Annotated in this window: 92 protein-coding genes, 1 other RNA gene and 3 pseudogenes (2 of these 96 only partly in view); 30 read left to right on the top strand and 66 right to left on the bottom strand. The window is 71.2% G+C overall.

Going from position 1 to position 110,909, the window contains the following annotated elements:
• Nucleotides 1–1,064 carry the 5' portion of a type I glutamate--ammonia ligase gene (gene glnA, locus ACQPXB_RS06670; RefSeq protein WP_366574999.1) on the bottom strand. Its footprint begins 280 nt before the window's first position, so 1,064 of the gene's 1,344 nt are visible here — the first part of the coding sequence; the start codon lies at nt 1,062–1,064; its stop codon lies off the left edge, out of view.
• A gap of 76 nt (nt 1,065–1,140) precedes the next feature.
• A complete protein-coding gene (locus ACQPXB_RS06665) occupies nt 1,141–2,421 on the bottom strand; it encodes an MFS transporter (RefSeq protein WP_366575001.1) in 1,281 nt (426 codons plus the stop codon).
• A gap of 90 nt (nt 2,422–2,511) precedes the next feature.
• Here ACQPXB_RS06665 and ACQPXB_RS06660 point away from each other — a divergent pair, with 90 nt between their 5' ends.
• On the top strand, nt 2,512–3,177 hold the full coding sequence (locus ACQPXB_RS06660; protein WP_432850143.1) for an LppX_LprAFG lipoprotein: 666 nt from the start codon (nt 2,512–2,514) through the stop codon (nt 3,175–3,177).
• A 1-nt stretch (nt 3,178) separates the two neighbouring features.
• Here the strand turns inward: ACQPXB_RS06660 and ACQPXB_RS06655 are convergent, their stop codons facing one another.
• Nucleotides 3,179–4,747, bottom strand: a complete 1,569-nt coding sequence (locus ACQPXB_RS06655; protein ID WP_432856464.1) for an alpha/beta hydrolase — start codon at nt 4,745–4,747, stop codon at nt 3,179–3,181.
• A gap of 160 nt (nt 4,748–4,907) precedes the next feature.
• Between ACQPXB_RS06655 and secA2 the strand changes: the two genes are divergently transcribed.
• Entirely contained in the window at nt 4,908–7,247 is a 2,340-nt protein-coding gene (secA2, locus tag ACQPXB_RS06650) for an accessory Sec system translocase SecA2 (RefSeq protein ID WP_432850140.1), read from the top strand.
• A 130-nt stretch (nt 7,248–7,377) separates the two neighbouring features.
• Complete coding sequence (locus ACQPXB_RS06645; RefSeq protein ID WP_432850138.1) at nt 7,378–9,099, top strand: NAD+ synthase; 1,722 nt, start codon at nt 7,378–7,380, stop codon at nt 9,097–9,099.
• Here ACQPXB_RS06645 and ACQPXB_RS06640 read toward each other — a convergent pair.
• The 3 genes from ACQPXB_RS06640 to lysX all read right to left on the bottom strand — a co-directional run bounded on the left by ACQPXB_RS06640 (nt 9,096) and on the right by lysX (nt 13,635).
• Nucleotides 9,096–9,629 (bottom strand): methylated-DNA--[protein]-cysteine S-methyltransferase, encoded by a 534-nt coding sequence (locus ACQPXB_RS06640; protein WP_366575009.1) that lies wholly within the window; start codon nt 9,627–9,629, stop codon nt 9,096–9,098. The two genes, ACQPXB_RS06645 and ACQPXB_RS06640, sit on opposite strands and share 4 nt — an antisense overlap.
• Nucleotides 9,630–9,661: 32 nt before the next feature.
• On the bottom strand, nt 9,662–10,240 hold the full coding sequence (locus ACQPXB_RS06635) for a hypothetical protein (protein WP_366575010.1): 579 nt from the start codon (nt 10,238–10,240) through the stop codon (nt 9,662–9,664).
• 71 nt (nt 10,241–10,311) lie between these two features.
• On the bottom strand, nt 10,312–13,635 hold the full coding sequence (gene lysX, locus ACQPXB_RS06630) for a bifunctional lysylphosphatidylglycerol synthetase/lysine--tRNA ligase LysX (RefSeq protein WP_432850135.1): 3,324 nt from the start codon (nt 13,633–13,635) through the stop codon (nt 10,312–10,314).
• Nucleotides 13,636–13,886: 251 nt separating this feature from the next.
• Between lysX and panB the strand changes: the two genes are divergently transcribed.
• On the top strand, nt 13,887–14,765 hold the full coding sequence (gene panB / locus ACQPXB_RS06625; RefSeq protein WP_432850133.1) for a 3-methyl-2-oxobutanoate hydroxymethyltransferase: 879 nt from the start codon (nt 13,887–13,889) through the stop codon (nt 14,763–14,765).
• A gap of 19 nt (nt 14,766–14,784) precedes the next feature.
• On the opposite strand, the gene ACQPXB_RS06620 is transcribed toward panB, so the two are convergent.
• Together ACQPXB_RS06620 and ACQPXB_RS06615 are read right to left on the bottom strand one after the other, a co-directional pair.
• Complete coding sequence (locus ACQPXB_RS06620) at nt 14,785–15,636, bottom strand: cytochrome c oxidase assembly protein (RefSeq protein WP_432850131.1); 852 nt, start codon at nt 15,634–15,636, stop codon at nt 14,785–14,787.
• 103 nt (nt 15,637–15,739) lie between these two features.
• Nucleotides 15,740–16,684, bottom strand: a complete 945-nt coding sequence (locus ACQPXB_RS06615) for an undecaprenyl-diphosphate phosphatase (protein WP_366575016.1) — start codon at nt 16,682–16,684, stop codon at nt 15,740–15,742.
• A gap of 669 nt (nt 16,685–17,353) precedes the next feature.
• Between ACQPXB_RS06615 and pip the strand changes: the two genes are divergently transcribed.
• Nucleotides 17,354–18,307 carry a prolyl aminopeptidase gene (pip, locus tag ACQPXB_RS06610; RefSeq protein ID WP_432850129.1) on the top strand — a complete coding sequence of 318 codons (954 nt, stop codon included), beginning with the start codon at nt 17,354–17,356 and terminating at the stop codon, nt 18,305–18,307.
• Here the strand turns inward: pip and ACQPXB_RS06605 are convergent.
• Nucleotides 18,304–18,867, bottom strand: coding sequence for a TetR/AcrR family transcriptional regulator (locus ACQPXB_RS06605; RefSeq protein WP_432850127.1), 564 nt, complete (start codon nt 18,865–18,867; stop codon nt 18,304–18,306). The two genes, pip and ACQPXB_RS06605, sit on opposite strands and share 4 nt — an antisense overlap.
• 55 nt (nt 18,868–18,922) lie before the next feature.
• On the opposite strand from ACQPXB_RS06605, the gene ACQPXB_RS06600 reads away from it, so the two are divergent.
• Nucleotides 18,923–19,702 carry an SDR family NAD(P)-dependent oxidoreductase gene (locus tag ACQPXB_RS06600; protein ID WP_432850125.1) on the top strand — a complete coding sequence of 260 codons (780 nt, stop codon included), beginning with the start codon at nt 18,923–18,925 and terminating at the stop codon, nt 19,700–19,702.
• Between the two features lie 6 nt (nt 19,703–19,708).
• Here ACQPXB_RS06600 and ACQPXB_RS06595 read toward each other — a convergent pair whose 3' ends face one another.
• The 5 genes from ACQPXB_RS06595 to ACQPXB_RS06575 all read right to left on the bottom strand — a co-directional run bounded on the left by ACQPXB_RS06595 (nt 19,709) and on the right by ACQPXB_RS06575 (nt 25,294).
• A complete protein-coding gene (locus ACQPXB_RS06595; RefSeq protein WP_370643837.1) occupies nt 19,709–20,512 on the bottom strand; it encodes an ABC transporter permease in 804 nt (267 codons plus the stop codon).
• Nucleotides 20,513–20,527: 15 nt separating this feature from the next.
• On the bottom strand, nt 20,528–21,409 hold the full coding sequence (locus ACQPXB_RS06590; protein WP_386946845.1) for an ABC transporter permease: 882 nt from the start codon (nt 21,407–21,409) through the stop codon (nt 20,528–20,530).
• Between the two features lie 118 nt (nt 21,410–21,527).
• Complete coding sequence (locus tag ACQPXB_RS06585) at nt 21,528–22,736, bottom strand: ABC transporter substrate-binding protein (protein ID WP_432850122.1); 1,209 nt, start codon at nt 22,734–22,736, stop codon at nt 21,528–21,530.
• A 25-nt stretch (nt 22,737–22,761) separates the two neighbouring features.
• A complete protein-coding gene (locus tag ACQPXB_RS06580) occupies nt 22,762–23,838 on the bottom strand; it encodes an ABC transporter ATP-binding protein (protein WP_366575026.1) in 1,077 nt (358 codons plus the stop codon).
• Nucleotides 23,839–23,872: 34 nt separating this feature from the next.
• On the bottom strand, nt 23,873–25,294 hold the full coding sequence (locus ACQPXB_RS06575) for a gamma-aminobutyraldehyde dehydrogenase (RefSeq protein WP_432850120.1): 1,422 nt from the start codon (nt 25,292–25,294) through the stop codon (nt 23,873–23,875).
• Nucleotides 25,295–25,408: 114 nt separating this feature from the next.
• On the opposite strand from ACQPXB_RS06575, the gene ACQPXB_RS06570 reads away from it, so the two are divergent.
• Together ACQPXB_RS06570 and ACQPXB_RS06565 are read left to right on the top strand one after the other, a co-directional pair.
• Nucleotides 25,409–26,152: a FadR/GntR family transcriptional regulator gene (locus ACQPXB_RS06570; RefSeq protein ID WP_432850118.1), complete on the top strand. Its 744-nt coding sequence runs from the start codon at nt 25,409–25,411 to the stop codon at nt 26,150–26,152.
• 32 nt (nt 26,153–26,184) lie between these two features.
• A complete protein-coding gene (locus tag ACQPXB_RS06565; protein WP_366575032.1) occupies nt 26,185–26,922 on the top strand; it encodes a cache domain-containing protein in 738 nt (245 codons plus the stop codon).
• On the opposite strand, the gene ACQPXB_RS06560 is transcribed toward ACQPXB_RS06565, so the two are convergent.
• Complete coding sequence (locus tag ACQPXB_RS06560) at nt 26,912–28,351, bottom strand: PucR family transcriptional regulator (protein ID WP_432850115.1); 1,440 nt, start codon at nt 28,349–28,351, stop codon at nt 26,912–26,914. The two genes, ACQPXB_RS06565 and ACQPXB_RS06560, sit on opposite strands and share 11 nt — an antisense overlap.
• A 106-nt stretch (nt 28,352–28,457) precedes the next feature.
• On the opposite strand from ACQPXB_RS06560, the gene gabT reads away from it, so the two are divergent.
• Both gabT and ACQPXB_RS06550 read left to right on the top strand, forming a co-directional pair.
• Complete coding sequence (gabT, locus tag ACQPXB_RS06555) at nt 28,458–29,810, top strand: 4-aminobutyrate--2-oxoglutarate transaminase (RefSeq protein WP_432850113.1); 1,353 nt, start codon at nt 28,458–28,460, stop codon at nt 29,808–29,810.
• A complete protein-coding gene (locus tag ACQPXB_RS06550) occupies nt 29,807–31,234 on the top strand; it encodes an aldehyde dehydrogenase family protein (protein WP_432850111.1) in 1,428 nt (475 codons plus the stop codon). The genes gabT and ACQPXB_RS06550 overlap by 4 nt, the downstream gene beginning before the upstream one ends.
• On the opposite strand, the gene ACQPXB_RS06545 is transcribed toward ACQPXB_RS06550, so the two are convergent.
• Nucleotides 31,223–31,996 (bottom strand): helical backbone metal receptor, encoded by a 774-nt coding sequence (locus ACQPXB_RS06545; RefSeq protein WP_366575040.1) that lies wholly within the window; start codon nt 31,994–31,996, stop codon nt 31,223–31,225. The genes ACQPXB_RS06550 and ACQPXB_RS06545 overlap by 12 nt on opposite strands.
• Entirely contained in the window at nt 31,993–33,393 is a 1,401-nt protein-coding gene (locus tag ACQPXB_RS06540; protein ID WP_366575916.1) for an RNB domain-containing ribonuclease, read from the bottom strand. The genes ACQPXB_RS06545 and ACQPXB_RS06540 overlap by 4 nt, the downstream gene beginning before the upstream one ends.
• A 126-nt stretch (nt 33,394–33,519) precedes the next feature.
• Here ACQPXB_RS06540 and ACQPXB_RS06535 point away from each other — a divergent pair, with 126 nt between their 5' ends.
• Nucleotides 33,520–34,482 carry an AAA family ATPase gene (locus ACQPXB_RS06535; protein WP_432850108.1) on the top strand — a complete coding sequence of 321 codons (963 nt, stop codon included), beginning with the start codon at nt 33,520–33,522 and terminating at the stop codon, nt 34,480–34,482.
• A 1,227-nt stretch (nt 34,483–35,709) separates the two neighbouring features.
• On the opposite strand, the gene ACQPXB_RS06530 is transcribed toward ACQPXB_RS06535, so the two are convergent.
• The 10 genes from ACQPXB_RS06530 to rnpB all read right to left on the bottom strand — a co-directional run bounded on the left by ACQPXB_RS06530 (nt 35,710) and on the right by rnpB (nt 48,878).
• Nucleotides 35,710–35,907: a hypothetical protein gene (locus ACQPXB_RS06530; RefSeq protein WP_220246518.1), complete on the bottom strand. Its 198-nt coding sequence runs from the start codon at nt 35,905–35,907 to the stop codon at nt 35,710–35,712.
• 24 nt (nt 35,908–35,931) lie between these two features.
• A complete protein-coding gene (locus ACQPXB_RS06525) occupies nt 35,932–36,303 on the bottom strand; it encodes a hypothetical protein (protein WP_432850106.1) in 372 nt (123 codons plus the stop codon).
• Between the two features lie 3,336 nt (nt 36,304–39,639).
• Nucleotides 39,640–40,638 (bottom strand): C40 family peptidase, encoded by a 999-nt coding sequence (locus ACQPXB_RS06520; protein WP_432850104.1) that lies wholly within the window; start codon nt 40,636–40,638, stop codon nt 39,640–39,642.
• A gap of 4 nt (nt 40,639–40,642) precedes the next feature.
• Nucleotides 40,643–41,251: a hypothetical protein gene (locus tag ACQPXB_RS06515; RefSeq protein ID WP_366575045.1), complete on the bottom strand. Its 609-nt coding sequence runs from the start codon at nt 41,249–41,251 to the stop codon at nt 40,643–40,645.
• A 3-nt stretch (nt 41,252–41,254) separates the two neighbouring features.
• Nucleotides 41,255–43,333, bottom strand: coding sequence for a magnesium transporter (locus tag ACQPXB_RS06510; protein ID WP_366575047.1), 2,079 nt, complete (start codon nt 43,331–43,333; stop codon nt 41,255–41,257).
• Nucleotides 43,330–46,302 (bottom strand): ATP-binding protein, encoded by a 2,973-nt coding sequence (locus ACQPXB_RS06505; RefSeq protein WP_432850101.1) that lies wholly within the window; start codon nt 46,300–46,302, stop codon nt 43,330–43,332. The genes ACQPXB_RS06510 and ACQPXB_RS06505 overlap by 4 nt, the downstream gene beginning before the upstream one ends.
• Nucleotides 46,303–46,305: 3 nt before the next feature.
• The gene (locus ACQPXB_RS06500) at nt 46,306–46,794 is read right to left on the bottom strand and encodes a hypothetical protein (protein ID WP_366575051.1); all 489 of its coding nucleotides are present in this window, start codon (nt 46,792–46,794) and stop codon (nt 46,306–46,308) included.
• 12 nt (nt 46,795–46,806) lie between these two features.
• Nucleotides 46,807–47,073: a hypothetical protein gene (locus ACQPXB_RS06495; protein WP_285970229.1), complete on the bottom strand. Its 267-nt coding sequence runs from the start codon at nt 47,071–47,073 to the stop codon at nt 46,807–46,809.
• Between the two features lie 459 nt (nt 47,074–47,532).
• Complete coding sequence (locus ACQPXB_RS06490; RefSeq protein WP_366575053.1) at nt 47,533–48,390, bottom strand: SCO6745 family protein; 858 nt, start codon at nt 48,388–48,390, stop codon at nt 47,533–47,535.
• 92 nt (nt 48,391–48,482) lie between these two features.
• An RNA gene (gene rnpB, locus ACQPXB_RS06485) (RNase P RNA component class A) lies at nt 48,483–48,878 on the bottom strand.
• A gap of 263 nt (nt 48,879–49,141) precedes the next feature.
• Here rnpB and sfnG point away from each other — a divergent pair.
• Together sfnG and ACQPXB_RS06475 are read left to right on the top strand one after the other, a co-directional pair.
• Entirely contained in the window at nt 49,142–50,266 is a 1,125-nt protein-coding gene (gene sfnG / locus ACQPXB_RS06480) for a dimethylsulfone monooxygenase SfnG (RefSeq protein WP_432850098.1), read from the top strand.
• A gap of 108 nt (nt 50,267–50,374) precedes the next feature.
• Entirely contained in the window at nt 50,375–51,556 is a 1,182-nt protein-coding gene (locus ACQPXB_RS06475; RefSeq protein WP_386946901.1) for an SLC13 family permease, read from the top strand.
• A 19-nt stretch (nt 51,557–51,575) separates the two neighbouring features.
• Here ACQPXB_RS06475 and ACQPXB_RS06470 read toward each other — a convergent pair whose 3' ends face one another.
• From ACQPXB_RS06470 to ACQPXB_RS06455, 4 genes are all read right to left on the bottom strand, one after another.
• Nucleotides 51,576–53,321 (bottom strand): hypothetical protein, encoded by a 1,746-nt coding sequence (locus ACQPXB_RS06470; RefSeq protein ID WP_386946827.1) that lies wholly within the window; start codon nt 53,319–53,321, stop codon nt 51,576–51,578.
• 285 nt (nt 53,322–53,606) lie between these two features.
• On the bottom strand, nt 53,607–54,758 hold the full coding sequence (locus ACQPXB_RS06465) for a bifunctional RNase H/acid phosphatase (RefSeq protein WP_432850096.1): 1,152 nt from the start codon (nt 54,756–54,758) through the stop codon (nt 53,607–53,609).
• Nucleotides 54,755–55,492 carry a zinc ribbon domain-containing protein gene (locus ACQPXB_RS06460; protein ID WP_366575061.1) on the bottom strand — a complete coding sequence of 246 codons (738 nt, stop codon included), beginning with the start codon at nt 55,490–55,492 and terminating at the stop codon, nt 54,755–54,757. Before ACQPXB_RS06460 ends, ACQPXB_RS06465 begins: the two co-directional genes overlap by 4 nt.
• A gap of 36 nt (nt 55,493–55,528) precedes the next feature.
• Nucleotides 55,529–56,344, bottom strand: a complete 816-nt coding sequence (locus ACQPXB_RS06455) for a Nif3-like dinuclear metal center hexameric protein (protein WP_366575062.1) — start codon at nt 56,342–56,344, stop codon at nt 55,529–55,531.
• A 41-nt stretch (nt 56,345–56,385) separates the two neighbouring features.
• Here ACQPXB_RS06455 and ACQPXB_RS06450 point away from each other — a divergent pair, with 41 nt between their 5' ends.
• The 3 genes from ACQPXB_RS06450 (at nt 56,386) to ACQPXB_RS06440 (ending at nt 58,444) form a co-directional block, all read left to right on the top strand.
• Nucleotides 56,386–56,847: a low molecular weight protein-tyrosine-phosphatase gene (locus tag ACQPXB_RS06450; RefSeq protein ID WP_386946821.1), complete on the top strand. Its 462-nt coding sequence runs from the start codon at nt 56,386–56,388 to the stop codon at nt 56,845–56,847.
• Between the two features lie 79 nt (nt 56,848–56,926).
• Complete coding sequence (locus ACQPXB_RS06445) at nt 56,927–57,757, top strand: SURF1 family cytochrome oxidase biogenesis protein (RefSeq protein ID WP_432850093.1); 831 nt, start codon at nt 56,927–56,929, stop codon at nt 57,755–57,757.
• Between the two features lie 72 nt (nt 57,758–57,829).
• Nucleotides 57,830–58,444, top strand: a complete 615-nt coding sequence (locus ACQPXB_RS06440) for an FMN-binding negative transcriptional regulator (protein WP_432850091.1) — start codon at nt 57,830–57,832, stop codon at nt 58,442–58,444.
• Nucleotide 58,445: 1 nt separating this feature from the next.
• On the opposite strand, the gene ACQPXB_RS06435 is transcribed toward ACQPXB_RS06440, so the two are convergent.
• Nucleotides 58,446–59,447, bottom strand: coding sequence for a cobalamin biosynthesis protein CobD/CbiB (locus tag ACQPXB_RS06435; RefSeq protein WP_432850089.1), 1,002 nt, complete (start codon nt 59,445–59,447; stop codon nt 58,446–58,448).
• Nucleotides 59,448–59,602: 155 nt separating this feature from the next.
• Nucleotides 59,603–60,313 (bottom strand): FadR/GntR family transcriptional regulator, encoded by a 711-nt coding sequence (locus tag ACQPXB_RS06430; RefSeq protein WP_432850087.1) that lies wholly within the window; start codon nt 60,311–60,313, stop codon nt 59,603–59,605.
• A 95-nt stretch (nt 60,314–60,408) separates the two neighbouring features.
• On the opposite strand from ACQPXB_RS06430, the gene ACQPXB_RS06425 reads away from it, so the two are divergent.
• Together ACQPXB_RS06425 and ACQPXB_RS06420 are read left to right on the top strand one after the other, a co-directional pair.
• On the top strand, nt 60,409–60,903 hold the full coding sequence (locus tag ACQPXB_RS06425; protein WP_386946814.1) for a gluconokinase: 495 nt from the start codon (nt 60,409–60,411) through the stop codon (nt 60,901–60,903).
• Nucleotides 60,900–62,267 (top strand): gluconate:H+ symporter, encoded by a 1,368-nt coding sequence (locus ACQPXB_RS06420; RefSeq protein ID WP_432850085.1) that lies wholly within the window; start codon nt 60,900–60,902, stop codon nt 62,265–62,267. Before ACQPXB_RS06425 ends, ACQPXB_RS06420 begins: the two co-directional genes overlap by 4 nt.
• Here ACQPXB_RS06420 and ACQPXB_RS06415 read toward each other — a convergent pair.
• Nucleotides 62,264–63,241 (bottom strand): aldo/keto reductase, encoded by a 978-nt coding sequence (locus ACQPXB_RS06415; RefSeq protein ID WP_432850083.1) that lies wholly within the window; start codon nt 63,239–63,241, stop codon nt 62,264–62,266. The two genes, ACQPXB_RS06420 and ACQPXB_RS06415, sit on opposite strands and share 4 nt — an antisense overlap.
• A gap of 90 nt (nt 63,242–63,331) precedes the next feature.
• Here ACQPXB_RS06415 and ACQPXB_RS06410 point away from each other — a divergent pair, with 90 nt between their 5' ends.
• From ACQPXB_RS06410 to ACQPXB_RS06400, 3 genes are all read left to right on the top strand, one after another.
• Entirely contained in the window at nt 63,332–64,237 is a 906-nt protein-coding gene (locus ACQPXB_RS06410; RefSeq protein ID WP_432850081.1) for an AraC family transcriptional regulator, read from the top strand.
• A gap of 71 nt (nt 64,238–64,308) precedes the next feature.
• On the top strand, nt 64,309–64,635 hold the full coding sequence (locus ACQPXB_RS06405; protein WP_386946808.1) for an ArsR/SmtB family transcription factor: 327 nt from the start codon (nt 64,309–64,311) through the stop codon (nt 64,633–64,635).
• Complete coding sequence (locus ACQPXB_RS06400; protein WP_354871544.1) at nt 64,632–65,141, top strand: SRPBCC domain-containing protein; 510 nt, start codon at nt 64,632–64,634, stop codon at nt 65,139–65,141. The genes ACQPXB_RS06405 and ACQPXB_RS06400 overlap by 4 nt, the downstream gene beginning before the upstream one ends.
• A gap of 98 nt (nt 65,142–65,239) precedes the next feature.
• Here ACQPXB_RS06400 and ACQPXB_RS06395 read toward each other — a convergent pair whose 3' ends face one another.
• From ACQPXB_RS06395 to ACQPXB_RS06335, 13 genes are all read right to left on the bottom strand, one after another.
• The gene (locus ACQPXB_RS06395) at nt 65,240–66,250 is read right to left on the bottom strand and encodes an N-acetylglucosamine kinase (protein ID WP_432850078.1); all 1,011 of its coding nucleotides are present in this window, start codon (nt 66,248–66,250) and stop codon (nt 65,240–65,242) included.
• Entirely contained in the window at nt 66,247–67,512 is a 1,266-nt protein-coding gene (locus ACQPXB_RS06390) for a 6-phospho-beta-glucosidase (protein ID WP_432850076.1), read from the bottom strand. The genes ACQPXB_RS06395 and ACQPXB_RS06390 overlap by 4 nt, the downstream gene beginning before the upstream one ends.
• Nucleotides 67,509–68,393 carry a carbohydrate ABC transporter permease gene (locus tag ACQPXB_RS06385; protein WP_432850074.1) on the bottom strand — a complete coding sequence of 295 codons (885 nt, stop codon included), beginning with the start codon at nt 68,391–68,393 and terminating at the stop codon, nt 67,509–67,511. The genes ACQPXB_RS06390 and ACQPXB_RS06385 overlap by 4 nt, the downstream gene beginning before the upstream one ends.
• Nucleotides 68,390–69,373, bottom strand: coding sequence for a carbohydrate ABC transporter permease (locus ACQPXB_RS06380; RefSeq protein WP_432850072.1), 984 nt, complete (start codon nt 69,371–69,373; stop codon nt 68,390–68,392). The genes ACQPXB_RS06385 and ACQPXB_RS06380 overlap by 4 nt, the downstream gene beginning before the upstream one ends.
• Nucleotides 69,370–70,746: an extracellular solute-binding protein gene (locus ACQPXB_RS06375; RefSeq protein ID WP_432850070.1), complete on the bottom strand. Its 1,377-nt coding sequence runs from the start codon at nt 70,744–70,746 to the stop codon at nt 69,370–69,372. The genes ACQPXB_RS06380 and ACQPXB_RS06375 overlap by 4 nt, the downstream gene beginning before the upstream one ends.
• A gap of 20 nt (nt 70,747–70,766) precedes the next feature.
• Nucleotides 70,767–72,008 (bottom strand): ROK family transcriptional regulator, encoded by a 1,242-nt coding sequence (locus tag ACQPXB_RS06370; protein WP_432857327.1) that lies wholly within the window; start codon nt 72,006–72,008, stop codon nt 70,767–70,769.
• Nucleotides 72,009–72,501: 493 nt separating this feature from the next.
• Nucleotides 72,502–72,870: a hypothetical protein gene (locus ACQPXB_RS06365; RefSeq protein ID WP_432850068.1), complete on the bottom strand. Its 369-nt coding sequence runs from the start codon at nt 72,868–72,870 to the stop codon at nt 72,502–72,504.
• Between the two features lie 154 nt (nt 72,871–73,024).
• On the bottom strand, nt 73,025–74,032 hold the full coding sequence (gene nudC, locus ACQPXB_RS06360; RefSeq protein WP_432850066.1) for an NAD(+) diphosphatase: 1,008 nt from the start codon (nt 74,030–74,032) through the stop codon (nt 73,025–73,027).
• A complete protein-coding gene (locus ACQPXB_RS06355) occupies nt 74,029–75,405 on the bottom strand; it encodes a M16 family metallopeptidase (RefSeq protein ID WP_432850064.1) in 1,377 nt (458 codons plus the stop codon). Before ACQPXB_RS06355 ends, nudC begins: the two co-directional genes overlap by 4 nt.
• Entirely contained in the window at nt 75,402–76,700 is a 1,299-nt protein-coding gene (locus tag ACQPXB_RS06350) for a M16 family metallopeptidase (protein ID WP_386946799.1), read from the bottom strand. Before ACQPXB_RS06350 ends, ACQPXB_RS06355 begins: the two co-directional genes overlap by 4 nt.
• A 10-nt stretch (nt 76,701–76,710) precedes the next feature.
• A complete protein-coding gene (locus tag ACQPXB_RS06345; RefSeq protein WP_432850061.1) occupies nt 76,711–78,276 on the bottom strand; it encodes a DUF2207 domain-containing protein in 1,566 nt (521 codons plus the stop codon).
• Nucleotides 78,269–78,955, bottom strand: a complete 687-nt coding sequence (locus ACQPXB_RS06340) for a DUF2207 domain-containing protein (RefSeq protein WP_366575101.1) — start codon at nt 78,953–78,955, stop codon at nt 78,269–78,271. Before ACQPXB_RS06340 ends, ACQPXB_RS06345 begins: the two co-directional genes overlap by 8 nt.
• 3 nt (nt 78,956–78,958) lie before the next feature.
• Nucleotides 78,959–79,978, bottom strand: coding sequence for an RDD family protein (locus tag ACQPXB_RS06335; RefSeq protein WP_432850059.1), 1,020 nt, complete (start codon nt 79,976–79,978; stop codon nt 78,959–78,961).
• A 152-nt stretch (nt 79,979–80,130) separates the two neighbouring features.
• On the opposite strand from ACQPXB_RS06335, the gene ACQPXB_RS06330 reads away from it, so the two are divergent.
• The gene (locus ACQPXB_RS06330; RefSeq protein WP_432850057.1) at nt 80,131–81,135 is read left to right on the top strand and encodes a stage II sporulation protein M; all 1,005 of its coding nucleotides are present in this window, start codon (nt 80,131–80,133) and stop codon (nt 81,133–81,135) included.
• Nucleotides 81,136–81,332: 197 nt separating this feature from the next.
• Here the strand turns inward: ACQPXB_RS06330 and ACQPXB_RS06325 are convergent, their stop codons facing one another.
• The 6 genes from ACQPXB_RS06325 to ACQPXB_RS06300 all read right to left on the bottom strand — a co-directional run bounded on the left by ACQPXB_RS06325 (nt 81,333) and on the right by ACQPXB_RS06300 (nt 87,317).
• Nucleotides 81,333–81,911, bottom strand: coding sequence for an RICIN domain-containing protein (locus ACQPXB_RS06325; RefSeq protein ID WP_432850055.1), 579 nt, complete (start codon nt 81,909–81,911; stop codon nt 81,333–81,335).
• A 90-nt stretch (nt 81,912–82,001) separates the two neighbouring features.
• A complete protein-coding gene (locus ACQPXB_RS06320) occupies nt 82,002–83,294 on the bottom strand; it encodes a DUF58 domain-containing protein (protein WP_432850053.1) in 1,293 nt (430 codons plus the stop codon).
• Between the two features lie 3 nt (nt 83,295–83,297).
• Complete coding sequence (locus ACQPXB_RS06315; RefSeq protein WP_366575111.1) at nt 83,298–84,281, bottom strand: AAA family ATPase; 984 nt, start codon at nt 84,279–84,281, stop codon at nt 83,298–83,300.
• A complete protein-coding gene (locus ACQPXB_RS06310; protein WP_432850051.1) occupies nt 84,278–85,420 on the bottom strand; it encodes a DUF4350 domain-containing protein in 1,143 nt (380 codons plus the stop codon). The genes ACQPXB_RS06315 and ACQPXB_RS06310 overlap by 4 nt, the downstream gene beginning before the upstream one ends.
• A complete protein-coding gene (locus tag ACQPXB_RS06305) occupies nt 85,417–86,052 on the bottom strand; it encodes a DUF4129 domain-containing protein (protein WP_432850049.1) in 636 nt (211 codons plus the stop codon). Before ACQPXB_RS06305 ends, ACQPXB_RS06310 begins: the two co-directional genes overlap by 4 nt.
• Nucleotides 86,046–87,317, bottom strand: a complete 1,272-nt coding sequence (locus tag ACQPXB_RS06300; RefSeq protein ID WP_432850047.1) for a hypothetical protein — start codon at nt 87,315–87,317, stop codon at nt 86,046–86,048. Before ACQPXB_RS06300 ends, ACQPXB_RS06305 begins: the two co-directional genes overlap by 7 nt.
• Before the next feature lie 371 nt (nt 87,318–87,688).
• Between ACQPXB_RS06300 and ACQPXB_RS06295 the strand changes: the two genes are divergently transcribed.
• The gene (locus tag ACQPXB_RS06295) at nt 87,689–88,687 is read left to right on the top strand and encodes a neutral zinc metallopeptidase (RefSeq protein WP_366575119.1); all 999 of its coding nucleotides are present in this window, start codon (nt 87,689–87,691) and stop codon (nt 88,685–88,687) included.
• 7 nt (nt 88,688–88,694) lie between these two features.
• Nucleotides 88,695–91,538, top strand: a complete 2,844-nt coding sequence (locus tag ACQPXB_RS06290) for an AfsR/SARP family transcriptional regulator (RefSeq protein WP_432850045.1) — start codon at nt 88,695–88,697, stop codon at nt 91,536–91,538.
• Here the strand turns inward: ACQPXB_RS06290 and ACQPXB_RS06285 are convergent.
• Nucleotides 91,501–91,920 carry a hypothetical protein gene (locus tag ACQPXB_RS06285; RefSeq protein WP_366575919.1) on the bottom strand — a complete coding sequence of 140 codons (420 nt, stop codon included), beginning with the start codon at nt 91,918–91,920 and terminating at the stop codon, nt 91,501–91,503. The genes ACQPXB_RS06290 and ACQPXB_RS06285 overlap by 38 nt on opposite strands.
• Nucleotides 91,921–92,088: 168 nt before the next feature.
• The gene (locus ACQPXB_RS06280; protein ID WP_366575123.1) at nt 92,089–93,171 is read right to left on the bottom strand and encodes a potassium channel family protein; all 1,083 of its coding nucleotides are present in this window, start codon (nt 93,169–93,171) and stop codon (nt 92,089–92,091) included.
• A 106-nt stretch (nt 93,172–93,277) separates the two neighbouring features.
• Between ACQPXB_RS06280 and ACQPXB_RS06275 the strand changes: the two are divergent.
• Nucleotides 93,278–93,660, top strand: a pseudogene (locus ACQPXB_RS06275) (DoxX family protein).
• Between the two features lie 3 nt (nt 93,661–93,663).
• Here ACQPXB_RS06275 and ACQPXB_RS06270 read toward each other — a convergent pair.
• Entirely contained in the window at nt 93,664–97,098 is a 3,435-nt protein-coding gene (locus ACQPXB_RS06270; RefSeq protein ID WP_432850042.1) for an ATP-dependent helicase, read from the bottom strand.
• Nucleotides 97,095–100,268, bottom strand: coding sequence for an ATP-dependent helicase (locus ACQPXB_RS06265; RefSeq protein ID WP_432857323.1), 3,174 nt, complete (start codon nt 100,266–100,268; stop codon nt 97,095–97,097). The genes ACQPXB_RS06270 and ACQPXB_RS06265 overlap by 4 nt, the downstream gene beginning before the upstream one ends.
• Before the next feature lie 139 nt (nt 100,269–100,407).
• Here ACQPXB_RS06265 and ACQPXB_RS06260 point away from each other — a divergent pair, with 139 nt between their 5' ends.
• Both ACQPXB_RS06260 and ACQPXB_RS06255 read left to right on the top strand, forming a co-directional pair.
• On the top strand, nt 100,408–100,749 hold the full coding sequence (locus tag ACQPXB_RS06260; protein ID WP_432850040.1) for an MGMT family protein: 342 nt from the start codon (nt 100,408–100,410) through the stop codon (nt 100,747–100,749).
• Nucleotides 100,750–100,763: 14 nt separating this feature from the next.
• Nucleotides 100,764–101,585: pseudogene (locus ACQPXB_RS06255) on the top strand (siderophore-interacting protein).
• 2 nt (nt 101,586–101,587) lie between these two features.
• Here ACQPXB_RS06255 and ACQPXB_RS06250 read toward each other — a convergent pair.
• From ACQPXB_RS06250 to ACQPXB_RS06240, 3 genes are read right to left on the bottom strand one after another with little or no spacing between them, the layout of a single operon-like run.
• Nucleotides 101,588–102,079: a DinB family protein gene (locus ACQPXB_RS06250; protein ID WP_432850038.1), complete on the bottom strand. Its 492-nt coding sequence runs from the start codon at nt 102,077–102,079 to the stop codon at nt 101,588–101,590.
• Entirely contained in the window at nt 102,079–102,873 is a 795-nt protein-coding gene (locus tag ACQPXB_RS06245; protein WP_366575134.1) for a uroporphyrinogen-III synthase, read from the bottom strand. Before ACQPXB_RS06245 ends, ACQPXB_RS06250 begins: the two co-directional genes overlap by 1 nt.
• Nucleotides 102,866–103,843, bottom strand: a complete 978-nt coding sequence (locus ACQPXB_RS06240; RefSeq protein WP_432850036.1) for a helix-turn-helix transcriptional regulator — start codon at nt 103,841–103,843, stop codon at nt 102,866–102,868. Before ACQPXB_RS06240 ends, ACQPXB_RS06245 begins: the two co-directional genes overlap by 8 nt.
• 62 nt (nt 103,844–103,905) lie before the next feature.
• On the opposite strand from ACQPXB_RS06240, the gene ACQPXB_RS06235 reads away from it, so the two are divergent.
• The gene (locus ACQPXB_RS06235; protein WP_354871478.1) at nt 103,906–104,304 is read left to right on the top strand and encodes a DUF3224 domain-containing protein; all 399 of its coding nucleotides are present in this window, start codon (nt 103,906–103,908) and stop codon (nt 104,302–104,304) included.
• Nucleotides 104,305–104,315: 11 nt separating this feature from the next.
• Nucleotides 104,316–105,434, top strand: coding sequence for a DNA glycosylase AlkZ-like family protein (locus ACQPXB_RS06230; protein WP_432850033.1), 1,119 nt, complete (start codon nt 104,316–104,318; stop codon nt 105,432–105,434).
• 237 nt (nt 105,435–105,671) lie between these two features.
• Here the strand turns inward: ACQPXB_RS06230 and ACQPXB_RS06225 are convergent, their stop codons facing one another.
• Together ACQPXB_RS06225 and ACQPXB_RS06220 are read right to left on the bottom strand one after the other, a co-directional pair.
• The gene (locus ACQPXB_RS06225) at nt 105,672–105,923 is read right to left on the bottom strand and encodes a DUF7677 family protein (RefSeq protein WP_432850031.1); all 252 of its coding nucleotides are present in this window, start codon (nt 105,921–105,923) and stop codon (nt 105,672–105,674) included.
• 55 nt (nt 105,924–105,978) lie between these two features.
• Nucleotides 105,979–106,452, bottom strand: coding sequence for a MarR family winged helix-turn-helix transcriptional regulator (locus ACQPXB_RS06220; RefSeq protein WP_432850029.1), 474 nt, complete (start codon nt 106,450–106,452; stop codon nt 105,979–105,981).
• Between the two features lie 112 nt (nt 106,453–106,564).
• Between ACQPXB_RS06220 and ACQPXB_RS06215 the strand changes: the two genes are divergently transcribed.
• Nucleotides 106,565–107,764 carry an FAD-dependent monooxygenase gene (locus tag ACQPXB_RS06215; RefSeq protein ID WP_432850027.1) on the top strand — a complete coding sequence of 400 codons (1,200 nt, stop codon included), beginning with the start codon at nt 106,565–106,567 and terminating at the stop codon, nt 107,762–107,764.
• 35 nt (nt 107,765–107,799) lie between these two features.
• Here the strand turns inward: ACQPXB_RS06215 and ACQPXB_RS06210 are convergent, their stop codons facing one another.
• From ACQPXB_RS06210 to nirB, 4 genes and pseudogenes are all read right to left on the bottom strand, one after another.
• Nucleotides 107,800–108,636, bottom strand: a complete 837-nt coding sequence (locus ACQPXB_RS06210) for a DUF3626 domain-containing protein (RefSeq protein WP_432850025.1) — start codon at nt 108,634–108,636, stop codon at nt 107,800–107,802.
• A gap of 22 nt (nt 108,637–108,658) precedes the next feature.
• The gene (locus ACQPXB_RS06205; RefSeq protein WP_386946768.1) at nt 108,659–109,762 is read right to left on the bottom strand and encodes a uroporphyrinogen-III synthase; all 1,104 of its coding nucleotides are present in this window, start codon (nt 109,760–109,762) and stop codon (nt 108,659–108,661) included.
• Nucleotides 109,759–110,096: pseudogene (nirD, locus tag ACQPXB_RS06200) on the bottom strand (nitrite reductase small subunit NirD). Before nirD ends, ACQPXB_RS06205 begins: the two are co-directional and overlap by 4 nt.
• Nucleotides 110,093–110,909: the final stretch of a nitrite reductase large subunit NirB gene (gene nirB, locus ACQPXB_RS06195; RefSeq protein WP_432850023.1), read on the bottom strand. Its footprint extends 1,703 nt past the window's final position; 817 of the gene's 2,520 nt are visible here — the last part of the coding sequence; its start codon lies beyond the right edge, outside the window; its stop codon occupies nt 110,093–110,095. The pseudogene nirD and the gene nirB overlap by 4 nt, the downstream one beginning before the upstream one ends.

The raw sequence follows: 110,909 nt of genomic DNA, 5'->3' as shown, positions 1-110,909 counted from the left end.
GCGAGGATCACCGAGTACGCCAGGTACGGGTTGCACGCCGAATCCAGCGTGCGGATCTCCACCCGCCGCGACGACGCCTTGCCGGGCGAGTACATCGGCACGCGCACCAACGCCGAGCGATTGGCCCGGCCCCACGACACCGTCGTCGGCGCTTCACTGCCGCTGATCAGGCGTTTGTACGAGTTCACCCACTGGTTGGTGACCGCCGAGATCTCCTTGGCGTGGTGCAGCAGACCGGCGACGAAGGCCTTCCCCGTCGCGGACAGCTCGTACGGGTCCTCCGCGTCGTAGAACGCGTTGCGGTCGCCCTCGAACAGGCTCACGTGGGTGTGCATCCCCGAGCCCGGCTGGTCCGTGAACGGCTTCGGCATGAACGTCGCGCGCACGCCCTGCGTCAGCGCGACCTCCTTGACGACGTACCGGAACGTCATCACGTTGTCGGCCATGGTGAGGGCGTCGGCGTACCGCAGGTCGATCTCCTGCTGGCCCGGCGCTCCCTCGTGGTGGCTGAACTCGACGGAGATGCCCATCGCCTCGAGCGTCTCGATGGCGTGGCGGCGGAAGTGCGTGGCCGTGGCGTGGCTGGCCTGGTCGAAGTACCCGCCGTTGTCGGCCGGCTCGGGTTCGCTGCCGTCGTCGGGCAGGGTGGCGAGGAGGAAGAACTCGATCTCCGGGTGCACGTAGCACGTGAAGCCCGCTTCGCCGGCCTTCGAGAGCTGGCGACGCAGCACGTGCCGCGGGTCGGCCCACGAGGGCGAGCCGTCGGGCATCGCGATGTCGCAGAACATGCGCGCGGAGTACGGGCCGCCGTCCGGTGTCTCCCACGGGAGCACCTGGAACGTCGACGGGTCCGGCTTCGCGACCATGTCCGACTCGTAGACGCGGGCGAAGCCCTCGATGGCGGAGCCGTCGAAGCCGATCCCCTCGCTGAACGCGCCCTCGAGCTCGGCCGGCGCGACCGCGACGGACTTGAGGAACCCCAGCACATCGGTGAACCAGAGCCGGACGAAACGGATGTCGCGCTCTTCCAACGTCCGGAGCACGAATTCCTGCTGGCGATCCATGGCCGCACCCTAACGACGGCGTGTTAACGACATGTTTCGCGACGCGCCGGAAGTGTCCACAATGCGCGAACTCACCTCAGGCCACGAACGTGAGCTCGCGTTTCCCGGATCGGGTGATCGACACCGACGCGATCGACGCGATCACCGCGAGGCCCGCCGCCACGTACCAGGCCAGGGCGTAGTCGCCCAGCTGGTCGCGCACGGCTCCGGCCGCCGACGCCGCGAACGCGGCGCCCAGCTGGTGGCACGCGAAGACCCAGCCGAACACGATCGGGCCGGCCTCGCCGAAGGAGCGGATGCAGAGCGCGACCGTCGGCGGGACCGTGGCGACCCAGTCGAGACCGTAGAAAAGGATGAACGCCCACATGCTGGGCTGCACGGAGTCGGTGAACAGCTGCGGCAGCAACGCGAGCGAGAGCCCCCGCAGCGCGTAGTACACGCCGAGCAGGATGCGCGGGTCGACCCGGTCGGTGAGCCAGCCCGACACGACGGTCCCCACCACGTCGAACACGCCGACGAGCGCGAGCAGGTTCGCCGCGGTGGTCTGCGGCATGCCGTGGTCGTGCGCGGCCGGCACGAAGTGGGTGCCGACCAGGCCGTTCGTGGTCGCCCCGCAGATCGCGAAGCCGATGGCCAGCAGCCAGAACGAGCGGGAGCGCATGGCCTGGAACAGCACGCGGATCGCCCGGCCCGCCGAGCCGCGTTTGACGTCCGGGTGGGCGACCTCCGTGCCCTCCGGCGCGCCGAACGCGACCGCCCCGAGGTCGGCCGGGTGGTCGCGCACCACGAGCAGCACGACGGGGACCACCGCGAGCGCCGCGATGGCGATGACCAGCGACGCCGTGCGCCAGCCGTCGTTCACGGCCAGCGTGGCGACCACGGGCAGGAACACGAGCTGACCCGTCGAGCCGGCCGCGGTGAGGATGCCGGTCACGGCGCCGCGGTGGCGCACGAACCAGCGCGTGGTGACGGTCGCGGCGAAGCTCATGGCCATCGAGCCCGTGCCGGCGCCGACGAGCACGCCCCAGCACAGGATCAGCTCCCAGCTCGTGCTCATGAACACCGTGCCACCCGCACCGAGCGCGACCACGAACAAGGCGGTCGCGGCAACACGCCGGATACCGAAACGTTCCATGAGCGCCGCGGCGAAGGGGGCGAAGAGGCCGTAAAGCACGAGGTTGACGGAAACCGCCAGGCCGATGGTCGCGCGGGACCAGCCGAACTCCTCGTGCAGCGGGTCGATCAGCACGCTCGGCGCGGCCCGGAACCCGGCCGCGGCCAGCAGGGCGATGAACGCGGCCGCGGCCACGAACCAGGCTCGGTGGACGCGGGGCGCGGTGCGGGTCTCGACGGTCACGGGTGATGAGTCTGATTCGTCTTCGGCGTCCTCGACAGTGGCTTGAAGGACACCGTCCGAAAGGATCGGGCCACGGGTAGTCTCACCGCCATGCGCTGCCGACGCTTCCTGCCGGCGCTGCTGCTCCTCGGACTCGTCGGCGGGTGCACAGCGCCCTCGCTGCCCCCGGCCGGTGACCTGCTCGGCGCGGCCGGAGCGAACTTCGCCGGCGTGCGCAGCCTGCACTTTTCCGTGGTCGTGAACGGCGTACTGCCCGGCCTGCCCTTGAGCACCGTCGACGGCGACGCGACGCTCGACGACGGCGGCCACGCGGCCGGCACCGCCGAGCTGGAGAACGCGACGAGCGACCGGAAGCTCTCCTTCGTCCTCGACGGGACCCACGCCACCACGCACGACAGCCCCGGCGCGACCTGGTCGGGCCCGGCGACGTTCACCGTCGGAGACTTCCTCGGCCGCGACGGCGGCCTGGCGCGGATGCTCAGCTCACTCGGCAACCCGCAGACCGAGACGCGCGAGCCCGTGCACGGCCTCGACACCTACCGCGTCGGCGGGGTACTGCCCGCGAAGGTGGCGACGCGGCTGCTCCCCCAGATTCACTCGGACGTGAACGTGAAGGTGTGGGTCACGGCCGCCGAGCCGCGGCGGTTCGCCCGGTTCTGGCTGCAGGTCCCGCCCCCGACGGAGAAGGACAGCCCGGTGATGTTCGAGGTCACGCTCTCGAACGAGAACCAGCCCGTGCCGACTCCGCTCGGCTGACTCAGCTACCCGCGCAACGCGTCCCGTCGGCCGGCACCGTGCCGTCGACGAGGTACGCGATGCCCGCCTTGTCCACGCACGCGTTGCCCTGCAGGAACGCCGTGTGCTGCGTGCCCTCGAAGGTGAGCAAGGCGCCCTTCAGCGCCTTCGCGAGGTTCACGCCTGCCTGGTAGGGCGTGGCCGGGTCGTTGGTCGTGGAGATGGTGAGCGTCTTGGGCAGACCCTCGACCTGCGGTTCGTGCGGCGTCATGGTGTTCGGCACCGGCCAGAAGGCGCAGGCGTCACGCGCGGAGCTGGCCGGGCGGCCGTCGTCGAGGAACGGCGCGACCTGCTCGTACTTCTGCTGCGCGTCGAGGATCGCCTTCGGGTCGGTGACGCGCGGGTCGTCGACGCAGCGAATGGCGGTGAAGGCGTCCTGCGTGGTGCCGTAGCGGCCGTCGGGGCCGCGCTCGTTGTAGATGTCGGCGAGCTGCTCGAGCGTGGCGCCGCGCTGGTTGCGCAGCTCGTTGAGGCCCGTGTTGAGGTACTCCCAGAGGTTCTGCTGGTAGAGCGCCTGGATGGCGCCGGTGGTGGCGTCCTCGTACGACAGCTTGCGGCCGTCGCCCACCGGCACCGGGAAGTCGATCAGCGGGCGGGTGAGGTCTTGGAACGCCTTCGTCGCCCCGGCCGGGTTGGTGCCGAGCGCGCAGTCCTGCCGAGCGGCACACCACTTCGCGAATTCACCGAACGCGACGCCGAAGCCCTGGCCCTGCGCGACGAGCGAGTCTTCCGGGTCCTGCGTCGGGTCGACGGCGCCGTCGAGGACGAGCGCCCGGACGTTGCGCGGGAAGTCCTCGGCGTAGGTCGAGCCGAGGAGGGTGCCGTAGGAGTAGCCCAGGTAGGTCAGTTTTTCGTCGCCGAGCACGGACCGCAGCACGTCCAGGTCCTTGGCGACGTCGCGAGTGCCGACGTGTTCGAGCATGTCGTCGCCGAGTTTCGTGCGCTGGGCGCACTTCGCGGCGAAGTCCTTTTCCTGCGTCTCCTGCTTCGTGACGCCGGCGGGCGTGCCGTCGGTTTCACTGTCGTCGGCGCGGTCCGCGTCGCGCTCGCTGTCGGTGAGGCAGCGGATCTGCGGTTCGCTCGCGCCGATGCCGCGCGGGTCGAAGCCGACGAGGTCGAAGCGTTTGCCGAGGTCCTTGTTCTTGACCTGGTCGATCAAACCGGCGGCGGCGACCATGCCGGACGCGCCGGGACCGCCCGGGTTGACCACCAGCGAGCCGATGCGGTCGTCCGGTTCGCTCGCTTTGTGCCGCAGGACGCCGAGCGTGATGGTCTGTCCGTCCGGTTTGTCATAGTCCAGCGGCACGGTCAGCCGAGCGCACTGGATATCCGACCGACGGAAGGCGGTCTGCGCGTCGTCCGAGGTCGCGTAGGGTGCGCAGTCGGCCCAGGTCATGCTCTGGCCGTAGAAGCGCGCGAGCCCCGTGGGCGCCGGCCCGACGGGCGGGTGCGATTCGGTCGTCGGCGAGGGCACGGTCTGGCCGGTGTTCGACGAGCACGCGACGAGCGTGCCGCCGAGCAGGCCGGCCACCGCGAGAGCGGCGATCCGGAGGGCGCGAGAGCTGGCGCTGGCATGGGGAGGCACGGTTTGATCGTGCCATCCGGCGGCGGAACTCCGACGCACCACCGGCGCGTTGGGTAATTCGAGGTGGCGGTCGGAGACACGAGCAAGACAGGACGGGAGACCAGGGGTGGCACTGATCAGCCGGGTGGGCAAGCGGCTCCGCCGGATCATCCAGCGGCCGGGCAGCGTCGAGCTGACCCGCTACGAAGCGCTGCTGCCCGCAGTCGCGAAGCTCGAACCCGAGCTCGAGAAGCTCTCGGACGCCGAGCTCACCGAACGTGCCGAAAAGCTGCGCGAGGACCTCGGCGGCGCGAAGGTGTTCAACGACGACCAGCTGGTGGAGACCTGCGCTCTCGGCCGGGAGGCCGCGCGGCGCGCGCTCGGCGAGCGCGCGTTCGACGTGCAGATCCTCGGCACGATGGGGCTGCTCACCGGGCACGTGGTGCAGATGGAGACCGGTGAGGGCAAGACGCTCGCCGGTGCGCTGGCGGCCGCCGGGTACGCCCTGCGCGGCAGCCGCGTGCACGTCGTCACCGTCAACGACTACCTCGCCCGACGCGACGCCGAGTGGATGAAGCCCGTCTACGACCTGCTCGCGGTCACCGTCGGCTGGGTCGAGCCCGCGCACTCGCGCGACGAGCGCAAGGACGCCTACGGCAAGCAGGTCACCTACGGCGCCGTCGCCGAAATCGGCTTCGACGTCCTGCGCGACCGGCTCGTGACGAACGTCGACGACCTGGTGCAGCCCGCGCCCGAGGTGGCGATCGTCGACGAAGCCGACTCCGTCCTGGTCGACGAGGCCCGCGTGCCGCTCGTGATGGCCGGCTCGATCGACCACAACGACGCCGACGAAGAGGTCGCCACGGTCGTGCGGCGCCTGCGGCTCGGCCTGCACTACGAGACCGACACCGACGGCCGCAACGCGTGGCTCACCACCGCCGGCGCGTCCGTGGTCGAGAAGTCGCTCGGCGGCATCGACCTCTACGGCGACACGGGTTCCGACCGCCTGGCCGCCGTGAACGTCGCCCTGCACGCCCACGCGCTGCTCACCCGCGACGTCGACTACCTAGTGCGCGACGGCAAGGTGCAGCTCATCAACGCCGCCCGCGGCCGCGTCGCCGAGCTGCAGCGCTGGCCGGACGGCCTGCAGGCCGCCGTCGAGGCGAAGGAGCAGGTGGCGGCCACCGACCGCGGCGAGATCCTCGACTCGATCACGGTGCAGGCGCTGCTCGCGCGTTACCCCTCAGTGGCGGGCATGACCGGTACGGCCGTGGCCGTGGCCGAGCAGCTGCGCGAGTTCTACCGCCTCGAGGTCGCGGTGATCCCGCCGAACACCCCCAACGTCCGCGAGGACCAGCCGGACCGGATCTTCGGGTCGCCGTCGCAGAAGCTGCGCGCGATCGAGGAGGAGATCCGGAAGGTGCACGAGACCGGGCGGCCCATCCTCGTGGGCACCCAGGACGTGGCCGAGTCCGAGGAGCTGGCCGACAAGCTCGCGAAGGTGGACCTGCCGTGCGTCGTGCTCAACGCGCGCAACGACGCCGAAGAGGCCGCGATCATCGCCGAGGCCGGCAAGAAGGGCGCGGTCACCGTGTCCACGCAGATGGCCGGCCGCGGTACCGACATCCGCCTCGGCGGCACCGACGGCGCGAGCCGCGAGGAGGTCGCCGAGCTGGGTGGCCTGCACGTGATCGGCACCGCGCGCTACCCGTCGAGCCGGCTCGACGGCCAGCTGCGTGGCCGCTCCGGCCGCCAGGGCGACCCGGGCAGCGCGATCTTCTTCGCGAGCCTCAACGACGACCTGGTCCTCTCCAACGCGCCCGACATCCCCGAGGGCATCGACGCCGACGCCGAGACCGGGGAGATCACCGACCCGGCAGCGCTGCGGCAGATCAACCACGCCCAGCGCGTGGCCGAGGGCGTCGACCTGGAGATCCACCGCAACACCTGGCGCTACACGCGGCTGATCGAGCGGCAGCGCACGGAGCTGCTGGAGCACCGCGACAAGGTGCTGCACACGGCGTTCGCGGCCGAGGAGCTGGAGAAGGCGCAGCCGGAGAAGTTCGCCGAGGTGAAGGAGAAGCTCGACGACACCGAGCGGCTCGAGCAGCTTTCGCGCGAGGTCGTGCTGTTCCACCTCGACCAGCTCTGGTCCGACCACCTCGCGTACCTGACCGACGTGCGCGAGAGCATCCACCTGCGGGCGCTGGCCCGGGAGACGCCGCTCGACGAGTTCCACCGCGCGGCGATCCCGGAGTTCCACAAGATCATCCCGGAGTCGGCGGCGCGCGCTTCAAAGACGCTCGAGGAAGCCGAGATCACCGACCACGGCATCGATCTCGCCGACGCCGGCGTGCGGCGGGCGAACACGACGTGGACCTACCTGGTGCACGACAACCCGTTCGACTCGGACTTCGAGCAGACGGTGAAGAAGGTGCGCAGCATGATGCGGATGAAGAAGTCCTGATCTTGTTCTTGAGGAGCCCGGTCACCTGTGTTGGTGGCCGGGCTCCTTTTTTGCCCACACCCGGGCCGGACTGTGCTGATTGGCCCACATTCGCTCGGTCCGGGGCGCGGGACCGGGTCAGAATGACCGCATGCCGCAACTGCGCATCGCCTTGGCCCAGGTCAACCCCACCGTCGGCGACATCGACGGCAACACCGCGCTGACGGTCGAGTGGACCCGCCGGGCCGCCGAGGCGGGCGCCCACGTGGTCGTGTTCCCGGAGATGTCCCAGACGGGTTATCCCGTGGAGGACCTGGCGTTCCGGGCCACTTTCGCGCAGGCGTCGCGCAAGTCCCTCGACGAGCTGGCCCGCCGGCTGGCCGAAGCGGGCTGCGGCGAGGTGCTCACCTACGTCGGCTACCTCGACCACGACGAGGCCGGCCCACGCGACGCGGCCGCCGCGCTGTTCCGCGGCGAAGTCGTGGCGAAGCAGTACAAGCACCATCTGCCCAACTACGGCGTGTTCGACGAGCACCGCTACTTCAAGCCGGGCACGGAGCTGCAGGTTTTGCGGCTGCACGGCATCGACATCGGCATGGTGATCTGCGAGGACATCTGGCAGGACGGCGGCCCGATCTCCGCGCTGGGCAAGGCCGGTGTCGACCTGGTCGTGGCGCCCAACGCGTCGCCCTACGAGCGGTCGAAGGACGAGCAGCGGCTGCCGCTGGTGGCCCGGCGCGCGGCCGAGGCGGGCGCGCCCCTGGTCTACACGAACCAGGTCGGCGGCCAGGACGACCTCGTGTTCGACGGCGACTCGCTCGTGGTGGGCGCCGACGGCAAGCTGCTCGCGCGGGCGCCGCAGTTCGTGGAGCACCTGCTGGTGGTGGACATGGACCTGACGTCGGGCGGCCACGCCGGCGACGGCGCGCTGGCGGGCCTGCACGTCCACCGGCGGGTGCTGAGCGCCGAGCCGCTGCCCGCGTACCCGCCGCTGACGGATCCGGTGCTCAGCGAGCCGCTTTCGGACGAGGCCGAGGTGTGGTCGGCGCTCGTGACCGGGCTGCGCGACTACGTGCACAAGAACGGCTTCTCGTCGGTCACCTTCGGCTTTTCCGGCGGCATCGACTCCGCCGTGTGCGCGGCGCTGGCGGCCGACGCGCTCGGCGGCGACAACGTGTACGGCGTCTCGATGCCGTCGAAGTACTCGTCCTCGCACTCCAAGGACGACGCCGCGGACCTGGCGCGCCGCATCGGCGCGCACTACCGCGTGGAACCGGTCGAGGACATGGTGAAGGTCTACGTCGACCAGCTGGCGCTGACGGGGCTCGCCGAGGAGAACATCCAGGCCCGCACGCGCGGCATGCTCCTCATGGCACTGTCCAACCTGGACGGACACCTCGTGCTCGCCACCGGCAACAAGACCGAGCTGGCCGTGGGCTACTCCACGATCTACGGCGACGCGGTGGGCGGGTTCGCACCGATCAAGGACGTGTTCAAAACGCACGTCTGGCAGCTCGCGCGCTGGCGCAACGACGAGGCGGCCAAGCGCGGCGAAACCCCGCCGATCCCGGAGAACTCGATCACCAAACCGCCCTCGGCCGAGCTCGCACCCGGTCAGGTGGACACCGACTCACTGCCGGACTACGCGCTGCTCGACGACATCCTCGACGACTACGTGGAGGGCGACCGCGGCTACGCCGACCTCGTCGCCGCCGGATTCGAGCCGGAGACCATCGACCGGGTCGTGCGGATGGTCGACCGCGCGGAGTACAAACGGCGGCAGTACCCGCCGGGCACGAAGATCACCTTCAAGGCGTTCGGGCGCGACCGGCGGCTGCCCATCACCAACGCGTGGCGGGAGCGCAAAGCCTAGAAAAGCGTCGGTTCGTCGGGCAGCGCACCCTCGATGACGAGCATCCGCCGCTTGGTCTCGACGCCACCCGGGGCCGAGAAGCCGCCGTGTTTGCCACCGGCCGCGAGCACGCGGTGACACGGCACGACGATCGGGAACGGGTTGTTGCCCATCGCCTGGCCGACGGCTTGCGCGGCACCGGGCAGGCCCAGCTCGTGGGCGATGTCGCCGTACGTCTTGGTCTTCCCCGGCGGGATGGCGCGGGCGATCTCGTAGGCGCGGCGGTTGAACTCCGGGACGGAGTCGAGGTCGAGCGGGATCTCGCGCAGGTCGTGGTGCGCGCCGGAGAGCAGCGCGGTGATCTTCTCGATCGCGTCGGCCGGCTCGGGAGGTGGCACCGCTTCCACCGCGTCGGGGAACCGCCGGGCCAGGAAGGCCCGGGTGCTCGCGGGCGAGCTGCCGGGCAGCGCGGTGCCGATGATGACCCCTTCGCGCCAGGCCAGCCCACACGCGCCCAGCGGCGTGTCGAAAACGGTGAATCCGGACCTCATCGGCCCAGGGTACGAGCGACCCCCGACAAAACTCAGCGAACGGGACGCGAGGCGAAGCGCGGCAGGGGCCGGATGACGATGTATGCGACGCCCGAAATCAGCAGCGCGGCCCGCACCCCGAGCTGCACGCGGCTGAACACGCCGGCCAGGTGTCCGGGCCCGAGCAGCGACGCGATGAGGACCAGCGCCCACGTGACGAGCACCAGCGCGAACCCCGCCATCGCCCACTCGCGCCACGGCGGCGGCCACCAGAACATGAGGCTGAACGAGCCCCCCACGAACGCGAGGTTCTCCAGCAGCTGCGCGGCGGTCGTGCCCGGCACCAGTGCGTCGGCGACCAGGACGAGCCCGAAGAACCCGAGCGTGATCGCGGCGACCCGGCCGGTCCAGTGCACCGGCACCAGGCGCAACAGCGGTGGGCAGGCGAGCAGGAAGGCGAAGCCCGCGACCCCGGTGGTGATCCGGAACAGCGGATCTGCCCGCAGCAACGCTTCGACGGTCTGCTGGGCCGGCGAAACGCCGGTGGGCAGGAAGAATTCGAGCAGCCAGGCGGAATAGACCACCACCCCGAGCCCGACCAGGGCGACCACGGTGAGTCGCGCAGTACGCACGCCCACACATTAAGCGAAGCCGTGCGACGTTGCGCGCGGAGGTGTCACTTTTTCCCTGGTCGCAACGAACCTCAGGCGTGCGGGCGCACGAACGGGAACAGCACCGTCTGCCGGATCGACGCGCCGCTGAGCATCATCAGCAGGCGGTCGACGCCGAGACCCAGCCCGCCCGTGGGCGGCATGCCGTGTTCGAGCGCGAGCAGGAAGTCTTCGTCGAGCTCCATCGCCTCGACGTCGCCGCTCGCGGCGCGCAGCGACTGGGCTTCCAGGCGGCGGCGCTGTTCGATCGGGTCCGTGAGCTCGGTGTACGCGGTGCCGACCTCCGAGCCGAACGCGATGAGGTCCCAGCGTTCGGCCAGCAGCGGGTCGCGGCGGTGCTGGCGGGTCAGCGGCGAGACGTCCGTGGGGTAGTCCGTGTAGAAGGTGGGCAGCACCGTCGAGCCCTCGACGAGGTGCTCGTGGGCCTTGAGCACCAGGTCACCGTGGCCGGCGTCCTCCCCCACCGGCACGCCGGCCGCGCCGCAGAGGCGCCGGAGCGTGGCCACGGAGGTGCCGGAGTCGATCTCCTCGCCCAGCGCCGCCGACACGGCTTCGTGCACGGGGATCACCGGCCAGTCGCCGGAGATGTCGTACTCGGTCACCTGGCCGTCGGCGTCGTGGCGGCGCACGATCTGCGCGCCGAAGGCGGCTTCGGCCGCGTGCTGCACCAGTTCGCGGGTGAGGTCGCGCATCGAGTTGTAGTCGGCGTAGGCCTGGTACGCCTCGAGCATCGTGAACTCGGGGTTGTGCGTGGCGTCGACGCCTTCGTTGCGGAAGTTGCGGTTGAGTTCGAAGACGCGCTCGACGCCGGCGACGCAGAGGCGCTTGAGGTAGAGCTCCGGCGCGATGCGCAGGTACATGCGCATGTCGTAGGCGTTGATGTGCGTGACGAACGGCCGCGCGTTGGCTCCACCGTGGACGGTCTGCAGCATCGGCGTCTCGACCTCGAGGTAGTCGCCCTGGTGCAACCGCTCGCGCACGGCGCGGACCACCGTGGACCGCAGCCGCAGCATGTGCGCGGACTCCGGGTTCACGGCCAGGTCGAGGTAGCGCTGGCGCACGCGCGTCTCGGGGTCGGTGAGGCCCTTTCGCTTGTCCGGCAACGGGTGCAGGCACTTCGCGGTGACCGTCCACTCGTCCACGAGCACGGACAGCTCACCGCGGCGCGACGTGATCACTTCACCGCTCACGCCCACGTGGTCACCGAGGTCCACGCCGGTGCGCCAGCCCACGAGGTCGAGCACTCCCGCGTCGAGCATCAGCTGCACTTCGCCCGAAAAGTCCTTGATGCGCGCGAAACACAGCCCGCCGAGCGTCCGCAGCGCGAGCACCCGGCCGGCCACGCGCACGCGGTGCCCGGTCCGCGAATCCGCCGGCAGATCGGCGAACTTGCTCACGACGTCGCCCAGCAGGTCTTCGCGGCTGAAGCCGACAGGATAGGGGTCCACGCCGAGATCACGTAGTTTGTCCAGCTTCGCCACGCGCACGCGCACCTGCTCCGGACGCCGCGCGGCCTTCGGGACGACACGAGCGGCGGCGTCCTCGATGCGCCGGACCTCGGCCACGAACTCGTCGCTCACCGTCTCGAGCCGCAGCACGCGCGAGCGGCCCGTGGGGACGAAGCCCTCCAGCGCGCCGGCGACGATGCCGACGCGCGGCAGGCGGCGGGCCGAGGAGTAGCAGAGGAAGCGCGGCTCCCAGTCCGGGCCGTACTTCGCGTTGGACCGGTACAGCGATTCCAGCTGGAAGAACCGCGACGCGAGGCCTAGCACCGACCGCCACAGGCGCAGCACGGGGCCGGCGCCGATGCGCTCGCCCTCGGCGAAGACCGCGCGGAACATGGCGAAGTTGAGGGAGATCCGCTGCGCGCCGAGGTGCTGTGCGGCCGCGACGACCTCGGCGACCATGAACTCGTTCAGGCCGTTTTCCGCGGCGCGGTCGCGGCGCATCAGGTCGAGCGAGAGGCCCCGCCGGCCCCACGGCACGAAGGACAGCAGGCCGCGCAGCTCGCCTTCGCCGTCGTAGGCCTCCACCATCACGCTGCGGGCGTCGCTGGCGTCGCCGAGGCGGCCCAGCGCCATCGAGAAGCCGCGCTCGGACTCGGCGCCGCGCCACTGCTGCGCCCGCGCGAGCAGGCCCTGCATCTCGTCGTCGGGGATCTCGCCGTGCCGGCGGACGCGCGCGGTGTACCCCGCGCGTTCGATCCGCTTCACGGCCTGGCGCACGGACTTGCGCTCGGGCCCGGTCAGGGAGAACTCGCGGACGTCGAGCACGGCTTCGTCGCCGATCTCCAGCGCCCGAAGGCCCGCGGCGGCGTAGGTCTTCGCGCCGCGCTCGCTCGCGCCGAGGACGCCGGGAATCCAGCCGTACGAACGGGTTTCGTCGAGCCACGCCCGCACCGCGTCGGGCCACGCGTCGGGGTCGCCGATCGGGTCGGCGCTGGCGACGCTGGTGCCGCCGAGCACCCGGTAGGTGACGGCCGCGCGGCCGTTGGGCGAGAAGACCACGCTCTTGTCGCGGCGCGTGGCGAAGTAGCCGAGGGAGTCGTCGTCGCCGAACTCGGCGAGCAGGCGCCGCAGCTCCAGCTCCTCGTCGTCGGTGCGCCGGCGGCGGTGCCGGACGCCGCGGAAGAGCGTGTACAGCGCGCCGGTGGCCACGAAGGTCGCGCCGAGGTCGAGCACGACGTCGATCCACGCCGGGCCTTCGCCGACGCCGATCCTGCGCAGCTGCAGGTTCTCGCCGGTGGCGTGGTTGAGCACCCAGACCAGGCGTTCCCACGAGTCGCCGAGCGTGCCGGGGAACGCCTCGGTGACCGCCCAGCCGAGCGCGACCACCACGAGCAGGCCGCCGAAGAGCACCGCCAGCCCGTCGCGCCAGGCGCCCGGCGCGAGCCGCGCGGGGAACGCCGGGCGCAGGGCCAGCAGCAGCCAGATCAGCAGCACCGACAGGACGTCGGCGATCGTCAGCACCCCGACCTGCATCGGGATGTGCCGGATCTGGCGCGGGCCGAGGGTGAGCAGGTCGGGTGCCCACAGCAGGACCGCCTGCAGCGCCAGCGTGATGGCCAGGCCGGCGAGCTGGAAGAGCAGCAACGTGTAGAGCGCGGCTTTCTTCCGCCGGCGCAGGGCGGCGCCGAGGACGACGAGCAGCAGCACGATCACGAGGCTCGCGCTCGTCGGCACGCTGAGGGCCGAGAAGGCCATGTCGATGCCGTTGAGCAGGCGCCCGCGGGTGCCGCCGGCGATCAGCAGGACCACCGAGAAGACGGCGGCGAGCTGCACGACGGTCGCCACGATGCCGCCCGCCCTGGCCTTCCAGGCCGGGATACGGGTGCGCGTGCTCGCTGGGGTTCCCATCGGTGCCCTTCTCACGTGATCCTCACGACTGGTGCAGAGACGTCAGTGAACAGCGAATGGTTGTCTGAGGACAAACACCAGTCATCACCCGGCAGGCTGAGCCGGGATCGTCCTGACGGAGCACACCACGCGCGTGTGAAGCTCATCGCACGACCTTGGGGCGGCCCGACGGACATGTCAGGCTTTGACGTGTTCTGACTCCACGACCCGGGGACCTCACCGAGGCCTCGAGGGAAGGACGGTCGACGACGATGTCTGCCAACCCGAACGGATCCGACGAGGTGGCCGCCCCGTACGGAACAGGCGCCGCGCCCGCGCAACCCGCGACGACCGGGCGCAAGGTCCGCGTGCACCACCTGCGTGAGCTGAAGGAACGCGGCGAGCCGTGGCCCATGCTCACCGCCTACGACATGTACACCGCGCAGATCTTCGACGAGGCCGGCATCCCGGTGCTGCTCGTCGGCGACTCCGCGGCCAACAACGTGTTCGGCTACGACACCTCGCTGCCGGTGACGGTCGACGAGCTGCTGCCCCTGGTCCGCGCCGTGACGCGGTCGGTGAAGCGGGCGCTCGTCGTGGCCGATCTGCCGTTCGGCTCCTACCAGCTCTCGCCCGAGCAGGCGCTGGCCACGTCCGTGCGGTTCATGAAGGAAGGCCGCGCCCACGCCGTGAAGCTGGAAGGCGGGCGCCGGTTCGCCGCGCACGTCGAGGCGCTGACGTCGGCCGGCATCCCCGTGATGGGACACATCGGATTCACCCCGCAGAGTGAACACAACCTCGGCGGCTACCGGGTGCAGGGGCGCGGTGAAGCGGCGGACGTGCTGCTCGCCGACGCGCTGGCGCTGCAGGAGTCCGGCGCGTTCGCCGTGGTGATGGAGATGGTGCCCGCCGAAGCCGCGAAGCGCGTGACGCACGAGCTGAAGATCCCGACGGTCGGCATCGGCGCCGGGCCCGACTGCGACGCGCAGGTGCTGGTGTGGCAGGACATGGCCGGGCTGCGCCGGGGCAAGGCGCCGCGGTTCGTGAAGCGCTACGCCGAGCTCGCCGACGTGCTGCAGGGCGCGGCCTCGGCCTTCGCCGAGGACGTCCGCCGCGGCGAGTTCCCGGCTCCGGAGCACGCGTTCCACTGAGATTTCCCAGGCCCGGGGCTCACCGGCGGCGAAACCGCTCGGCGAGCTCCGGGTCGTTCTGCCACCAGAGGCCACCCGTCGGGGCCTCACCGGATTCGGCTTCCTCGTTGAGGCGCTCGTCGATCTGCTTCGCGCGCTTCTGGTCGTCGCGGACCCAGCGCACGAACAGCGCGCCGACGAACGGCAGGCCCGCCACGTCGCCGCCGATCCACAGCACGCCGGCGCCGATGATCTGGTCGGTGCGCGGGTCCGGGCCCCAGCCGGGGTGCGCCGTGGCGTAGTGCGCGGGCGCCAGCAGCGGGCCGAGCCAGAGCACGAGGCCGAGCGCACCGTCGAAGACGACTTCCGTGAACGAGATCCACACGGACACGAGGTGTGAGCCGCCGCGCGGGGTCGGATCGAGCGCCACGCGGCTGTAGAAGTAGAGGAACCCGGCGGCGATGAGGAACACCCGCACCAGGCCGCCGACCACGGGGTAGTCGAGCGCCAGGCCGTAGAGCGGCGTCAGGTAGATGATCACGAAGGGTGCGATCAGCACGACCGTGACGGTGAGCGGGAACGTCAGGAACTTCGCGAACGCGCTGCGGCCGTGGTGGCGCAACCACGCCGCCAGCCCGGGCGGCGCAGCGCTCATGAGCAGCGTGATCGGCGCGCCGAGGGCCAGCAGCAGCGGCGTGACCATCAGCAGCACGGTGTTCTGCGTGGCACGGATCCAGAACAGCGTGGTGTCGTAGACGCCGAGGAACGAGCACGTGACGAGGACGATCGTGGCGAGGCCGGCGAGGAACGCCGTGGTCCGGCCGGGTGCCCAGGTCTCCTGCTTCCGCGCGGCGACGACGTAGGCCGCGCCGAGGGCGAGCACGACGACCACGGCCGGGACGTCGAGTGTCCAGGCCGTGAAGAGCGTGGTGCCGGTCAGCGGGGTTTCGATAGCGCCAGTGTCCCCTTCCGGAAATCGGGCCGGGACACCGCCCTCAGAAACTGAAGACGAGCAGGCTGGCGATTCCGGCGAGGACGCAGTAGATGGCGAACGGCGTCAAGGTGCGCGTTTCGAAGTATTTCGTGAGAAAACGGACAGAAATGTAGGACGCGATACCGGCCACCAGACTTCCGGCGAGCGCCGGGCCGAGCGACGGGCTGTTCTCCGGCGTGAACAACGACGGGAGTTTCAGCACGCCCGCGGCGAGGATCACCGGGGTGGCCAGCAGCCACGCGAAGCGGGCCGAATCCTGGTGGCCGAGGCCGCGGCGCAGGCCCGCGACCATCGTGATGCCGGAGCGGCTGATGCCCGGCAGGAGCGCGAGAACCTGAGCCGAGCCGATGAGCACGGCCTCCTTCACGCTGAGCTTGGAGAGGCGGGCGTCGGTGGCTTCCTCGACCGTGATCGCGCGCATCACAAGGGTGTCTTCGGCGCTGAAGTCGACGGTGTCTTCCGTTGTCCTGCCGGAGATCCCGGTCTTCGGCGCGGCGCGGGAGAAGCGTTCGGCCGCGTAGAGCACGCCGCCGTTGAGGATGAGGAAGATGGCCGACGGCACGGGCTTGCCGAGGAAGTCGCGCAGCAGGCTTTCCAGCAGCAGACCGGCGATGCCGACGGGGATCGTCGCGAGGATCAGCAGCCACGCCAGGCGCTGGTCGGCCGTGCGGACCTCGCGGTGGCGGATCGAGGAGATCAGGCCGCCGATGATGCGCACCCAGTCGCGCCAGAAGAACAGCACGAGGGCGAGCGCCGTGGCCACGTGCATCGCCACGAGCACCGCGAGATAAGGCGAATCCTCACCGATGCTCAGATCACGCTGCCAAGATCCGCCGATCACCGCGGGCAACAGGATGCTGTGCCCGAGGCTGGACACGGGAAACAATTCCGACACGCCTTGCAGCGCGCCGACGACGATCGACTCGACATACGTGACCGCGGACATTCTCGAGCCTTTCTCGCGTCGGTTCGGCCTTTCCTCGCGCAAGCTACCCACTACCGGGTAAACGCGGGGCAAGGGGGCGAAAGAACCTCCTCAGCCGGCCTGTGCTTGTTCACATCCATGAACACGAATCATGTCCTTGACTGGTGTTCGGGCCGTGGCTTAGCGTGGTCCCCACCACGAAGGTGTGAACCTCAGCCGAGCGAGGAGGACGGGATGCCGGAAGCAGCCGGAGCTTCACGCGCTTCCCGTGCGACCCGCCGCCCGAGGTCCGCACCCCGGTGAAGGAAATCGCGACGCGGCCACGTCTCCCGTGAGCCACCGACGCGACACGGACGGGGGCCCGCTCAGCCCGGCGGCGGGGGCGGGCCTCCACCTTCTCTCTCGATGCGGGTGCCGCTGAGCACGGCGAGACGCCGGCCGCACGCGCGACAGTGCAAGCGGCCTCGCTGCGAACCCGGACCGCGACCGTTTCGCCCGACGTCAGAGGAAAGCGGTCCCGACTCCCGCGTGACGCACTACACAGCCGCATTTTCGGCGGCGGCCGCGCACGGAGGCGAAACCGGCGTCCGCGCGCACCAGGCCGGCCGACACCCGGACGGCTCGCGGCCTTTCGGCTGAACGGTGCGGCGACTCCCGCGCGACGGCCGCCGGTCCGGCAGAGTGATCGGTATGGACGACCTCTACCCGCCGCTGCAGCCGTTGGCCGATGGGATGCTCGACGTGGGCGACGGGCACCGGATCTACTGCCAGGAGGCGGGGAACCCGCAGGGCAAGCCGGTGGTGGTGCTGCACGGGGGGCCGGGGAGCGGGATCGCGCCGATGGCGCGCCGGCATTTCGACCCCGCCGCGTACCGGATCATCCTGTTCGACCAGCGTGGGGCGGGGCGGAGCACGCCGAGCGTCGCGGATCCGGGCGTGGACCTCAGCACGAACACGTTGTGGCACCTCGTCGCGGACATGGAGCTGCTGCGGGAGCGGCTGAACATCCGGCGCTGGCAGGTGTTCGGCGGGTCGTGGGGGTCGACGCTCGCGCTGGCGTACGCGCAGACCTACCCCGATCAGGTGACGGAGCTGGTGCTGCGCGGGATCTTCACGGCACGGCAGCGCGAGCTCGACTGGATCTACCGCGGCGGCGCGGCGAACCTCTTCCCGGCCGAATGGGAGGACTTCCTGGCGCCGCTGCCCGAAGAGCACCACAAGGATCCGCTCGCCGGGTACGCCGAGCTGCTCGACGACCCCGACCGCGGCGTGCGGGAGCGGGCTGCGATCGCGTGGAGCGTCTGGGAAGGCGCGACGGTGGCGCTCATGCCGCAGCAGGCGTTCCTGAACCGGTACGCCGACCCGTCGTTCGCGCTGACGTTCGCGCGGCTGGCAGTGCACTACTTCAGCCACGACGCCTGGCTCGAGGACGGGCAGCTGATCCGCGACGCCGGCAAGCTCGCCGGCGTGCCGGGCGTGCTCGTTCAGGGCCGCTACGACGCCGTCTGCCCGCCGATCACCGCGTACGAGCTGCACCACGCGTGGCCCGGCTCGATCCTGCGCATCACCGAAGGCGCCGGGCACGCCGTGAACGACCCGGGCACCCTGGCCGCACTGCGGCAGGCGACCGACGACTTCCGCTAGACGGCCAGCAGCAGCCGGAAGAGCCCTTCCAACGTCGAGGTCAACGCAGCCTCGTCAGTCGCGTTCAGAGCGGCGCTGCCGATCACCTTGCGCATCAACCAGAACCCCGCGATCAGCGACAGCGCCACGGCCGCGCGATCGGTCCCGCGCGCGCCGGGGACGACGTCGAGGATGTGTGCCTCGACGTGCTTCTCGATGCCCGCGCGCAGGATCTCGGCGGCGCGCGGATTGGGCGCCGAGCGCAGCATGAGCAGGAACGGGTCGAGGTTGTCGGCATCGGGTGACGTCCGGGACACCAGCGAAGCCGCGACGTCGCGCGCGAGCGTGGCCGGGTCGCCGGTCAGCACGGTCCGCTCGGTCATCGACACCTCCACCACCTCGGCGAAGAGCCCTTCCTTCGAGCCGAAGTAGCGGTTCACCAGCATTGCCGTGACCCCGGCGGTCTGCGCGATCTCCCGCACGCCGACGCCGTCGTAGCCGAAGCGCGTGAACGCCTCGACGCCCGCGCGCAGGATCGCTTCCCGGGTCGCGGCGGCGTCGCGACGACGTGGTGCAGTCATGTATACGAGTGTAGACTAAAACTAAATCTACACCCGTAGACCTGAACGGAGAACCATGGAACTCAACCTGACCGGCCGCCGCGCACTCGTCACGGGCTCGAGCTCCGGCCTCGGCGAAGCGATCGCGCGGCTGCTCGCGGAAGAGGGCGCCGACGTCGTGGTGCACGGCCGCGACGAAGCCCGGACCCGTGCGGTGGCGGACGAAATCGGCGCGAAAGCCGTGGCGATCGGCGACCTCGCGACCGACGAAGGCGCGGCGAAAGTGGCCGAAGAAGCCGGCGAAGTCGACATCCTCGTGAACAACGCCGGCGCCTACCAGCACTTGAGCTGGGCCGAGGCCGAGCCCGAGGAGTGGGCGCGGACGTACGAGGTCAACGTGGTCTCGTCGGTTCGCATGATCCGGCACCTCGTGCCCGGCATGCGCGAACGCGGCTGGGGCCGCGTGATCCAGATCGGTGGCGGTCTGTCCGGCCAGCCGATGGCGTCGCTCCCCCACTACAACGCGACGCTCGCCGCCCGCCACAACCTCGCGGTTTCCCTTGCGCGGGAGCTGAAAGACACCGGCGTGACGTCCAATGTGGTCGCACCCGGCGCGATCCTCGTGGACTCCGTGCAGAAGCTGCTCACGGACCTCGCGCCGGACCACGGCTGGGGCGAGACCTGGGACACGATCGAAAACAACGCCGCGCAGGACTTCGTGCCCAACGACATCGGCCGCTTCGGCCGGCCCGAGGAGATCGCGGGCGCCGTGGCGTACCTGGCGAGCCCGTACGGCGACTACGTCAGCGGGGCCACCCTCCGCGTGGACGGTGGCACCATCCGCTCCGTGATCTAGGAAACCCTAGATCCGGCCGCCCGAAGAACTGTCACCGCCGGAGAGCTTCTGCGCGAAGTACACCGGCACCGTCGAGACGATGATCAGCACCGCCGCCACCACGTTGACCACCGGGGCCTGGTTGGGGCGGAACAGGTTGTCGTAGATCCAGATCGGCAACGTCTCCATGCCGGTGCCGAGCGTGAACGTCGTCACGATGATCTCGTCGAACGACAGCGCGAACGCCAGCAGACCACCCGCCAGCAGTGCCGAGCGCAGCATCGGGAACGTCACCAACCGGAACGTGGTGATGCCGTCGGCGCCGAGGTCCATCGACGCTTCCTCGAGGTTGCCGCCCATGCGCCGCAGGCGGGCGACGACGTTGTTGAACACCACGACGATGCAGAAGGTCGCGTGGGCGATGATCGCCGTGAGCAGGCCGAGGTCGATGCCGAGGATCGTGCGGAACGCGTTGTTCAGCGCGATGCCGGTGACGATGCCGGGCAGCGCGATCGGCAGGATGATCAGCAGCGAGATCGAGTCCCGGCCGAAGAACCGGTAGCGCTGCAGGGCGAACGCGGCCATCGTGCCGAGCACGAGCGCGATCGCCGTGGCCGCCACCCCGGCCTCGATGCTGGTCCACAAGGCGTGCAGCGCGCCGGCGTTGGTGACCGCGCGGCCCCACCACTCGAGGGTGAAGCTCTTCGGCGGCCAGCCGAACGTGGTGTCCGAGTTCACGGAGTTGAGCAGCACCACCAGAAGCGGGAAGTAGATCACCGCGAACCCGACCCCGAGTGCCGTCCACAGCACCACCCGGCCGGTCTTCGACATGCGCACGGCGGTCTCCTAGAGGTTGTTCAGCGCGCCGGTGCGACGCACGACGGCCAAGTACACGAGCATGATCACGACCGGCACGATGGCCACGGTCGCCGCGAACGGCAGGTTGTTGGCCGCGCCGATGTTGTCGTAGACGACGTTGCCGAGCATCTGCGACGTGCCGCCCACGATCTTCACGGCGATGTAGTCGCCCAGCGACAAGGAGAACGTGAAGATCGAGCCGGCCACGATCGCCGGGAAGGCGAGCGGCAGGATCACCGAGCGGAACGTGCGGAACGACTTCGCGCCGAGGTCGCCCGAAGCGTCCACAAGGGAGTCCGGCAGCCGCTCGAGACCCGCGTAGATCGGCAGGATCATGTACGGCAGCCACAGGTAGGACAGCGTGATCACGGTGGCCGCGACGCCGTAGCCGGGGCCGGAGAGGCCGAACGGGCTCAGCAGCCAGCTGATCGCGCCGTTGCCGGAAAGCAGGGTGCGCCACGCGTAGGCCTTCACCAGGTAGCTCGCCCACAGCGGCGTCATCACGGCGATCACGAGGATCCGTTGCGCCTTCGGGGAAGCGAGCTTGGCCATCGCGAAGGCCATCGGGAACGCGATGACCGCGTCGATCACCGTGACCAGCAGTGCGATGCCGACGGTCCGCAGCGTGATCGTGCGGTAGACCGAGTCGGTGAAGAGGGTGACGAAGTTGTCGAACGACCAGTCCGTGACCACCTGGCCGGTGAACACGTCGGTGGTCCAGAAGGCCGTGATGAACAGGGCGGCGAGCGCACCGAGGTAGGCCAGGCCGAGCCACAGCAGCGGGGCCGTGAGCAGGATGCCCAGGCGCAGCTTGGGTTTGCGGAAGAAGAAAGCCGAAGCGCGGCGGCTCGGCGGGCTCACGGCGGTCATGAGGAAGACACCTTCGGGAAAGGGGGTCCGGGGGCGGCGGACGAGGGGGGAGGGTGCCCGCCGCCCCCGGAGCTACCGGGGAGATCTCACGGGTGCGGTGAAGGCACCCGTGAACACGTCAACCCTTGATCTCGGTCCAGGCACGGGTCCAGTCGCCGTAGTCCTTGCACTTGACGTCCGTGCGGCCGTCGAGGCACTGCGGGATCGGCGTGGTCCAGTACTGGATCTTGGCGGCGTAGGCCGCGTCGTTGGCGTGGTAGGTGTCGCACAGCGACTTGTCGGTGAACTCGGCGCAGGCCTTGGAGTTGGCCGGTGCCTCACCGAAGTACTCGGCGACCTGGGCGTTCACCTTGGGGCTGATGATGTAGTCCATCCACTTGTACGCGCACGTCTTGTGCTGCGACTTCGTGGCCACCATCCAGGTGTCCGACCAGCCGGTGGCACCTTCGCTCGGCACGGTCGCGCCCAGCGGAGCACCCTCGCTCTTGGCCAGGTTCACCGTGACCTGCCACGCGGTGCCGATCACGGCGTCCGCGTTCTTGAGCGACTGCGTTTCCTTGAGGTAGTCCGCCCAGTACTCGCTGACGTTCGGCCGCTGCTTCTTCAGCAGGTCCACCGCCGCGTTGAACTGCTTGTCGTCCAGGGCGTACGGGTTCTTGATGCCGAGCTCGGGCTGGTGCGCCATGAGGTACAGCGCGGCGTCGGCGATGTAGATCGGCGAGTCGTAGGCGATGATCTTGCCCTTGTAGGGCGAGTTCACGTCGAACATCGGCGACCACGACGTCGGCTCCGGGCTCACCTTGTCGGTGCGCCAGGTGAGCACGTTCGCGCCCCAGCCGTGCGGGATGCCGTAGGCGACGTTGTTGACGCTGTTCCACGGCTTGTTCTTCAGGAACGGGTAGACGTCGTTGTAGTTCGGCACGAGCGCGGTGTTGACCGGCTCGACGTCACCCGAGGCGACCAGGCGCAGCGAGGCGTCGCCCGAGGCGGACACCACGTCGTACTGGCCTGTCTTCATCAGCGTCACGGCCTCGTCGGACGTGCCGAACGCCTTGACGTTGACCTTGCAGCCGGTCTGGTCCTCGAACGGCTTGACCCAGTTGACGTTCGGGTCGGTGGCGCCGTTTTCGGCGTAACCGGGCCACGCGAGCACGTTCAGCTGGCCTTCCGGCTGGCCCAGCTGGGTGAGTGCGGCCAGCTTGGGCGGGGTGAACCCCTGGGCGCCCGGCGCGGACCCCGCGCTCGAGTCGGAGCCCGACGTCCCGCAGGCCGCGAGCAGCAGGCTCACGCCGCACAGACCCGCGAGCAGCGTCTTCCTGTTCTTCATGTCGAGAGAAACCTTCCCGTGAGAACTAGCCGGCTTCGGGGACCCGGAAACTGTGTTCGTGGCGCCACCGCAGGCGGACCCGGCCGTCGGCGAACTCGGTCGGTTCACTGGTGTTCTGGCGGACCACGGACAACTGACCCCCCGCATCGAGCGCGACAGCGTAGCGCACTGTGGATCCGGCGTATACGACATCCGTGACGATTCCGGTCGCCGAAGTCTCGCCCGGACCGGCCGGTGACGCAAGATCAGCATCGATGCGGATTTTCTCCGGCCGGATGCTGTACACGCCGGGCTTGCCGATCACCGCTTCGGCCCCACGCCCGCTGAGCAGGTTGGACGTGCCGACGAAGCCGGCGACGAACGCGCTCGCCGGTCTCTCGTACACCTCCACCGGGGTGCCGACCTGTTCGATCCGCCCGGCGTTGAACACCGCGATGCGGTCGCTCATGGTCAGCGCCTCGTCCTGGTCGTGCGTCACGAACACGAAGGTGATCCCGACCTCGCGCTGGATCTGCTTGAGCTCGATCTGCATCGCCTGCCGCAGCTTGAGGTCGAGCGCTCCCAGCGGTTCGTCGAGCAGCAGCACCTTCGGGCGGTTCACCAGCGCCCGCGCGAGAGCGACGCGCTGGCGCTGACCACCCGAGAGCTGCGAAGGCTTGCGGTCGCCGTACTCCCCGAGGCGCACGGTCTCGAGGGCTTCCGCGGCGCGTTGCCGGCGCTCGGCTTTGCCGACCCGCTTGACCTTGAGGCCGTACTCCACGTTCTGCCGCACGGACATGTGCGGGAAGAGCGCGTAGTCCTGGAACACGGTGTTCACGTCGCGCTCGAACGGCGCGAGCTGGCTGACCTCCCGGCCGGCCAGCTCGATGGAGCCCGCGGTGGGCAGCTCGAAACCGGCGATCATGCGCAGCACCGTGGTCTTCCCCGAGCCCGACGGGCCGAGCATGGAGAAGAACTCACCGGGCGGGATGTCGAGGTCGACGCCGTCGACGGCGCGGACCTTGTCGAAGTGCTTCTGCAGCCCGGTGAGCCGGATCGCCGGCTCACCGCCGGCCCGCGGCCGTTCGGGCCGGCGGGCGGTCGTCGGGGCTTGGTGGGGCATGGCGGGCCTTCCCGTGGATCTCGTCACCTGGTACCTACAGCGCGCTCATCACGTGCTTGACGCGGGTGTAGTCCTCGAGGCCGTACAGCGAGAGATCCTTGCCGTAACCCGACTTCTTGAACCCGCCGTGGGGCATCTCGGCGACGAGCGGGATGTGGGTGTTGATCCACACGCAGCCGAAGTCGAGCTTGGCGGACACGCGCATGGCGCGCTGGTGGTCCTTGGTCCAGATCGAGGACGCGAGGCCGTAGGGCACGCCGTTGGCCGCCTTCACCGCGTCGGCTTCGTCGGAGAAGCGCTGCACGGTGATGACCGGGCCGAAGACCTCGTTCTGGGTGATCTCGTCGTCCTGCGTGACGCCGGAGACCACGGTGGCCGCGTAGAAGAACCCCTCGTCGCCGGCGCGCCGCCCTCCACAGTGGACGGTGGCGTGGCCGGGCAGGCGGTCGATGAAACCCGACACCTTCTCCAGCTGCGCGGCGTTGTTGAGCGGGCCGAAGGCGACGGTGTCGTCGTCGGGCTTGCCGGTCTTGTTGGCCTCGGCCTGGCGCGAGAGGGCGGCGACGAAGGTGTCGTGCACGTCGTCGGACACCAGCACGCGGGTGGCGGCGGTGCAGTCCTGGCCGGCGTTGAAGTAACCCGCCATCGCGATGGTCTCGGCGGCGGCCTCGAGGTCGGCGTCCTCGAAGACGATCACGGGCGCCTTGCCGCCCAGCTCGAGGTGCACGCGCTTGACGTCGCGGGCCGCGGCGCCCGCGACCTCGATGCCGGCGCGCACGGAGCCGGTGATCGACACCATCGCGGGGATCGGGTGCTCCACCAGCGCACGGCCGGAGTCGCGGTCGCCGGTCACGACGTTGAACACGCCCGGCGGCAGGAACTCGCCGCAGATCTCGGCCAGCAGCAGCGTGGACGCCGGCGTGGTGTCCGACGGCTTGAGCACCACGGTGTTGCCCGCGGCGAGCGCCGGCGCGATCTTCCAGATCGCCATGAGCAGCGGGTAGTTCCACGGCGTCACCTGCGCGCAGACACCCACGGGCTCACGGCGGATGAAGGACGTGTGGCCTTCCATGTACTCGCCGGCCGCACGGCCTTCGAGCACGCGCGCGGCGCCGGCGAAGAAGCGCAGCTGGTCGACGATCATCGGCAGCTCTTCGGACATCGTGAGCGCCACCGGCTTGCCGGTGTTGCGCGACTCCACGGCGATGAGCTCCTCGCCGCGGGCCTCCACGGCGTCGGCGATCTTCAGCAGTGCGAGCTGGCGCTGGGCCGGCGTGGTCTCTTTCCAGCTCTCGAACGCCTCGGCCGCGGTCTTGAGCGCGCGGTCGACGTCCTCGGCGCCCGCCACCGGCGCGGTGCAGTACGCGCGCCCCGTGACCGGGTCGACGATCTCGAGAACCTTCCCTGACAGCGAGTCGACGAATTTCCCGCCGACGTAGTGCTTCAGTTCCTGCACGCGTGCGCCTCCTGACTCTCCGTGGCAGGGTGAAACATATAACTCCATATTTCACATGACAAGGTCCTGGGGCACTATTGGCCCCAATCGCACGCCGAGACGGGTGGACCCACGATGCGCAAGGAGATGTCGAACAGCGCACGACTGGCGATGTTCGCTCCGCTGGACCAGCTCGGCCGCGCCGAGGCGGTCGCGGCCAGGCTGCTCGACGCCATCACCCTGGGTCTGCTCGACGACGCCGAGCAGCTGCCGAGCGAGGTCGAGCTCGCCGCGCAGTTCCGCGTGTCCACCGTGACGGTCCGGGAAGCGCTCGCCGTGCTGCGGCAGCAGGGGCTGGTCGAGACCAGGCGCGGCCGCGGCGGCGGCAGTTTCGTGCGCACGCCCGCGTGGCCGGCACCGAGCTCGTGGGCCCAGCGCCTGCGGCTCGTCTCGCTCGCGGATCTGCGCGACTTCGGCGACCACTACCTCGCCGTGGCCGGGTCGGCGGCCAAGCTCGCGTCGGAGCGCAGCTCGCAAGAAGACCTGGAAAGACTGCGTCTGACCAGCGAAGACCTCCTCGGCACGACCGGTCCCGAAGCGACCCGCGCCGAGCGGCACTTCCACCTCGAGATCGCGGCCGCCGCGCAGTCGCCGCGGCTCACCAACCAGGAGGTCCAACTGCAGGGCGAACACGGCGGGTTGCTCTGGGTGCCCCTCGACGGCGAGGACACCTGCCGCCAGTCCTACGCTGAGCACCACGCGATCGTGACCGCGATCGCGGCGGCCGACGGCGACCTGGCCCGCAAGCTGACCGAGGAGCACATCCTGAGCGCGCTCGACCGGCTCGTGGATCTGCACTTAAGCCTCGAAACGCCGTAAGCTTCGATGACCCCGCGATCGAGGTGAGCATCGTGACCGACACCCGCACGTTGACCGGCGACGAGGTCGTCGCGCAGGTATCCGCGCTGGTCGAGGAGATCTTCGAGCGGCTCAAGCCCGTGCTGGCCGCGGCCGAGACGCTGCTGGCCGAGCCCGGCGGCGCCGGCTCCGGCACGCTCCACGGCATCCGGCCGCAGGTGCTGGAGGCCCTCGGCGGCCTCGTGATCGGCGCCGGGTTCGTGAGCGCGCCCCACGTGTTGTCGGACCAGGAGTTCGGTTTCGAGTGGTGGACCACCACCGGTTCGGACCAGACGCCCGAGCAGCTGTTCATCAGCCTCGACCCGGAGAGCCCCAACTTCCTCGACTACACGCGCCAGTCGTGGTTCACCGTGCCGCGTGACAGCGGGCGGCGCCACATCAACGGGCCGTACGTCGACTACCTCTGCACCGACGAGTACACGCTCACGTTCACGCTGCCCGTGTACCGCGACGGCGCGTTTGCCGGCGTGGTGGGCGCGGACGTCTACGTGCGCGAGTTCGAGCGCACCGTCAGCCGGCGGCTGCGGTCGCTGGGCCGGCGAGCGGCGCTGCTCAACGCGCAGGGGCGCGTGATCGTGTCGAACAGCGTCCGGCAGGCGACGGGTTCGCTGGTGCGCGACGTCGACGTGCCGGCGTGGTGGACCTCGGGCGCGGAACCGCAGACGATGTCGGGCGGCGCGACGTTGCGGCGGTGCGGGGATTCGCCGATCGCGTTGCTCGTCAGCGTGTGACGTTCAGGGCCAGCCAGAGTTCGGCCCTGGTGCCGGGTGAGTCGAGGTCCTGACCGAGGAGCTCGGCCGCCTTGGTGATGCGGTTGCGCAGGGTGTGGCGGTGGATGTGCAGCTGCGAGGCCGCGCGGTCCCAGTGGCCGTGGTTTTCCAGCCAGCAGCGCAGGGACTCCTCCAGCTCGCCGCGGCCGGACTCGTCGTGGGTGCGCAGCGGGTTCAGCAGCTCGTGGGCGAAGGCTTGGGCGGCAAGGGGATCCAGGAGGTTGAGCAGGCCACGGCCGGCGTGGTCGGCGTAGCGCAGGATCGGGATGCCCTGGCTGCGTGCGGTTTCAGCCGCCTGCTTGGCTTGGCGCAGGGCGGCCGGGAACTCAGTGGCGTCGCCGACGCCGACGTGGCAACCGCCGACTTCGGCGGCCACGGTGAGCACGCGGTCGGCGTCGTCGGTCGCGGCGACGAGGAGCGCCTCGGAGTGGGCGTAGAACACCTGTGCCGCAATGGGTTCCAGGCGGTCGTACACGGCGGTCCGCACGGCGGGCGGGCCCGCGACGGCGAGCACGGTCCACGGTTGCGGCGGCGCGCCCTGCACGGTGCGCAACACGTCGAGCGCGAGGGTTTCCTGGCCGTCGGTGAACAGGTCGAGCAAGCCGGTGCGCAGCCGGGACAGCGCGCCGCGTTGAGCACGATCCTGTTCCAAGGCAAGGGAAAGCAGCGAGACAGCGGTGTTCACGATGTGGCGGCCGGTCGAGTCGAGTGGCTCGGCGGTACCGACCGCGAGGGTGCCGCGCGTGTGCAAGGTCTGGAGCACGACCTCCTGCTCCCCCAGCGTGACGACCCGCGTGCCGGCGCGCAGGTCCCTCACGTCGAGCTGTTCCCCGTGCGCGCGAGCGGCCGCGGAGGAGACTTCTCGGACGCGGCCGGTGGCGTCGAAGAGCACGACCCAGCCGTCGACGAGCCGGGCGAGACGGCGCACGACGCCGGCCGCACCCGTCTTCCCGACGGCGGTGCGGGTGAGCTCCTGCTGGGCGCGGCCGATGCGGACGGTCGCGGCGTATTCGTCAGCGGCGACCGCGCGGGAGACGGCGCGGGTGATCGCGATGAAGGGCGTCTTGCGGGGCACTTCGAGCACCGGAAGGCCGACCTCGTCGGCGGTCGCCTTCAACGTGGCCGGCACGTGCTCATGGCTCAGACCGACGCCGAAGCCGAGCCCGGCGGTGCCCGCTTCGACGAGGCGGCGGACGTAGGCCTCGGACGTCGTGTCGTCCAGCGCCAGGCCGGTGGTGAGCAGGAGCTCGCCGCCTTCGAGGAAGGCGTGCGGGTCGGTGAGCTCGGTCGGGTGCACCCAGCCGATCGGGCGGTCGAGCCCGGCCTCCCCCGCGACCACGCGAAGGGCGAGCGGCCGCTGTTCGGCGAGCGCGCGCAGGGTGAGTGCCATAGTGGCCAAGTTTACGCGCGTTTCTGGACAACTTGGCCAGCAGACGCCGCGGCCTCACCGCCTCATCCTGGGAGGTGACCGAGCCCGTTTCCCAGGAGTTGAGCCCATGACCACGACCACCGAGACCCTGGTGGCCCCGGCGCCGCGTCAGCGCCAGTTGCGCACCGAGATCCCCGGCCCGGCGTCGCGCGCGCTGCAGGAGCGGCGGACGGCCGCGGTCGCGGCGGGGGTGAGCTCGACGCTGCCCGCCTACATCACGTCGGCCAGCGGCGGCCTGCTCACCGACGCCGACGGCAACGTGCTCATCGACTTCGGCTCCGGCATCGCCGTGACGAACGTCGGCCACTCCGCGCCCGAGGTCGTCAACCGCGTGCGCAAGCAGGCGTGCTGGTTCACGCACACGTGTTTCATGGTGACGCCGTACGAGGGTTACGTGGAGGTGTGCGAGGCGCTGGCGGAGCTGACGCCGGGTGACCACGCGAAGAAGTCGGTGCTGTTCAACTCCGGCGCGGAGGCCGTGGAGAACGCGGTGAAGATCGCGCGCGCCGCGACCGGGCGGCAGGCCGTGGTGGTGTTCGACCACGCGTACCACGGGCGCACGAACCTGACGATGGCGTTGACCGCGAAGTCGGTGCCCTACAAGCACGGCTTCGGGCCGTTCGCCCCCGAGGTGTACCGCGTGCCGGGGTCGTACCCGTACCGCGACGGGCTTTCGGGCCCGGAGGCCGCGCGGATCGCGATCGACCGGATCGAGAAGCAGATCGGCGGCGACCAGGTGGCGGCCGTCGTGATCGAGCCGATCCAGGGCGAGGGCGGGTTCATCGAGCCGGCGCCCGGGTTCCTGCCCGCGCTTTCCGAGTGGTGCACCGCGAACGGCGTGGTGTTCGTGGCCGACGAGGTGCAGACCGGCTTCTGCCGCACGGGCGACTGGTTCGCGTCGTCGCGCGAGGGCGTGGTGCCGGACCTGATCGCGACGGCCAAGGGCATCGCGGCCGGGCTGCCGCTGTCGGCCGTGACCGGGCGTGCGGAGCTGCTCGACGCGGTCGGGCCCGGTGGGCTCGGTGGGACCTACGGCGGCAACCCGATCGCGTGTGCCGCGGCGCTGGGTTCGATCGAGACGATGCGGTCCGCGGATCTGGCGTCGTCCGCGCAGCGGGTGGAATCCGTGGTGCTGCCGCGGCTGCGCGCGCTGGCGGCCGAGACGGGCGTGATCGGCGACGTGCGCGGGCGGGGCGCGATGCTGGCTGCGGAGTTCGTTCGCGCCGGTACTTCCGAGCCGGACGCCGACCTGACGAAGCGCGTCGCGGCGGTGTGCCACGCGCTCGGTGTGGTGGTGCTGACCTGCGGTACCTACGGCAACGTCATCCGGCTGCTGCCGCCGCTTTCCCTGTCCAACGAGCTGCTCGACGAGGGCCTGTCCGTGTTCGAGCACGCGGTCCGCACGGAGGTGCGCAAGTGACTGTTCCGTTCTGGGTCGCCGGCAAGCCGGTGACGAGTTCTTCGACCGCGGTCGTCCGCCATTCCTACGACGGGAGCGAGGCCGGTTCGCACTACCTGCCGTCCGCGTCGGACGTCGAGGAAGCGGTGGCCGCGGCGGCTTCGGTGGCCGATGAGTTCGCCACTACGCCCGCGCACGTGCGCGCGGGCGCGTTGGACCACGTGTCCCGTTCGTTGAGTCAGCGGGCCGACGAGATCGCGCGCCTCATCACGGCCGAGTCGGGCAAGCCGTTGAAGTGGTCGCGCGGCGAGGTGGGGCGCGCGGTGTCGACGTTCCGCTGGGCCGCCGAGGAGGCTCGCCGGTTCTCGGGCGAGCTGCAGCGCCTCGACACCGACCCGGGCGGCACCGGCCGGCTGGCCTTGGTGCGGCGCGTGCCGCGCGGGCCGGTACTCGGCATCACACCGTTCAACTTCCCGCTGAACCTGGCGGCGCACAAGGTCGCGCCGGCCATCGCGGTCGGCGCGCCGATCGTGCTGAAGCCGGCGCCGGCGACGCCGCTGACGTCGTTGCTGCTGGGCGAGATCCTGGCGGAGACCGCGTTGCCGTCGGGGAGCTGGTCGATCCTGCCGCTGGGCAATGAGGAAACGGCTTCGCTGGTGCAGGATCCGCGGCTGCCGGTGGTTTCGTTCACGGGCTCGGTTCCCGTTGGTTGGTCCATTCGGGACAGTGCGCCGCGAAAGCACGTTTCTCTGGAGCTCGGCGGCAATGGCGCCGTGCTGGTCTGTCCGGACTGGACCGACCTGAACTTCGCGGCGCAGCGGATCGCGACGTTCTCGATGTACCAGGCGGGCCAGTCGTGCATCTCGGTGCAGCGGGTCTACGTGCACACCGATGTTTACGACGAGCTGGAGTCGCGGGTTCTGGCGCAGGTCGCGGCTTTGCGCACCGGCGACCCCGCGTCGGACGGGGTGGATGTCGGCCCGCTGATCAACGAGGCCGCGGCTTCGCGCGTTGCTTCGTGGGTTTCGGACGCCGTCTCCGCCGGCGCTTCCCTGCTGACCGGCGGCGGCCGTTCCGGCGCGACGGTGGAGCCGACGGTCCTCGCCGACGTCCCGGAATCCGCTTCGGTCATGGCCGAGGAGGTGTTCGGGCCGGTGGTTTCGCTGATCCGGGTGTCCTCTGTGGACGAGGGCATCTCGCGCATCAACGCCTCGCGCTTCGGCCTCCAGGCCGGCGTCTTCACGCGCGACCTGCCCACCGCGTTCGACGTCTCCGCGCGCCTCAAGGTCGGCGGCGTCCTCATCGGCGACGTTCCCAGCTTCCGCGCCGACCAGATGCCCTACGGCGGCGTCAAGGACTCGGGCGTCGGCCGCGAAGGCCCGGCGGCCGCGATGGCGGACTTCACGGAGGAAAGGGTGACCGTGTTGACGGGACTAACGCTCTGACCGAGTCGCGATCGCCTCGGTCAACGCGGCGTGGGCTTCGACGAGGGACGGGCCGTACCAGGTCAGGTGGCGGCCCGAGACCAGCAGCGGACGGAAGCCGGGGAAGAAGCCCGGGCCGTCGTCAGTGGTGAATTCGTACGGTTCGTCCGGCAAAACCACGACGTCGGCTCGGGCTGCTCGCAGCTCTTCCAGCGGCGGGCGCGGGTAGCGGTCGTCGGCGTCGGCGTACGCGTTCGCCACGCCGACGCGGCGGAGGACGTCGCCGGCGAAGGTGTCGCGGCCCAGGACGATCCACGGCTTGCGCCAGACCGGGATGACGGCGCGGAATCGGATCGGGGCCGTCGTGCGCCAGAGTTCTTCGGCGGTGACCAGCCACGCGGGCTCGTCGAGGGCGTAGACCTGCGTCAAGAGCCGCCGCAAGGAGCCCAGCGCGGCCGGCACCGAAGCGGCCGCCTCCATGACGAATACCGGGATCCCGTTGGCCCGCAACCGTTGCACGTCCTCGGGGCGGTTCTCCTCCGAGTTCGCCAGCACCAGGTCGGGTTCGAGCGCGAGGACGTCGTCGATCTTCGGGTACTTCGATCCACCGACGCGTGAAACGTCCAAATCGGACGGATGCGTGCAGTAATCCGTCGCACCCACCAGACGACCGGGGGCGCTCACCTCGACCGCCTCCGTCAAGGAGGGGACCAGGGACACCACGCGCTCGGGCGGCCCGGCGAGGGGCACCGGCTCGCCGAGGTCGTCGACCAGGTTGCTCATACGCGTTCGAACGACACCTTCCGCTTGTCGACGTCCACCGCGGTCAGGCGGACGCCGATGCGTTCACCTTCGGGGAACTTCTCGCCCGTGCACTTGGCCATCACCGGCGGGTCCTCCACGAGGATCTCCGCGCGCGTCTCCTCCGCGCGCAGCACCACAGCCGTGAACTCGCGCCCGACGCGTTCCGCCAGGACCCACGCCTCCACCTGATCGATGCAGGCGCGTTCGACGCGGGCGGCGAGGCCGTCCGAAGCGGACATCTGCAGTGGCACCTCCGCGAGCGCGTCGCGAACCCACGACGGCACCTCACGCCCGGCGGTGACGGCGAGGCAGACCTCCGTGCCGAAGCGGTCGACCAGGCGACGGATGGGTGCGGTGACGTGGGCGTACGCGCCGCCGATGCCCGCGTGGGTCGTCAGCGCGGGCAGGGATCCGTCGAAGGACGTGTAGCCCGCGCCGCGCAGAAGCCTGGTGGTGTCGGCGAAGATGGCCATCGACGAGGGCCGTCCGGGGTCCAAAGAGGACAGGAACTCCGACACCCCGAGCCCCGCCGGCCACGCGACGCCCACGACCGAGGCCGAGCGGCGCAGCCACTCCACGGCGTCCGGCTCGGGCGGCGGGAGCGTCCGCAGCACGCCGACCCGGGCTTCGATCATGATCTGCGCCGCGGCCATGCCGGTGAGCAGCGAGATCTCGGCGTTCCACGCGTCGACGGCGGTGCGCGGGCGGCGGGCCAGCGCCCAGCCGCCGTCGGGGTCACCGCTGATCTCCTGCTCCGGCAGCTGCAGCTCCACAGCCCCGCGCTGCACCGCCAGCTCGCGCCGCAGCCGGCCGAGCTCCGGCAGCGCGGCGACGGAGGGGTGCGGGGTGCCGGCGTCGAGCGAGGCCTGCACGCTCTCGTAGTCGAGCTGCTCGGTCGAACGCACCAGCGCGCGGCGCACGCGGGTGGCGACGGGCTCGCCGGCGGCGTCGACGTCGATGGTCCAGAGCACGGCCGCCCGGATTTCGCCGGGCAGCAGGCTCGCGGCGCCTTCGGACAGGACGGTGGGATGGAGCGGGACGTTGCCGTCGGGCAGGTAGAGCGTCTGGCCGCGGCGGCGGGCCTCGTGGTCGAGCGCGCCGCCGGGCGGGACAAACGCGGCAAGGTCGGCGATGGCGTAGTGCACGCGGAAGCCGCCCGCGGTGCGTTCGACGACCATCGCCTGGTCGAGGTCCTTGGCGCCGGGCGGGTCGATCGTCACGAACGGCAGGTCCGTGGCGTCCTCGCGGCCCTCGGCGCGCGCGGAGAGCACGGCGGCCTCCGCCTCGGCCAGCACCTCGGGGCCGAAGGACTCCGGCAACGCGAACTCCGTCCGGAGCCGACCGAAGTCCCCTCCCGACGCGGGTGTCCTGATCACGAGTGGCACCACACAACAGTATCCCGCGCGACGGCCGCCGATCGCCCGTTCGGGCGCGAGCCGCGCGGGTGTACGTTGATCCGTGCTGTAATGAAAACCATCTTCATTTTGTGAAAGGGTTTCGCCGTGAAGATCGCGTTCGTCGGCAAGGGCGGCAGCGGGAAGACCACGCTGTCGTCGCTGTTCGTCTCGTACCTGGCCGACGCCGGCAAACCGGTGCTGGCCATCGACGCCGACATCAACCAGCACCTCGCCGTCGCCCTCGGCGCGACCGAGGAGGAAGCGCTCGCGTGGCCCACGCTGGGCGACAACATGGCGCTCATCAAGGACTACCTGCGCGGCGACAACCCGCGGATCCCCTCCGCGTCGGCGATGATCAAGACCACGCCGCCGGGCCGCGGATCGCGCCTGGTCACGCCGTTCGAGGACAACCCCGTCACCGACGCGTGCTTCCGGTTCCTGGGCGACGTGCGCCTGGGCGTCACGGGCCAGTTCGACGAGGACGACCTCGGCGTGGCGTGCTACCACTCGAAGGTCGGCGCCGCGGAACTCCTGCTCAACCACCTGGTCGACGGCCCGGGCGAATACGTGGTCATGGACATGACCGCCGGCGCCGACGCCTTCGCGTCCGGCCTGTTCACGCGCTTCGACGTGACGTTCCTGGTCTGCGAGCCCACCCTGCGCAGCGTCGGCGTGTACCGCCAGTACGCCGACCACGCGCGCGACTTCGGCGTGCACCTGGTGGCGGTGGGCAACAAGGTGACCGACGCCGAGGACGTGGCCTTCCTGCAGTCCTCGCTGGGCCCGGCGTTGCTGGGCTGGCTCGAGTCGTCGCGCCACGTCCGCGCCGGCGAGCGCGGCACTTCGCGCCCCATCGGCGAACTGGAACCACACAACCTGGGCACGCTGTCGTCGATGCTCTCGACGGTCGACGGCGTCACCCGCGACTGGTCCCGCTACCAGCGCCAGGCGGTGGACTTCCACCTGCGCAACGCCCGCGCCTGGGCCAACGGCCGCACCGGCGAGGACCTCGAGGCCCAGGTGGACCCTGAGTTCGTGTTGGGGCCGGGGGTTTCGACGTCTTTGTGAGGTTGTGGGGTCGGCGAGTGTCCGGCTCGGGGTGCCGGTCACGCCTCGGCGGCCCGGCTCGCCGAGCCGGACCGCGACGTGCCCGGTCCGGTCCGGGCCGGGCCGGGCTGTGGCAACCAGCCCATGCCTCGCTTTGGCCACGGTCTCTAGGAGGCGAGGTGTCGACCGGGTCGGCCTGCGCCAACCTTCGCAGACTGCGATCAGGCGCGCCGGATAACGCGGGTCAGACGACAGCGGGCCTGATGAATCGGGATCCGTCGGGTCGGGCTGGATGGACCCGGCCCGGCGCGGCTGGCGGTCAGTCGCCGTCCCATTCGCGGTCGGCGGCGTCGGCCTGGCGACTGCACTCGCGCGGCGACGTCTCGGGCCGGTCCATCGGCTGTGCGTCAGTGCGCTGAGCCGGACACGGCAGCAACGTGCCGGCCAGTGGTTGCTGTAGCCCCCATGGCGCCGGTTTCGGCGGCGACTCCGCACATTGAACCGGCGACCCCGAGCGGCGACGAGCAGGCCGGGCCGACTGACAACTGCACGATCAGCCCCTGTTTCGCCGCCGATTGCCGCGGCCCTGCCGGCATGCCCAGGATGGCGACGTCGCGGCCGGGGCGAACTGACGACTGCGCCATCAGCCCTTGTTTCGCCCGCGGTCCGGCTCCTTTGCTGGCCCGCCCCAGAGGCGCGTGCCGGGCGGGCGATCCGGCAACTCCGCTATCAGCCCCTGTTTCGCCGGCGGACCAGGCCCTCTGCTGACCTGCCCCAGAGGCGCATGCCGGGCGGGCGATCCGGCAACTCCGCTATCAGCCCCTGTTTCGCCGGCGGACCAGGCCCTCTGCTGACCTGCCCCAGAGGCGCATGCCGGGCGGGCGATCCGGCAACTCCGCTATCAGCCCCTGTTTCGCCGGCGGACCAGGCCCTCTGCTGACCTGCCCCAGAGGCGCATGCCGGGCGGGCGAACTGACGACTCCGCTGTCAGCTCTGGTTTCGGCGGCGGTTCCGACGTCCCTGCTGGCCTTGCCCCCGTACCTGCCAGTGGGGGCGGAGTCACGCCTGCGCCAACCGCTCCGGTCGCGGCTGCGACTCCGTCTGCGTTGAGCTGACCTGTCCTGGGCGGCGGCGCATCGGCCTGGTCGGGCCGCGCCGACCTTCGCGGGCCTCGATCAGGCTCGCCGGAGAGCGCGGGCGGACGTCAGCGGGCCGGGCCGGATGGACCCGGCCCGGCGTGGCGGGTGCTCAGTCGCCGTCCCATTCGCGGTCGGCGGCGTCGGCCTGGCGGTTGCGCTCGCGGGCGATGTCGAGGGCGCGGCGGGCGGTGGCCTCGTCGGGGTAGGGCCCGAGGAGGTCGATGCTCCGGCTGCGTTCCAGGTGTTCCACCTCGTGGGTGCGGGTGTTGTAGTACCAGCCGGGGTCGGGGTTGGGGTCGTCAGCCATGCGTCCAGCCTGACATCCGGCAGGTCACTTGCGCCAGCGGAACGGGATCTCGGTCGGGTCGCCGGTGGGGCCGAACTCGCCGCCGTCGGGGTCGTCGCTGTTGGGTGGCGTGGCGGTTTGCGGTGCGGTGCTGGGGTTGTCGGGGTGCTGGTCGAACCAGCCGCGCACCTGGGGGATGCCGCGGGGTGGGGTGGGGGTGTCGTCGGCGGGGTGGGTTTGGGGTGCGCTCGGTTGTTGCCCCTGGACCGTCTGCTCCGAGAACCCCAGCGGCACCTCCCTCACCTGGGCACCCTCCGCCTGCCCCTGCTGCCCCGCCAACTTCCTCTCCATCGACGACGGCTGCGGCAACCCCGGCTTCTCCTCAACGGGCCGGCTCACCTCCGGCACCACCGGCACCACGGGCTCCTTCCCGGGAAACACCGGCGGCGCGGCGCGATACGCCCGCGCCGCCGCGGGCGGGGGCGCCACAGGCCCGGTCTCCTGACCGGGGAACACCGGCAGGGGGCGGCCGTCGGGACCCAGCGCGGGCCGTGTTTGGGGTTGGGGCAGCTCGGGCCAGGAGGCTCGCGGTTCATGCCGGCCCCAGCCAGGCTGCGGCAAGCCACTTGCAGGGGAAGGCGGCTGTTGTCCATCGGGCTGCGCACCCGGTTGCGGCAAGCCGCTCACCGGGGAAGGCGGCTGTTGTCCATCGGGCTGTGTACCCGGTTGCGGTAAGCCGTTCACTGGAGCCGCTGGTTGCTGTCCCTCCGGCTGGGCACCCGGCTGGGGCAAGCCACTCACCGGGGGCGCCGGTTGGGGCACCTGCGGCTGTGCACCCGGTTGCGGCAAGCCACTCGCCGAGCCGGACGGCGGCTGCCCGCCGGGTCCTTGCAGTCCGCTCGGCTGGGGCAAGCCGTTGACCGAAGCCGCTTGTTGCATCACCTCCGGCTGTGCGCCCGGCTGTGGCACGCCGCTCGCCGGGGCCGGCGACTGGTGTCCCTCTGGCTGTGGCACGCCGCTTCCTGGAACCGCCGATTGCGCACTCGATTGGGGCGGGTCACTGACCGGGGCGGCCGGCGATTGCTCATCGGGGCCTTGCACTCCGCCTGGCTGGGGCAATCCACTCGTGGCTGCATCGGGCTGCGCACCAGCGAACTGCGGCGCACCCGGCTGGGGCGCCCCGCTGACGGCGCCTGCAGACTCCGGCTGTGCACCACCCGGCACAGGTTCGCCCTGCTGCGGCTGGCGCCACTGGGCGGACGGCTGCTGTTCGCTTCCCGTCTGGGGCTGGGTCCAGCCAGACTGTGGCTGCGCTGCGGTCGGCTGATCGGTCCCCTGCTGCGTTGCCTCGCTCGGCGGCAGCGGCGCACCAGCCGGAGGTTGGGTCGGCTGATACTCGGAAGGTTGCTGCGGCAGCGCACTGCCGTCCGGCGCACCGCCACTTGTCGGCTCGCTGTGGTGCGGGTGACCGGCAACGTGCTCCGACTGCACAGCCAGAGGGACCTGCGACGGTGCGGGGCCCTGCTGCGCCGGCGGGAACTCCTCCTGCAGGCGCTCGACCTCCTGCTCAGCCGACCCTGCATTCGCGCCGGACGGCTCGTGCTCCGCGCTTGGAACCTGCTGCTCCGGCGCGGCACTCTGCGACGTCGGCCGATCGACCGCTGCGGGCAGCTCCGGCTCAGCCGTGGAGGGCACCGGTGTTGAGTCGGCCTGCGCATCCGCCGGTTGCTCGGATGCTTCGGGCTGCGGAGTCAGCGCGGGCGGTTCAGCACTTTCGGCCTGATCCGCCGCAGCGCCCGCAGCCATCTGGTCTGGTTGCTGCACCTCAACCTGCGGCGAAGCCTGCTCGATCGCACTTGCGGAGGCCTCTGCCGCCCCTTGATCAGGTGACTGGGGCGAAGACTCCGTCGCCGGTGACGTCTGCTGATCAGTGGATGGCGGGTGTTCGACCGAAGGTGCGGGTGGCGGTGTTGGCTCGGGAATCTGTGCCGCAGGTTCGCCGGGGTCCGGTGTGCCGCCATTGGGGGCCTCGGAGGGTTCCGGCAAACCGGCCGCGATGGTCGGCTCGAGTGAGGGGACGCGGCTAGCCGGGTTTGGTTCTGGCGCCAGCGGCTCGGCCGGGGCCGGCACAGTCTCGGGGGTCGGCGTTGCGGCTTCGGCAGTGGGCGCCGGGGTGGGCGCGGGTGTCGCTGCCGGAGGGGCCGAAGGAATGGCGCCGGTAGGCGAGTCGGCGAGGTTGGGCGTTGAAGTCCGGGCAGGCTCCGGCTCCGTAGGCGGGGCTACCGTCTGGACGGGCTCGGGCTCCGCAGAAGGAGGCGACTGAAGGGGCTCGGGGTGCGTGACCGGTTCCGCGGCCTGCGGGGTTTCGGGTGGGAGCAGGCCGGGTTCGGGCGTCTGGGTGATCGGCGGCTGGAGGGCCGGAGGTGGCTGGGGAGCCGAGGTCCACTGCGGTTGGGTGGAGACCGGGATTTGAGCAGGCACGACAGGCACCGGCGCCGACGGTGTCTGAGCAGTCTCGGGTGCCGCGGTTGGGACTGGGGGTCCTCCGGCGAAGTTCGGACCGCCGCCGATGGCCGGAGAGCCCGTGTCGAAGGTCGCGGTGGTCGGGTCGACGGCGCCGGTCGCGAAGGTTGAACCGCCAGGGTGAACTGCGGCGGAGTGTTGCCAGCCGGCTGGTTCGGGCGACGGTGCGGTGTGAGGAGTCGGGTTGAAACCGAGGTGCGGTGGTCCGGGGGTTGGCCTCTGGAAGACAGGATCGGCCGGGACTGGGCCAGGGTTTGAGGTAGCAGGAGCCGAAGCAGCGCCAGGGCCCGGGCCGACAGGGCCCTGACTGCCTTGCGCCGGGTCGGGAGCAGCAGGGTTCGGACCACCAGGAATCGGAGCACCAGGAGCCCGAGCGCCAGGATCGCCAGAGCCCGAGCCGTGGCTCTGACTCTGGTTCTGGCCAGGGTTTGAAGCAGGAACCGGAGCGCCAGGACCGGTGGCACCGAACCCCGGAGCCCCGGGAACACCACCACCAGGACCAGAAACCCCCGGAACCTCACCCTCACCTGGGTGCGGCACCGTCCGCCACACCGGGGCCGGGCCGATGTTCATCGGTGCGGGCGCGCGCAGAGGCTGGGAGGGGGCGGGAGCGGCAGGGCGCGCCGTGGGCTTGGGAATCGGGTCCAGGCATGACACCAGGACGGTCGTGTTCAGGGGGTCGTCGACCTTGCGGCCGCTGCGTTCGCGGTAGATCATCTCGCCTTCGGTGTCGATTTCGACGAGGTAGCCGGCCTCGGCCAGTTGCTCCTCGTCGAGGTCGACGAGCTTTTCGTAGCGCGACGGGACGACGCGGTAGATCGGCCAGGCGAGCTGGGCGTGTTCGGCGTGGAACTGGGCCAGCAGGGCCGCCATCTGTTGCTGCCAGGGCAACGACATGCCCTCGGCCAAGGACCGCGGCAGCACGACGTACCCGGGGTCGACGCCGGGCCAGCCGTGAGCCAGGTGGTCGGCCAGAGGGGTGCTCGACGCGGGGTGCGCGGCCTGCCGCGGGGGCTGGGGCGCACCGAACAACGTCGCCGGGTCTTGGGGTTCGCCCTGGCCGGGCTTGCCTCGTTTGCCGAATTTCCGTGCCACGTGTGTCATCCTCTGCCAGCGCGCGGCCGCGTGCTCGTGGACAGGCCGCGACTTCGGGTGAATCCGCGGCGCCGGTCCAGCGCCTTAGCGGTCACCCCGGTCCGTGTCAAGAGCCGGTGACTCCCGAACTCCATGCTAGACGCCGGGGCGCACCGCCTGCGGTACCACTTCGGCCTCGTCGAAGGAGAAGGGGCGCACGTGCACGGGGACGCCCGTCTGCTGGGCCTCGACGATCTTGCCGTCGCCCAGGTACATGGCCACGTGGTGGATGGTGGACGGATCCGCCGGGTCGGTCGCGAGGAAGATCAGGTCACCGGGCTGCGCCTCGCGCACCGGGAGCATCGCGCCGGCCTTGTACTGGTCCTGGGAGACGCGCGGCAGGATCACGCCGGCCGACTCGTAGGCGCGCAGCATGAGGCCGGAGCAGTCGTAGGCGTCGGGACCGGTCGCGCCCCACACGTAGGGCTTGCCCTGCTCCCCCAGCGCGAACTTGATGGCCTGCGCCGCCGCCTGGCTGGGCGGGAGCGCGGCGCCGAGGCCCTGGCCGCAGCCGGACGCGTCGACGACCTGGCCCAGGTTCTCGATCAGGACGGAAGCCATGGCTTCCCACTTGTGGTAGCGGTCGGGGAAACCCGATCGCTCCACGGCCTGCGCGGCGTCGCCCGGGCGTTTGTTCTGCCAGTCGGGCACGGCGAGGAGCACGTCGTAGAACTTGTTGATCGCGTAGTTCGGGTCGGTGACCTGCGCGACGCTGCCCCAGTTCATCGACGGGCGCATCTGGAAGATGCCGAGCGAGTCGCGGTCGCCGTAGTTCAGGTTGTGCAGACCCGATTCCGTCATGCCGGCCTGGATCGCCACCTGCCAGGCGCGCGGGGCGAGGCTGCGCTGCTTGCCGATGGAGATGATGAGCGAGACGATGCCGCGCTGCTCGTTGTCGAGGTTCTGCGCCTGCGCCGCCCCGGTCTCCGGCTGGCCGGGCTGCGTGGGGCCGATCGCGGCGTCGCACGAGGTGTTGAGAATGCCGCCCGCGGCAGCTTCCTGCTGGTCCACCACGACTTTCGTCACGGTGCTCGCGGTGAGCACCGTCGCGAAGACAGCAGCGACCAGCACCGCGACGAGGATCGCGATCTTCACCGTGTCAGCTCGCCTGGTCGTAGTCCGAAACCCGCCACCCCGCGCCGGTGTTGACCACGGTGATGGACAGCTTCGGACCGTCAGTGGGGACGAGGACTACGACGGAGCTGGTGTAGGAGGACTGGACCGTCGCGTCGCCGGTCACGCGCGTGGCCGGGATGTTCGCGGGGTCCACAGTGGACATCTGGGGCAGGAACTCGTCGGTGGTCAGGGTGCGCATGCCGTTGAGCCAGTCGGCGTTGGTGATGCCCGCCGGGTGGTTGACCCACGCCGTGGCCCACTGCTTGGCGACGTTGATGGCCTCGGGGTTCGGCGCCGCCGACGTCGGGGTCAGCAGCGGGCTCGACAGCCGCGTCGGGAGCGTCGCGGTGGTCGGCACGGGTGCCGCGAGGCCCGGCGGCGGCGACGTGGTCGTGGCGACCGAAGTGCTGCCCGGCGCGCCCGGCGTCGCGGTGGCCGGCTTCCCCATCACCTTCGGCAGCACGATGCCGAGCGCGGTGACCACGATCGCCAGGAACACGAGCGTGCCCACGAGGTGCCGGGGCGAGCGGAGCGGGTAGCCCCACAGGCGGCGGTAGACCGCGGTCCGGCCGCGGTTGGTGCGGATCGGCACGCGTCACCGCCCCATGAGCTGGTCGGTGTCGCGGACCTCGATGCCACGGGAAGGCCGGTACAGCACGAAAACGGGCTTGCCCGCGACCACTTCCGGGTCGACCCGGCGCGGCTGCGCGCGGATGCCCGGCGGTGTGTGGACACCTGCCTGCTCCGGAATCGACTCCGGCGACGCGTAGCCCCGATCCGACGAGCTCATCCGCGACGGGACGACCACGGGTTCCTGCTCGTCGCTCCAGCGCCGGTCGGCCACCGGCGACGTGTCGACGCGCCGGCTCTCCTGCGTCGGCACGCGACGGCCGCCGACCGCGTAGTCGCCCGGCTCGCCCGTGACCGGGTTGTACTGCGAGAACACCGGCGCTCCTCCGCCGCCCGAGGTCAGCGCGGCGCGCTCGCCGGCCGAGCCGACGGCGCCGGGCCACGGCGCACCCGACCACGCGGCGGCCGGCCGCGCGGAGCGGGAACCGTTGTCGAGCCGCTGCGCGCTGGCGAAGACCGCGGCCTCCGGCCGGTAGCGCCCGCCGCCGACGGTCGCACCCATCGGGCCGCGCGCTTCGCCGTCGACCACGTCGTCGGTCTCGCGCACGTTCTGCCAGAACTCGTCCTGCGGCGTCGGCCCGGCCTTCTTGCGGAAGCGGGAGAAAATGCCGCCGTTGGGCGAAGGCACGGCCGCGCCCACCACGTTGACGGACATCTCGACCATCTGCCACAGCCGCCGCACGGGCCGTCCGACGAGGAACAGCAGCACCGTGATCAGGCCGGCGAGCACCATCTGCGTGAGCAGGTTGAGCGAGTTACCCGCGTCGAAGATCGCCTGCAGCAGCAGCGCGTGCACACCCGCGAGCACCGACAGCACCACCAGGTTGAACGCGATCCCGCCGGCCACCTTCAGCACGCGGCGCAGGATGTCCGGGTGCAGCAACGCGACGAGGCCGATCAGCGGCGCGGTGAGCGTGAAGAGGCGGATCAGGACCTGCGCGAGGAGCACGGAAGCTTTGGCCAGCAACTGGAACAGCGAATAGACGATGCTCTGGCCGAGCGCCAGGAACCCGGCCCCGGTGCGGCCGCCGGACTCGCCGGTGAAGTAGCCGGTGGCGGGGCCGAGCTTGCCGGAGATGTCTTTGAAGGCGGCCTTTTTGGCGTCGACGACGTTTTGCTTGCCGTCGTCGCCGTTCACGAGCTGGTCGCGGGTGAACGCCTGCGCGTCGAGCAGCGGTTTGCCGAACTGGTCGGCCTGCGGCGCGGTCGGCGAACCGAACTCCCCGCGCAGCCAGTTGTCGTAGACGATCTGCGTGTGCAGGTTCGTCGGCAGGATGTCGCGCACGATCCGGTCGGAGCTCTCGTCGACGAAGCCCGCCTGGATGTTCGTGGTGGTCTGGACGATCGCTTTGTCGATCGGGTCGAAGTACCGCAGCATCGCCAGCGAAGACGCCGCCAGCCACACCCCCGCGAGCGCGTACAGGGCCCGTTTGCTCACCGCCGCGAGGTCACCCCGCCAGATCTGGCGGAACAACAGGATCGACAGGATCAGCGCGACGAGCCCGAACAGCTGCGCGTAGATGTTGTTGTAGACCTTCTCCGCGCCCGATTTCACCGCGTTGTAGATCGGGTTCAGCAGCCCTCCCTCGAGCACGGTGTAGTGCAGCGAGTTGGTGGCGCCGACGATGTTCTTGCCGATGTTGAACAGCTGGTTGCCCGCCCACGTGTCGATCGTGGAGCTGGGCGAGGCGATGGCCGACAGCGCCGTGCAGTTGGTCTGGTAGGTGTTCCAGACCATGCCGGCGTAGCTGTAGTCGATGTACGCGCTGCCCGGCTCGCCGTGGCCTTCCGGCGGGTCGATCGCACCGACCATGCCGGAGCCCGGCCGCTCGGGGTTCGGCGACTCACCACAGGCCGCGGCGTTGGCCGACGGCGCCATGAGCACCGTCTGCAGGCCGAGGATCGTGATGACAGCGAGCATCGCGGCCCGCCGGCTCGGCTGCCGGCGCCCGCCCGGCTTGGGGCCCTCCTTGATGCGCCGCTTCAGGGCATGCCAGCCGGCGGCGAACGACAGGACGAACGCCAGCGTCCAGACTGTGTTCACGCGGCATCCCTGCCGGTACCACCCTTGCCGCCGGCCCGGGCGTGCCGGTCCGGGGAGTGTCCGTTGGCAGGTTGTCCGTTTCCGTTGTGCACCGCACCCTCCACCTCGCCGGTCTCGGACGCGAGCGGGTCCGGCGAGCCGAGGAGCTGCTCGTCGGTCAGGCCGACTTCGAGCTCGGCCTGGAGCTCGAAGTCTTGTTCCAGCTCGTCGTCCTCCGGTGGGGTGGGGACGTAGGGGGCGGGCGCTTCCTCGTGGGGTAGCACGAGGGCGGCGCCCGGCTTGGTGTGTGCGTCGGGGGAACCCGGGGTGGTGTCCATGACCGAGCGCAGCTGGTCGAGGTGGGGGCCGGAGAAGTCGACGCGGATGCGTTCCACGCCGCCGGCGCCGTCGCCGAAGATGAACTGGCGGGGTTCCACGTCGCGTTCCGTGCCGCGTTGGGCGCCGGGGCGGCGGCCGAGGGCGGCGACGACCTGTTCGTAGCCCACGCCGACCGGGACCTTCAGCAGGCGCAACGCATCCGCCTGGGCGTCGTCGTCGTCGAGGCGGCCGACGAAGACCGAGTCCAGCAGCGCCACGAAGCCCTGGATCTTCAGGAAGTCGGCCGGGATCTGCGAGGACAGCAGCACGCGGACGTTCCACTTTCGCGAGTCACGCGCGAAGCGGTTCATCAGCACGCGGCCGGTCGGGACCTCGGACAGGAAGAACGCCTCGTCGATCCAGACGCCCTTGCGCTGTTCCTTCGGCTTCTCGTACACCGACCGCTGCGTGAGCCACGCCGCGAGGTTCAGCATCTCGACGCCGAGCGACTCCGCGTCGGTCCAGTACTCGCGCGGCACGCCGTCCTTGGGCAGGGTCAGGCCCGCCATGGTCAGCACGGTCATGCGGTCGTCGCGCGTCTCGGAGTACGGGTCGGCGTCGCGTTCCGGGATGAGCAGCGCCATGCGTTCGCGCATCTCGTCGAGGAAGTCGGCGACGACGACGGCGTGCTCGTGGTGCTCGCTCGAGTCGCGGCGCAGCGCGTCGATGACCTGGCCCGGGTCCGCGTCGAAGCGGCCGCCGACGGCACGGACGGCACGCAGCAGCACGATCCGCGTCTGCGCCATGCGCGACACCTCGTACGGCAGCACACCCGACAGCACGTCCAGGACCAGCCGCCGCCGGGTCGCGCCCGCGAGCGCCTTTTCGCGGCGCCACGAGCGCTCTGGGTCGTCCTCGTCCATGAAGTGCTCGATGAGCGGGTCGGCCACCACGCGGTACGGGTTGAGGATGCCGGGCTGCGCGTTGAGCAGGTTGATCGGCCGCGCGTACGGCCGCAGCTCCGGCAGGTCGCACAGCCGAGCCAGTGGGCCCGACGGGTCGAGGATCGTCCAGTGCGCCCCGGCGCGCAGCGTCTTGTAGACGATGCCGCCGCCGAGGAACGACTTGCCGCCACCGAGGCCGGCCACCATCGCGGTGAGGCCCGAGCCGTCGCGGATCTCCTGCGCCATCCACGGGTCCCACGCCACCGGACGACGGGTCGCGGTCACGGTCTCGCCGAGCAGGATGCCGCGCCGGTCGCCGACCTCCGCGGTGGCCGTGGGCACGGCCGACGCCGTCCACACCACCGAGCCGCGGCGCATGTACGCCGCCGACGCCAGCGGCTCACCCGGGATGAACTCCCGCGCCATCGCGTACTGGGCCTCGGGGTGCTCGATCGCGACCTTCGGCTTGTACAGGTCGAGCAGCTGCTGGGCCAGGCGCAGCGCGTCACGCTCCGTCGGACCGGACACGGCCAGGCGCCACCACGAGCGCACCCGCGTGGCCAGCGCGGTGAAGCCCGACGTCATCTCGTCGTCGATCTCCAGCACGCGCCCGGCCTGGCGCGCAAGCGATTGCGGCGGCTCCAGCTCGTGCTCGTCGGTGTAGTGCTTGACCTGCGAACGCACCTTGTTCATCTGGCGCTGCAGCTCACCCGCGACCTCTTCGGGCCGGCGCACGTAGATGCGCGCGGACACCTCGACGGCGGCAGGCAGGCGGTCGGCGTGCTGGATCCACGGGTCGTCGACCTCGGGGATCTGCAGGCCGTGCATCTGGCCGACGGTGAGCACGGCGAGGTGCCGCGACACGCCCGCGTTGGACCCCGTGCGGCCACGGACGGTGACTGTGGGCGCGTACGGGTCGGCGTGGAAGTCGGCCGCGTCGGTGAAGCTGGCGAGGTCCTCGGGCTCCCAGGCGGCGCCCGGCACGGCCGGCATGTTGCGCGGCGCGGGCAGGCCCAGCGAGCACGAGCGGTGCATCAGCCAGGACATCTCCTCGGCGTGCACCGGGCGGCCTTCCAGCCCGGCGGTGCCGATGACCTGGTCGAGGTGCTCGACCTCGGAGTCGAGCGCCACCAGCTCGGCGTCGACGGCCTCGGGCAGGATCTTGCGCAGCACGGGGGCCGCGCGTTCGACGGCGCGGTCGACCATGCGCCGGGTCTGCACCTGGACGCCGAGGTAGACCTCTTTTTCCGCCATCGAACGGCCCATCAGCTGCTGCTGCTCGCCGATGAGGTAGTCGTCGAAGGAAAGCGCGCCCTGCACGTCCTGCGGCCGGCCGACGGCGTTGTGCACGTGGGCCTCGGCCCACATGCGGATCGGGTACGGCCGGTTGGTCACGCGCAGGTGCAGCCAGCGGCCCTGCAGCTCGGCGTACTGGCCCGCGATGGCTGCGATCAGGTCGCGGCGCTGCGAGTCGGAGCGGAACGACCACCGTTGCGGCGCGAGCCGGTACCAGGCGTACACCTCGTGCCCGGTGCGCAGCAGGTGCCCGTCGATGCTGCGCGCCGCGATCGACGGCGTGTACGCGGGTATGGCCTGCTCACCTGGCAGCCTCTTGCCCGCCGAGGAGTTGTTCCTCGGCGAGGGTTGCCGGACCTGCTGCGGGGTTTCCCAGGCGCCCGTGGGCACGCTTCGATCCCGCTTTCCTCGGCTTCCGCCGCGACCGAACAACGACTACCTCCCGGCCCGAGCCGCAGGGCGGCTCCGGCGCGCTCGTGGTGCTCCCTGTGCTCCGGCCGTAACTCCGGCGCCCTGGCCGTAGCCGTGGTGCCGGTACTGCCGCCTCCTCTTGTGCTTCGGCAGCGGGCGCTCGGCCCGCACGCGGATGCGGCTGGCGCTGACGGCGCCGCCCGTGCCCGCGGCCTTCTCACGCGGTGTGTTGAGCTCTCGGCCGGCCATCGCGATCACCGCGCCCAGCGGGCGCTCGTGGCTGATCTTGGCGGTGATCAACCGGGTGATCACGATCGTGGCCACGAAAGCCCACGCCGTGGAGAAGAACCCGAAGCTCCAGCCGGCCCACCGTTCGACGGTGAGCACGACCAGGAAGACCGGTATGCCGATGAGCCACGCTACGTAGCGGGCCCTCCAGGGAAAAGTCGCCTTCGGCGGGCCGAGCCAGACGGCGTCGACCCGATAGACCTCGTCATCCGTCCTGATGCGCACGCCTGCTCCGCCTCAGCCCGTGAACAGGCCGGCGATCCACTGGCCCACGTTGACGCCGGCGCCGCTGACCGCGAGTCCGATGATGGCGAGCGCGATGACGACACCGGCGAGCCTGCGCATGACACCGGCGTTGTCACCCTTGCCGCCACCGAGCCAGAGCAGCAGGAGCGCGACGGCGAGCAACACCAGGGGGACGATGTTGTCGAGCAACCAGTTTCGGACGTTTCCGGTGCCGAGTTCGCCGGCAGCCAGCGTCTCGAGGGTGGTCATGGTCATCATCGCGTTACTCCCGGTGCGCGGACGGTCCCGCGCGGTTCTGGCTTCGGCGAAGCTTCGAACAACATCATGGCGTCACAAGGGGTAGTGGTCAAAGCGCGCTGTGTAATGTCGACTTGTGGACACGGGCGGAGGCAGGGGTCGTCTGGTCAGAATTCCTCGCCCTCCATCATGGTGGCAAGGGTGCTTGGGATTAACCCCGGCCACCCGGATTTCGCAGTGGACCCACGAACTCACCCTGCTGGGAGTATTTTGCTCACTCTCGGTGCTTCCCAAGTGGTCGGGATCCGGCCGCAACCAGTGTGGCATGCCCCATTCGGCCTCCCCGAGCGAGCCCGCAGTGTCACCGCCGCCCTGCCCCAGGGTCGCCGGGAGCAGTGAGGCGCTCGTCACGATACGCGCAAGCCGGGCCAGGATTTTCACTACATAGCGTGATGCCGGACATCGGGCACGAGAGGTGCCTTATCGGGAAGACGTCACCGCTCGGGGAAACGCCCCGGCCTTGACGACGGCGCGGCTCAGCGGCCGGCACAGCTCGGCGAGGCGGGCGGATTTTTCCCCACCCAGGTGCCGCCACGGGCCTTCGGAGGCCGCGTTCGTGGCGGCCTCGACGCGCTCGCGGAGGTCGGCGCCCTGGTCCGTGAGGTCGCCGTCGGCCCCGATGACACCCTGGTTCGCCAGGCGGGCGACCTCGGCGTCCCACTGCTCGTCGCTCCAGCCGCGCGTGCTCTTGGCCATCTCGGGCGTGAAGCCGGCGCCGCTCGCGACGTGGGTGACGAGGGCGGCCAGGCCGTCGAGGCCGTGGAGCATGAGGGCGGCGACGTGGGCGTCGCCGCGGTGCTCGCGCAGGAGCGTGAGGGCGTGCCAGAGGACGAGGTGGGGCTTCTCGGGCCAGGCGAGGCTCGCGTGGCCGGCGTAGAGGGCCCGGCCTTCGGGGCCGCAGCCGCCCGTGGCTTCCCGCGCGAGCTCGGCGGCTTCGGCGGTGGTTTCGGCGTGGACCTCGTCGCCGAGGAGCCTGGTGAGCGCGGCGTCGACGGCGCTGAAGCGGGCCTCGATGATCCGTTCGGGCTCGGCGAGGGTCCACGCGCGCGGGATGTGGCGTTCGACGATCTCGGGGTTGAAGTTGTAGAACGTCGCGGCCACCACGCCGGCTTCCACGGCTCCCATCGGCGCCGAACGGCTGGCGAAGTACGTCATGCGCCCGGGTCGCAACCCCGCGGCGGTGAGGTGCTCTTCGGCTTCGGGGACGAAGTAGATCAGGGAGTGGAGGGTGTCGAAGGTGCCCTTGAACTTCTTCGCCGCTTCGGCTGCTTCGCCCATGGGCGGGATGCTACCGGGCGGTAGGTTTTTTGTCTGCGGGGATGCCGGTGGGTTTTCGGCTGGTTGCGGGGAAGAAGGCGCCCCGGACAGGGCGGACGAGTTGGCGTGTAAGCCGGATCCTGTGCCCGGCGCGGCCTCGCGGCCGGTCGGGCGACGGTCATCCATCTCGGCCTGCCGTTGCCGGCAGGCTCCAGCGGCCTACCCGCAGGCATCGGACGGGCCGTCCTCAAACGCCTGCGCAGGAGCGGCAGCTCCCTCTTGGCCTTGCTCCGGGTGGGGTTTACCGAGCCACCCCGGTCACCCGGGGTGCTGGTGGTCTCTTACACCACCGTTTCACCCTTACCCCCGTCCGAGGACGGAGGCGGTCTGTTTTCTGTGGCACTGTCCCGCGGGTCGCCCCGGGTTGCCGTTAGCAACCACCCTGCCCTGCGGAGTCCGGACTTTCCTCGGACCGGGTCACCCCGATTCGCGACCGTCCAGCCAACTCGTCCGCCTGGGAATCGTACCCGCGCACCGCCGGACGGGCGCGCGGCGGGGCGAGCAGTTCGACGACGCCGAGCGTCACGATCACCGCCAGCGCCACGAGCTCCACGACGTTGATCAGGTTCACGAGCCACCAGCTCCCTTCACAAAGGGGAGTACGGGTCCCGTCCGAGACCGGTTCAAGTCGATCAGCGCAAGGTCCTTTGTGGATGATCTCAAGCCGTGGACGTGCGTTGACGCTGCTCAGGGCCGCTGTTTCACTCGCGACATGTCCGCACCAGACCTGCACGAGCCCCTGAAATTCGCCTACTGGGTCCCGAACGTGAGCGGCGGCCTGGTCACCAGCGACATCGAGCAGCGCACCGACTGGGGGTACGAGTACAACAAGCAGCTCGCCGTCCTGGCCGAGAACAACGGCTTCGAGTACGCGCTCACCCAAGTCCGCTACACCGCCAGCTACGGCGCCGCCTACCAGCACGAATCCACCGGCTTCAGCCTCGCGCTGCTGCTGGCCACGCAGCGGCTGAAGGTGATCGCCGCGATCCACCCCGGGCTGTGGCACCCCGGTGTGCTCGCGAAGTTCGTCGCGAGCGCCGACGTGATCTCCGGCGGGCGTGCGGCCATCAACGTCGTCAGCGGCTGGTTCAAGGACGAGTTCACCAAACTGGGCGAACCGTGGCTCGAACACGACGAGCGCTACCGCCGCACGGAGGAGTTCATCACCGCCGTGCGCGAGCTCTGGACGAACGACCACGCCGAGTTCGGCGGCGACTTCTACCGCATCCACGACTTCGACATCAAGCCCAAGCCCGAGGTCTCCCCCGGACGGCCGCACCCGGAGATCTTCCAGGGCGGCAACTCCACGGCCGCGCGCAAGGTCGCCGGCCGCGTGTCCGACTGGTACTTCAGCAACGGCAAGGACTACGACGGCTTCACCGAACAGGTCGAAGACGTCCGTGCCATCGCCGACGGCCGCACTGTCCGCTTCGGACTCAACGGATTCGTCATCGCGCGCGAAACGGCTTCCGAAGCCGAAGCCGTGCTGCGCGAGATCATCGAGAAGGCGAACCGGCCGGCTGTCGAAGGGTTCCGTTCCGCCGTCGCACAGGCCGGGAAGTCCACGTCGGACAACAAGGGCATGTGGGCCGACTCCGAGTTCAAGGACCTCGTGCAGTACAACGACGGTTTCCGCACCCAGCTCATCGGCACGCCGGAACACATCGCGGACCGCGCCATCGAATACAAGAAACGCGGCGCGAACCTGCTGCTGCTCGGTTTCCTGCACTACCTGGAAGACGTGGAGCACTTCGGGAAGAACGTGCTGCCCGTGATCCGCGAGAAGGAAGCCGAACTCGCGAAGGGCAAGGGCATTCCCGAACCAGCGGTTCTCTGAGGCACCGGCGAGGGGGACGGCCGCACGCTCGATTAGCGTTCTCGCGTGCCCGAACCCCTCGCCGCGGTCGTGTCCCTCGTGCTCCTGGCTGTGACGCTGGGGTTCGCGATGGTGCGCCCCCGTGGGCTGCCCGAGGCGGTGGCCGCGGTGCCCATCGCGGGGGTGGTGCTGGCGATCGGGCTCACGACGCCGCAGGCCGCGTGGCAGCGGGTCGTCGAGATCCTGCCGACGATGGGATTCCTGGCCGCGATCCTGCTCGTCAGCCACCTCGCCGCGATCGACGGCGTGTTCACCTGGCTGGGCAGCCGGCTGGCCGAGGTGTGCCGGGGCAAGCCCAAGCGGCTGCTCGTGTTCACCTTCGTCGCGGCGGCGGGTGTGACGGCGGCACTGAGCCTCGACGCCACTGTCGTCCTGCTCACGCCCGTCGTGCTGGCCACGGCGGAGGGGCTCAGGCTCGAGTCGAAACCCCACGTCTACGCGTGCGCCCACCTGGCGAACTCGGCCTCGACGCTGCTGCCCGTCTCCAACCTGACGAACCTCCTGGCGTTCGCGGCGTCCGGGCTCACGTTCGCCGGGTTCACGGCGCTGATGGCGCTGCCCTGGCTGGTCACGATCCTGATCGAGCTGGCCGTGTTCGCGCGGTTCTTCAAACGCGACCTGGCCGGTCCCCGCAGCACCGAAAAGCCGCAGCACCGGGAGCCGCCGGTGTTCGCGCTCGTCGTGCTCGGCGTGATGCTCGTGGGCTTCGGGGTGGGCCAGCTCGTGCACGTCGAGCCGGTGTGGGTCGCGGCGCTGGCGGCGCTCGTGCTCAGCTCGCGGGCGCTGGCCGAGCGCAAGATCAAGCCGTGGCAGGTGGTGACGGAAGCGTCGCCGCTGCTGGTGCTGTTCGTGCTCGGCCTGGCCATCACGGTGGAAGCCGTCGACGAGCACGGGCTCGGCGGCGCCCTCAAGGCCTTCCTGCCGACCACGGCGGCGCTCCCCGACCTGCTCCTCACCACCGCGATCGCGGCCGTGCTGGCGAACGTCCTCAACAATCTGCCGGCGACGCTGATCCTGCTTTCGGTGCTCGGCGACCACCCGAACACGGGCGTGCTGCTGGCCGTGCTGATCGGCGTGAACGTCGGCCCGAACGCGACCTACCTCGGCTCCCTGGCGACGCTCCTGTGGCGGCGCGTGCTGGCCCGCCACGGCCACACGCCGAGCGCGCGCGAGTTCACGGCACTGGGCGCGCTGACCACCCCCGTCTCCCTCGCGGCGGCGACCACGGCGTTGTGGCTGGTGCTGCCGTGACGGATCGGGACGGACCCGGCTACGAACGCGGCGGGATGGTCTGCCCCGGCTCCAGCGTCGGGCCGCAGTCGTCGAGGCCGTTGCCGAAGCGGTAGGCCTCGACGTCCATCATCGTGGTCGCCGCGTAGTGCTGGACAGCCTGGAGTTTGGCCGGATCCTTGACCGCGTCCTTGCGGACCCAGTCGCCGTTGCGGAGGCCGGGGCCGGGGTAGATGAAGATCGGGTAGTAGTCGCGGTCGATGCGGGGGTCGAGGGAGATGCCGTTGCCGCCGGCCCAGGGGCCCCACGAGTGGATGAAGGTGGGCTTGACCGTGTCGAACACGTAGTCGCGCAGGCCCGCCATGTTCTCGTCGTGCGTGAGGTCCGCGATGGGGGCGTTGACGAGGCCGGCCATGTCCACGAGCTGCAGCCGGCTGGTCATCGACGAGCCGCCGAGGTCCGGCAGCAGCAGCGACGCCTGCTGCAGGCCCAGCATGTCGGCGTAGGTGTTGAAGCCGCGGCCGAAGCGGTCGGCGATCAGGCACGCCGGCACGGTGGGGCTCTTGATGAACTCGTCGGACTGCTGCACGAACCCGACCATTGACGGGATCGCCGCGGCCACCACGACCACCGACGCGACCGCGCGCCAGCGCACCTTCACCGTGCGCAGCAGCTCGCCGAAGGACAACGTGCCCGCGAGCACGCCCAGCACCCACACCGGCGTCGCGAAGCGGAACTGCGCCATCCAGTCGGGCATCAGCACACCGAAGGCGATCACGCCGAGCGCGAACGGCGTGATCAACGCGGCCAGCGGACGCCGCCACGGCGCCTTGCGCAGCGCCCAGATCACCACGATCGCGAGCACGACCACGGCGGCGACACCGGCGTAGAGGATCAGGGTTCCGGGCCGCACCAACGACATCAGGTCGGGCAGGCCCTGTTTCTTCGCCACCGACGGATTCGCGAGGAACCGGCCGCCGAACTCGCTGTGGCGCCAAGCCACATACGCGCCGAACGGGACCGCGAAGGCCACAATGGACAGAACGGCGTAGCGGAAGCTGACCCAGAAACCCTCGCGCCGCACGCCGTACAGCAGGACGAGCGGGAACGCGGCGGCGTAGATCAGGCCTTCGGGACGCGTCAGCGCGGCGAACGCCACGATCACGCCCGCGCCCACCGCGACCTTCCACGAAAGCGTGCGTTCCTTGCGGACCGCGGTGAACAGCAGCACCGCGAGACCGAGCACCGCGAACGCGAACAGCGAGTTCTCGAGCCCCGAGACCACCCAGATCACGAACGACGGGATCGTCGCCAGCGTGAGGCCCACGGCCAGCGTGGCCGCCCACGCGTGGCGCGGGAAGATCTGCCGCGCCACGACGTGGCACAGCGTGAGGATGCCGGCGGTGAACAGCAGGCCGAGCGCCTTCGGGAACAGCACGTAGTCGGGGATGCCGAACAGCAGGCCGTGGTCGAACAGGCCCACGAGCTTCCCGCCCGCGAGCAGGACCATCCACGTCGGGTCGGAGAAGCCCTCGACGGGCGGCGCACCCGGCTGCAGGACCGGGCCGAGGCCGTCGGCGAGGCTGCGCGAGTAGGAGAACGTGATGGCCGCGTCGTCCACGATCCAGTGGCCGTAGCGCGTGGCGTGCCAGGCGACCGCGGCGACACCGGCCAGTACCGCCAGCACGGAGGCGATCCAGCCGTGGCGCAGGCCGACGGCGGTCACGGGCGCGTCCTCGCCGGGGAGGTCGCGTTCGGATGCTTCGGTGAGTGCGCTAGCGGTCATTACCTCGTCACTGTTTCTACTCGCAGAGCTTGCCGAGAAACGCACGAGCCTGCGCCCCCCTGATGAGGATCCCGGGTGGAACCCGCGCCGCGGCGCCGCGGTCGACACAGCACTCTAGCCAATACCGGATCGGCACCCGCTCACGCGTCGTCCCTGCGCGTGATCCACCCCACAATTTACCAATCCGACCGGAAGCAGGTGGGCACCCAACCGGACGGGATCCCGTCCGGCGACCGTACCCGCCGTGGCTGAAGCCGGATCGGTAAACGATCAGCAGAGCCCCGGTCAGGAGAGGTGTGAAATGTCGTTGGCCAGATGCACAGAGGAGTTGCCATCCGGGTAGAACTCCACGATCGAGAGCGACGCCAGGTCCAGGTGCAGGCGGAACAGCAGGCTCGGACCCGCGTCGAGGCCGATCCGCAACAGTGTCTTGATGGGCGTGACGTGGCTGACGACGATGATCGTCTTCCCCTCGTACTGCTCGATGAGGTCGCGGCGGGCCTGGTCGACGCGCTCGTGGACCGCGTCGAAGCTCTCGCCCCCGGGCGGCGCGCACGACGAGTCGCGCAGCCAGCAGCCGTGCAGCTCGGGGTCGCGGTCGGCGGCCTCCTTGAAAGTCAGGCCCTCCCACTGGCCGAAGTCGGTCTCGATGAGGCCCGGGTGCGTGACGAAGCGGGTACCCAGCGCGTCGGCCACGGCCTGCGCGGTCTGCTTCGTCCTGGTCAGGGGTGACGAGACGATGGGGGCGGCCTCGCCGTCTTCGGAGACGAGCCCGGGCCACGCGCCGAGCCGCTTCGCCGCCGCGGCCGCCTGGCCGCGCCCGCGCTCGGTGAGCGGCACGTCGCCGCGGCCGGAGTAGCGGCGGTCGACCGACATCTCGGTCTGGCCGTGGCGCAGGAGCAGCAGCCGGGTGGGTGTGCCGCGCGCACCGGTCCAGCCGGCTTTGGCGCCGCGGTCGGCCTCACCGGTGCCGGAGGTGGTCTTGACCTGCGGTTTGTCCTGAGCCGGCGCCGGGGCGGTGGCCTTGCCGGTGCCGCTGTCCATCGCGACGTTGGCGAGGTGGTCGGCGTGGGAGTTCTCTGCGCGGGGGATCCACATGTAGGTGACACGATCGAACCCGTCCGCGAGTTCACGCGCCCGCGCGGCGAGCGGCTGCAGCGCGGCGTGCTTGATCTTCCAGCGGCCGGACATCTGCTCCACGACCAGCTTGGAGTCCATCCGCACGTCCACAATGGACGCCCCGGTCTCCGCCGCCGCGGTCAGCGCCGCGATGAGCCCGGAGTACTCGGCGACGTTGTTGGTCACCACGCCGAGGTACTCGTGGCGCTCGGCCAGCACCTCGCCGGTGGCGGCGTCCTTCACGACCGCGCCGTAGCCGGCCGGGCCCGGGTTGCCCCGGGACCCCCCGTCCGCCTCGACGACAACCCGGTCGGTCACAGGCCCGACTCCATCGTGCGGACCAGGATCGCCCCGCAGTTCTCGCACTGGACGATGGTGTCCTCGGGCGTCGCCTTGATCTCGGCGATGGTGTTGCGGTCGAGCTCCAGCTGGCAGGCGCCACAGCGACGGGCGCGCAGCAGCGCCGCGCCGATGCCCTTGTGGTCCAGCACGCGCTCGTACAGCTTGAGCACCGGCTCCGGGAAGCGCGGCAGCAGCTTCGCGCGGTCCTCGTCGCGGCGGGCGCGCGTGGTGTCGAGGTTCTTGAACTCCTCGTCGCGGCGCTCGATCGCGGCCGCGACGCCCGCCTCGGCCTTGTCGACCTCGGCGCCGGTGCGCTGGGCGTCGAGCTCCAGGGCCTCGCGCTGTTCCATGAGCTCCAGCAGGTCGTCTTCGAGCGCGCTCTGGCGGCGGCCGAGCGTCTGCAGCTCGTGCTCGATGTCGGTCATCTGCTTGGCGTTGACCGAGCCCGACTCCAGCAGCTTGCGGTCGCGGTCCTCACGGGCCCGCACCGACTCGACCTCTTTCTCCTGCCGCGCGATCTCGCGGTCGAGGTCCGACGCGGCGGTCTGCACGGACACGAGCGCGTCACGCTTCTCGCGCACGGCCTTCTCGCCCGCGTCGATCTCGGCGAGCTCGGGCAGGGTGCGCCGGCGGTGCGCGGTGCGCGAAAGCTCGGCGTCCACCTTCGCGAGTTCGAGCAGCTGGCGCTGGACGGCGGGGTCGGCCTTCACGGTGCTCCTTGTGGAATTGGGGGGGACTTGCGTTAGTCAGCTGGCGGGGGTCGCGCGGACGGTCCACGGGTCGGTGCACCTCGTGGAGACGTGACTGTCGACGTTACCCGCAAAGGCCGCGTCGACAAGGGCCGAGGCCTGCCCGCACCAGGGCCATTCGCTGGCCCAGTGCGTGAGCCCGACCAGCGCGGGCCCCGAGGCGGCGAGGTGCTCGCCGGCGGGGTGGTGGCGCAGGTCCGCCGTCACGTACGCGTCGACCCCCTCGGCCGTTGCGCGCGCGAGGTAGGAATCGCCCGCACCGCCGGACACCGCGACGGTGCGGATCGGCCGGTCCGGGTCCCCCGCGCCCAGCACGCCCGGCACCGTGGCCGGCAACGCCTCGGCGACCCGCTGCACGAACACCGCGAACGGCTCGGCCTCCGCCAGGTGCCCGATCCGCCCGATGCCCGTGCGGCCACCGGGCTCCTGCGGGTCGAGCGGCCGGTCGACGGTGAGGCCGATGGCGTTCGCGAGCGCGTCGGACACGCCGGGGTCGGCCGAGTCGGCGTTGGTGTGCGCGCAGTAGAGCGCGCGGCCGCCGCGGATCAGCCGGTGCACGAGGCCGCCCTTGACCGTGTCGGCGGGCACGCCGTGCACCCCGCGCAGCAGCAGCGGGTGGTGCGCCACGATCAGCTGCGCACCCAGGTCCTCGGCCTCGGTCACCGTCTCCTCGACGGGGTCGACGCAGAACAGCACCCGCGTGACCTCCTCCGCCGGGTCCCCGCACACGAGCCCGACGGCGTCCCACTTCTCGGCGAGGCGCGGCGGGTAGTGGCGTTCGAGGACGTCGAGGATCTCGGCTAGGGCAGGCACCAGGGGATCTTCCCACGACGGTTGCGGCAGACTCGGGACCCGTGACTTCAGTGGTGTTCGTGTGTTCAGGCAATATTTGCCGCTCCCCGATGGCGGAGCTGGTGTTCCGGGCGAAGCTCGCCGAGGCGGGGCTGGCGGACTCCGTGCGGGTGTCCAGCGCCGGGACCGGCCCGTGGCACGCCGGGGAGCCCGCGGACCGGCGGGCGCAGGCGACGCTGCGCGCGCACGGTTACCCGACGCAGCACGTCGCGTCGGAGGTGAACGACGAGGACCTCGAGGCCGACCTGCTGCTGGCGGCGGACGAGGGGCACCTCGACTTCCTGCGCGGGCGCGTCGAGGATCCGGCGAAGGTGCGGCTGCTGCGCGAGTTCGACCCGTCGGCGAAGGTCGGCGCAGAGGTACCGGACCCGTACTACGGCGGTGACGAGGGTTTCGAGGACGTGCTCGCGATGATCGAGCGCGCGATGCCCGGCCTGATCGAGTGGGTCCGCGCGCACGGTTAGGACCGGTTTGTCCCGCACGAAATCACAGGTGGGAGAGGTCGCCGCGCGGTCCGTGGGGACGACGGCCTACCGTGGAGGGGTGCGGTTGCGGTTTCTGCTCCGGCCCGGCTGGCTGGCACTGACGGTGGTGGTGTTCACCTTCGCCGTCTGCTGCTACACCCTTCTCGCGCCCTGGCAGTTCCGGCGCGACGCCGAGCAGGAGGCCCAGAACAACGCGCTCACCGCGTCGTTCACGGCCCAGCCGGCGCCCGTCGCGCAGCTGCTGCCCGCCGCCTCGACGCCCGGCCAGCAGACGGAGTGGCACCTCGTGTCGATCACGGGCACGTACCTGCCGTCGGCGGAGGTCGTCGCGCGGTTGCGGACCGTGCAGGGCGAGGCCGCCTTCGAGGTGCTCACGCCGTTGCGCGCGGCCGACGGGACCGTGTACCTCATCGACCGCGGTTACGTGCGGCTCGACGACCAGTCCGGGGTCCTCCCCTACGCCGCCGCGCCCGGGGGCCAGGTCACCGTGGTCGCGCGGGTGCGCAGCGACGAGGTGGACCCGAAGCACCGCGACGCGTTCTCCGATGCGTCGACAAAGGGGAAGCTGCAGAGCTACACCGTCGACTCGCAGGTGGTGGCGCGCTCGTCCGGCCTGAAGATCCGGCCCGGTTACTTCCAGCTCGACCAGAACCAGCCCGGTGTGCTCGGCGCGCTGCCGCTGCCGCAGCTGGACTCGGGGCCGTTCTTCTCCTACGCGTTGCAGTGGCTGGCGTTCGGCAGCATGGCGGTCCTGGGCTGGCTGTACTTCACGATCCGGGAGCTCAAGCCCGGCGGTGCGCTGACCACGGAGAAGCCGGAGCGCACGCGCCGCAAGTCCGTGGCGGAGATGCTGGCCGAAGACGAGGAAGAGTTCACTCCCTCGGCGTAGGCAAGTGGTCTCCTGCTCCAGCCCGGAACTGGCCCTTTCTCGGGGCCACTTCGCCGGGTGATACTCGGTGACATGCTGATCCACCCTTGGGACGCCGGAGACGACACGGAATGGCGGCAGTGGCTCAAGGGCCACGACTTCGGTCAGCTCGTGGCCGGTGGCCGCGGCCGTGACCTCCCGGTGGTCGTCCCCACGCACTTCACTTTCGACGGCGAAGCCACCGTGTGGCTGCACCTCGCGCGCCCCAACCCGGTGTGGCCGCTACTGGAGGAACACCCGCGCGCGCTGCTGACGGTGATCGGCGAGTACACCTACATCCCGTCGGACTGGAACACCGCGGACGACCCGGCCGTGGGCGTACCGACGTCGTACTACGCGAGCGCGCAGCTCGCCTGCGACGTGCGGATCGTCGACGACCCGGCCGAGAAGGCGGAGGTGCTCAACCGGCAGCTCGGGCACTTCGAGCCGGGCAGCGGCCGGACCCCGGTGTCGTCGGTCGACGCGCCGGACCGGCGGCTGCTGCCGGGGATCCGCGGGATCGAGCTGACCGTGACGTCCGTGCAGGCGAAGTTCAAGTACGGCGGCAACAAGACGCCGGCCGACCGGGAGCGGATCTCGGGGAAGCTGGCGGCTCGGGGCGGGCCGTTGGACGCGGCCGCGCTGGAGCACCTTCAGCGGCGCAGCTGACTCACCTACGACGGCGGCGGCGCGCGCCGACGAGGACGGCCACCGTCACCGAGGTCGCGCCCGCCAGCCAGCCGACCACCCGCGACAGCTCCACCGCGCGCGTGACGTGCCCGGCGTCGGGGTTGCGACCGACGCCCAGCACGGGCAGCTCCACCACCCCGTGCGGGTACACCGTGCGCCCGCCCACGCGGATCTCCAGCGCACCGGCGAACGCGGCCTCGACGCGGCCCGCGTTGGGGCTCGGGTGGGCGATCGTGTCGCGCCGCCAAGCCCGCCACGCGCCGCCCGCGGAACCGCCGACGACGGGGGCGGCCAGCACGGTGAGGGCCGCGGCGATCCGCGTCGGCACGAGGTGGACGAGCTCGTCGAGCCGGGCGACCAGCCAATGGCCCGCCGAGCCGCGCGCAAGGACGCTGATGGTCCGGGACGCGAGCAGCCCCGGCACGCCGGCGAGCGCTCCCCACAGCAGTGGCGCGACGACCACTTCGGACGTGTTCTCGGCCAGAGTCTCCACGGACGCACGGGAAAGCGCGATCATGCCGAGCCCGTCGGCGACGCGCGGGTCCAGTTCGGACAGTGTGCCGCGCGCGGGTTCGAGCCGGCCCTCTTCGAGGTCGCGCGCGAGCTCCGTGCCCTGCGTCGCGAGACCGGCGGCACCGACGACCGCCCACGTCGTGACCGCCGTGGCCACGGCCTGCACCACGGGCCGGTCACGAGCGGCGCGTTCGGCGAACAGCCCGGCCGCGACCGCGGCACCCGCCAGGCCAAGACCGGTGACGGCGGCGCGAGCGGACATCGTGGTGGAGCGCTCTCCGGCGGGCGCACCGACGGCGGATTCCCCAGACGCCCCAACAGCAACACCGCTCCCGGCGCGCACCGCGGCGCCGGAGCCCAGCGTCGCCACGCGGCGGAACGCCGTGACGGGCGGGCGGTGCCGGGGGTTGCCGAGGACGCCGTCGGCCGCCAGGCCGAGCACCAAGCCGATCGCGCGTGCCGCGCTCACCAGTTACCAATCCGGCCGAAAGCAGGCTGACCCCCACGCGGCACGTAACCGTTGCCACCAAGCCATTCGGCCGTGACTGTGGCCGGACTGGTAACGATCGGCACAGTGCCCCCCGGGAACGTGGTTCGATGCCGCCGACGCGATGGCCTGGCGAGTTATTGCCCGCCGAGATTACTCGACACCGCGGCGGCGATTTCGTCCCGTGCCTGGTCCACGATGTCGCGCATGGCGCGCTCGGCCCGGTCCGCGTCGCCGGCGTCCACGGCCACGGCGACTTCCACGTGCAGCGCGACTGCTTCGGGCTGCGGTTCCTCGGGCATCAGGCCGTGGGAGGTGCGGCCCGCGAGCACCTCGGCGACCACCGAGGACAGCTGCGCGAACATCGGGTTTCCCGACGCGGTGAGCAGCAGGTCGTGGAACGCGATGTCGTGGCCGAGGAACGTCGTCAGATCGCGGGCCCGGGCCGTCTCCTCCAGGCGGTGGCCCAGCGCACGCAGCCGCCCGCGGTCCTCCGGAGTCGCGCGCAGCGCCGCGAACCGCGCGGCGCACGGCTCGACGCCCGAGCGCAGCTCCGTCAACGTCCGCAGCGCCACTGCGCGCCCCGAACCGACGAGTTGCCAGCGGATCAGGCGCGGGTCGTAGTGGTTCCACTCCCCCGGGTCGCTCACGATCGCGCCGACGCGGCGGCGGCTCGTGGTCAGCCCCATCGTCTCCAGCACGCGCACGACCTCGCGCGCCACCGTGCGCGACGCGCCGAAGCGTTCCTGCAGCTCGTCGGAGCGCAGCACGGCGCCCGGTGCCAGCTCGCCGTTGGCGATCGCCGCGCCCAGCGCGTCGAGGACTTCTTCGTGCCGGTCGCTCCCCACGCGGCCAACCTACCGCTCTGATTCGATTAAGTAGTACTTCTTCTTGAATAAGTACTACTTTTGGGTTTGACTCTTCCGGACACAAGGAGGTGCGGATGACCGTCATCGTCGTGATGGGCGTGTCCGGCTCGGGGAAGACGACGGTCGGCGAGGCCCTGGCCGAGCGCCTCGGCGTGGAGTACGCCGAGGCCGACAGCTTCCACTCGAAGGCGAACATCGAGAAGATGTCCGCCGGCCACGCGCTGACGGACGCCGACCGTGAGCCCTGGCTGCAGGCGATCGCGCACTGGATCGCGGAACACCAGGAATCCGGCGGGGTCGTGTCGTCGTCCGCGCTGAAACGCCGGTACCGCGACGAGCTGAGAGCCGGCGGCAACGTCTGGTTCCTCCACCTCCACGGCGATCGCGACGTGCTCGCCGAGCGCATGCAGACCCGGAAGGGCCACTTCATGCCCGTGTCGCTGCTCGACTCCCAGCTCGCGGACCTCGAACCGCTGCAGCCGGACGAGCCGGGCCTCGTCTTGGAGATCACCGAAAGCCCCGCCGCCCTCGTCGAGGCGGCGATTCACGCGTTCCAGGAGCGTGCATGACCACCCTCGCCGCCGGCTGGACCGGCCACGACACCCGCTTGATCCTGGCGACGGTGCTCGCCATCGCAGTGATCGTGGTGCTGATCAGCAAGCTGAAGCTCCACCCGCTGCTGGCGCTGACGATCGGCTCCGGCGTGCTCGGCCTCATGGCCGGCATGCCCGTGGACAAGCTGTTGAAGAGCTTCGAAAGCGGCGTCGGCAGCACGGTCGCTTCGGTCGGGTTGCTGATCGCGTTCGGCGCGATGCTCGGCAAGCTGCTGGCCGATTCCGGTGGTGCGGACCGGATCGTGGACACGATCCTCGGGCGCGTGCACGGCAAGGGGCTGCCGTGGGCGATGGCGCTGGTGGCCGCGTTGATCGGGCTGCCGATGTTCTTCGAGATCGGCCTCGTGATGCTGATCCCGGTGGTGCTGCTGGTCGCCAAGCGCAGCGGGAAACCCGTGCTGCTGCTGGGAATCCCGGCGCTCGCGGGCCTGTCGGTGCTCCACGGGCTGATTCCGCCGCACCCCGGCCCGCTGGCCGCGGCGGGCGCGCTCGGTGCCAACGTGGGCATCACGCTCGCGCTCGGTCTGCTCGTCGGTATCCCGACGGTGGTGATCGCCGGCCCGCTGTTCGGGCGCGTCGCCGCGCGGTGGGTGCCCGACGCCACCCCGCCGCAGCGCCTGGTGCCCGAGTCGGAGAGCACCGAGGTCGACAAACGGCCCAGCTTCGGCGCCACGCTGACCACGGTGCTGCTGCCCGTGGCGCTGATGTTGCTGAAGGCGCTCTCGGACATCCTGCTGGGCAAGGAAAACGCCGTGCGCCGCGTGCTCGACTTCATCGGCGACCCGCTGGTGGCGCTGCTGCTCGCGGTGCTCGTCGGCATGGTCACGCTGGGCCGCCCGGCGGGCCTGCACCGCGCGAAGCTGTCGTCGATCATCAGCGACTCGCTCGCGCCGATCGCGGGCATCCTGCTCATCGTGGCCGCGGGCGGTGGTTTCAAGCAGACGCTGGTGGACGCCGGCGTCGGCGACGTGATCACCAACCTGTCCACCGGCGCCCACCTGTCACCACTGCTGCTCGGCTGGCTGGTCGCCGTGGCGATCCGGCTGGCGACGGGCTCCGCGACCGTCGCCACCGTGTCCGCCGCCGGCATCGTCGCGCCGCTCGCCGCCACCCTCGACCCGACCCACAACGCCCTGCTGGTGTTGGCCATCGGCGCCGGTTCGCTGTTCTTCTCGCACGTGAACGACGCCGGGTTCTGGCTGGTCAAGGAGTATTTCGGCATGTCCGTGGGGCAGACGCTGAAGACGTGGTCGGTGATGGAGACGGTGATCTCGGTCGTGTCGATCGCGTTGATCCTGCCGCTGGGCGGCTTGCTCTAGGGCGTTCGCGACGGGTAGGCGCCGTCGAGGGTCCAGGCCGGGTACTCCGGGCGCAGCGCGCTGACGGCGTCGAGCTCGGCGAGGTCCTGCTCGGTGAGCTCCAGGTCGACGGCTGCGAGGTTCTCGTGCAGCTGGTCGGGCCGCTTCGCGCCGACGATCACGCTGGTCACGCCGCGCTGCGCGAGCACCCAGGCCAGCGCGACGCGGGCGACGCCGACGTCGTGGCGCTCGGCGACCTTGCGCAGCGCGTCGACGATGTCGTAACCACGCTCGCGGTCGATGGGCGGGTTGTCGGCCTGGGCGCGGCGGCCGGACGCGTCTTGGCTGTCGCGGGTGAACTTGCCGGAGAGGAAGCCGCCGGCCAGCGGGCTGTAGACGAGCAGGCCGAGCTTCTCCTCGTTGACCAGCGGCAGCAGCTCGCGCTCGAGGTCACGCCCGACGAGCGAGTAGTACGCCTGCAGCGACACGAACCGCGAGTAGCCGTGCAAGTCGGCGACGCCGAGAGCCTTGGCCAGCTGCCAGGCGAAGGTGTTGGACGTGCCGATGTAGCTGATCTTGCCCTGGCGAACGGCGTCGTCGAGGGCCGAGAGGGTCTCGTCGAGCGGGGTCAGGTGGTCGTGGGCGTGGATCTGGTAGAGGTCGATGTGGTCGGTGCCCAGGCGGCGGAGGCTGTCGTCGATCGCGTGGCGCAGGTGCACGCGGGAGAGCCCGACCTCGTTGGGCCCGGCGCCCATGCGCGAGTACGCCTTGGTGGCGAGCACCACGTCGCGGCGGCGGCCCTTGAGGATCTTGCCCAGCAGCTCCTCGGTCTCGCCGCCGGCGTACATGTCGGCCGTGTCGATGAGGTTCACGCCGTGGTCCAGGGCGATGCCGACCAGCTCGTCGGCCGCCTTGAGGTCCAGTCCGCCGATCACGTCCCACGGCTTCCGGCCGGAGCCGCCGAACGTCATGGTGCCGAGTGCGATCCTGGACACGAAAGTTCCGGTGGCGCCGAGTTGTTGGTACTGCACGGAGGTTCCTTTCTTCGGTGCTTCCCACGCTAGGCAGAGCGGAGGGTGCGGACCATGAGTGAGCGTTCGGAGCTCGTGCTGGATCGTCCGGATCCCCTCGCCGGCGTCCTGTCGATGGCCGACGTCCGCCCGGCCCTCCCGGCCCGGCTCACGGCGGGCGGCGACTGGGCGGTGCGGTTCGGCGGCTCGCACCCCAAGGTGATCACCGTGACGGCGGGTTCGTGCTGGGTGCTGCCCGAGGGCTCGGCGCCGGTCTTCTTGACGGCGGGTGGCTGCTACCTCGTGGGCCGCGACGCCGCGTACGTCACGGCCAGCACGCCGGACGTCGCGCCGATCGAGGCCCGCAGCGTGTTCGCCGGCAACGACGGGCGGGCCGGTTCCGCCGCCGAAGTCGCCCTGGTCGGCGCCACCCTGGACTTCACCGACCCCGCGGCGGCGGTGCTGCTGGAGGACCTCGGTTCCTCGGCCCGCATCACCGACCCGGACACCGCCGAGGTCCTGAACTCGACGCTGCGGCTGCTGGCGTTCGAAACCGCCGGCCGACCGGGCGGCGGCGCGATGCGCGAGCACCTCACGCAGATCCTGTCCCTCCACGTGCTGCGCAGCCTCCTCGGCGCCGACGCGCGCCCCGCCTGGCTGGCCGGCTTCCGCGACCCGGCCATCGGCGCCGCGCTCGCCGCGATGCACCGGCGCCCCGCGTTCGGCTGGACGGTGGCCCGCCTGGCGAGCGAGGCGCACCTGTCGCGCACAGTGTTCGCGACGCGGTTCAAGGCACTCGTGGGGCTGTCGCCGATGGACTACCTGCTGCACCGGCGGATCTCCGGCGCCACCCGGGACCTGGCCGAGGGCCGGACGGTCGCTTCCCTGGCTTCGCGCTGGGGGTATGGCTCGGAGAGCGCGTTCAGCGCGGCGTTCAAGCGGGTGACGGGCCGGACGCCGGCGAGCAGCCGCGGTCGCTGATCAGCACAAACACCACACCCTGGTTCGAGCACGGGTTGACATGTGACCTTTTGGTCACCTATTCTCGGCGAGTGCCTGACGATGACCTGGTGTTCAAGGCGCTGGCGGATCCGACCCGCCGGGGCCTGCTGGACCGGCTGTTCGAGCGTGACGGCCGCACGCTCACGGAGCTGGAGTCCGAAGTGGACATGACGCGGTTCGGGGTGATGAAGCACCTCAAGCTGCTCGAGGAGGCCGGTCTCGTCGTCACGCGCAAGGAGGGGCGGGAGAAGCTCCACTTTCTCAACCCCGTGCCGATCCGGGAGATCCACGACCGGTGGATCGACAAGTACACCGAGCGCCACGTGTCGGCGCTGATGGAGCTCAAGACCGATCTGGAGAGGGAGCCACCGAAATGACCGAGACCAAGACCGTGCAGGTCAACCGCGTGTACATCAAGGCGACGCCGCAGGCGATCTGGGACGCGATCACCAAGCCGGAGTGGACGCAGAAGTACGGGTACTCCGGGCTGGCCGAGTTCGACCTCAAGACGGGCGGCAAGCACCGCACCAAGCCGACGCAGGAGTTCATCGACGCGGGCTTCACGAGTGACCTGCTGGACGGCGAGGTGCTCGAGTCCGACCCGCCGCGCAAGCTCGTGATCACGTGGAAGCTGCTGATGGACCCCAGCCTCGTCGCGGAGCCCTACACCACGCTCACCTACGACATCGAGGAAACCAAGACCGCCGGCACCAGACTGACCGTGACCCACGACGTCACGGGCGCGCCCGGACACGCGGCACTGGTGTCGGGGGCGATGGAGAACGTCGACGCCGGTCCGGGCGAGAACGCCGGTGGCGGCTGGGCCTGGGTGCTGTCCGACCTCAAGTCCGTGCTGGAGACCGGGAAGAACATCGTCGGCTGAGGCCCGGCCCCAGCGCCCCAATGCGGCGTTCGTTGCGCTCAACGCACCGAACGCCGCATCGGGTGCGCTCAACGCACCGAACGCCGCATCGGGTGCGCTCAACGCACCGAACGCCACATTGGGGCGCGTTGAGTGGCCGCCTTGAGGGCGGCCTTGGCCGCCGGGGAGGCGCCCAGCTCGTCGAGGCCGAACAGGGCTGCGCCGACGACCGGGTTCACGTCGACCACGCGCACCACCGCCCGCGGAGCCACCTTCAGGCAGCGCCGCTCGATCTCCGAGATCACCGACGGGCCGACGCCCGTCAGCACTCCCCCGCCGAGCACGACCTCCGGCGCCGACTGGGTCAGGTCGAGCCGCCGCAGGATCACGGCGGCGAACACGCTGACCTCCTCCACGAACCGCGTCACGACCTGCTGCGCGACCTCGTCGCCGGCGGCGGCGACGTCGAACAGCAGCGGGCACAGGCCGTGGATCCGGGCGGAGTCGATCTCCTTGAAGTGCAGGCCCTGCACCACGTCGAACACCCGCGAAACACCGAAGAAGCCCGACACCGCCGCCTGCAATGCCGTGGACGGCCCGCGGCCGTCCTCCGCGCGCACGGCCCACCACAAGGCTTCCTCACCGAGGCGGTACCCGCCGCCCCAGTCACCGGAGATCTTGCCCAGCGCGGGAAAGCGGTGCACGCGCCCGTCCGGGCCGACGCCGGCGCCGTTGATCCCGGCGCCGCACACCACGGCCACGCCGGTGCCGTCGGAGCTGCCCGCACGCAGCAGGGCGAGCACATCGTTGCCCACGTGCAGGGTGGAGCTCCAGCCGCGCGCGAACAACGCGGCATGCAGCGCCGTTTCCTCACGCGGGAAATCCAGGCCCGCGAGGTAAGCCGACGTGTGCACGCCGAACGGCCGCGTCGTCGGCAAACCCGCCGACGTCAAGGCCGACAGCACCAACGTCTCCAACGCCGCGACGCAGCCGTCGACGCCGATGTTCTGCGGTGAGGCGCCCGGGCCGCGCGATTCGGCGAGCACGCCGCCTTCGCGCGACACCACGAGCACCTCGGTCTTGCTGTTCCCCCCGTCGATCGCGACGACCGCGGGTCCGGCTTCGCTCATCCGCGCGCCCACGGCAGGAAATCGCGGTTGATCGACACGAGGGAGTCGGCCAGCTGGTCGGCCTTCGGGTACTGGCCGATGAGCGGGTGGGCCAGCAGCGCGTCGGCCACGCGGTCGCGTCCGCCCTTCACGGCGGCTTCGAGCGCGAGGTTCTCGTAGGCCGTCACCGCGGCGATGAGGCCGGCGAAGCGCGGCTCCACCGTCGGCTGGGGAATCGCGCGGGCACCCTCGGAATCCACAGTGGACGAGACCTCGATCACGGCGTCGTCGGGCAGGAAGGAGAACGTGCCGTCGTTGCGCACGTTCACCACGTGCTCCTCGGCCGGCCCGCCCGCCGTCAACGCGTGCACGAGCTGCACGGCGGCCTCCGAGTAGTACGCACCGCCGCGCTTCTCCAGCGAGTCTGGCTTGGTGACCTGCTCCGGGTCGAGGTAGATCTTCAGCAGCTCTTCCTCGACGTCGCTCACCACCTCGGCGCGCGGCCGCTCGGTGAGCTGCTTGGCCACCTGCGCGTCGTGCGAGTAGTAGTACTTCAGGTAGTACGACGGCACGGCGTTCATCCGGCGCATCCACTCGACGGGCGCGGTCACCTCCTCACCCAGGAACTCCGCGTGCTGGTCCAGCAGCTCGGGCAGCCGGTCGACACCGTCGACGAGCACGCCGCGTTCCCAGCTCAGGTGGTTGAGTCCCGTGTGGACGAGCCGCACGTCGTCGGTCGACGCGCCCAGCAGCTTGGCGAACTTCCGCTGCAGGTTGATCGCGACGTTGCACAGCCCCACCGCGCGGTGGCCCTCCTGCAGCAGCGCCCTCGTGACGATGCCGACCGGGTTCGTGAAGTTCACGATCCACGTGTCGTCACCCGCGACCTTGCGCACGCGTTCGGCGATGTCGAGCACCACCGGCACCGTGCGCAGGGCCTTGGCGAGGCCGCCCGCGCCCGTGGTCTCCTGGCCGACGCAGCCGCACGCGTGCGGGAACGTCTCGTCCGACGCCCGCGCCTTCTGCCCGCCCACCCGCAGCTGGATGAGCACGGCCGAAGCGCCCTCGACGCCTTCCTCGAGGTTCGCGGTGGTGCGCACCCGCGCCGGGTGCCCGGCGTGGTCGAGCAGCCGCCGGCTGAACCCCCCGACGGTCTCCACGCGGTAGGCGTCCGGGTCGATCAGCACGATCTCGTCGACATCCAAAGTGGACCTGCGGCCCGCGATGCCGTCGACCAGCTCCGGCGTGTAGGTGGACCCGCCACCGACGACTGCCAGCTTCATCCCTTGACTCCCGTGAACGTGATGCCCTTGACGAACGACTTCTGCGCGAACACGAACAGCACGATCACCGGCGCCATGATCAGCGCGGTCGCGGCCATCGTGAGGTTCCACTCCACGTGGTGCATGCCGCGGAACGAGGCGATGGCCAGCGAAAGCGGCCAGTTGTCCTGGTTCTCGCCGGTGTAGAGCAGCGGTCCGAAGTAGTCGTTCCAGGTGAACAGGAAACAGAACATCGCGGTGGCCGCGATCCCGGGGCGGGCCATCGGCAGCAGCACCCGGGTCATCGCGCGAAACTCGTTGCAGCCGTCGATCTTCGCCGCTTCCAGGTAATCCTTGGGGATGGTAAGGAAAAACTGGCGCAGCAGGAAGATCGAGAACGCGTCGAAGAAGAAGTACGGCACGATCAGCGGAACGAGAGTGCCCGTGAGACCCATCCGCACCCACAGGTCGTACAGCGGCACGACCGTGACCTGCGGAGGCAGCATCATCGCGGCCACCGTGAGCATGAAGAACAAGTTCTGGCCGCGCCACTTGAGCTTCGCGAGGCCGTACGCCGCCGGGATGGCGGACACGAGCGCGCCGATCGTCGCGAGAGACGAGTAGAGCAGGCTGTTGCCGAAGTACTCCAGCAGCGGTGCTTTCCTGAACACTTCGACGAAGTTCTCGAAGTGCCATTCCGTGGGCCACAGGCTCGACGTCATCGCCTGGTCGCTCTTCATCACCGCGGTGAGGAACACGAACAGCAGCGGCAGCACGAAGATCACACCGAGCGCGATGCCGATGGCGTGCGTCGCGATGAAGCCCAGCCGCTTGTCCCAACGACGCTTGAACTGGACGCGGGGCGGCGCCGGTGCGGGTGCTGGGGCCGAAATGGTGGTCATGCGCCCTCCTCCTGGTGCTGGGATTTACGCAGCTGCCGAACCAGCACCCACGTGAACGCCGCGGACACGATGAACAGCAGCACGGCCATCGCCGCCGCGTAACCCATGTTGAAGTAGCGGAAACCCTGCACGTACAGCCAGATCGGATACGTCAGCGTCGAGTTCTCGGGTGCGCCGATCAGCTTCGAGTTCCCGGCGACGTCGGCTGTGCCCGCCGAGGCGGACGCGGCCACGATCGCTTGGGTGAAGAACTGCAGCGCGTAGATCATCGAGTTGACCACGCCGAACAGCAGCACCGGCGAGATCGAGGGCAGCGTCACGTGCCAGAACCGGCGGACCGGACCGGCGCCGTCGAGTTCGGCCGCTTCGTACTGCTCGGCCGGCACGTCGAGCAGCGCGGCCAGGATGATGATCATCAGCTCGCCGGAACCCCACAGCGCCAGCAGGGTGAGCGAGGGCTTCGACATCACGGGGCTGTTGAACCACAGCCCGCCGTCGATGCCCACGAGGTGCAGGAACCGGTTCACCGGGCCGAACTGCGGGTTGAACACGAAGACGAACGCGAGCGTCGCCGCGGCCGGCGGCGCGAGCGCGGGCAGGTAGCACAACGTGCGCACCAGGCCGACGCCCGACTTCAGCCGCGAGATCACCGACGCGACGCCGAGCGAGAACAGCACCCGGCAGATGGTCAGGATGATCACGAGCCACAACGTGTTGTACGCGGCCGTCTTCACCAGCGGCTCGCTGGTGAACATGCGCACGTAGTTGTCGAACCCGATCCACTGTGGAGGATTGATCAGGTCGTAGCGGGTGAAGGAGTAGTAGATCGTGGCGATGAGCGGGTACCCGAAGAAGATCAGGAACCCCAGCGTCGCCGGCGCCATGAAGTAGAACACCGTGCGACGGCGCTTGGCCCGGACCGACCCCGCCCGCACCTTGGCGGGTGCGGACGGGGTCTTGGCTTCTAGGACGGAGGTCATCCGCCGGCGCCCTTCTGCGCCAGCTCGTCGTTGACCTGGGCGTCGACCTGCTTGAGGCCGGCGTCGAGGTCCGGTACCGAACCGGCCTGCCACTTCTCGGCGAAGTCGTTGACCGCCTTGAGGAAGGCGTCGCCGATCGGCGTCGACGGGTTGGCGACCAGCTTGCCGCTGCCGTAGATGTCGAGGAACGTCTTGAACTGCGGCGGAGCGTCGAGCTTCGACGAGGACAGCGAAGCCGTGGTGCTGGGCACGTTCTTGAGGCCGTTGGCCATGTCCACGAGCGTGTCGGTGTCGAGCGTGACCTGCTTGATCAGCTCCCACGCGGCGCCGGGGTTCTTGGCACCCTTGGGGATCGCGATGATCGTGCCGGTGGCGAAGCCGGCGCCGTAGTGGTCGGCCATGCTGTCGAGCACCGGCGCGGGCGCGGTGGCGTAGTTCAGCGTCGGGGTCTGGTCCTTGATGAACGCGGTGCGGAACTCACCGTCGTACATCATCGCCAGCTTGCCCTTCTGGAAGCCGTTGTCGGCGGAGTACTCGTCGCCGAGGCCGGCCTTGAACTTCTCGACCTTGTCGTGGCCGCCGTAGAAGTCGATGAGCTTCTTCTGGAACTCGAACATCGCCTTCCAGCCGGGGCTGGACGAGATCGACGACTTGCCGTCCGGGCCGATGAACTGCGCGCCGAAGTTCGGGGCCCAGTACTGCGCCTGGTTGGCGTAGAACGGCATCGACGGGATGAAGCCCATCGTCTTGATCGAGCCGTCGGCGTTGAACTCGGTGAGCTTCTTCGCGTCCTCGAACAGTTCGGTCGTGGTCTTCGGCGGCGAGGAGATGCCGTGCGCCGCGAACATGTCCTTGTTGTAGTACAGGCCGTAGACGTCGGCGAGCATCGGCATGGCGCAGCGCTTGCCCTGGTACGACGTGTAGTCGCGCACCGCCTGCGGGATCTGGTTCACGTCGATCTTGTCGCGGTCCAGGTACGGCTTGAGGTCCTGGAAGCTGCCGGTGGAGCACCACGCGCCGAGGTTGTCGGTGTAGAAGGAGATGGCCACGTCGGGCGGGTTGCCGCCGCGGATCGACTGCGTGAGCTTGTCGTCGTCCTGGTTGCCCTCGTGGTTGATGGTGATGTTGGGGTACTTGGCCTTCAGCTTGTTCAACGCGGCCGTGACCACGCCGTACTCGCGGTCGGTGAACTTGCTGTACACGGTGAGGGTGAGCTTGTCGTCCTTGTTCGGCGGCGCGGCGGCGTCGCCCGAGCCGCTCGGCGCGGCCGCGCCGCACGCGGCGGTCGCCAGCAGCGTGGCGGCGGCCGCGGCGGACAGCAGCAGAGAACCACGCCTTCGCGCGATCCTCCGGATGCGGGTCGTGGGGGCCATGACCCTCCTCCTCATGGTGGTTACTCGGTCGGGGACGGGGCAGAGCTCGGGAGTGCCGTGCGCGGCGCTCCCGCTGTGTCCTCTGCGGGTCGGCTCGGCCCGCGGAGCGTGGGGGTGACGACGCCGAAGACGTCTTCACGGGCGGTGGCGAGCGCGGACTGCAACGCGCCCGCGCGCACGGCGTTGCCCTGCACCGAAGCGAGTGCGACGGGGGTGCGGGGCAGGACCAGTTCGTGGAGCTTGGTCGCGACTCTCGCGGCGAACTCCTCACCGCCGGCCCGGCTCGTGTCGCCGGAAAGCAGGATGAGCTGCGGGTCGGCCACGGCGACGAGGCTCGCGAGGCCGCCGGCGACGCGGCGGGCCAGATCGTCGAGGAAGCGTTGGTGGCTCTGGATTGTCGCCTGTTCGACGGCTTCGGGGCCGGTTTTCGCGGCCAGGCCGTGAGCGTGGGCGAGCCTGGCGATGGCGGGCGAGTCGACGAGGTTGCCGAAGCGCGCGCCGGCCTCGGGCCAGCGGTCGCCGGTGTCCACAGTGGCCGGATCGGGCACGCGCATCCAGTCGATCTCGCCACCACCGCCGGTCGCGCCGCGCAGCAACCGCCGGCCGATGACCACGGCGCCACCGACGCCTTCGGAAAGCCAGACCATCACGAAGTCGTCGACGTCCTGGGCTTTCCCGACCGTCATCTCCTCGACGGCCACCAGGTTCACGTCGTTCTCGATGGTGACGGCGATGCCGAGCTCTTCGCTGAGTTTCCGGGGCACGTCGAACCCGAGCCAGCCGGGGATGTGCGGCGCGGAGGAGAGCAGGCCCGTGCGCGGATCGAACGCGCCCTGCGCGCCGATCACGACGTTGGCCAGGTCGTCGAGGCTCTTGCCCGCTTTTCGGGTGACGTGCTTGAGCGCCTTGCCGAACGTGCCGATCACGTCGGCGCCTTCGTGTACAGGCAGCTCGACCTGGTACTCGGCCTGGACGGTCCCCGCGACGTCCGCGATCACGAAATCGGCGACGTGCGGCGTGAGGTCCACGGCCGCGACGTGGGCGAGACTGCCGTTGACGGCCCACAACTGCGCCCGCGGCCCGCGCCCGCCACCCGCGCGTTCGCCGGCTTTGCCCACGAGGTTGTCCTGCTCCAGCCGCGTCAACAGCTGCGCCGTGGCCGGCTTCGACAGCCCGATCACGACCTCGAGCTCCGCCCTCGTAAGCGGCCCACCCCGCAACAACGCCTCGATCGCCGCGCGATCGTTGATCTCGCGCAACATCCGCGGACTTCCGGCGCGCACTCGTGGCCCCTTAATTAGGATACTTTACAGACGGTTTCGGGCGACTGTAGTGAGCGGGGCCACACCGCGTCAATGGTCATCCGGAACGAGCGGGTAACACTTCGAGTCGGGGAGGTTTCGGGCGCAGCGGTAGGTGATGGGGTGAGTGCTCAGCGTGTGCGGTCGCAAGTATCCGGTGAGGGGCCGCAGCGGTTGCGGTGTTTGCAACAGCTGCGCTAGGCGGCGAGCAGCAGGCGTGGCCCGAGCTTGGCGGCCCCGGTGTCACGGGCCAAGCCAGGTGCGTAACCGTCGGGCGGGTGCCGCAGCATCCCGAACCGGCCAGCGCGCTCGACCACCGCCCCTGCCACGGTTTCGCCGTCTGATAGCTGATCCCTACCCGCCGAACCGCTTGCCCAGTTTCGACTTCCGAGTCCGCCGGCACGACCGGCCCACGGGGGTCGGCCTCGGGTGCGGTGCGAAGCCGGGGGGGCGATCAACCGCCGTAGAAGTCGCCCAGCGTGGTGCGGGTGTAGGAGATCAGCAGGTCGGCCTGGGTGAATTCGGCGGGCAAGCACTCGCGCACGCCGTCGAGGAGCTCAGCGAATCCGACGGGCGGCGTCACGACGTGGGCGAGCGGATGGTGTTCGCGCAGTTGCTTCATCAGCTCGGCGATGTGGATCACGGCGGCATCGGCATCGGTCTGCCACAGCCACGCCAGGACCTCGCCGAATGCGGCCGGCGGGCGGGCGACCTCGTCCCGGGCGGTGGTGCGGAATCGGTCGATCAGCACGGTGGCTGTTCCGGTGATGCTGGCTTGCTTCAGCGCACTGACGACGCTCCGCGGGACGGCGACGGTGTCCATGAGCCCCATGCTGGCACCGGGAGAGCGCGGTCGGCGGAGGCTCGCCGGACGCCGTCCGTCCCGGAAACCGGGGACAGCGAAAAACCCAACGGCGAACGACAAAGGCCCTCCTCGGCTCAAGCCGGGAAGGGCCCTGTCACGGACAAGCCGAAGCTCACTCCTGCGCGTCTGCCCACGCTTTCAGCATCACGCGGGCGATCGACGAGTTGCCGGGCAGGATGATCTCCGAAGCGCCGCCCGCGATGGGGGTCGGGGTGTTCGTGCCGCTGTTGTGGAAGGCGGCGCGGACCTCGGCGCGGGAGACCCAGAGGGCCTCCTCGATTTCGCCGTCGGCGGGGACCAGTGGGGCGGAGCGGTCGGCGCGGGCGGTGAAGCCCAGCATGATCGAGCGGGGGAAGGGCCAGGGCTGGCTGCCCAGGTAGCGGATGTCCGACACCTCCGCGCCCACCTCCTCGCGGATCTCCCGTGAGACGCAGCCCTCCAGGGACTCGCCGGCCTCCACGAAGCCGGCGAGCACCGAGTAGCGGCCGGCAGGCCACACCGGCTGGCGGGCGAGCAGCACGTGGGAGCCGTTGACGCCGTCCTGGTCGTGCACGAGGCAGATCACGGCCGGGTCGGTGCGCGGGTACTCCTCGTGGCCCTTGGCCTCGCACTTGCTGGCCCAGCCGAACTGGATCAGGTTCGTGGGTGAGCCGTCGCGGGTGCAGAAGCGGGACTGGCGCCGCCAGTGGCGCAGGGCCTGCGCGGTGGTGAACAGGCCGGCCGACGTGTCGTCCAGCTGGTCGCCGTAGCCGCGCAGCTCGACCCAGATCTCGCCGTCGACCCGGGGCACCTCTTCGACGACGCCCCAGCTGCCGGCCATCTGCACGGTTTCCGCGTCGCCCTCGGGGCGGCCGGGCAGGGACCAGTAGTCGGTGTCCTCCCACTCGCCGAGGAACACCGCGTCGGCCGGGGGTTCCGTGCCGAAATCAACGGCTTTGCGAGCGGCCAGCGAAGAGCTGCCCTCGACGACCGGCGTGCGGCCGGTGTCGTCGAGCAGCACCACGCGGGCTTCGGACCACTTCGAGATCAGGCGTTCCGGGTTGGTGCGCAACGTCTCCTGACGGTCCACAGTGGACCGCGACAGGGTCGGCAGTGCCGCCAGTTCGAAAGGGACGGTCACTCCGAACCCACCGTCACGTCGCCCAGCGCGGTCAGCTTCGGCGCGAGCAGCTCCGCGTCGCCGACCACCACGCCCGTGAACCGCTTGGGCGCGAAGTACTCCAGCGCCGCCTCGGCCACCTGCTCCCCCGTCACGGCCGCGAGCCGCGCCGGGTGCTCCTGCAGCCATTCGACGCCGAGGCCCGCGGTCGCCAGCGCCATCAGCTGCCCGGCGAGGCCCGACTGCGACGACGTCGAGGTGAGCAGCGAGCCGATCGCGTACTGGCGCACCGACTCCACCTCCTCGGCCGTCGGCGGCACGAGCCCGAGGCGCGCCAGCTCGTAGCGCGTTTCGAGCAGCGCGGCGGCGGTGACCTCGTTGGCCGTGTCGGCGTCGACGTTCACCACCGCGTTGTCGCCGGTGAACTCGAAGCCGGAGTGGGCGCCGTAGGTGTAACCCTTGTCCTCACGGATGTTCTCGACCAGCCGCGAGGAGAAGTACCCGCCGAACGCCAGGTTCGCCATCTGCAGCGCCGGGTACGACGGGTGCGTGCGCGCCACCGTCTGCGCCGAAAGCCGGATCTGCGACTGCACGGCGCCGGCGCGCGGCACCAGCAGCACGTTGCCGCCGGTCAGCTCCGGCAGCGGCGGCAGCACGAGAGCCGAACGGTCCGAAACCCAGCCACCGAGTGCGCGTTCGAGCTCGGCCGGCACCGCGTCGGGGTCGATGTCGCCCACGATGACCAGCACGGAACCGCGCGGCAGCACCGAAGCCGCGTGCAGCGCCCGCACCTGCTCCGGCGTCACGACGGCCACATCGTCGGCCTGCGGGACCTCACGCGTGACGGGGTGATCGCCGTAGCGCTGCTTCTGCAACGCTTCCCGCGCGATCGTGCGCGGCTGCGTGCGCGACACCGCGATGCGCTCGATCAGCCGCTCGCGTTCGCGGGTCACCTCGGGCTCGCCGTAGGTGGCGCCGGTGAGCACGTCGCCGAGCACGTCCAGCAGCGTCGGCAGGCCATCGGAGAGCGCGGAACCGTTGAGGTACAGGCGTTCCGGGTCCACGCCGGCGCCGAGGTCGCCGCCGATCAGCGCCAGCTCGGCGTCGATCTCCACGCGGTCGCGCTTCGCCGTGCCGGTGAGCAGCGTCTCGGCCAGCACCTCCGCGGTGGCCGGGTGCAGCGCGTCCTCACCCGCGAACGGGATCCACAGCCGCACCTCCACCAGCGGCACCGAAGCCTTGCGCACGGCCAGCACGCGCAGGCCGTTGCTCAGCGTGGTGTCCACGTGGGACAGGTCGGTGGCGGCGCGCTGCTCGCCCAGCGGGGGCAGCGGGCGCGGACCGGTCGACGTGCGGCCGATCTCCTGCGCGCTGCGATGCGTTGCCGAAGTCACTGCTCTTCGATCCCTTCGGTGTTGGCGGCGGGCTTCACGACGAGCACGGCGCGCGCGTCGGGGCGCAGCGCCTTCGCCGCGGCCGACACGGCTTCGCCGGTGACCGCCGACATGCGGTCGGCGAGCCGGTGCACCAGCGACGCGTCGCCGTAGAGCAGCTCGAACGCACCCAGCGCCAGCGTGCGCGACACCAGCCGGTCGTGTTCCGAGTGCAGGCTCGCGGCCCAGCGCGCGGTCACCTTCTTGAGCTCCTGCTCGTCCGGCGGCGTCGTCGCGAGCTCGTCCAGCACCTCGTCGAGGGCGGCCAGCACGCGCTCGCGCTCCACGTCCGGCGGGTGGATCGCGGTGATCGTGAACGTGTCGGGGTCGCGCGCCTCGAACGGGCCGAACAGCCCCGCACCGGCACCGATGTCGACCACCAGCGGCTCGCGGTGCACCAGGCGCTGCTGCAGACGGGAGCCGTCACCGTCGGTGAGAACGCCGGCCAGCACGAGGTACGCGAGGTAACCGTCGAGGTCGTTGATCGGGTCGGGCATGCGGTAGCCCACGGCGATCGCGGGCAGCGGCGCGTGCGCGTCCTCGTGCTCGCCGTGCAGCTCCGTGGTGGGCAGCGGCTCGGCGAACGACGGGCGGACCGGCGCGGGCCGGTGCGGCACGTCGCCGAAGTGCTTCTGGATGAGCGCCTTGGCGTTCTCCACCTCGAAGTCGCCGGCGACGGTGAGCACCGCGTTGGCCGGCGAGTAGTAGGTGTCGAAGAAGGCGGCGCAGTCGTCCAGCGTCGCGCCTTCGAGGTCCTCGAACGCGCCGTAGCCGTCGTGGGCGTTGGCGAACGTCGAGTACAGCACCGGCGGCAGGAGGATCCAGGGGAACCCGCCGTACGGACGGTTGCGCACGTTGAGGCGGATCTCCTCCTTGACGACCTCGATCTGGTTCGCCAGGTTCTCCGCCGTCAGCTTCGGGGCGCGCATGCGGTCGGCTTCGAGGAACAGCGCGCGCTCGAGGGCCGCGGACGGCAGCACCTCGTAGTAGTCGGTGTAGTCGGGGTGGGTGGACCCGTTGAAGGTCCCGCCGCTCGACTGCACGTGGCGGAAGTGGGCCAGCTTCTCCAGGCTTTCACTGCCCTGGAACATCAAGTGCTCGAAGAGGTGCGCGAAACCCGTCAACCCCTCCGGCTCGGAACGGAAGCCCACGTCGTAGTGCACGCTGACCCCGACAACAGGCGCGGTCGGGTCCGGGGCGAGCACCACGCGCAGACCGTTGTCAATAGTGAAACGGACGAGCTCGGGATCGGCCATGCCCCCCACCCTACGCAGAGGACCCGACCCTCGGCTCGGCTGGTGGCACCGCTCCCAGCGTGTGGCGCGCGCTCGTCGTCGCGGCGCCGAGCGCGGCCAGGAAAGCGCTGGTCCGGGCAGGTGTGGCGGGAGCGCCGAACCAGTACGCCTGAAGCGAACAATCCGGTGCCGCGAGTGTGCCGAGCCACTGGTCGGTTTCGCCCAGCGCGAGGGCGTACGGGAGGGCGCGGGAGAAGATGAGTTCCGTGACTTCGGCCGGGTTGGCCAGTTCGGTGCGCAGGCCCAGGAGTTGGTCGCGCAGGAGGCTGCCGTCTTGGGTGCGCGGCGGCAGCCACTGCGTGAAAAGGCCGAGCGCGGCACCGGTGGCGACCACGACCAGGCCGAGCTGCGCGTAGCCGGCGGTGAAGGCGAGCAGGGCAGTGAGGAAGACGCCGTAGAAGCAGAGGCGGACGGCGATCTTGGCCAGCAGGGCCGGCCGGCGGGTGAGCCAGCCGCGGCGGACGACGGCCGTGCGCAGTTCGTCCTCGATGTCCGGCGTGATGGTGGCCAGCAGCGCCGAGTCGCCGGGGACGGCGGTTTCGTAGACCGTCCGTTCGAAGGCAGTGAGGTACTCGTCGGGCGGGTTGCGGCGGTGGAGCGTCCAGCCTTCTTCCCCGTCTTCGCTGACCCACAGGTAGTTGCGCACCCAGAGGTCGAGCACGGTCGCGGCGACGTCGAGGTCGTCGGTGCGGCCGGTGAGCAGGAACCCGACGTGGCCGGGCAGCACACCCTGGGGTGAGGAGAACTGGCCGTCGGCTTCGAGGCGGACCGGGAGCGCGGCGGCCCGGTCGCGACGGCGCAGGACCGGCACCGTCACGAGGCCGGCGAGGACGAGCACCGCCAAGGCGAGCCACGCGGCCAGGATCGGTGCGGTGACGAGGAAGGCGCCGGCCACGGACTTCGCGGGCACCAGCTGCTCGGTCGTGGGCGCGGTGCCGGCGGGCAGTTCCGCGGTGAGCTCCACGCGGTCGCCCGGCGCCAGCTTCGACACCGAGACGCGCGTGAGCCCGGAGTGGTCGAGCTGCGCGGCGCCGCACGGGGTGGCGGAGCCGGGCGGGCCCGCGAGGCAGGTCACGGCGTCGGGCAGGTTCGGCGCGGCGAAGGTCGCGCGCAGCAGCTCCAGACGGGTGTCCCAGCCGCCGGCGAGGTCCCACGTCAGGTGCTCGACGCCGAGCGAGCGGCCGACAGCGCCGACGACGGTGTAGCGCACCACCGAAGTTCCGCCACGCAGGTCGACGACGATCTGGTCGTCCGTGGTCTGCGCGCTGCCGGCGCCCTCGATGCTGAGGTCGCGCACGGTGAGCACGCGGTCGTGGCCGGCGTCGGCGGACGTGCGCAGCGGGAGGGTGCGCGTCATCGTGGTGCCGGCCGGGACGGAGACAGCCTCGGTCACCGAGAGGCTGCCGTCGCGCTGGAGTTTGAGCGTGACCTCGGCGCTTTGCGGCAGGGCGGGCAGGTCCTGGGCCTGGGCCGGGGCGGCGGCGAGGACCAGGGCCGGGATCGCCAGGACGACGGCGAACCTGCGGAGGCTAACCACGGCTGAGCACCTCGATGCGGTTCTTGCCGCGACGGCGGTGCAGCCACGTCGGCACGGCGGCGATCAGCAGCAGGACGAGGGCGAGCACCGGAATGCCCGGCCCTTTGAAGAACTCGGCGACCGGGGAGACCGCGACGAACCGGGCGTTCACGGGCAGCACGCCGGGCGGGATCGCGACCGCGAGGTCCACGCGCTCGCCGGGGCGCAGGCCGTCCTGCTCGACGCGGGCGATGCCGCCGGCGCCGAGCTCGGAGAACGTGCAGTGGCGCGCCGAGCCGATGGCGCCGGCGTAGCAGTCCACAGTGGAGATTCCGGGGGCGCTGAACGCCGTGGTCAGGCGAGTGAGGTCCTGGTCCCAGCCGCCCGTGACCTGCCAGCGCAGCTGCCCGCCGTCGGCGACGGCACCGTCCACTGTGTACGACAGGGTGGCGGGGCCGGTGTAGGTCGCGACGAGGCCGTCGGAGTTCTCGTCGAGGTGGCCGGAGCCGGTGAGGCGGGCGTCGCGGACGGTGTAGACGCGGTCCTCGTCGTCGGTCGTGGCCACGCGCAGGGCGATGCGGTGGGTGGCGGGGGTGGCCGTGGTGACCTGTTCGGTGACCGTGACGGAACCGTCGGGGTGAGCCGTGGCGGTGACGTCGGCGGTGAGCCCGGCGAGCGCCGTGGCGAGTTCGAGGAGCACGGGTCAGCTCGGCGGGGTGAAGGGGTTCTCCGGCTGCGGGGCCGTCGCCTGGGGCTCTTGGGCCGGTTGGGGCTGCTCGGCCGTTGACGGTGGGGAGTGCTGGGACTGGGTCTGCTGGGCCGTCGGCTGGAACTGCTGCTGGCTCTGCTGGACGACCGGCTGCAACTGCTGGGAAGGCGGCTGCTGCTGGAACGGCTGCGGCTGAGTCTGCTGATAGGCCGGCTGAGGCCCCGCGTAAGCCGGTGGCGGCCCCGCGTACACCTGCTGCGCCAGCCGCGCCTGGTCGCGGTTGCGCCGTTCCGCCAGCACCGCCGAGAGGAACACCCACGCCGGCATCCCGTGTGGCACCGCCACCCCCACGGCGTGGGCCGTCTGGTCGGCGAGGCCCTGGCCGAGCGCGTGGGCGGCGTCGGGGCGCAGCTCGTGGAAGCGGTTGAGGTACTGGCGTGCGGCGAGCGCCAGGTCGTCGGGCAGGCGGCTGAGGTCGAGCTGTGCGGCCCAGTCCTCGAGGCCCGGCGGCATGGCGACGTAGGCCTGCGCGCTCTGCGGCACGCGTTCGCGGATCACGAGCGTGCCCGCCAGGTAGTCGCCGACGCGGCGGCCGTTCGACGAGCTCAGCGACACGATCACGGCCACCGCGCCCAGGAACCCGAGCGCCCAGAAGTCGACGAAGAAGCCGGCGAGCGCGCGGGTGAGGGCGTGGCGGAAGCGGATCGGGCCGCCGTCGAGCCGGACCACGCGCAGGCCGAGCGCCATCTTGCCGAGCGACCTGCCGCGCGTCAGCGTCTCGAACAGCACCGGGTAGCCGATCACGATCAGCACGAACACCGACAGCAGCAGCGCGATCGTGAGCGCCGGGTCGAGATCGGACGAGGTCAGGGTCACGGTGACCACGACGATCAGCAGGAGCGCGCCCTGCACCAGCACGTCGAGCAACATCGCGACGCCGCGGCTGGCGAGCTTGGCCACCCGAAGGTCGAGGACCACGGCCTCACCGGTGACGAGATCGGACTCTTCCTGCACCGGGCCAGCCTAGTTGGCGGTCCGGCCCGAAAGCAGGCGAATACCCGACCGAGCGCCGCCAGTATGTCGCGGCGCTTCCGCCGTGACTGTGGCCGGATCGGCAACAGTCACGGCGCGGTGAGCCCTAGGCTGGTGTTCCAGGAGGTGATCGGGTGGACGTCGACGTCTTCGTCGCGGCGCACGGTGCGGAGTGGGCCCGGCTCGGCGAGCTCGTGCGGCAGCGCAGGCTGTCCGGGGCCGAGGCCGACGAGCTCGTGACGCTCTACCAGCGCACGGCGACGCACCTGTCGATCATCCGCTCGACGGCGCCCGAACCGGCCTTGCTGGCGCGGCTGTCGACGCTGGTCGCGCGGGGCCGTTCGGCCGTCACCGGCTCCCACAGCCCGGCGTGGCGCGAGGTCGCGCTGTTCTTCACCCGCCGGTTCCCGGCCGCGGTGTACCTCAGCCGGCGCTGGTGGATCCCCGCCGCGCTGGCGTCGGTGGTCGTGATGGCCGTGCTCGGCGTGTGGATCGCGGGCGACGAGTCCGTGCGTTCGGCGCTGGTCTCGCCCGATGAGATCAAGGCCATGACGACGCCCGGCGGCCAGTACGAGACGTACTACTCGACCGGGCCGGCGAGCTCGTTCGCCGCGAAGGTGTGGACGAACAACGCCTGGGTGGCCGCGACCTGCCTGTTCCTGGGTGTCGCGCTCGGCCTGCCCGTGATCAGCGCGCTGTGGCTCAACTCGCTCAACGCGGGCATCGCCATCGGCCTGATGTCCTCGGCCGGCCGCGGCGACGTGCTGCTCGGCCTGCTGCTGCCCCACGGCCTGCTGGAGCTCACGGCCGTGTTCATCGCCGCGGGCACCGGCCTGAAGCTCGGCTGGACCGTGATCGACCCCGGCCGCCGCTCGCGCAGCACCGCGCTGGCCGAACAGGGGCGGTCCGTGGTCGTGATCGCGCTGGGGCTGGCGTGCGTGCTGCTGGTGTCCGGCGTGATCGAAGCCTTCGTGACGCCTTCGGGCTGGCCGACGTGGGTGCGCGTCGGCATCGGCGCGGTCGTCGAGCTGCTGTTCCTGACCTACGTCTTCACCCTCGGCCGCCGCGCCGCGCGCGACGGCGAGCTGGGCGACCTCGACCGCCGCTACACCGGCGACGCGCTGCCCGAGGCGGGTTAGCAGAGGCAGCTGCCCTCGAAGGCGATGGAGTTGCCGTCGTCGAGGGTGGCGCTGCCGGTGAAGCGGATGTCGAACTCGCCGGGGTCGGTGAGGACGAGCTTGGGGCTCGTGGCTTCCCCGTTGGCGCCAGTCTTGGCTTGCGCGGTTTCCTTGCCGCCTTCGAAGACCAGGACGTTCTGCGCCCGGGCGGCGTGGACTTAGAAGGTCACGGGCACGTCGGGCGCCGGCTGGCCGTTGTCGCCGATCACCCGCACCACGAACGGGCTCGCGGGGTCTTTCGTGGCCAGGTGCTGGCCGTTGCCGGACAGGATGGCGAGCGTGCGGCCGCCCGCGGCCCACGCGTTGGACAGGCCCGGCAGCGAACAGACTTCCTGGTACAGCCGCGCGCCCGGCGTCGGCGCCTCGGCGGTGAGGCAACGCGCGGTCGCGACGTTCGCGATCGTCACCAGCCCCGGGTTGCCCGCGACACGGCGCCACTGCTGCCGGTGGTCCCCGTCGGCACACGCGGCCGGCAGCACGCCCACGCCGTCGACCGGACTCTGCGCGGTGAGGCACTGTCCACTCGCGACATTGCGGTAGTGCTGGGAGGCCTTGTCGTACGTCCAGGCCGCGCCGGGGTCCTTCGCGTCGGCCAGCTGCACCTTGCCGCCGGCGGCGGCGAGGGAGACCGTGCCCCCACCGTCGGCGAGGTACACGGGCGCGCCGTCGGCCGCCTCAGCGACCGCGCCCGATCCGACGAACAGCAGCAGTACCACCACGAACACCAGCCGACGCACGCGCACTCCCTCGGAGCCGAAGTTGCTTCCGGCTTAACAGCAGGGAGTGCGCGGCACCAAGGGAAGCCACTCCATCGAGTGCCGGATCCCCTACAGCCGGCCGGCGGCCTTCAGCGCCAGGTACCGGTCCGCCAGCGCCGGGGGCAGGTCCTCCGGCACGGCGTCCACCACGTCGACGCCGCGGCGGCCCAGGCGGGCGGTGACGGAGGCGCGTTCGGCCAGGGTGCGCTCGGCAGCGGCGGCGTCGTAGACGGCTTCGGCGTCGCCGCGGCCCGCGGCCATCTCGGCGACGCGCGGGTCGGCCACGGACGCGACGATCACCTGGTGCCGGGAGGTCAGGGAGCTGAGCACGGGGAACAGGCCCTCCTCCAGCGGTGCCGCGTCGAGGCCCGTCAGGAGTACGACCAGGGCGCGGCGGCGGGTGCGCTGGAGGATTTCGGCGACCATGCCGCGGGAGTCGGTCTCGACGAGGGACGGTTCGAGTGGCGCCATGGCGTTCACGAGCGACGGCAGCAACGTCGTGGCCGACGAGCCCGGCACGGCGGCGCGCACGCGGCGGTCGTAGGCCAGCAGGTCGACGCGGTCGCCGGCGCGGGAGGCCAAGGCGGCCAGCAGCAGCGCGGCGTCCATGGCGGCGTCGAGGCGGGGTGCGTCGCCGACGCGGCCGGCGGAGACGCGGCCCGTGTCGAGAACGAGCACCACGTGCCGGTCGCGTTCCGGACGCCAGGTGCGGACCATCACGTCGGCCGCGCGGGCCGTGGCGCGCCAGTCGATGGAGCGGACGTCGTCGCCGGCGACGTATTCGCGCAAGGAGTCGAACTCCGTGCCCTGGCCGCGGATCATCACGGCGCTGCGACCGTCGAGCTGCTGCAGCCGCGCCAGCCGGGACGGCAGGTGCTTGCGGCTGTGGAACGGCGGCAGCACGCGCACCGACCACGGCACCTCGTGCGAACCCTGGCGCGCCGCGAGCCTGAGCGGTCCCGCCGCGCGCACGGTCACGCGGAACGCCACGCGGTCGCCGCGGCGAGTGGGCAGCATCGCGGTGGTGAAGACCCGTCGTTCGCCCGGTGGCACGGAAATCCGGTGCCGGTCGTCGGCGCCCGCGCTCGGCGGCCACGCATCGCGCAGCAGCCCGCGCACCGCGCGCCGGCCCGGGTTCGTGACGGTCAGCGTGACCTCGGCCGGCTCGCCGAGGCGCACGGAAGTGGTGCCACTGCGCGAAAACCGCAGCGCACGCACGCTGCCGGCGAGCAGCAGGTCCACGGCCACCAGCACGAGCAGCACCACGACGACGCCGAGCACGCCGGTCGCGGACGGGAACAGCAGCCCGACCACCAGCGCACCCAGCAGCGCCAGCAGCCCGAGCCGCCCGGTGAGGGCCACCGCTCAGCGCGGCACCGGCACGGAGGCCAGCACCCGGTCGAGGACCCCGTCGGCGGTCACGCCCTCGAGCTCGGCCTCGGGCCGCACGTCGAGCCGGTGCCGCAACGCGGGCCGGGCCAGCGCCTTCACGTCGTCCGGCGTCGCGTAGTCGCGGCCGGCGAGCCAGGCCCACGCGCGCGTGACGGCGAGCAAAGCCGTTGCGCCACGCGGGGAAACGCCGATGCGCACGGCCGGCAGCTCCCGCGTCGCGCGGCACAGGTCCACGACGTAACCGATCACCTCGGGCCCGATCGTCACGCGCGCCACGGCCTGGCGCGCGGTCGCGAGCTGCTCGGCGCCGGCGACGGGACGCAGGCCCGCGGCGGCGAGGTCACGCGGGTCGAAGCCCTGCGCGTGACGCCAGAGGATGCCGATCTCGTCCTCACGCGAGGGCGCCGGCATCGTGAGCTTGAGCAGGAACCGGTCCAGCTGCGCCTCCGGCAGCGGGTAGGTGCCCTCGTACTCCACGGGGTTCTGCGTCGCGATGACCATGAACGGATCGGGCAACGGCCGCGGCGTGCCGTCGATCGAGACCTGCCGCTCCTCCATCGCCTCCAGCAGAGACGACTGCGTCTTCGGCGGCGTGCGGTTGATCTCGTCGGCCAGCAGCAGATTCGTGAACACCGGGCCCTCGCGGAACGAGAACTCGCCGCTGTGCGCGTCGTACACGAGCGAACCCGTGACGTCGCCCGGCATCAGGTCGGGCGTGAACTGCACCCGCGTGGTCTTCAGGTCGAGCGAGGCCGCCAGAGCCCGCACCAGCAACGTCTTCGCGACGCCGGGCACGCCCTCCAGCAGCACGTGGCCGCGGCAGAGCAGCGCCAGGATGAGCCCGGTGACGGCCGCGTCGTTGCCGACCACGGCCTTGCCGACCTCGGCGCGCAGGGCGATCAGGGCCGCTCGCGCGTCTTGAGCCTGATTCGGCGCCTGCGTCTGTTCGGTACTCAAGACCGCTCCACCTCTCGTTCCACGCTGTCCAGTTCGTCCGCCAGCCGGACCAGCCCGGCTTCGTCGGCCGGGGGCGAACCGTAGAGCACGCCGCCGACCTCGGCCGGGTTGCGGCCCGTGCGCGCGCTCACCGTCTCCACGACCGCGGCCGCTTCGGCGTCGCGCGGCAAGCCGAGCGTCGTGCGCAGCCGCGCGCGGGCCGCTTCCCGCAGCGTCTCCGCCGCGTGCCCGGCCGCGCCGCCCCGGCGGTACAGCCGCGCGCGGCCCTCGGCCGTTTCCGCCGCCCGCACCACGATCGGCAACGGTTCGGTCACCACCGCGCCGAGGCGGCGTGCACGCCACAAAGCCAGCAGTACCACGGCGATCCCGGCCGTGAAGGCGCCGTAGCGCCAGCCGGGCGGGATGAGCTCGTAGAAGGACTTCTGCCCGCCGCCGAGCGCGGGATCCGCGGGCGACGGCACGTACCAGACGAGCCGCTGGTGGTCGCCCAGCAGCCGCATGCCGAGCGCGGCGTTGCCTTCGTCGGCGAGACGGTCGTTGGTCAGCGGCGCGCCCGTGCCGAGCACCGTGACGGTGCCCGAACGGTCGGCGACCTGAACGAACGTCGGCGCCGAGCCGTCGCGGTAGCACTGGCGGGCTTCGGGGTCGTCGGTGCGGAAGCGCGTGCCGCCGAGCGTGGCGGGTCCCGCGCCGACGGCCGCGCCGACTGTGCAGCCGGGGTCGAGCGTGGCGACGTCGCCGCTGCCGACGGCGCTCACCGTCGGGAGCACTTTGGACAGTGCCTCCGGACCCGGCGCCAGCAGCACGAGGTGCGCGACGCGGCGGCGCAGGTCCACGAGCCCGTCGCCCGGCACCCGGTCCGGCGCGGTGATCACGAGCGTGCCGCCGTCGACCTGCGCCAGCGCCTCGGCGATGGTGTGGACGGGGTGGACGTCTACGCCTTCTTCCTGCAGCAGGTGGGAAAGCGCGTGGCTGCCGTTCGGTTCGTAGGAACCCGGTTCGAGCTCGCCGCTCGTCTGGTCGCCGCGGCTGAGCACGAGCACGAGCCCGGCGAGCACGATCAGCAGCAGGAGCGCGAGTGGAACGCGCACGCCGCGCCAGATGCGCCGCAGATCGGGCGAAACCGAAGTGCTCGTCACGCGCCCACCAGCACCGGCCGCGCGGAGCGGGCCCGGTCTTCGACCGCGGTCACGGAGAGGTACGCGGCTTCGGTGCCGGGCCGGCCCCCGTAGTGCACGTCGTCGAAGTGCCGCGCGGCCAGCGCGAGCCCCGCGGCGAGGTCCGGCAGCAGCGCGCCCGCTTCAGCAGCGGCTTCGTCGGCCGTGCGACCGGACCGCGAGTCGAGCAGCGCCCGTTCTTCGAGACCCCGCACGATCGCGCGGAACCGCTCACGCACGGCGTCGGCGAACTGTCCTTGCGCGGCCGCCTGTTCGGCCGCCTTCCGGTACTCCGCGGCGCTGCGGCGACGGCCCGAGAAGACCTGCCGCGCCGCCTGCGCCGCGCGCCCGACCTTCCCGGCACGCAGCCGCACCACCACGATCAGCACGATCAGGAGCCCGATGATCAGCAGCAGCCCCAACGGCCCGCCCGGCACCCCGGACAGGCTGTTCAGCAGTTCGCTGAACTTCTCGCCGAGCCACTGCGCGACCCGCTGCAGCAACCCGGGTCGCGCGGCCGCGTACGCCGGGTCGCTCAGCTCCTGGATCGCTCGCAGGCGGGCCGGGTCCCGGTCGATGTCGACCGGGACGTCGGTGAGCAGGAACGTCACCACGCCTGCCGCGGCGCCGGCGGCGGGTTGAGGCCCGCGGCCCGCGCCAGCTCGATGTCCATGCCCTCGCGGCGCATCCGCTGGTCGATGTAGAGGACCACCGTGACCAGCGCGATGAACGGCGCGACGATCGTCCTCGCGATCACCGAGCCCACCGCGCTCAGCACCAGGCCGCCGGTGGTCTGGACCGGCGCCGTGGCCTGCGGGTCGAACAGGCCCGAGAACGCGCCGGAGCCCAGGTCGAACGGGATGCCGATGATCGCTGTGATCAGCCAGCCGATCACAGCGGCGAGCAGCAGGATGCCGAGCACGCGCCAGAACGCGCCCGACACGAGCGTGCGTGAACGGCCGAAGGCCTGGCGGATCGTGCCGCGCTCCAGCACCAGCGCGGGGCTCGCGAGCGCCCAGAACACGTACGGGATCACGGCCGGCAGCAGGCAGAAGATCGCGGCGACCATGGTGGCCAGCCCGTACAGGATCGTGAGGCCCAGCAACGGCAGCAGCCGCGGCGTGACCTCCTGCATGGCCGAGCGGAAGTCGACCGGGCGGCCGAGCACGGCCTTGCCCATCACGACCGTGAGGAAGCCGGTGAGGAACGTCTGGCCGAGCAGCGTGATGATCAGCGCCGGGATCAGCGACAACGCGGTGCTGCCCAGCACGTTGTACATCGCGTCGAGCGCTTCCTGCTGCGTGGCGGCCGGGCCGAGCGTCGCGACGCGGTTGAGGTCGGGCTGCACCACCAGCTGCACGATGAGGGTCAGGCCCGCCACGATCACCGCGATGACCGCCGAGGTGCCCAGGATCAGCACCGGGTAGCGGCGGATGGCGGTGATCGCGCCGTCGAGGATGTCGCCGACGTTGAGCGGGCGCAACGAGATCACACCGGGTTTGCCGAGGCCGTGCGGAGTCCAGCCGCCCTGCTGCCCGTAGGCGCCGCCGGGGTACTGCGGCATCGGCTGCCCGTACTGCTGACCGGGCGACTGCCACTGGCCACCGGACGCCGGCGTCTGCCCGCCCGGCGACTGCCAGCCGGGCGGCGGGGTCTGCGGGGTCTGGGGCTGCTGCGGAACGCCGTCGGTGCCCGGCGTCTGTCGCGCGCCTTCGGGCTGCGCGCTGTTGGACCCAGGAGCGGTGGAACCAGGAGTGCCGGACGCGGAGGCGCCGGTCTGGTCAGGGCTGGTCGGTTCGGGGCGCTGGAAACCCTGGCTCGGGGTGGGCGCGTCGTCGTCGGGCGCGCCGGACCCCGGCGAACCGGGTGTGTCTGTCATCGAAGCCCCTCGTACTCACGACCCGTCACTTGCTGCCGCTCACTCTTCCAGAGGCGCCCAAACCGGGCCAGACCTGGGGTGACACCCGGGTCGGGTGACGGCGTCGGCACGAGCGCTGCGTACGGCCCCCGTTCCCCCGATATGCTGAACGGAAGCCGGGGGCCGCCCGGCCCGTGCCGAGACCCTCCGGGACTGCCCTGATGACGCAACCGCCCTACGGCCAGGTGCCGCCTCGCGGGACCGTTCAACCGCCGCCGGTCCCGGGTCACGGGCCCGGCAGGCAGGGACCCCAAGGGCCCCCGCGGCAGGGTCCGTCGGTGCCGGGTCCGCCCCAGGGACCTCCGCAGGGGCCGCCGCCGCAGAGCCCGTGGATGGGCCAGTACCCACCGCAGCGCTTCCCTCCGCAGCACCAGAAGAAGTCGCCGGGCGCGATCATCGGGATCGCGCTCGGTGCCGTCACGGTGCTGGTGCTCGGGGTCGTCGCGATCGTCGCGCTGAACCGGCCGAGCCAGAACGTGAACGCCACCGGCTACCAGAACCCGCCGGCGTCCGCGCCGACCAGCGCGTTCGAGCTGCCGCCGAACAACGGCTCGTCCTCCACCGCCTCGTCGGCGCCGACCGAGACGTCCGAGCCGAGTTCCACCGGCCCGCAGAAGATCCTCAAGCTCGCCGACCACCCGATCCTGCAGGACCCCAACGCCGGGCTGCAGAACCGCGTCTGCGACCTGCCGGCGTGGCAGAGCACGCAGTCGGGCGCGGAAGCGTTCTTCACCGCGGCCAGCAAGTGCCTCGACGCAGCGTGGGGCCCGTTCCTCCAGGCCTACGACCTGCCGTTCACCCCGCCCGCGCTGCACTTCCCGACCGGGCCGAGCTTCGAGACCGCGTGCGGCACCATCCAGGTCGGTATCGCGACGGCGGCGTACTACTGCGAGGACAACCTGTACGTGCCCTTCGCCGGGCTGCAGACCGATCAGTACGGCAACAACCCGGGCGTCTACCTGGCGTTGTTCGCGCACGAGTACGGCCACCACGTGCAGGAGGTCGCCGGGATCATGGACGCCGCGTGGCAGAAGATCTACGCGGCCGGCCAGAACAGCCCCGAAGGCCTGGAGATGTCGCGCCGCAAGGAGCTGCAGGCCCAGTGCTTCTCGGGCATGTTCCTCGGCGCCCACGTGGACCAGGGCGGCACGATCACCCGCGACATGTACAACAAGGCCTGGAACGACCAGGAAACCCGCGGCGACAACACTTCCCACAGCCACGACCACGGCACCAACGCCCACTACGCCTACTGGTGGCGCCAGGGCGCGAAGGCCAACCGGATCGCCGACTGCAACACGTTCGCGGCGCCCTCGTCCCTGGTCAGCTAGGGATCAGGTGAGCACGCCCGGCGCACCGCAGGTGCGGTTCGAGCTGCTCGGCCACCTGCGCGCGTGGCGGGAAGATCGTGAACTCGCCCTGGGCCCGCCGGCGCAGCGCCTGCTGCTGACGGTCCTGCTCGCGCGCGGCGGCCACCCGGCCGGGCTCGACGAGCTCGTCGGCCTGCTGTGGGAGGACGACGCGCCGGCCAGCGCGGCCAACGTGATCCAGCGCTACGTCGGCGCGTTGCGGCGTCTGGTGGAACCCGGCCTGCCCGCGCGGACGCAGGGCTCGTGGCTGGTGCGCGATTCGAGTGGGTACGCGCTGCGGCCCGGTGCCACGACGTCGGATCTCGCCGAGTTCCGCGCGTTCGCCGAGCAGGCCCGGCAGGTCGAGGAGTCGGGCGAGGCGATGGCCTGGTTCGTCAAGGCCCTGGACCTGTGCCGCGCCACCGCCGGAGCCGGGGCGGCCGTGCCGTCGCGCGTCGCCGCGCTGCTGGCCCGCATCGACCGCGAGGTCGCCGCGGTCCTGATGCAGGCCGCCGATCTCGCCCTCGAAACGGGGCAGTCGCCGCAGCCGCTCTTGCCGCACCTGCAGCGGGTGGCCGCGCTGGACCCGTTCGACGAAGGCGTGCACGCGCGCCTGATTCGCGTGCTCGCGGCGCTCGGACGCCGAGCGCTCGCCCTCGAGGTCCACCGGGCGATCCGGGACCGGCTCGTCGACGAGCTGGGCGTGGAGCCCGGGCCCGAGCTGGCCCGAGTCCAACGGGAGCTGCTCGCCGAACCGGAGCGCCGGCCCGAACGGCCGGCCGCTCCACGAGTGCGGCCCGCGCAGCTGCCACCGGGTTTGGCCGCCTTCACGGGGCGCGACGCCGAACTGACCACGTTGTCCCGCGTCCTGGAGCCGGCCGCGGACGCCGGGACCATGCGGCTGGCGGTGATCGACGGCCTCGCGGGCGTGGGCAAGACGTCCCTGGCCGTCCGCGTGGCCCACCGGGTGGCGGCGCAGTTCCCCGACGGCCAGCTGTATGTCGATCTGCGCGGCTTCGACCCCGGCGGCGCGGTGGTGGACCCGGCCGACGCGTTGCGGGGTTTCCTCGAAGTGCTCGCGCCCGGCTCGGTGCCCACCGGGCTGAACGCACGCAGCGGTCTGTACCGCAGCCTGCTGGTCGGCCGCCGGATGCTCGTGGTGCTGGACAACGTCCGCGACGCCGAGCAGGTCCGGCCGCTGCTGCCCGGGACACCGGGCTGCGCGGTGATCGTGACCAGCCGCAACAACCTCGCGTCCCTGGTCGTCTCCGACGGCGCCGAGGTGCTGACGCTCGACACCCTCACCGAGGACGAAGCCCGCCACGCGCTCGGCCGGCGGCTCGGCGAAGAGCGGGTGACGGCCGAGCCCGAGGCCGCCACCGAGATCATCCGGTTGTGCGGCCGGCTGCCGCTCGCGCTGGCGATCGTCGCGGCCCGCGTGCGCACGCGTCCGCAGCTCACCCTGGCCGCCCTCGCCACGATGCTGCGCGAAACCCGCGGCACTTTGGCGGCCTTCCGCACCGACGACGTGGGCGACGTCCGCACCGTCTTCTCCTGGTCGTACCGGACTCTCGACGAGGCGGCGGCGCGGCTGTTCCGGCTGCTGTCCCTGCACCACGGCGTCGACATCTCCGCCGAGGCCGCGGCGAGCCTCGCCGGCGTGCCGCTGCCGCATGGCCGCGAACTGCTGGAAGAACTCACGCGCGTCCGGTACCTCACCGAGCACCGGCCGGACCGCTTCACCGCCCACGATCTGGTTCGCGCGTACGCCCTGGAGCTGATGGAGGCCACGGACTCACCCGAGGAGCGGGCGGCGGCGCTGCGGCGGCTGGTCAACCACTACCGGTGCGTCGCCCACGCGGCCACCCTGGCGCTGCGCCCGGTGCGGCCACCCAACGACCGCGTACCGGTGGCGGAGCCGGGTGTGACCGTGACCCGGATCGGCGGGTACGACGACGGCGTGGCGTGGTACGAGGCCGAGCTGCCCACCCTCACCCTGCTGGTCCGGGAGCTGGCCGCGACCCCGGCACTGCGCTGCGAAACGGCGCCGCTGGCGCTTTCGCTGGCCATGCCCTACGAGCAGTTCGTCCGCGGTGAGGAATGGGCATCGGGCATCGAACTGGCACTGGAGACCATCGACGGCGCCGACCCGCTGGTCGCGCAGCTGCACCGGAGCCTCGGTCTGGCGTACTACACCGTGCAGCGTCACGAGGACTGCCTGCGTGAGCTGGGCCGCTCGATGGACCTGCAGACCGACGACGCCGAGCGGGCCTACCTGCACATCAACCTCGGGCAGATCCTGGGCGATGTCGGCGGCCCGGACCGGTACGCCGAAGCCGTCGACCACTTCCGGCGGGGCATGGAGCTGCATCGAGCCGTCGGCAACACCAAAGCCGAGATGATCGCGATGGCCGGGATCGCCTACCCCCTGGCCAAGCTCGGCCGGCTCGACGAGGCGGTGGCATTGGCGGAGCACGCGGCCGAGCTCTGCGAAGCGGCCGGCGAAGAACTCGCGCTGCGCACCGCGCAGGGGGCGATCGCTCAGGTCCGGCTGGCGGCGGGCGACCTGGCCGGGGCCACGGAGATCTGGCGTACCTCGATCGATCGGTTCCGCGCGTCGCAAGGCTGGCGCTGGGCGCTGCAAGTGCTGGAGCAGGTGGTCAAGGCGCACACGGAAGCCGGTGACCACGAGCAGGCAAGGCGCTTCGTGCGCGAGGCCGTCGACATCATCGAGGAACACGACGTGCCGGACGCCTACGGTGCCCGGCGGCAGCTCGGCGAGATCGAGCGCGCGCTCAGTGCAGGAGGGCCAGTTTCCCCGAGCCCCGGATGACCAGGAACGCGTACATGCCGCCCGCGAAGCACGCGAACACCAGCAGCACGAGCGCGACCGGGCCGCGCGCGTCCTGAGCGCCCGCCGAGGCGTCGGCCGCGCTGACGGTGATCGCGCCGTCGGCCGGAGCGTCCACGGGCACGCCGACCTCGACGCGTTCGCCCTTGGCGTGGCCGCAACCGTTGAGCGTGCCCTGGCGCGGCTTTCCGCCGAGGCTGAACGTGACGGATTCGACCGGGTTGCCCGCCGAACACTCGGCCGGCTGGGTCACCTCCGCCTGCACGGGCGCGCCGGCGTCGTTGCCCGCGATGCCGAACAGGCCGGGCCCGGCGAGCCACGCCAGCACCACCACGAGCACGCCGGCGGCAGCCGGGATGCCCACCTGCAGCCACCTCTGGACTGAGGTCTTGCTCGTGAGGTCGGAGAGCTGCACGCCGCCATGGTTCCAGATCCACGGGGCAAAACCCAGTGAGGTCCCGGCGGCCCGGTCACCGTCCGCCGATCGGCCGTCACCCAGCGGTCAGGAAGTCACGGCGCAGGATTCGACGGCTCAGGATTCGACCTTGTCGGCCGAGGTGACCTTCTTGACGTACAGCAGCCGGTCGCCCGGTTCGATCGCGTCGGCCTGCGGAGCGTCGACGCGGTACAGCACGCCGTCGCGGACCACGCCCAGCACGATGTCGGGCAGGTGCCGCGGCGAACCGCCCTCCTCGGACGGCTCCACGGCGCGCTCGGCGATCGCCAGCCCCGACTCCGGCGTAATGAGGTCCTCGACCATGTCGACCACGAGCGGCGTCGACGTCGCCATGCCCAGCAGGCGCCCGGCCGTCTCGCTCGACACCACGACCTGGTTCGCGCCCGACTGCTTGAGCAGGTGGACGTTCTCCGCCTCCCGCACCGACGCCACGATGTGCGACTTCGGCGCCAGCTCACGCGCGGTGAGCGTGACCAGCACGGCGGTGTCGTCGCGGTTCGGGGCCACGACCACGGCCTTCGCGTGCTGCACGCCGGCCACGCGCAGCACGTCGGCCCTGGTCGCCGAGCCGTGCACGGTCACCAGGCCCATCGAGCTGGCCGCCTCCAGCGCCTGCTGGTCGGTGTCGACGACGACGATGCGGCTGGGCTGCACGTCCTCGTCACCGAGCAGCGCGTTGACGGCCGAGCGGCCCTTCGTGCCGAACCCGACGACGACGGTGTGGTCGCGCACCTTCGTCCTCCACTTCTGGATCTTGAATGCCTGCCGGGAGCGCTCCGTGAGCACCTCCAGCGTGGTCCCGACGAGGACGATGAGGAAGAGCACGCGCAACGGCGTGATGATGAGGACGTTCACCAGCCGCGCGGAGGCCGACATCGGCGCGATGTCGCCGTAGCCGGTCGTGGAGAGCGAGACGGTGGAGTAGTAGATCGCGTCGAGGAAGGACACCCCGTCGCCGTTGACGTCGCGGTAGCCGCCGCGGTCGGCGAACACGATCAGCACCGTGGCCAGCAGCGCGAGCAGTGCGCCGATGATCCGCTTGACGATCGAGCGCATCGGGCTCGACGTGAACTCCGGCATCCGGATCACGCCGACGAGCTCGTGGTCGGGGCGGTCGTTGAGCCGGACGTTCAGGGGCAGCCGTTTCAGGGCTTTCATGCACCGGCTCCCCGCGGGTGTTCGGCGTCACTCACAGCGGGGAGGATAGCCGAAGGTCATCTCCCGCACACCCGTCGCGGTGATCACGTTATGGCAGGCTGGACGCATGTCCGACTCCAGCAGGCCGCAACGGCCCGCCTACTGGCTGGCCGGTTTCCTCGCCTCCGCCGGCCTGACGCACTTCCTGCGCCCCAAGCAGTACGACGCGCTGGTACCGGAGGAGCTCCCCGGTTGGCGTCGCGCGTGGACGTACGCCTCGGTGCGGCGGAGCTCGGGGTGGCCGCGGCCATCGCGCTGCCGCGGACGCGCCGGCTGGGCGGGCTCGCGGCGGCGCTGCTGTTCGTGGGCGTGTTCCCGGGCAACGTGAAGATGGCGCTGGACTTCGAGCGCAAGAAGCTGGCGGCGCCGGTGCGCGCGGCGGCGTGGTTCCGGCTGACGGCGCAGTGGCCGCTCGTCAAGTGGGCGTTGAAGGTCCGCGACAACGCTTGAAGCTCACTCCCGCGGGACGCTGCGGAGCAGGTCGCGCAGGCCTTCGGCGTCGAGGAGGTCGGCGGGACTGAGCGTGTGACCGTGGCGGACGTAGTGGAACGCGGCGCGCACGCGGTCCACCGGCACGTTCTTCAGCGCGGCCCACGCGAGCCGGTACGCGCCGAGCTGCACGGCCAGCGCGGGCAGGCGGTCGGCTGACGGCACGGAGCCGGTTTTCCAGTCCACCACGGTCCAGCCGCCGTCGGGATCCGCGTAGACGGCGTCCATCCGGCCGCGCACGGTGATGCCCTCGACGTCGGCCGAGAACGGCACCTCCACGGCCAGCGGCACGCGTTCGGCCCACTCGCTGCGTTCGAAGGCTTCTTGCAGCGCCTCGAAATCCGAGTCGGGAGCCTCGCCGAGGTCGGCGGCGCCGGGCAGGTCGTCGATGTCGAGCAGGCCCTCGCCGGAGAAGCGCTGTTCGAGCCACGTGTGGAACGCCGTGCCGCGGCGAACGAAAGTGTTCGGCGGCAAGGGAAGCGGGCGGCGCAGCTTCCGCGCGAGGGCTTCGGCGTCGGCGGCGAGCTCCACGAGCTGGCTCACGGAAAGCTGGGCCGGGAGCACGACCCGGTCCACAGTGGCCTGGGCGCGGGCGCGTTCGGCGAGCAGGACGTCGGTGTCGGCGGCCCAGCCGTCGGGGTCTTCGGGATCGACTTCGTCTTCGTCGGAATCGTCGTCTTCGTCGTAGGTTTCTTCGTCCTCGTAAGGTTCTTCGTCGAACTCGTCGGGTTCGGGCGGGAGCGGCACCTCGTCGTCCTCGCCGATGCCGAAGAGTTCCGGCTGCTCGGGTTCGGCCTTCGCGGGTTCGGGCCCTTCGGGCGTTTCGGGTGTTTCAGGTGTTTCAGGCAACGCCGCCATCGCCGCGAACACCATCTCGACGCCCGTCGACACCCCGGTCCGCCGGTCGCCCAGCGGGTCGACGGGCCAGCTCGCCTTGCGGGAGTCCGCGACCAGCGGGTTCTCCTCGTCGTCGGCGGGTTCGTCGGCCCACGCGTCGAGCACGCCGATCGGCGGGTCGGCCTCGCGCACGACGTCGGCGATCTCCGTGAGGAACACCGACGGTCCCTTCGCGCGTGTACTGCTCTCGTTCCACCAGTGGCCGGACACGATGAGCGCGCGTTCCGAGCGCGTGAGGGCGACGTAGCAGAGCCGACGTTCCTCGTCGGCCTCCCGCTCGGCGAAGCCCTCCTCGTGCAGTTCGAGGGCCTCCTGCACCTCTTTGCGGTCGAACCCGTCGGAAACTCGCAGCTCCGGCAGGTCGGCCGAGTCGCCGCGCAGCAACGCGGGCAGCGACGTCGACGTGCGCAGCCACGAGGAGGACCGGCGCTTGCTCGGGAACACCTCGGCCACGAGGTGCGGCACGGCCACGACCTCCCACTCCAGCCCCTTGGCGGAGTGCACGGTGAGCACCTGCACGCGGTCGGGTACGACCTCGACCTCGCCGGGCGTGAGGCCGTCCTCGGCGTGGGCGGCGGTGTTGAGGTAGTCCACAAAGGACAGCAGGGTCGCGGTCGGCGCCGTCTCGGCGTAGTCGGTGACGACCTCCGCGAACGCGTCGAGGTGCGCGCGGCCGGCCGAGCCGGGGCGGGCCAGGGACTCGACGTCGAGCAGCATCGTGCGTTCGACGTCGGTCACCAGCTCGGGCAACGACTGGTCGAGGCGCCGGCGCAACGCGGCCAGCTCCGCGCCGATGCGCCGGATCCGCCGGTAGCCGTCCTCGGAGTAGCGCTCGGGCTTGCCGGGTTCGTCGACGGCGTCGATGAGCCCGGCCTGCTCGGCGCGTTCGGTGACGAGCACGGGTTCGTCTTCGGAATCCCCCTGCGGTGCGGGCGAGGACAGCTCCCCCGCACGTCGCCACAGCGCGGCCAGGTCCGCCGCCGCGAGCCGCCACCGTGCACCCGTGAGCAGGCGGGCCGCCGCGCTGCCGGCGAGCGGATCGGCCAGGACCCGCAGCGTGCTGACGAGGTCGGCGACCTCCGGTTCGTCGAGCAGCCCGCCGAGGCCGACGACCTCCACCGGCAGCCCGCGCATCCGCAGCTCGGCCGCGATCGGCGCCATGTCCGCGCGCCGGCGCACCAGCACGGCGGCTGTCGGCGGCTTGCCCGTCTCCTCCTTTTCGGCGAGCCAGCGCCGCGCCAGCGCGTCGGCCACCCACTCGCGTTCGGCGCGCACGTCCGGCAGCAGCGCCACGGCGATGTCCGCCGGGCCGGCGCCGTCGCGCGCCCGCAGCGGTTCGACGCCGAGGCCGCGCGCCCGCAGCGGCTCGGCCACGGCGTTGGCCAGGTCGAGGATCTGTGGTGGGTTGCGGAAGCTCGTGAGCAGGCCGAACTGGTGCGCGGGCGCGAGCCGTCCATCGTCGCGGCGCGGGAAGTCGGTGGTGAAGCGCGGCAGGTTGGCCGCCGAAGCGCCACGCCAGCCGTAGATGGCCTGCGCCGGGTCGCCCACGGCCGTGACCGGCATCGGCGCGTGGTCTCCCCCGCCGAACAGCGACCGCAGCAGCACGCGCTGCGCGTGGCCGGTGTCCTGGTACTCGTCGAGCAGCACGGCGCCGTAACGCTCGCGTTCGCCGGTGATCACGGCCGGGTAGCCGTCGGCCAGCTGCGCCGCCAGCGACATCTGGTCGGCGAAGTCGAGCGCGCCCTCGGCCCGTTTGCGCCGGTGGTACGCCTCGACGAGCGGCAGCAACGCCAGCCGGAACCGTTGCGCCGCCATCACTTCCTGCAGCTTCTGCGGCAGCGCCGCCCGCTGGCCCTTGGCGCGCGGCGCGTTCTCGATCACCTCGCACAGCCACGTCGTGTACTCCGCGAGCCGTTCCGTCGACACGAGGTGCTCGCCGAGCTCCCCGGCCAGCGCGAGCAGCTGCGCCGTGACCGACGACGGCACCCGGTCGGTGTCGAGGTCGTCGTCCCAAGTGGACACCACGCGGTGCGCGAGCTGCCACGAAGACGTCTCCGACAGCAGCCGCACACCCGGCTGCACCGGCAGCCGCAGGCCGTGTTCCGACAGCAGCCGCCCGGCGTACGCGTGATAAGTCAGCACGGTGGGCTCGCCCGCGACGACCGTGGCGCGCAACCCGCCCGACGGGTCGAGTTTCTCCAGCAGTCCGGACCCGGCCAGGCGCCGCAGCCGGGCACGAACGCGTTCGCCGAGCTGGCGCGCGGCCTTGCGCGTGAACGTCAGGCCCAGCACGCGCTCGGGGCTCACGATCCCGTTGGCCACCAGCCACACCACGCGCGCGGCCATCGTCTCCGTCTTGCCCGCGCCGGCACCGGCGACGACGAGCGACGGCTCGACGGGCGAGGCGATGACCGTGGCCTGCTCGGGAGTCGGGCGGTGCAGGCCGAGCGCGTCGGCGATCTCCGCGGGCTCGACCGGGTTGGCGATGAGCCGGAAGCTCACGGGCCGGTCACCTGCCTGCCCTCGGGGCGCAGCGGGCAACACCCACGGGCGGGACAGCGGTCGCAGTCCGGGTTCTCGTGGGCCTGGTAGTCGGGCCCGGCCGCGGCGGCCGCCGCCGAGCGGACGAGGTCGAGCCATTGCCGGCCACCGTCGTCGTCGAGCGGCGGCTGGTCGCGTTGCGTGGCGCCGGTCTTGTTGTTCGTCTTCGCGACGTACACCAGCCGCGCGCCACCCGGGGTGTTCTTGCCTTCGATCGCGCCGAGCAGCACCGCGAGCTGGTACGCGGCGAGCTGCGGGTGCTGCTCGGCGTCGGCGCTGGACACGGGCACCTTGCCGGTCTTGATGTCCACGATCACCGGCCGGCCGTCCTTGTCCAGCTCCACGCGGTCGACGCGGCCGCGCAGCATCACCCGTACCTCGTCGTCGCCCATCGGCAGCTCGACCTCGATGTCCTGCTCGACGCCCGCCTCGATCAGCTCCTTGCGGCTGCCTTCCAGCCACGCCACGAAGTTGCGCAGCATCTGCTCCACGCGGTTGCGCTCGCGCCGGGAGAACCACGGGGCTCCCGCGTCCACGCGCACCCACGCGTCGTCGAGCGCGGCCTGGATCTGGTCTTCGGTGCGGCCGCCGGCGACGGCCTGCGCGAGGCCGTGCACCAGCGTTCCCGTGACGGCGGCGAGCTGCGCGGGGTCGCTGCCGCCGTGGCGCTCGACGAGCCAGCGCAGCGGGCACTTGACCAGGATTTCCACTGTGGACGGTGAGATCCGCATGAGGTCGCCGGGTTTGTGCACCGGGTCGTCGGTGGAGGAGGGCAGCAGGCCGTACCACGTGCTGGGGTGCGCGCCGGGCACGCCGGCGTCGGCCAGCCGCGCGAGCTGCTTCGCCGCGCGGGCCCGCCGCTCGGGGTCGGCCTTGTCGTCGCACACGACCTCGCGCAGCTCGCCGACGAGCTCGGCCAGCACCAGCGACCGGCCGGGTGGCTTCATGCGGGAATCGAGCGCACCGTCGTCGGCGCCGTTCTCCTCCAGGTCGTCGAGGAAGCGCGACGGCTGCTCGTCTTCGCCCGCCACCGCGGTGACCAGCAACGTCCGGCGCGCGCGGGCGGCGGCGACGTAGAACAAGCGCCGCTCCTCGGCCAGGATCGGGGCGATGGCCGACACCTTGTCACCATCGTCCACTCCGGACAGCAGGTCGACGAGCCGCTCCACGCCGAGCAGGGAACCGCGCAGCCGCAGGTCCGGCCACGCGCCTTCCTGCACGCCGGCCACGGCCACGACCGTCCACTCGCGACCCGCGGCCGCGTGCGCGGTCAGCAGCGACACGCCCTCGCCCGGGATCGCCGCGGGCGCCAGCGTGTCCCCCGCGATGTTCTGCGACGACAGGTAGTCGGCGAACGACGCGACGCTCGCGCGGGGCAGCCGGTCGACATAACGACCGGCGGCGTCGAACAACGCGACCACGGCGTCGAGGTCGCGGTCGGCCTGCGCGCCGAGCGAGCCGCCGCGGTCGACGAACCGCAGCAGCCGTTCCTGCAGGCCACTGGCCTCCCACAGCTCCCACAGCACCTGTTCCACGCCTTCGCCGCGCGCGACGGCCTGGTGCGTGACGCTCAGCAGCTTGCCGACGCGGCGCACGGGCGTCGCTTCGGCGTCGGCGAGCCCGACCAGGATGTCGCCGCCGCGCAGGGCTTCCACGAGCAGCTCGTCGCTGGAGCGCTGGCCACCGCCGGCCAGCTCCAGCCGGCGCAGACCGCGGCGGACGCGGCGCAACGCGAGCGGGTCGGCACCGCCCAGCGCCGAGGACAACAGCATTTCGGCGAGGTCGACGTCGAGCAGCTCCGGCTGAGCGGCGATCCGCAGCACGGCCAGCAGCGGCCGGACGGCGGAGTGCTTGGCCAGCGGCAGCTCTTGCGTCGCCGAGCCGATCGGCACCCCCGCCGCGCGCAAAGCTCGTTGCAGGACCAGGAAAGTCCGCGCGGGCGAGCGCACGAGCACCGCCATTTCGGACCACGGCACGCCGTCGACGAGATGGGCGCGGCGCAGCTGGTCGGCGATCCAGCTCGCCTCGGCGGCGGGCGTCGGCATCAGCCGGACGCGGACCTTGCCGCCGCGTTTTCCGGGGGGTGACACGAGTTTCCGATGCTGCGACGCACCCGGCAGCGTCGCGCCGAGCTTCGTCACGGCTTCGCGCACGGCGGGGGCGAGGCGGTGCGAGGTGGTGAGCGTGACCGTGCGATCGCCCTCGGCGTCCGTGTCGGCGAACAGCCGGGGATCGGCGCCGCGGAAGGAGAACACGGACTGGTCGGGGTCGCCGGCCACCACGAACTCGGCCGCGGTCTGGCCGATCTGGCGGATCAGCTGCACCTGCAGCGGGTCGAGGTGGTGGGCGTCGTCCACGAACAGGTGCCGCACGCGGCCGCGCTCGCGCTCCCGCAGCTCCTCGTCGTCTTCGAGGGCGAGCAGGGCGGAGGTGACCAGCTCGGCGGCGTCGAGCGCGGGCGCGCTGCGGACGCCGAGCGCGTTGCCGCCCGCGCCCTGCAGCTGCGTGACCTCCTCGTACTGCGCCCAGAAGTGCCCGGCCGCGACCCACTCCTCGCGGTCCTTGCGGTGGCCCAGCTCCACGAGGTCCTCGGGGCCGAGCCCACGCTCGGCCGCGCGCATCAGCAGGTCGCGCAGCTCTTCGGCGAAGCCCGGCACGAGCAGCGCCGGCCGCAGCTGGTCGGGCCAGTCGGGCGCGCCGACATCGAGGTCACCCTGCAGCAGCTCGCGCACGACCACGTCCTGCTCCGCGCCGGCCAGCAACCGCGGCGGCGGCAGCTCTTCGGCGAGGGCTTCGAGGCGAAGCAGCGAAAACGCGTACGAGTGCACCGTGCGCACGAGTGGTTCACTCACCGTGCGCGGCAGCACCGACGACTGCTCCGGATCGGACGTGAGGCGGCGCGTGATGTCGGCCCGCAGCGCGTCGGCCGCGCGGCGCGACGAGGTGAGCACGAGCACGCTCTCCGGGTCGGCGCCGTCGGCGATGCGGCGCGCGGCCGCGGTGGCGAGCAAGGTCGTCTTGCCCGTGCCGGGGCCGCCGAGCACGCGGAGGAACCCGGCGGGCGTGGACAGCAGTCGGCGCGCGCCCACGTCCCAGGTGAACGTGGGTGCGCCGGCGGCGGGCGGGCGCACGAGCCGCGCCTGTCCGTGTGCCGTTCTCCGCCCGTTCACACCAGCGATGGAACCATGCTGACACGCACGGGTGGCGCACCGGCACGCCTTTCCCGGGTCGGGACGTTGAACTGTCGGTGTGGTGCGGCAAAGTGCGGGGATGGACGACGAACTGCACGAACGGATCCGGGCTGTCATCAAGGACGTCCCCGCGGGGACCGTCGCGACGTACGGCGACATCGCCACGCTCAGCGGCGCACCCTCGCCCCGGCTGGTCGGGCGGGTGCTCGCCGAAGACGGGCACGACCTGCCGTGGCAGCGGATCCTGCGCGCCAACGGCACTCCGGCGCCTCACCTGGCCCACCGCCAGCTCGAACTCCTGCGCGCGGAAGGCGTGCTCGCGGACGGCCAGCGCGTGGACTTGCGCAAGTACCGCTGGCAGCCGGACGGGTTGGCGGACGAGGACGCTCCCGTCGGGCTCTTTGAGATCCCCGATATTTAGGTTAGGTTTGCCTAATGGCGCTGCTAGCTTCGCACCGCGGCCGGGTCACCGCGGTCCGGCGGGTCACCCCGCAGATGGTGAGGATCACGTTCGACTGCAGAACACTCGCCGCGACCGAGGGCTTCGGGCCCGACGCGTACGTGAAGGTGTTCTTCCCGCTGCCAGGCCAGGACGAGCCGCAGCTGCCGCCCGCGCCGTCGAGCGGCGACGTGGTGTCCTGGTACAAGACCTACCTCGCGATGCCCGACGGCGTCCGGCCGCCGATGCGCACCTACACCGTGCGCGCGCTGCGGCCCGAGCTCGACGAGGTCGACGTCGACTTCGTCCTGCACGACGACAATCTGGGCCCGGCTTCGGCGTGGGCCGCGCGGGCGGCGGTCGGCGACCTGGTGGCGTTCGTGGGCCCGCACAGTCTGTACGAGGTGCCGCACGCAGTGGAGTGGCAGCTGCTCGTGGGCGACGAGACCGCACTGCCGGCGATCGGCGCGATCGTGGAGCACCTGCCGCGCTCGGCCCGCGCGTCGATCTACGTCGAGATCCCGGACCGCGCCGAACGCCAGACGTTCGAGACCGCCGGCGCCGTCGAGCTGCACTAGATCGTGCGCGGTAACCGGCCCCACGGCGAGGCGTTGCTCGACGCCGTGCGCGCCGCAAGCCTGCCCGGCGGTGCGCCGTACGCCTGGGTTTCGGGCGAGGCCGACATCGTGAAACACGTCCGCCGCCACCTCGTCCGCGACCGCGGCTTCGACAAGGCGGCCATCTGCTTCACCGGCTATTGGCGCCACGGCCTCAGCGAGGACGCGGTCGGGCGCGAGCGCGTGGAAGCGGCGTCCTGACCTCAGGCGGCCAGGACCTGTTCCCGCAGGATGTCGGCGTGGCCGCAGTGGTGGGCCAGCTCGCGCAGCACCTGCAGGTACACCCAGTGAACGGTGCGCGGGCCGGACCGGTGGCCGGTCACGACGGCGTCCAGCGCCAGGTCCGCGACCGCGGTCCGCGCCGTGGCGCAGGCTTCCCGGTAGGCCGCCGTGACCGAGGCGACGGTGTCGTCGTCGGCGAGCCGGAACGACTCGTCCGGGCTCCGCACCAGCCCCAGCTCACCGCGGGACGTGCCGCCGACGCATTCCTCGAACCACACGCGCTGCATCCACGTGACGTGCTTGAGCAGCCCGAGCAGCGTGGTCGCCGACGGCACGAGGCGGCGGCGGGCCTGCTCCTCGGTGAGCCCGTCGAGCGTCTTCTCGAGGCCCACGCGGTATTCCTCGATGAACGCCTCGAGCTGGGTCCGTTCGTCGTCCAGCGGCACCGCGAACGAACCCCTGAACTCACCCATCAAGCCCTCCCCAGTGTCGAGACCACCAGCTTCACCAAAGCGCCGAGCCGTTGCCGGTCGGGTTGAACCGTCGGAATGCCCTGCGCTTCCAGCGGCGCCGCGGTCACCGGGCCCACGCAAAAGGTCTTGATCGCACCACGCCGGAGGACGTCGTGGGCGCCGGTGCCGGCGGTCAGCGTGAGGAAGTTGGTGGCGGCCGGCGCGCTGGTGAAGACGAGGGCTTCGACCTCGGCGGCGAGGATGTCGTGGGCCAGGGAGACGACCGGGGCGGTGTCGGCGGGTGAGTGCCAGCGGTAGGGCTGCACGGCGACGACCTCGGCGCCGACCAGAAGACCGGTGAATTCCGGCAGCGGGGCGCCGTGGAGCTGGACGGCAACGCGGGAACCGACCACGCCCGCGGAGACCAGCTCTCCGAACAGCTCGGCGTTGCTCTCCCCCGGCGCCGAAAACTCCTCGCGCAAGCCCGCGCCCCGCACCGCGCCGACGGCTTTCGGGCCGCGCGCGAAGATGCGGGACGCGCCCAGAGCCGTGAGCAGGTCGGCTTTGAGGCCCCAGCCGTCGGCGGCGGCGAGCCAGCCGCGGAAGCCGGCGCCGGTCGTGACGGCCGTGAACGCCACCGGCGCGGCGAGCACGGCTTCGGTACTGAGCCGCAGCTCGGGGTCTTCGGCGAGGGGCACGATGGTGATCGTCGGCGCGTGGCGCACCTGCGCGCCGTAGCGAAGCAGCGCCGAGATGAGGTCGTCGGCGCGGCGTTCGGCCGTGACGCCGATCCGCACCCCGTCCAGCTCACCCATAGGTCGCGCCCATCTCCCTGATCGCCTCCGCGAGCTGCGCCCGCAGGTCCGCCGGCTCGAGCACCTCCAGGTGCGGCCCGAACCGCAGCAACTCGCCGATCGCGGGCTCCCCCGGCTCGACCGGCAGCTGCATCGTGAGCCAGCCTTCCTCATCCGCGACGGCGCCGCCGTCCCGGGCCTCGCGCAGCGCCCGCGCGCCGACGCTGCCCGCGTAGAACGGCAGCAGCCCCTGCGCCCGCGGCGACAGGCGCACGGTCGCGAGCCGCGGGTACATGCGCCGTTCGAACTGCTCCGACCACTCCTGCCAGTAGCGAGGCAGGTCGAAATCCGCCGGTCGCTCGAAGTCCTCGCCGAGGTCCGTGAGCTCCCGGATCCGCGAAATCCGGTACGTGCGATCGGTCCCCTCGCACCGCCCGGCGAGGTACCAGTTGCCCGCCTTGAGAATCAGGCCGAGCGGCTCCAGTACGCGCTCGACCTCGCGTTGACCCCAGCGTTCGTAGCGGATCCGGACGCGGTGGCTCGTCCACACGGCGTCGGCGACCTCGGACAGCACCGGCAGGCTCTCGATCCCGCGGTGCCACCCGGGCACGTCGAGGTAGAACCGCTCGGCGACGCGGCCCGCACGGCTGCGCAGCTCCTTCGGCAACGCGGCGTACAGCTTGAGCTGCGCCGCCGCCAGCACCGTGCCGAGCCCCAGCTCCGCGGCGGCGACGGGCAACCCGGCCAGCGAAAGCGACTGCGCCTCCTCCTCGGTGAGCCCGGTCAGCCGCGTGCGGTAGCCGTCGACCAGCTGGTAGCCGCCGGTGCGGCCGCGGTCGGCGTAGACGGGCACGCCGGAAGCCGACAGCGCGTCGATGTCGCGGTAGACCGTGCGGACCGAGACCTCCAGCTCGGCCGCCAGCTCCTCGGCCGTCATCCGGCCGCGGTTCTGCAGCAGGAGAAGCACCGTGAGCAGCCGGGACGCGCGCATGAATCGAGTATGACCGAAAATCCTGACACAAGCTGACAGGTATGGGCGGTTGAGTGGTCCCCATGAACACGTTCAGCATGAAGAACTGGGACGAACACCTCGCCAGCGGCAGCGAAGGCGGCCCGCGCGTGGCCTACGCGCACGCCACGATGGAGTACAGCGGCGTGATCGAAGGTGAGTCGATCTGCGATTACCTGCTGTACTACGCGGGCGAGGGTTACGACGGCGGCGGCACCACGTCACCGAGCTTCGAGCGGTTCGACGCGACCGTGGACGGCCGCCGCGGCACGTTCGTGGTCCGGCACGAGGGCGGTTTCGACCCGAAGGGCATCTGGTCGAAGTTCGACGTCGTGGCCGGCTCGGCGACGGGCGAGCTCACCGGCCTGACCGGGTCGGGCACGGTGAAGGGCACGATGGGCGAGCCGACGGTGTCGTACACCTTCGACTACGCGCTGAGCTGAAGGAGGCCGCTGTGCTCGAGGTGTCACGCAAGCAGGTGATGGCGTACCGGGTCGCGCGGCACGGGCTGCACCGGGACTTCGCGGACCCGGTGGCGTCGCCGCTGTTCGACCTCGGCCTGCAGGACAGCATGCGTGACACCGCCCTGCTCGCCCTCTCGGCGCGGTCTTCGTCGCCGGTGGTACCGACGTCCCTTGTGGACGATCCGCGCGTGGTGCTCGTCTGGTCCCACCGCGGCGCCCCGCACTTCCACCGGCGCGAGGACCTGCGCGAGCTCGTGACCTCGCTGATCCCCCTCGACGACGCCGACGCCCTGGCCCGGATGCTGTGGCAGAAGAAGGAAATCGGCGCGACGGGCGTGCCCGCGTCGGAGGTGCTCTTCACCGCCGCTCGGGCCATCCGCAAGGTCGTGACGCAGCCGATGTCGAAGGGCGCCGCGAGCGCCGCCGCCACGCGTGAGCTGCCGGATTCGTATTCGCGCTGGTGCCGGCCCTGCAACGCCACGCACATCCAGGAGCAGCTCATGCGCCTGGCCACCCTCCACGGCGGCGTGCGCCTGGAGGCCGACCAGTCCCCGGCGACGCTCGCGCCGCTGGAAAACCGCGGCCGCATGCGGACTTCACCCGACGCAGCCGCCGTATCACGCGTCGTGCGCGGCTACCTGGTCGCCAACGGTCCCGCCACGCAGGGCGACGCGGCGGGTTTCGTGGGCACGGCGAAGACGGCTCTGTCGGCTGCCTGGCCTGACGATCTGGCCGAGGTCAAAGTGGACGGTCGCCGGGCCTTCCTGCCCGCCGACCAGGTGACCGCGCTGGAGAACCCGCCGACCCCGTCGGTGGTCCGGCTGCTGCCGCCGCTGGACCCGTTCACGCAGGCCCGCGACAAAACCGTGCTGGTGCCGGACAAGGCCCGCGCGAAGGAAGTGTGGGAAATCCTCGGCAGCCCCGGCGCCCTACTGGTGGACGGCGAAGTGATGGGCGTCTGGCGCACCCGCGGCTCCGGCAAACGCCTGGCCTTCACCGTGACCGCCTTCGACCCACTCCGCGCGGCGGATCGGGATGCGGCTGAGGAAGAAGCCTCCCGGGCCGCCGCGGCGCGGGGGTACGCGGACTTCTCCGTCACCTGGGCTTAGTCCGTGTCTTCAAACCGTTGAGTGACGCGCGCGCGGCGGACCGACGACCAGGGTCCGCTACGCGGTGGACGGCAAGGGCCGCCGTGGTCGCTGCCGGGCCGGGCTGCGACGGCAAGCAGTTGCAGGCGGTTCTGCCCGGCATCCGGGTACCGCGTCGAAGGTGGGCAGCCGCGAATCTGGCCGGAGGACAAGACTTACACCTCCGCAGCCAACCGACCGAACTGCGCGGGTGCGGGATCAGGGCCGTGATCTCCGAACCGCGGCGCCGTCGTAGTGGCCGTCATCATCGTTCACGGGTTCGCCCTGATCGTCGAGTTCCAGCACTTTGGCGAAGATCGCGAACAGAGCCTCCATCCGGCTCGGAGAGTCGCGCAGATCGTCCCCATAGTCGATCCCGTCGAGAAGCGGATGCCCGACCGAGCCGCGAGCAACCCGGCCCGCGAAACGCCGCAGCGCCCCCGATGCCCCGTGGGACAGTTTCGTGGTCACACAGGACGCTGTGGGGCTATCGGCGATTACTGCGTCGCACGTTCAGAGACACGGCTTAGTCCACTTCGGACACCCGAGCCGTCAGGTCGTCGACGAAGCGGTTGAGCAGCGTGCCGAACGTTCGCTGGTCCTCGATGGACCAGTCGGCCACCGCCTCGGTGAACCAGCTCAGGACGGTCTGCAGGTAGCGCCCGGCCGCGGCGGCGCCGTCCGGGGTGAGTTCGATGAGGCGGGCGCGCTGGTCGTCGGGGTCGGCGACGCGGCGGACGAGGCCGCGCTTCTCCAGGGCGTTCAGGTGGCGCGTGACGTGCGGGCCGACGACCTGCATGCGCGTGGCGATCTCGCCGACGCGAAGCGGCTTGCCCGCCATTTGGAGGGTGATGATCACGGTGAGCGCCGGCCGGTCGAGGGTGAGGCCGGCCTGCTCCATGGCGCGCTCGGCGATATGGCTGCGGTTGAGCACCGTGCTCAGCTGCATCAGGCGCGGCAGCACCGTCATCGGATCGAGCCGGCCGTCTATGTCGCTCATCACACCTCTTACATACCTAAGTTAGCTATATAGTTGCCTCAAGGCGCAAGGTCGAACCAGGGACCCTTGCGCTCGCGAGAAGCATACCTAACTTAGCTATCGAGGAGTCACCATGTCCACCGTCCTGATCTCCGGCGCCAGCATCGCCGGCCCCGCGCTGGCCTACTGGCTGCGTGAATACGGCTTCGCCGTCACCGTCGTCGAGAAGGCCGCGGCCCTGCGCGGCGGCGGTTACCCCATTGACATCCGCGGCACCGCCCTCGGCGTGGTCGAGCAGATGGGCCTGATGCCGCGGCTGCGTGAGGCCGACGTCAACACGCGGCAGCTCACCTTCCTCGGCGCCGACGGCAGCACAATCGCCTCGCTGCGCCCGGACGCCATCACCGGCGGCATCGAGGGCCGCGACCTGGAAGTGCGCCGCGGCGACCTCGCCGAAGCGCTCTACAGCACCATCCGCGAAGGCGTCGAGTTCCTCTTCAACGACAGCGTCGCGGCCCTCGACGACCACGACGACGGAGTCGACGTGACCTTCCGCAGCGGCCGGCGCCGCACGTTCGACCTGGTCATCGGCGCTGACGGCCTGCACTCGGGTGTCCGCGCCCTGAAGTTCGGTCCCGAAGAGCAGTTCCACACCTACCTCGGCTACTGCTTCGACGGCTTCACGCTGCCCAACACCTTCGGCCTGCATCGCGAGGGCGTCCTCTGGAGCTTGCCCGGCCGCGGCGCCGCGCTCTACGCGGCGGGCGAGAGCGAGCAGATCCACGGCTTCCTCACCTTCGCGCGTCCCGAGCCGCCCTTCGCGGCGTTCCGCAACCCGGACGCGCAGCGCGAGCTCGTCGCCGAGGTCTTCGCGGGCGACGGCTGGCAGATCCCCCGCCTGGTCGAGGGGATGCGCACGGCCGACGACCTGTTCTTCGACGTCGTCAGCCAGATCCACCTGCCGCATTGGTCCGCGGGGCGCGTCGCGCTCGTCGGCGACGCCGCGTTCGCGCCGTCGTTCCTCACGGGCCAGGGCTCCAGCACCGCGCTGGTCGGTGCGTACGTGCTTGCGGGTGAGCTGGCCACCCGCGCCGACCACACGACGGCGTTCGAGGCCTACGAACAGACCGCGCGTCCGTTCGTCGAGGCCAACCAGGCCATGGTCTCCGAAGGCAACGCCACGATGTTCCCCGCCACGGCCGAAGCGCTGGCCGAGCGCAACGCCTACCTGCGCGAACTCACGACGTTGCCCGGCGGCCCGGGCCGCCCGGAGCACAGTGCACTGGAGCTGCCGGACTTCAGCGGTCGACGGCCGGCCGGTAGCCGCGTATGACCGGTTGCGTCCTTTTCGGACTGTCCGGTGCGGGCTCAGTCTCGAAGCTCGGCGGAGCCGAACCTCGCCACGCAGTGCCACACCCGCTTGAGCGCCTGCTCGTCGTGACGGCCGGTGCGCGACGCGTCGCCGAGCACACGGGGATCGAGACGTCCGTCGCAAGCCAGCGATTCCCCGAGCCGGACGAACTCCGGGCCGCGGTACTCCGGGTGCCGGCGCAGTTCGCTCGTGGTCAGGACGAAGCCGCCGTGCCATTCGACGGCACACGGCAACCGGGCGGCGGCGGCCTCGATCGGAGTGCCGCGGTAGCAGGGATCCAGCACCACGGCTTCGACGTCGGCGCGAAGATCGAGCACGCCGTGGACGTGCGCTTCGACGTAGTCGTCGAGCGGATCAGGATCGTCGCTCAGGGCTGCGGTGATCAACGCGGACAGGCTTGCCGCGACGCCGAACCGACGGGGTTCGAAGAAGCTGTCGGGGTAGCAGAACGTGGTGCGGGCCAGAACCGGCGCGGCGAGGCGCAGGTGGGCCGACCCGAACCGCGGTGAGCCGCCGATCCGGCGGCGGCGGAAGTTCAGCGAACCGTACTTCGGCCGCTGCGCCGGCGGTGCGTCGTCGTAGGCGCCGCCGAAGATCCGGCTCTCCCAGCGCCAGCGGTCGCCGCCGGGATGCGCGGTGAGGCCCCCGTTGCCCGTGCCGGTCTCGAACTGCGACCGGTAGACCCCGTCACGAGCCATCAGGTCCAGAATCGGGGCCCCGGCGACGAGCCGGTCCGGGTGGAAGTGCAGGGTCACTCGCCACAACGGGTCCGCGGGCGCACCGGCCGCGCGTGCTGCCACGTGGGTGATCGCGGTCTCGTGCGGGTGCGGCATGGCTCCAGTATCCGCGCCGATCTCACCGATCCACCGCAAGCCGGTAGCCGCGTTTGACCACGGTCTGGATGACGGCCGGCCCGCCGAGGGCGGTGCGCAGGCGGCCGATGGCGGTCTCGACCGCGTGTTCCTCGCCGCCACCGGGGAGGGACGTGGTGAGTTCACGGCGGGAGACGACCCGGCCGGGCGAGTGGGCCAGGGCGCGGAGCAGGGCCATGGGGGCCGGGGCGATGTCGTGCCAGTCGCCGTCGAGGAGGACGGCGTGGCCGCGCAGTTCGAGGGCGTGGCCGGCGACGGTGAGGCACGGGGTGCGGGCCAGGAGCGCATCGGCGACGGTGCGGGCGAGGGCGCCGAGGCGGGAGCGCGCGGGCTGGACGGTGGGGATGCCCAGCGCGGCAAGGGGTGCGGCTGTGATGGGGCCGACGCAGGCGACGACCACGCGCGACGTCAGGGCGTCGACCAAACCGGGCAGGCGGCCGGTGCGGCGGGCCAGGGCGAGCGTCGACGCGGCGGCCGGCGCGGAGGTGAAGGGCAGGGCGTCGACGGTGCCGTCGAGCACGGCGTCCAGCAGGCGGTCGAGCGGGCCGGGGTCGGCCGGGCCGACCCAGCGGTAGACAGGGATCTCGATCACGGCCGCGCCCGCCGCGCGCAGGGCCTCGGTGAAGAACGGCAGAGGTTCGCCATGCAGTTGCACGGCGATCGTCAAGCCGTCCACACCGGACTCAAGGAGGTACTGCAGCACGCCGGCATTGCTTTCCGACGGCGGGGAGTAGTCCTCCGACAAGCCCGCGGCCCGCAAGGCGCCCGTGGCTTTCGGGCCGCGCGCGACGAGGCGGGCGCGGGCGAGGTGGGTCAGCAACGCGTCGCCGAGGTCCCAGCCCTCGGCGGCCTCCACCCAGCCGCGGAAGCCGATGCCGGTGGTGGCGACCACGACGTCCACTGTGGACTCCAGCAAGCGCACGGTGGCGGCGTGCAGTTCGGTGTCGTCGGCGAGCGGGACGATGCGGATGGCCGGCCCGTACCGCACGCCAGCTCCCTTGCGCACGAGCAGCGCGCCGAGCTCGTCGGCCCGGCGCGCCGCCGTGATGCCGGCGACGAAACCCGCCAGCGGGAGCACGTCCGTCACGGGGAGCCCACCTCGACGATTCCTTCCCGCACCCGCAGGCGGTAGACAGGCACGGAAACGCCCGGCGAGTCGAGGCACTGTCCAGTGCGGAGCGAGAACCGTCCTTGTAGACCGGCGACGCGACCACGGGCTCACCCCCGGCGTCACCCACGATCCCGCGCGACAGCAGCGCCGCGCCACTGCACGGGTCCCAGTTGGACAGCGCGAACCACTCCGAGCCGACGTGGAACACGGCCACCTGCTCGCCCTCGACCAGCGCCGCCACGCCGGAGCAGTCGCCCACTCGCGTGGCCGCGCACACGGCCGTCCAGGTCCGTTCGATCGACGTTGTCATCGCCGCACCTCCGATTTCCCGAGCTGCGGCACGCCCAGCAGCACCGGAACCCGTTGCGAGCGTTCCGGCCGGAACGAGATCGACGGGTCCGGCGTGCCCGGCGCGTTCACGAACGAGCTGAACCGCGCCAGCTTCTCCGGATCCTCCAGCACACCGCGCCACTCGTCCTCGTAGTCCGTGACGTGCTTGGCCATCGCGGCGTCGAGGTCCTCGCAGATGCCGAGGCTGTCGTCGACGATCACCGCGCGCAGGTGCTCCAGGCCGCCGTCGAGCTCCTCCAGCCACGGCGCCGTGCGCTGCAGCCGGTCGGCGGTGCGGATGTAGAACATGAGGAACCGGTCGATCGTGCGGATCAGCGTCTCGGTGTCCACATCGGACAGGAACAGCTGCGCGTGCCGCGGGGTGGCGCCGCCGTTGCCACCGAGGTAGAGGTTCCAGCCGTGCTCGGTCGCGATCACGCCGAAGTCCTTGCCGCGCGCCTCGGCGCATTCCCGCGCGCAGCCGGAGACGCCGGACTTGATCTTGTGCGGCGAACGCAGCCCGCGATACCGCAATTCCAGCTCGATCGCGAGGCCGACGCTGTCCTGCACGCCGTAGCGGCACCACGTCGAACCGACACACGATTTCACCGTCCGCAGCGCCTTGCCGTACGCGTGCCCGGACTCGAACCCCGCGTCCACGAGCCGCCGCCAGATTTCCGGCAGCTGGTCCACCGTGGCACCCAGCAGGTCGATCCTCTGGCCGCCGGTGATCTTCGTGTACAGCCCGAAGTCCTTCGCGACCTGAGCGATCACCATCAGCTTCTCCGGCGTG

The organism is Amycolatopsis sp. CA-161197 (genome assembly GCF_050942255.1).
In the GTDB taxonomy this organism is placed as follows: domain Bacteria; phylum Actinomycetota; class Actinomycetes; order Mycobacteriales; family Pseudonocardiaceae; genus Amycolatopsis.
The sequence above is the reverse complement of the archived record's forward strand: the minus strand, read 5'-3'. Positions and strand labels throughout refer to the sequence as shown.

Coding starts and splice junctions, on each gene's coding strand:
- ACQPXB_RS06660 (WP_432850143.1), top strand. CDS start 2,512: ATGCGCTGCCGACGCTTCCTGCCGGCGCTGCTGCTCCTCGGACTCGTC.
- ACQPXB_RS06645 (WP_432850138.1), top strand. CDS start 7,378: ATGCCGCAACTGCGCATCGCCTTGGCCCAGGTCAACCCCACCGTCGGC.
- ACQPXB_RS06640 (WP_366575009.1), bottom strand. CDS start 9,629: ATGAGGTCCGGATTCACCGTTTTCGACACGCCGCTGGGCGCGTGTGGG.
- lysX (WP_432850135.1), bottom strand. CDS start 13,635: ATGGGAACCCCAGCGAGCACGCGCACCCGTATCCCGGCCTGGAAGGCC.
- panB (WP_432850133.1), top strand. CDS start 13,887: ATGTCTGCCAACCCGAACGGATCCGACGAGGTGGCCGCCCCGTACGGA.
- ACQPXB_RS06615 (WP_366575016.1), bottom strand. CDS start 16,684: ATGTCCGCGGTCACGTATGTCGAGTCGATCGTCGTCGGCGCGCTGCAA.
- pip (WP_432850129.1), top strand. CDS start 17,354: ATGGACGACCTCTACCCGCCGCTGCAGCCGTTGGCCGATGGGATGCTC.
- ACQPXB_RS06605 (WP_432850127.1), bottom strand. CDS start 18,867: ATGACTGCACCACGTCGTCGCGACGCCGCCGCGACCCGGGAAGCGATC.
- ACQPXB_RS06600 (WP_432850125.1), top strand. CDS start 18,923: ATGGAACTCAACCTGACCGGCCGCCGCGCACTCGTCACGGGCTCGAGC.
- ACQPXB_RS06595 (WP_370643837.1), bottom strand. CDS start 20,512: ATGTCGAAGACCGGCCGGGTGGTGCTGTGGACGGCACTCGGGGTCGGG.
- ACQPXB_RS06590 (WP_386946845.1), bottom strand. CDS start 21,409: ATGACCGCCGTGAGCCCGCCGAGCCGCCGCGCTTCGGCTTTCTTCTTC.
- ACQPXB_RS06585 (WP_432850122.1), bottom strand. CDS start 22,736: ATGAAGAACAGGAAGACGCTGCTCGCGGGTCTGTGCGGCGTGAGCCTG.
- ACQPXB_RS06580 (WP_366575026.1), bottom strand. CDS start 23,838: ATGCCCCACCAAGCCCCGACGACCGCCCGCCGGCCCGAACGGCCGCGG.
- ACQPXB_RS06570 (WP_432850118.1), top strand. CDS start 25,409: ATGCGCAAGGAGATGTCGAACAGCGCACGACTGGCGATGTTCGCTCCG.
- ACQPXB_RS06560 (WP_432850115.1), bottom strand. CDS start 28,351: ATGGCACTCACCCTGCGCGCGCTCGCCGAACAGCGGCCGCTCGCCCTT.
- gabT (WP_432850113.1), top strand. CDS start 28,458: ATGACCACGACCACCGAGACCCTGGTGGCCCCGGCGCCGCGTCAGCGC.
- ACQPXB_RS06545 (WP_366575040.1), bottom strand. CDS start 31,996: ATGAGCAACCTGGTCGACGACCTCGGCGAGCCGGTGCCCCTCGCCGGG.
- ACQPXB_RS06530 (WP_220246518.1), bottom strand. CDS start 35,907: ATGGCTGACGACCCCAACCCCGACCCCGGCTGGTACTACAACACCCGC.
- ACQPXB_RS06495 (WP_285970229.1), bottom strand. CDS start 47,073: ATGATGACCATGACCACCCTCGAGACGCTGGCTGCCGGCGAACTCGGC.
- ACQPXB_RS06490 (WP_366575053.1), bottom strand. CDS start 48,390: ATGGGCGAAGCAGCCGAAGCGGCGAAGAAGTTCAAGGGCACCTTCGAC.
- sfnG (WP_432850098.1), top strand. CDS start 49,142: ATGTCCGCACCAGACCTGCACGAGCCCCTGAAATTCGCCTACTGGGTC.
- ACQPXB_RS06475 (WP_386946901.1), top strand. CDS start 50,375: ATGGTGCGCCCCCGTGGGCTGCCCGAGGCGGTGGCCGCGGTGCCCATC.
- ACQPXB_RS06470 (WP_386946827.1), bottom strand. CDS start 53,321: ATGACCGCTAGCGCACTCACCGAAGCATCCGAACGCGACCTCCCCGGC.
- ACQPXB_RS06440 (WP_432850091.1), top strand. CDS start 57,830: ATGCTGATCCACCCTTGGGACGCCGGAGACGACACGGAATGGCGGCAG.
- ACQPXB_RS06425 (WP_386946814.1), top strand. CDS start 60,409: ATGACCGTCATCGTCGTGATGGGCGTGTCCGGCTCGGGGAAGACGACG.
- ACQPXB_RS06420 (WP_432850085.1), top strand. CDS start 60,900: ATGACCACCCTCGCCGCCGGCTGGACCGGCCACGACACCCGCTTGATC.
- ACQPXB_RS06410 (WP_432850081.1), top strand. CDS start 63,332: ATGAGTGAGCGTTCGGAGCTCGTGCTGGATCGTCCGGATCCCCTCGCC.
- ACQPXB_RS06400 (WP_354871544.1), top strand. CDS start 64,632: ATGACCGAGACCAAGACCGTGCAGGTCAACCGCGTGTACATCAAGGCG.
- ACQPXB_RS06395 (WP_432850078.1), bottom strand. CDS start 66,250: ATGAGCGAAGCCGGACCCGCGGTCGTCGCGATCGACGGGGGGAACAGC.
- ACQPXB_RS06390 (WP_432850076.1), bottom strand. CDS start 67,512: ATGAAGCTGGCAGTCGTCGGTGGCGGGTCCACCTACACGCCGGAGCTG.
- ACQPXB_RS06385 (WP_432850074.1), bottom strand. CDS start 68,393: ATGACCACCATTTCGGCCCCAGCACCCGCACCGGCGCCGCCCCGCGTC.
- ACQPXB_RS06380 (WP_432850072.1), bottom strand. CDS start 69,373: ATGACCTCCGTCCTAGAAGCCAAGACCCCGTCCGCACCCGCCAAGGTG.
- ACQPXB_RS06375 (WP_432850070.1), bottom strand. CDS start 70,746: ATGGCCCCCACGACCCGCATCCGGAGGATCGCGCGAAGGCGTGGTTCT.
- ACQPXB_RS06370 (WP_432857327.1), bottom strand. CDS start 72,008: ATGTTGCGCGAGATCAACGATCGCGCGGCGATCGAGGCGTTGTTGCGG.
- ACQPXB_RS06365 (WP_432850068.1), bottom strand. CDS start 72,870: ATGGACACCGTCGCCGTCCCGCGGAGCGTCGTCAGTGCGCTGAAGCAA.
- ACQPXB_RS06350 (WP_386946799.1), bottom strand. CDS start 76,700: ATGGCCGATCCCGAGCTCGTCCGTTTCACTATTGACAACGGTCTGCGC.
- ACQPXB_RS06300 (WP_432850047.1), bottom strand. CDS start 87,317: ATGACAGACACACCCGGTTCGCCGGGGTCCGGCGCGCCCGACGACGAC.
- ACQPXB_RS06295 (WP_366575119.1), top strand. CDS start 87,689: ATGGGCCAGTACCCACCGCAGCGCTTCCCTCCGCAGCACCAGAAGAAG.
- ACQPXB_RS06280 (WP_366575123.1), bottom strand. CDS start 93,171: ATGAAAGCCCTGAAACGGCTGCCCCTGAACGTCCGGCTCAACGACCGC.
- ACQPXB_RS06260 (WP_432850040.1), top strand. CDS start 100,408: ATGGACGACGAACTGCACGAACGGATCCGGGCTGTCATCAAGGACGTC.
- ACQPXB_RS06250 (WP_432850038.1), bottom strand. CDS start 102,079: ATGGGTGAGTTCAGGGGTTCGTTCGCGGTGCCGCTGGACGACGAACGG.
- ACQPXB_RS06245 (WP_366575134.1), bottom strand. CDS start 102,873: ATGGGTGAGCTGGACGGGGTGCGGATCGGCGTCACGGCCGAACGCCGC.
- ACQPXB_RS06240 (WP_432850036.1), bottom strand. CDS start 103,843: ATGCGCGCGTCCCGGCTGCTCACGGTGCTTCTCCTGCTGCAGAACCGC.
- ACQPXB_RS06235 (WP_354871478.1), top strand. CDS start 103,906: ATGAACACGTTCAGCATGAAGAACTGGGACGAACACCTCGCCAGCGGC.
- ACQPXB_RS06220 (WP_432850029.1), bottom strand. CDS start 106,452: ATGAGCGACATAGACGGCCGGCTCGATCCGATGACGGTGCTGCCGCGC.
- ACQPXB_RS06215 (WP_432850027.1), top strand. CDS start 106,565: ATGTCCACCGTCCTGATCTCCGGCGCCAGCATCGCCGGCCCCGCGCTG.
- ACQPXB_RS06210 (WP_432850025.1), bottom strand. CDS start 108,636: ATGCCGCACCCGCACGAGACCGCGATCACCCACGTGGCAGCACGCGCG.